Genomic DNA, 113,647 nt, shown 5'->3' on the forward strand with positions numbered 1-113,647 from the left:
CGCTCCCTCACTCTCCTGCTCCGACATTCTGGCAACAGACGCCGCAGTGTGCTGTGTAACAACCGTGGGCGTCAGCCTGCCATGAAGCCCGGGGGTTGCGGCCCCCGCCTCCACTCTAGTTGGCGGGGGATACTGCCGCCGCCAGTCCACCCTATTGGCGACCAGCGTCAGCACGGTCATTCACTCATAACGTGAGCGTTGCACTATTCGTTTCCGAATCGGGTTTTGCCCTCAGCGAACAACATTGTCCGAATCGGGCGCTCGCCGGGGGTGCTACCCGGTGAACGGCGGGATGAAACCGCACGGCACGTCCTGCGGATGGGCCGGGTCGAGGGCGTTGAGCACGTACGCCGCGGCGCGTGGGCTGCCCGCGATGCCCGCGTGCTCGGAGAAGTCTGCCCCGCAGCCGTCCTGGACCACGATATTCGTCACGTTCGGTCCGGGTACCAGCCCCGACGTGTAGGGCACGACGAGTTCGTCCAGGCGGGTGGCGATATTGGTGTAGGTGACCGCCGGGTGATAGACACCGTCGGCGTTCAGCGCCCGCACGAAGTCCGAACCGGCAAAGACCTGGCGACAGGCCTGGCACAGCGAGCCGACCAGCGCGTCGAAGGCCGGTCCGGCGCCGAGGCGCTGGCTGAAGGCCGCGATCTCGGCGACGCCCGCGACGTTCGAGCCGAGCCACGGCGGCGCGATGGCGACCAGCTTGTCCACCTTCGCCGCGCCGCCGAGCCGTTTGACGAAGTAGTTGCCGATGAAATTGCCCTGCGAGTGACCGACGATGTCGACTTTCCGCGCGCCGGTCGCGGCGAGCACCCGGTCCACGAAGGCGGCGAACTGGGGAGCGCTCTGTTCCATTGGCAACATGCCGCCGATGGCCGAGATGGGCCAGGGCAGGTCGTAGGCACCGTAGGTCATCGCATACACGCAGTAGCCCTGATTGGCCAGCAGCGGTGCATATACACCCCAATTCGTCTGCGCCCCACCGCCGGTGCCGTGCGCGAGCACCACCGGGTTCGGATGCGCGGCGCTGGGCCGGCAGCTCCAGTCGTTGGCGCCGGGCAGCGAGCCGCCCGGCTGCGTCAGTTCGTTCGGGATACCCGCGAAGAAGTTGTAGTCGACCGGATACCGCTCGGCCTGTGCGGGGCTCGCCGCGGCGATCCACAGCGCGGCCAGTACGAACAGGAGCAACGAAAAACCTGGGATACGCCGCACGGGGCCTCCAAATCTGGAACGTGTTCCAGAAAGTTACCGTGCAGCGTGTCCCAGGCGGGGTCTAGTCGCGAAACTGGTTGCGGCCGTTGACCTTTACCCCTACCGGTAGGTCGGGGCACCCGGCTGGCCGGGAAACTGTGCCGACTGGCCCGGGAAGTGACCCTGCGCCAGCTGCTGACCGGAGGCGGGCGCCGCCGCGGCGTTCGCCTTGCCCTGCTGCATACCGGACACGAAAAGCGCACCACAGAGCACCAGGAAGGCCAGCGTGTGCAGCACCGCCCGGACGATGTTCCACCGGACCCAGGTGGCTTCGAAGTCGGCGCGGACCGCCGCCAGGTCAGCGATCTGAGACGGATCACCCGCGGCCATCAGCCGGTCGTTCAACGGCACGTTCAGGCCGGAGGTGACCGCGAACGCAATGATGTTGATAGCCAAGCCGACCCCGATCCAGATCAACGTGGTGCGCTGATCCTTCCCCAAGTGCAGCGCCGCCGCCAGGATGGAGAAGCCGACGGTGCCGAGGAACCCGATCATGAAGACCGGATTGATGATGACCACGTTGATCTTCTGCATCACGTCGATCATCGTGCGGTCGTCGGTCTGGTTCAGCGCAGGCATCACCGAGTTCGCGTAGCCGTAGAAAAGGCCCGCGATCAACCCGGTGGCCAGGATGGCCGCGACCAAGGTGATCAGGCGTGCGGCGGTCATAGTTCCTCCTGTGGACAATCCCGACCGGAGCCCTCATCGCTCCGGTTCGCTGGGTATCAGTCAAGCCGGTATCGACACGGCTCTCCATGGCCGAGACACTCGGCCGCCTAAGCGATCGTCTACCGGAGCGTCACAGGTCCCGGTCGGAGATGAGTCCGCTCTGGATCGCCAGGAAGGCGAGCCGGACCCGCTTCGCGTTCTGCGGCAGGTCCTCGACGCCGAACTTGGCGAACAGCGCGCGCAGGTGCGTCTTGATCGCGTCGACACTGAGGAAAAGTTCCTCGGCTATCTGCTGATTGGAAGCGGGCGTCGCGAAGGCCGCGCCGTTCTTGTACGGACGGCACAGCGCGATCAGCACCGAACGCTGAGTCTCGGTGAGCTGACGGAAGTTGGGCGGCACCGTCCCACTGGAGACACGGGTGATGTCGTCGGCCACCCCGCCGAAATCGTGAAAGGACACCCGCGAGGTGCCGACCCGGATGACGTCGCCTGCCATCAGCCTGCGCCTGCCGACCAGACGGTCGCCGTTGACGAAAGTGCCGTTGCGCGAAAGCCCGTCGTCCACGATGGTCCACTGGGCGCCGAGATATTCGATCGCGGCGTGCAGCCTGGACACCTCGGCGTCCCACGGCAGCGCGAGGTCGGCCTGCGGGGAGCGCCCGATCGTCACCCGCTCCCGCTCGGCGGAGAGCATGAGTTCCTGCTGGCGACCCGTGTCATCTTGGAATCGCAAAAATGATCCGACGAATCCAGTCACTGCGCAGATACCTCGCCTCTCCATACCGTCAGTGACCGTCGCACGTTTCCATGGTGCCGCGTCCCGGAACCACGAGCAAGATCGATCCGCGCGCCACTTCTCCCAGCGTGTCATCGCGCGGCGCGGTTATATCAGCAGCCTATGAGCCACCGGAGAAAGAGAAAACCGCCGCCCCGGCGTCGCACGATTCGCTGGGACGGCGGCTGAAAAATATGAAACTAACCCTTCGCGGCCTTGTTGTACGCATCGGTGATGTCGGCGGAGATACGCCCCCGCGCGGACACCTTGTGTCCATTCCGACGAGCCCACTCGCGAATTGCTGCACTTTGTTCCCGGTCGATCGAGACCCGACTCTTCGGGGCACCCGTCGCGGTCGCAGCGGCCTTGGTCCGGCGGCGGCCACTCACGCGACGCGCGCTCGAAACCCACTCCTCCAGCCCGTCACGCAGCTTCGCGGCATTCGCCGACGACAGGTCGATCTCGTACGAAACACCGTCGATCGCAAACTCGATGGTCTCGTCCGCGATGGACTCACCATCGACATCGTCGATCAGGCTAACGGTGACCTTCTTTGCCATGAGATGAACGTCCTCTCGAAATCGTGCGACCCGCATACTAGGCCGATTACCCGAGGCAAGAATACCTCGAATTCCAAATTTTCCAAGACGAGGCCGAGATTTTGCAATCAGCCGGTCAGCGAGTGACCGGCCGCACAATTGGGAACAGTATTGTTTCCCGGATTCCGAGACCCGTCAACGCCATCAACAGACGATCGATTCCCATACCTGTGCCGGTGGTCGGCGGCATGCCGTGCTCCATCGCGGCAAGGAAGTCCTCGTCCAGCGCCATCGCTTCGTCGTCGCCTTGCGCGGCCAGTCGCGCCTGATCCACGAAGCGCTCGCGCTGGATCACCGGATCGACCAACTCCGAATAGCCAGTAGCCAACTCGAAGCCACGGACATAGAGGTCCCACTTCTCGGTGACCCCGGCCTTGGTGCGATGTTGCCTGGTGAGCGGTGAGGTCTCCACCGGGAAGTCACGCACGAAAGTCGGCGCGTACAGCTTGTCGCCGTACTGGTGTTCCCAGAGTTCCTCGACGAGTTTGCCGTGGCCATAGCCCTTGTCCTCGGGAATTTCCAGACCGACCCGATCGGCGAGCGCACGCAATTCGGCTATCGACGTTTCCGGTGTCACGGACACGCCGAGGGCGTCGGAGAGCGACGGGTACATCTCGACGGTCGCCCACTCGCCACGCAGGTCGTATTCGGTGCCGTCGGCCAGCGTCACCACCTGGGTGCCGAACACCTCCTGGGCCACTTCCTGGACCAATTCCCGGGTCATCCGGGCCGAGTCGTCGTAGGTGCCGTACGCCTCATAGGTTTCCAGCATCGCGAACTCGGGGGAATGCGTGGAGTCCGAACCCTCGTTGCGGAAGTTCCGGTTGATCTCGAAGACCTGCTCCAGCCCGCCGACCACGCAGCGCTTCAGGAACAGCTCGGGCGCGATACGCAGGTAGAGATCGATATCCAGGGCATTGGAATGAGTGACGAACGGCCGGGCCGCCGCGCCGCCGTGCAGCGTCTGCAGCATCGGCGTCTCCACCTCGAGGAAACCACGGCGCTCGAGCGCATTGCGCATCGCACGCACCACCGCGATCCGGGTGCGCGCCATTTCCCTGGCTTCCGGGCGCACGATCAGATCGACATAGCGCTGCCGAACCCGCGACTCCTCGTTCATCTCCTTGTGCGCCACCGGCAGCGGCCGCAGCGACTTGGCCGCCATGAACCAGGAATCGGCCATGACGCTCAATTCTCCGGTCCGCGACGAGATCACCTCGCCGTGCACGAAAACGAAGTCACCGAGGTCGACATCGGCCTTCCAGGCCGCGAGCGCGTCGGCGCCGACACCGTTCAAGCTGATCATCGCCTGCAGCTTGGTGCCGTCACCCTCCTGCAGCGTCGCGAAACACAGCTTGCCGGTATTACGCATGAATATGACGCGACCAGCGACACCCGCCTGCAGCCCGGTCTGGGTGTCCGGGGCAAGATCCGGATATGCGGCGCGAATTTCGGCGAGGGTATGCGTGCGGGGCACGACCACGGGATAGGCGTCGCCGCCGTCCGCGAGCAGCCGCTCCCGCTTCTCCTTGCGAATCCGTATCTGTTCGGGTGCGTCGTCGGCGTCGGACGCCACGGCAGGCCGCGAATCCGATGCGGGATCGCTGGACGAGGGAGTGTTGGTGGTGCTCACATCCAACAACCCTAGCGTGCACCGGAAATCGTTTTGCGGCCCGCCCGGCCTAGCTCACGGAGTAACGAATCGGTCTCGGCGCGAGACCGCTTTGCCCGCCGGATTTGCGCGGACCGTAATCACCCTGAATAGCGAGCATGCATCGATGGGCGCACGAAACCGACTGTGCGACCTGATGATTCGAGATGGAAGCGTTGCCGCCAATTACAGCGAGGCGAGCGCGTCCACCTCGCGCGCGAAGTGCGGCGCCCGGATTCCGATGTGCAGTAGACCCGCCGCCTTCAATGCGTGATAGCCGCCCACCAGATCGGTCGCCCGGTGCAGCCCGAGTTGCTGCAGCGCGGCCGCGGCGAGGCTGGAGGTATAGCCCTCGGAGCAGGCGATGATCCATTCCACATCATGATCGGTGGCCAGCGCCAAACGGGCCGAACTGGTCGGATCGAGCCGCCATTCCAGCACATTCCGCTCGATCACCAGCGCACCCGGCAACGCGCCTTCGCGCACCCGCTGGGCCTGCGGCCGGATGTCCACCAGAATCGCGCCCCTGGCGAGCGCCTTCGGCAATTCGAAGGCATAGATCCGGTTCAGCTGGGCGCGCGCGTTGTCCAGCATCTGGTCGATGGTCAAACGTTCGCTCATTACATATCACCTTCGGGCTGGTCGGTGAGAACAGTTCGGGTGCGCCGCAGGGTGCCGTGGCCGGTGACCTCGTAATAGGACATGGCGGTGAGCGGCGGAGAATAGGCGTGCACGCTGAGCGTGGGTTCGAGCAGTGCGGGATCCAATGGCGCGTCGATGGCGCTGTCGGCCACCGAATGCGCCGGGGCACGCATCACGTCGTGCACCCAGCCGATCGGGAACGACGCTTGATCGCCCGCGCCGAGGACCCGGCGGCGCAGTTCGGTTCCGTTCCAGCGGAATTCGGAAAGAGCGCCGCTGAGTACGGTCAGGGCGCCGAGCGAGCCTGCGTGGTCGTGCAGTTCGGTCGATTTCCCCGGTGTCCAGCTGATCAGCCAGACATCCACTTCGTCGTCGGTGAGCAGGCGGGCCGCCCAGCGTTCATCGGAGGGCCAAATGCCGTCGGCCGGGAGGAGGTGGTCGTAGCGTCCGGCCAGCACGTCCTCGGCGCCTTCATCGGTCAGTCGCAATAAATCGGCGGGACGCAGACGCGTCGGCAATGCGGAGGCCACGGCACGGTCCAGCGGCGGGCTTGCCGAAAAGGCATCCCGGGCTGAGGAAAGGGAGAGAACGGAAGAACGCATGAGCGAATCTCCAGGAGGTTGCGAACGGTCGAGGGCGATAGTCAGCCTCGATCGGTCGAGGCCAGGTCAGCCTCGACAACACTCCTGGGTGCGCACGCGGAAATACACAGCGGTGAGTGTAGCAGCATCTCGCGCAGTACCGGCAAGCACCGTCAGACACCACCCTTGCGGCGCTGGTTTCGCTCGTATACGAGACGCAGGCCGGTGAGAGTCAGATAGGGGTCGTGATCATCGATGGTCTCCGATTCCGGCACGATCAGCGCCGCGCTCGGGCCCGTCGCGACCACCGCGACGTCACTGCCGGCAAACGCCTCGAATTCGTCGCGAATGCGGTCGATCAGCCCGTCCACCATGCCGGCGAAACCGAAAACCGCACCGGACTGCATGGCTTCCATACTGTTCTTACCGAGCACCGAACGCGGCCTTGCCAGCTCGACGCGGCGCAGCGCACTGCGCTCCACCAGGGCTTCGGTCGATATCTCCACACCGGGGGCGATGATGCCGCCGAGGAACTCCCCTTTGGCCGAAACCAGGTCGACACAGATCGCGGTACCGAAATCGATAACGATCGCAGGCGACGAATAGTGCTGATAGGCGGCGAGACAGTTCACGATCCGGTCCGCGCCCACCTCTTTCGGGTTGTCCACCAGCAGCGGAATACCCGTGCGCACGCCCGGCTCCACCAGCACGTGCGGCACATTGCCCCAATACTGGGTCAGCATCGTGCGCAGTTCCCGCAGCACCGGCGGCACCGTGGCCAGCGCGGAAACTCCGATCACCTCGTCGAGTTGTGCGCCGATCAGGCCACGCACCTGCATGGCGAATTCGTCGGCGGTCAGCAGCGGATTGGTGTGGATCCGCCAGTGCCGCACCAGTTTCGAATGCGCGCCGCTGCCCGAGAACAGGCCGAGCACAATACTGGTATTGCGGACGTCGATGGTCAGCAGCATGTCCGGCGCGGCCCGATCAGGCCAGCGACAGGGAGCGCGGCGAAGTCAGCCCGGAGCCTTCGGGAGCGTGCGCCGGATCGGAGCCGAGTTCGATCGGGCGATTGCGCTCGTCCACGAAAACGACCTTCGGGTCGTATTCGGCGATTTCCTGCTCGTTCAGCTGGCCATAGGCGATCAGGATGACCAGATCGCCGGGGTGGACCAAATGGGCGGCGGCGCCGTTGATGCCGATCACGCCGGATCCGCGTTCGCCTGCGATGACATAGGTCTCCAGGCGGGCGCCGTTGTCGATGTCGACGATGCAGACCTGCTCACCTTCGAGCAGATCGGCGGCGTCGAGCAGATCCTGGTCCACCGTCACCGAGCCGACGTAGTGCAGGTCGGCGTGGGTCACCGTGGCACGGTGGATCTTCGACTTCATCATGGTGCGCAGCATTGCGTCGGCCTTTCGTTGGTGAGTCGCCTAGGCAGGCTGGGAGATCCGCTCGGCGGAGACGTTGGGGTGGCCGTCGATCGGCGCGCCGAGGGTGACGGCAACGTTGTCGATCAGCCGGGTCGGGCCGACCCTGGCGGCGACGAGCAGCCGGGCGTTGCCGGTCGCCGGGGCGGGTTCGAGAGTGGTGGAACGCAATTCGAGGTAGTCGACCTCGATGCCTGGCACCGCGTCGAGCACCTGGTGGGCCGCGGCGAGCACCGCGTCCGGGCCGAGGCCGCCCGCATGCCTGCCCGCGGCCAGCGCCGCCGACAGGCCGAGCGCCGATTCCCGCTGTGCCGCATCGAGAAACCGATTGCGCGAGGACAAGGCCAGGCCGTCGTGCTCGCGCACGGTGGCCACCGCCTTGACCTTCACGTCGAAGTTCAGATCACGGACCATCTGCCGGATCAGCGTGAGCTGCTGGTAGTCCTTCTCGCCGAAGTACACCTCGGTCGGCCGCGCGATCTGCAGCAGCTTCGCGACCACGGTCAGCATGCCCGCGAAATGCGTCGGCCTGCTGGCACCTTCGAGCTCGGCGCCGATCGGACCCGGCTGCACGGTGGTGCGCGGACCGTCCGGATACATCTCGGCCACGCTCGGCGCGAACACCAGCCCGACCCCCTCCGCGCGCAGCAATTCGACGTCGGCGTCGAGGGTGCGCGGATATTTGTCGAGGTCCTCGTTCGCGCCGAACTGCAAGGGATTCACGAAGATCGAGACGATGACGACCTGATTGTTCTTCTTGGCCAGCCGCACGATCTCCAGATGGCCCTCGTGCAGTGCACCCATCGTCGGCACCAGTGCGACGGTACGGCCGACGCCGCGCAGTGCGGTGGACACCTGGGTGAGCACGGCGGGATCGTGGTGCACGGTCAACTCGCCGGGCTGATAAGCGCCGCGCAATTTCGGGTCGAACATCAGCGCCCTTTCAACAGTTCGATGACGGCGGGATTGGTGCCCGCCCGTTCGGCGGTCCGCAGCGACAGCGCGCGATAGCCCTCGGCCAGGCGCGAATCGACGGACTCCAGTGCGGACAGGTGGGCGGCGACGGCGTCCGCGTCACCGCGGGCCACCGGGCCGGTCAGCGCCGACTGCCCGCGCCGCAGCGCGTTGTCCAGCGCGGCGGAGGCGAGCGGGGCGAGCAGCCGCTCGGCCAGCCCGTTCGGCTGATCGTCGACGATCTGCTGTCCGAGCAGCCCAGGCCCGTCCAGCGCGACCCGCAGTGCGGCAACGGCATCCACGATCAGCGTGACCAGGTGATTGCTGCCGTGCGCGAGCGCGGCGTGATAGAGCGCGCGGTTGTGCTCCTGCACCCGGACCGGCTCGCCGCCCATCTCGATCACCAGTGCCTGCGCGATGGCATAGCCGATCTCGTCGGCGGCGGTGATGCCGAAACAGGCGTTGCTCAAGCGGGTGATGTCTTCGTCGTGGCCGGTGAAGGTCATCGCCGGATGAATGGCCAACGGCATGGCGCCGATGTCGGCCAGCGGGGCGAGCACGCCGACGCCGTTCGCGCCGGAGGTGTGCGCGACGATCGTGCCCGGCCGGACCACCTTCGCGCCGGCCAGGCCCCGGGCCAAACCGGCCAGCTCGGTATCGGGCACGGCGAGCACCAGCAGTTCGCTGCGCGCGGCCACGTCCTCGACCGGCAGGATCTCCGAGTCGGGCAGGCGGTTGCGCGCGCGCCGCACCGAGGCATCGGAGATCGCGGCGACACCGAACACCACGTGTCCGGCGCGCTCGAGTGCCGCGCCCAGGGCGGAGCCGACGCGTCCCGCCGAGACGATGCCCACCGTCAGGCGGGCGGGCGCGGGGTCGCCGTTCGCCACCGATTGCGGGTCGCTCGACCCGGGAAAGCCCGAAGGCGCGTCGTCAGGATTCACGCTTCTCGAGGTCAACAGTGTCCTCTCGATTTCGTTCCAGTCCCGCCGTGCGGGTACCGGACGTACGTCATCGAGAATATCGGCCCGATGTTTGCCAGTGCCACGGCCCTGGGCAGTGATTTACAAGACACCCGTCAGCGACGGTCGCGGCTCTGCTCCTCCGATTGCAGGTTCGCCATGATCTCGGCGACCGACAACCTGCGCTCGGGCATGTCGGAGTTCGCCTCGGTCTCCGCCCGCCGCCGCCTGCGCGAGCTGGCGGTGCCGACGGTCGGGCCCTCGGTCGTCGGCCAGGCTGACGGGCGGGTCGTCTGATACGACGGGATCGGCTTGGAGGCAGGTTTCGGCGCGGGAGTCGGCTGGATGACCGGCCCCTCGGTGAAGGCATCCGACCATCCGGGCTGGCCGGCATTGTCGGTGCGCTGGTCGGGGCCGTGTGCCTCGGCGCTCTCGGCCTCGGCCTCGGCCTCGGCGTCGTTCGCCGCCGCGTCGTCGACGGAGACCGCGGAGGTCTCGGCGGTGACCGGATCATCGAATGGGCTGGCGAACTGCGGCGGCTCCGGATGATCGGGGACGAAGACCGGGGTGACACTGCTGCGCGGTTGCTGGTTCGCCGGCACGGACCAGGGTCCGGCATTCGCGGAGCTATTGTTCGCCGGGTCGCCGACCGTGCTGGTCAGCTCCTGGATCCGGGTCGCATCGGCCCGCAAGGCGGGGCGATCCATCGGCAGATCGCCGTCGAACAGCCGCTGCAGACTCGTCCGGAGCACAGTGAGTTCGGCGCGCAGCGCGGCCAGCTCGGTGGCGTCGGCGCCGACTTCCTCGCGCACCCTGGCCTCGATGCCGAGCTCGAATTCGCGCCTGGCGGTGACCTCACGCTCGAGCTGCAACTCGTAAACCGTCTGAAGATCGCGAACCTTGGCCTTGTCGATCGTCGCTTCCTTGCGATATCTCGTCGCAGCTAATGCGCCGATGACCGCCGCCCACAGGGCCGCGACAAGACCGATCCGGACGAACTGCAAGCTGTTGCTGAAGACCAGGAAAACGCTGGCAACCAGACCGAGCACAATCAATACGCCGATGAACAATTTTCCCGCGTCGTCCCGCCGTCGACGGGAAGTGCTGGTACGGGAGGGTGAAACCATGCAAGCCAGGGTAGCTTGATCGACTCGTCGCGCCCACAACTCGGTGCGGCAATTCCGAACCAATAATTTGCTAAGTGGTTGCCGGATCGTCGGTTGGGTCGTCGGGAGCCCGGCAGCAATACTCGAGCCACAGGGCCGCAGCAACCAAAGCGACCCCCGCCAGCATCCCGACGATCGCGCCGGGACTGTCCGCCGCGGCCGCACCCGAGGTGCTCCGCTGCGGGTACACCCAGCAGAGGAATCCGAGCCACACCCCCGCGGCGATCGAACCGACTTGCAGCGACGCCTTGGCCAGCGCGACCGCCCGCGCCGCGGTGATCGGATGCAGCTGATGCCTGCCGTTGCCGAGCTGGTTGTCGCTCACCCTGGCCCGGATCACGAACGCCAGCACCGCCTCGATGGCCGCGACCGGATACAGCGACGCGCCCGCGAAGGTCGAGATCGGCGGAAAACTGTCGTAGGCCAGCCGCGTCGCGACCCACGCGACGAGAGCGGCGATGATCACGTTCGCCGCCAAGTCCAGAATTCGGGTGGGTTTCAACTGCACGAGGCCGATCCTCCGGCGCCGGGCAACAGGGAAAGCTCGGTGCGCCGCACGCCGGTGCGCTCGTCGACCGGCAGCTCATCGAGCAGATCGGTGATCGCCTGAGCTCGGCCGTCGACCTCGAGCACCGCGTCCGGCGCCACGTCCAGCCACGGGACCAGGACGAACGCGCGACGATGTGCCTGCGGATGCGGCAACGTCAGCTCCGGGTCGGTGCTGCGGACCGCGACGAACTCGTCGCCCACCCGCTCCGCGCACCAGATCACGTCGACGTCGAGTGTCCGTGCGCCCCAGCGCACTTCGCGGACCCGATCGGCAGCTTGCTCGAGCCGCTGGCCGCGGCGCAGCCACTCGGTGCAGTCGAGCTCCGGATCGTCCACCACGACAATGGCATTGAGGTAGTCGTCCTGTTCGACGCCGCCCCACGGCGGAGTCGAGTACACCGGCGACACCGCGACGACCCGCTCGCCGAAACCCTCGACCACACTGCGCAGATGGGCGAGCCGGTCCCCCATGTTGGAACCGATGGAGAGGACAGCCCTGGTCACGCAATCTCCCCACGATGCCGCGAGGCGACCACGCGGACATCGGCGAAGGTGTGCGGGATCGGGGCGGACGGCTTGTGCACGACCACCTCGACCGAGCTGATGCGCGGGTCGGTCATCACGTCGTCGGCGATCTCGGAGACCACGGTCTCGATCAGATTGCGCGGCGGGCCCTCGATGATCCGCACCGCGTTCCCGGCGAGCAGGCCGTAATCCACGGTGGCGACCAGGTCGTCGGAGGCGGCGGCGACCGAAAAGTCCACCCAGACGGTCAGATCGACGATGAACTCCTGGCCGTCGCGGCGTTCGTGATCGAACACGCCGTGGTGGCCGAACGCCCGCAGACCACGCAACTCGATGCGGTCGGCGCCGCGCCGGATCTCCTGCGCCGCATCGGGCGCGACGTCGGCGGGAGTCGGATTCATCGGTGTGCTCCTTGCGAGCTGTGGTGGGTGGTGGCGGTGCGGGCGGCGGCCTGCCAGGCGTCGGTGACGGCGATGGCATCCAGCGAGGCGCGCACGTCGTGCACGCGCACACCCCAGGCACCGTGCAAGGCGGCCAGCGCCGAGACGGTCGCGGTGGCGGTCTCCCGGCCGTCGGGCGGGCGCGGGCCCGCGTCGTCGGCGAGCAGCGCGCCGAGGAAACGTTTACGGGAGGCGCCGATGAGGATCGGCAGGCCGTTGCCGACCAGCTCGGGCAGCGCGCCGAGCAACGCCCAGTTGTGCTCGGCGTTCTTGGCGAAGCCGAGACCGGGGTCGAGAATCAGTCGCGCCGGGTCGACGCCCGCGGCGACGGCCAGGTCCACCTGGGCGGTCAGCTCGGCGAGCACCTCGGCGACCACGTCGTCGTAGTGGTCGGCCGGGCCGGTGTGGCGGTAGTCGGCGCCCGCGCGCCAGTGCATCAGGATCCACGGGACCCCGGCGGCGGCAACGACTTTCACCATGTCGGGATCGGCGCGCCCGCCGGAGACGTCGTTCACCACCGAGACGCCCGCCGCGAGCGCGGCCTCGGCGACGGTGGCCCGCATGGTGTCGACGCTGGTCGGCACGCCTGCCGCGACCAAGCCGCGGATCACCGGAACGACTCTGGCCGCTTCGGTGTCGGAGTCGATCCGCACCGCGCCCGGCCTGGTCGATTCGCCGCCGACGTCGATGATGTCGGCGCCGGTGGCGTACAACTCGATGCCGTGCGCGACGGCGACCTCGGGATCGAGGTAGCGACCGCCGTCGGAGAACGAATCACTGGTGACGTTGACGACGCCCATCACCACACAGGAGCGACCGCCGCGCGCGAAGCTGCTCCCACCTGCGGTCATCGGATCCTCGTTCACTTCCGCAGAATGAGATCGAGGGCCTCGGAGCGCGAGGACGGGCTGGACTGGAGCAGGCCGCGCACGGCCGAGGTGGTGGTGCTCGCGCCCGGCTTGCGGATGCCGCGCATTGCCATGCACAGGTGCTCGGCCTCGATCACCACGATGGCGCCGCGCGGGTCCAGCTTGCGCATCACCGCGTCGGCGACCTGGCTGGTCAGTCGTTCCTGCACCTGGGGGCGCTTGGCGTACAGGTCGACCAGGCGGGCCAGCTTGGACAGCCCGGTGACCCGGCCGTGCTTGCCGGGGATGTAGCCGACGTGCGCGACCCCGTGGAACGACACCAGGTGATGTTCGCAGGTGGAGTACATAGGGATGTCGCGGACCAGCACCAGTTCCTGGTGGCCCTCGTCGAACGTGGTGTTCAGCACCGCGTCCGGTTCGACGTAGAGCCCGGCGAACATTTCGCGGTAGGCACGGGCGACGCGCGCGGGGGTGTCGATCAAACCGGGGCGGTCGGGATTCTCACCGACAGCGAGCAGCAATTCCCGGATCGCGGCTTCGGCTCTGTCCTGGTCGAACGGCCGACCGGTTTCCAGAGCGATGAGCTCCGGCCTGGTCACGCCGTTGCCGGAACCGTCTTCGTCAAAACCGTCCGAATCGGCGAGCACGTGGCCGCCGAGGTGATTGTTGGCCGACAATCGAGGACACCTCCAAAATCTCGGGTCCCGGCAATTACTCGGCACCCCGATGGTCGAGCCTAATCGTCACTGCGCACGGCGCGAGCAATAGGCCCGGAGGCGGCGGCTCGCGCGACCACTGAGGTCACGCGAGCGCCGCCCTACTTCAGTGCCGGCCGTTGTTGGGTCCATCCCATTCGTTCTTCTCACCCTCGCCGTTCGGGTTCGGGTGCCCCGGCTCTTCGTAACCGGGGTGCTCGCCGTAGTTGCCACGGTCGTAGCCGCCGTCCGGAGTGCCACCCTGCGGCCCCCAGGCCGGCTGGTAACCCTGGCGCTGCTGCGGCTCGGTCCAGCCGGTGGGCTGGCCGGGCTGCTGCTCGTCCCGCGGCGGCCAGCCGGGGGCCGACCAACCGGCGGGAGCGCCGTAGTCCGGGCGCGAACCGTGCGTGCCGCCGCGCTGCGGGTAGCCGCCCTGCGCGGGGTCGTGCGGTGCCGGGTAGCCGGTCGCGGGCGGTGCGGGGTAGCCGTACTGCGGCTGCGGGTGGTAGCCGCTGTCTCCCGGATAGCCGTTGGCGGGCTGGTTCTCCCTGGCCGCGCCTGCGGGCAACGGTGCGGGGATCTGCTCCGGCGGCGGCCACGGCTCGCCGCGCTCCAGCGCCAGCTCGCCCGGCGTCTTCACCGGCGGCTTGGTCGACGGAACGCGGTCACCGAAGTCGTTGAACGCGGTGATCCTCGGCCGCTTCTCCACCGAGGCAAGCAGACCTTCGAGTTCCTTGCGGTGCAACGTCTCCCGCTCGAGCAGCGCCGTCGCCAGCACGTCGAGCACGTCGCGGTACTCGTTGAGAATGGCCCACGCCTCGGTGTGCGCGGCCTCGATGAGGTTGCGCACCTCCTCGTCGATGGCGCCGGCGACCTCGTGCGAGTAGTCCGAAGCCTGGCCCATCGAGCGGCCGAGGAACGGGTCGCCCGCCTCCTGGCCGTAGCGCACCGCGCCGAGGCGCGAGCTCATGCCGTACTCGGTCACCATCGCGCGAGCGATCTTGGTGGCCTGGTCGATATCCGAGGACGCGCCGGTGGTCGGCTCGTGGAACACCAGTTCCTCGGCCGCGCGGCCGCCCATCGCCATCACCAGGCGGGCGATCATCTCCGAGCGGGTCATCAGACCCTTGTCGTCCTCGGGCACCGTCATGGCGTGACCGCCGGTGCGGCCGCGGGCCAGGATGGTCACCTTGTAGATCGGCTCGATGTCCGGCATCGCCCAGGCGGCCAGGGTGTGGCCGCCCTCGTGGTAGGCGGTGATCTTCTTCTCGTGCTCGCTGATGATGCGGCTCTTGCGGCGCGGTCCACCGACCACCCGGTCCACCGACTCCTCGAGCGCGTCGCCGGTGATGACGGCGCCGTTCTCTCGCGCGGTGAGCAGGGCGGCCTCGTTGATCACGTTGGCCAGGTCGGCGCCGGACATGCCGACGGTGCGCTTGGCCAGGCCATCGAGGTCGGCCTCGGGCGAGATCGGCTTGCCCTGCGAGTGCACCCGCAGGATGGCGCGGCGGCCGGCCAGGTCGGGGTTGCCGACCGGGATCTGCCGGTCGAACCGGCCGGGGCGCAGCAGCGCGGGGTCCAGGATGTCGGGGCGGTTGGTGGCCGCGATCAGGATGACGCCGGTGCGGTCACCGAAGCCGTCCATCTCGACCAGCAGCTGGTTCAGCGTCTGCTCACGCTCGTCGTGGCCACCGCCGAGGCCCGCGCCGCGCTGGCGGCCGACCGCGTCGATCTCGTCCACGAAGATGATGCACGGACTGTTCTGCTTGGCCTGTTCGAACAGGTCGCGCACGCGCGACGCGCCGACACCGACGAACATTTCGACGAAGTCCGAGCCGGAGATGGTGAAGAACGGCACGCCGGCCTCGCCTGCCACGGCACGCGCGAGCAGCGTCTTACCGGTGCCGGGGGGGCCGTACAACAGCACGCCCTTCGGGATCTTGGCGCCGAGAGCCTGGTAGCGGACCGGGTTCTGCAGGAAGTCCTTGATCTCGTAGAGCTCTTCGACGGCCTCGTCGGCGCCGGCCACATCGGAGAAGGTGGTCTTGGGCATGTCCTTGGACAGCTGCTTGGCCTTGGACTTGCCGAAGCCCATCATGCCGCCGCGACCACCGCCCTGCATGCGGGCCATGACGAAGACGAACAAGCCGAGCAGGATGATCATCGGCAACACGAACAGCAGGATCTGGGTGAGCCAGCTCTCCTGCTTGACCACGGTGTTGTACTTGGCGCCGGAATTCTTCACGGCGTCGAAGACCTGCCCGGCGCTCGCGCTGCCGCCGGGGTATTTGGCGATGATCTTCTTCTGGCCACTGGTCGCGTCGTTGCCGTTCTTCAGCTCGATGCGCAGTTGCTGTTCACGATCGTCGATCTGAACGTTCTCGACGTTGCTCTTGTCGTTCAGCTGGCTCAATGCGACAGACGTATCGACGCTCTTCCAGCCGCGCGTGTCATCTCCGAAGTAGCTGAACGCATAGATCACGAGCAAGATGCCCGAGACTATGGCCAGGGTGCGAAACACAGTCTTGCGGTTCATAGAGCGTCGGCCGGTCCGGCCAGTCCTTTCCGGTGTCTCCGGTTCGTGCTAGCAATGCATCGGGCGCGTCCGGCTCCGGGAGGGTTCGGATGCGGACATGCCACGTTACCGCGTACGGTCTAGTCGATACATCGCGCAGTTCGGCTGCTGGTGCAGTTAAAGAGATAAACGGTGGAGGGACCTCGGTGGTTCCCGAAGACCCCGGTCCGGGTTACTCCAACTGGTCACAATCATGGCATGTTCGGCCTATCGTGAGCGACGACACAACACCGCAGGGCGAGTAACAGGCACGAAGGCGGTCGCTAGCCTAACCACCGGAGTGCCCCGCGAGCACTGCGAATCCGAAAGCGCGGGGCGAGCGACCGGCCCGGAGGAGGCAGCGAAGCGTCACCCCGCACAGCACGGCGAGGACCCGCGAACGCAACCCCCGCGGAGTGCCCGACGAGCTGGAGGAGGCAGCAAGCGTAACCACGGAAGGCACCGTGAATACCGCAAATCCAACAGAGCGGTGCGAGCGTCAGGCCCGGAGGAGGCAGCGCAGCGTAACCACGCAGGGCACCGCGAACACCGCAAATCCAACAGAGCGCAGGGGGTATGGACATAGTTGAGCTACGGACACCCACAGCGATAGTGCGTCACGGGCGCGGGCGATTGATCGTCCTGCGGCCTGGCTCCGATGGCGAGCGGGTGCTCGACGTACCGGTCACCGACCTGTTGAAGGTCCGGTTGAATCGACGCGCCGACGACGCCGTTGTCATCGAGATCTACCTGCGATACCCCACACCCGTGCTGACTGGCGTGCCCGCCGACCGCACCCCACTGCCCGTGTTGATCGCCGAGCACGACGTGCCCGCGGCGACCGAGATCGTGGACCGGATCAACGGTCAGATCCTGGCGACCCAGCGCATCGACGTGGCCGCCCCCGACCTGAATCCGCCCGCCCCCACCTGGGGCAAATCCGGCCCGACCCGGGCCGATGTGGACCGGGCCGTGCGCAGAATGGCCCCGCACCGCGAGGCGAAACCCGCCATCGCCGCGCTGCACCGCTACGTCACGCCCGACGAGTACGTGCTGGAGACCGCGATCGCGACCGCACGTCCGCCAGCGGGCACCGGCCCCGGCCTGCTCGCCGCGACGACCGGGCGGCTGCTGTTCATCTCCATCGGCACCGGGGAGCGCTACGCGCACGAGTTACCCATTCCCGCCGTGCTGTGGGCCCGCAATACCGACGGCACGCCCGCGATCGCGGGCGAGATCGGTGCGGCGCGCAGTGAGACGGGGATGGATGTCCACGACGGCAACATCACCCTGCATTTCACCGGTACCGATCGAGCCGACACCGAACGCGTCACCCTCGCGGTGAACTTCGCCGTCCGGCGCGACTCCGCCGACGGTGGCGCGGGTCCCGCCGATCCCGGTGTGGCCCAGCTGTACTCGGAGTGGGAGCTGCTCGTCGAGCGGCACTCGCTCGGCATGGTCGACGACGCGCAGTTCCAACGCTACGGCCGCGGCATTCTCCGTTCCCTGCCCGACGGGCTCTGACCGCTCAGGCTTGCACTACCGGCGGCACGGTCAGACTGATCCGCCGCCACGGGCTGGTCGGACGGATCCACAGGCGCAGCAGCTCCATCCGGCGGTCTACCCCGCCGTTCTTCAGTTCGGCGAGGTCTTCGCACGCCTGCCAGTAGGTCCAGCCGGTCAGGTAGGCGTCGCCGAACTGGCGCCAGTTGCGGTACTTGGCCTGCGCGATGGGCAGCGCGCGGGCCAGGTAGTCCCAGGCCAGGTCGGCGTCGAGGTAGCCGGCGGTGAAGGCCATCCTTGCCACCGCCACCACGCGGGCCAGGTCCCACGCGTGGATGTCGCTGGGCAACGGGCGGGCCAGGTGATCGGTGAAGCCGATCTTGATGGCCTGAGACCAGATGTCGTAGTCGCGGACCAGCGCCTCGGGATTGTCCATGCCGCGGAACGAGCCGACCTGGCGCAGGAACGCCCGGTGCCGATCGGCGCGCTCGCCGAACCGATCCCGCTCGCTGGCGTTGATCGAGGCCATCACCAGCGGATGAACCAGCGCGTACAGCGGCGCGTGCATGCCGTCCAGCAACTGCTCCATCGAGGCCTGGGCCTCGGTGGCGTCGGTGATGCCCCAGGCGCCGGTGAGCGTGTCGATGGCGAGCTCGCGGCGGTCGCCGAGCGGATGCTCGCGCTCGGGGCCGAGCAGCAGCGCGTCGTGGAAGGCGTCCCAGCGCGCGGAGTAGAACGCGCCGAGCGCCAGCGCGCGCAATTCGTCATCGGCTACGGCGGCGCCGGACCAGTGGTCCTCTTCGCGCTGATCCAGCTCCTCGTACGGGAAGGTCGTCAACGTGGGTACACCGCGGGCAGGCATGATCCCGATTGTTCCCCATAGATCTTGGAAGAGCCTGTGTAATGGGACGAATTCTGCGTGTCTGTGCTGGCGCGCCGTAGTTTGCCCGTCCACGCCCGAGCGCCGGAGGCGGTACCGCGCACCTGGCGGGCCGCGCGAATTTCGGTCCGGGTGTTTTCTTGCTCTGCCGCACAGCGTGTGCGAGAGCTACTGTGCTCGCATGAGTAGTAACATCACCCTCCTTCGCGGCCTGGAACCTGCCCCGACCGAGCAGGAAATCTATGCTGCCGCACTGCAGTACGTGCGCACGGTCGGTGGTGTGTCCGGCCTGAGCTCGACCACCAAGGCGGCTGTCGACAAGGCCGTCACGGCCATCGCCGCGGCCACCACCCAACTGCTTGCCGACCTACCCGATCGCCCGGCCGTAGCGCCGGCCGATCCGCCGCTGCGCCGGGTGGCTGCGGGCGAGACGACGGCCGACTGATCGCTGATTCAGGGCAGCGCGGCCACCCCGTACGCGGCGACGCAGGCGAGGGCGAGCTCCAACGGCAGGCTGCGCTGCTCGATCGGATAGCCCAGCAGTTCCTCGATGCGCTGGATCCGGTAGCGAACCGTGTTCTTGTGTACTCCGAGCAGTTTCGCCGTGGCCTCCGGGCTGCGATGGCTCTTCAGGTAGGCGTGCAGCGTCTCGCGTAGCCGCGCTGCGTTCGGGTCGGTACCGGACAGCGCGCGCAATTCCCGCCCGATCAGACCGCGCATCGCCGCGTCGTCGGCGCCGGCCAGATAGGCCACCTCCACCTCGCGATAGCCGATCACCCGTGGCGTGCCCGCCGGCCCACGCTCGGCCACCTGCCTGGCGGCCACCGCCTCGCGATGGCTCTGCCGGAATCCGGCGACCTGCCCGGCGGGCACACCGAAGGCCACTCGGACCGGAGCTTCGACCAGCCCGGCGGCGATGCGCTCCAGCGCGCCGGGTTCACCGGGCCACTGTTCGTTGCGACTCGAATCCGCGCCTGGCAGGTCGTCGAGCCCGGCCCACGCCCACATCCCGCTGGCCCCGGAGGCCACGGTGAGCACCCGGCCGTTGCCGATCCCGGCGGCCACCCTGGCCGCGACCCGTTCCAGCACACCGATGACTTCGCCGTCCCCGCTGCCGGATTCGCTCTCGTCGGTCCACAACACGAAGGCGACATGCCGCTGGGTGAGCCGGTAACCGAGCCGGACCGAGGCCTGGTCCACGTCCAGTTCGTCACCGGCCAGCAGCGCGCGGATGGTCTCGGTGCGCCGGTTGAGCGCGGCCCGCAGGACGCGCTCGCGCTCCTCCATGTAGGTGTCGGTGAGCAACTCGACCGACAGGCTGACCCACTTGGTCGCGCGCTCGAACATTCGCAGCATCACCGCACGCTCGATCTCCGGCGGCGCCTGCCGCTGATCGACGGCCTCGCTCATGTAGTCGAGCACCGCCTCCATCCCGACGTGATAGGTGCGCAGCAGCATGCGCAGCTCGAAGCCGCGCCGGGCGATGGTGCGCGCGAAGGCGTGCGCCTCCTCGGGCAGCGCGTATTCGAAAGTGTCACTGGTGATTCCGCTCAGCACGGCCCTGGCGTGCGCGCGGGTGCTCGCGGCGAGGTCGCGGCGCACATCCCGGTCGGCGAGTTCCGGGACGCGCGCGATGATGGCGCTGTCGAGGCGAGTCACGATCTGCTCGAGCGTCTCGGTGCGCATCGTCTCGAAGACGTACTCCGCCAGCCAGTCGCGGACCACTTCGCTGTTCGGTCCGATCCGGTCGGGTGATGCGGCCGTCACGACACCTCCATTTTGTTCGTAGAGCACAAATTCACTCGGCCCCATTGACAAACTGAGCCAAGAATCTCTATCCGAATTGTGCCACTCTCATAGTTCAGTGGCCTGACTCACATCCGTCAGCCCACGCCGGTTCACAGCACAACGTCAGTGGGAGAACAGTGTGACGAACACCGAACCAGCGCCCGGCGCGGCCAAGAAAGCACCGGCGCGAAAGACAACTGCGCAGAAGGCGGCAGAGCAGGCGCCCGCCGTCATCGAGGTGCGCAATCCCGGCACCGGCGCGGTGGTCGGGACGGTGCCCGAGATGAGCGCCGACGAAGTGGCGGCCAAGGTCCGTGAGCTGCGGCTGTTCCAGCCGGAATGGGAAGCCATCGGCCCGAACGGCCGCAAGGAATGGCTGCTCAAATTGCAGGACTGGCTGATCGACAACACCGACACCATCGCCGACGTGGTGCAGTCCGAGACGGGCAAGCCGCGCGTCGACTCGCTGATCGATCCCGCGTTCGCCACCGATCTGCTCGGTTACTACGCGCGCCGCGCCGCCAAATTCCTCGCCGACGATCATCCGTCCCCGCACAGCCCGCTGGCGCGGGTCAAGAAGCTGACGACCGCGTACAAGCCGTATCCGGTGGTCGGCGTCATCACGCCGTGGAACTTCCCGCTCGCCATGCCCGCGCTCGACGTGTTCCCCGCGCTGGCCGCGGGTGCCGCCGTGATCCTGAAGCCGTCGGAGGTGACACCGCTTTCCGCGCTCGAAATGGCAAGGGGCTGGGCCGAAATCGGCGCTCCGCCGGTGTTCGCGGTGGTCACCGGCGCGGCCGCGACCGGCGCTGCCGTCATCGAGAACGCGGACTACATCCAGTTCACCGGCTCGACGGCGACGGGTCGCAAGATCGCCGTGGCCTGCGCCGAGCGGATGGTCCCGTACAGCCTGGAGCTCGGCGGCAAGGACCCCGCCATCGTGCTGTCCGACGCGGATGTGGATCGGGCCGCGCACGGCATCGCGTTCGGCGGCATGTTCAACTCCGGTCAGGTGTGCATCTCGGTGGAGCGGGTGTATGTCGAGGCGCCGGTCTACGACGAGTTCGTGGCCAAGCTGACCGCGAACGTCAAGGCGCTGCGCCAGGGCATCGACGGCCGCGAGTCCAAGCACGACGTCGGCGCGCTGGCCAACGAGAACCAGACCTCCGTCGTGCAGCGCCATGTCGACGAGGCCGTCGCGGCCGGGGCCAAGGTGCTCACCGGCGGCAAGCGGGCCGGGTTCGGCACCGCGTTCGAACCGACGGTGCTCGTCGATGTCGACCACACCATGTCCTGCATCACCGAGGAGACCTTCGGCCCGACCCTGCCGGTGATGAAGGTGGCCGACGAGGCGGAAGCCGTTCGGCTGGCCAATGATTCGATCTACGGGCTGTCCGCGTCGGTGTGGACCGGCGACAAGGAGCGCGGCGAGCGGATCGCCCGCCAGCTCAACGCGGGCGCAGTGAACATCAACGACGTGTTCGTCAACCTGTTCAGCTTCGCCCTGCCGATGGGCGGCTGGGGCCAGTCCGGCGTCGGCGCGCGCTGGGGCGGCGCCAACGGTGTCCGCAAGTACTGCCGTCAGCAGGCGATCACCACCCCGCTCCTGCCGACCCAGGAAAAGGAACTGTTCTGGTTCCCCTATCAGATGCCCAAACTGCTGTTCGCCGTCGCCGCGATGCGGGCCGCCGGGGCGCGCGGGCTGCGCCGGATCGACATTCCTGCCGTGCTGAAACTCAAGGGAGACAACAAGTGACCGACACTTCGACGATTCGCGGCAAGGTCGTCGTCATCACCGGCGGCGCCCGCGGCATCGGGCTGGCCACCGCGACCGCGCTGCAGGCGCTCGGCGCCAAGGTCGCGATCGGCGATATCGACGAGGCCACCGTCAAGGAGTCCGGCACCGCCCGCGGCTTCGAGCTGTACGGCAAGCTCGATGTCACCGACGCCACCTCGTTCGAGACCTTCCTGGACGAGGTCGAGCGCACCGTCGGCCCGATCGACGTGCTGGTCAACAACGCGGGCATCATGCCGACCGGCAAGCTGGTGGACGAGCCGGACCAGATCACCCGGCGAATCCTGGACATCAATGTCTACGGCGTAATCCTGGGCTCCAAGCTGGGCCTGGCCCGGATGCTGCCGCGTGGGAGCGGCCACGTCATCAATATCGCCTCGCTCGCCGGCGAGACGCACATCCCCGGCCTGGCCACCTACAACGCGAGCAAGCACGCGGTGCTCGGCTTCACCGACACGCTGCGCGAGGAGTACCGGGAATCCGGTGTGCGCTTCTCCTCGGTGCTGCCGACGCTGACCAACACCGAGCTCGGTGCGGGCGTCACCGCGCCGAAGTTGCTGCGCCCGGCCGAGCCGGAGGAGATCGCCGACGCGATCGTGGGGCTGATCGTCGCGCCGAAGTCGAAGGTCAGGGTGACCGCGGTGGCGGGCTTCATCTCACAGGTGGTCGGCCTGCTGCCGGATGCGGTCGGCGACGGCATCGCCAGGGCGCTCGGCGCTGGTCACGCGTTCCTCGACGACGTCGACGCGGAGAAGCGCAAGGCCTACGAGGATCGGGCGCGCAGCGTCTGATCCCGGTACGGCAGCGGTGCCGCGGTCCCGGATTCGTCCGGGCCGCGGCACTTTTTGCGTGCGTAGCGAGGGTCCGAATTGCGAGCCTTGCAGCAATACAAACCAAATTGTGATGAAAGTCACTATAGAGGGGGCAAATGACCGCTGGTCGGCCAGATGGGGGTGTCCAGCGGACGAACGGCAACCGTACAGACCGCCAGTTCCAGCTTGCTCGACGCACCCCGAGCGAACATCATTGCTGGTCAAGCGCCCAGATATGGTTCGCCGCCGAGACGAGCGGCTGCATGCCCAACATTCGCGGAGTCGATGGTGCATCACACCATCACAAGCAATATGCTGTCCCTAACAAACCTGTCGAATGTTTTGGTACCCGTATCCGAACTTTCTGGCCTGATAAGGCTGGAAATTCAGGACTGATTCTGATAGCAAGGGGCTATGGACCCGCATTTGCGCGACCTGCGGTATTTCGTCGCCGTCGCTGAGGAACTGCACTTCACCAACGCCGCTCAGCGGCTGCACATCGCTCAACCCACCCTGTCGCGTCAGATCCGGCAGCTGGAACGCCAGCTCGACGTGGTCCTGTTCGACCGCAACCAGCGCAGCGTCGCCCTGACCGTGGCGGGCAAGGAACTGCTCGAGGGCGCGCGCAAGATCCTGGAGCTGTGGGAGGTCACCAACGTCTCGCTGCAGGAGGCGGGCGAGGTGCTGCGCGTCGGCATCCAATCCGCGCTCGGGCGTGGACTGTTGAACGACCTGGAGAGCGCCAGCGGCCACCGGCTCGCACTGCACGCGGCCTCGTGGACCGACCCGTCCAGCGGCCTGGCCGGCCGGCAAGCCGATCTGTCGCTGGTGTGGCTGCCGCTGCCCGACCCGAACCGCTACCGCTGGCAGGTGCTGCGCACCGAGCCGCGCTGGGTGCTGCTCCCGGAGAACCACCCGCTGGCCGATCGGGAAACCATCGAGTTCACCGACCTGCTCGACGAGCCGTTCATCGCGCTGCCCACCGAAGCCGGTGCGGTGCGCGACTTCTGGCTCGGCAACGACGCGCGCAACGGACGCCAGCCCAAGATCGGCGCCGAGGCGGCGACCCCCGAGGACAAGCTGGAGGCCGTGAGCCTCGGCCTCGGCGTCTGCCTGCTGGCCGAGAACAACGTGCCGATGTACCGCTGGCCCGGCCTCACCGCGCGACCGGTGGCCGGCCTCGCGCCGTGCGAGCTGGCCGTGGCGTGGCGCGCCGACGACCAGCGGCCGACCATTCTGGAGTTCGCCGGACGCGCCGTCGACGGCGGGTTCTCGGTGCAGCAGCCGCAACCCGCCGTCAGCGCTTGATCAGTTGATGGTGCGCCGCCAGGGGTGCAGCGATTCCAGTTGCGCGGACAACCGCAGCAGGGTGGATTCGCTCCCCGGCGGACCGGCCAGCTGAGCGGCCACCGGCGTGCCGACGTCGGCGTGCATGCCCATCGGGATGGACGCGGCGGGCCAGCCGACCAGGTTCCAGAGCGGGGTGAAGGGCGAAAACCGCGAGCTGGCAAGCACATTGGCCAGCCAACCGCGGTGGTGCCAGGCCCGCGCCTTGGGCGGCGGACCGGCGAGCGTGGGTGTGATCACCACGTCGTAGCGTTCGAAGTATTCGAGTAGCCGGGCCTCGACCCGGTCGACCTGCGCCGGGCGCACCAGGCGTAGTCGCTGGACCAGGCGGCCGAGCGCCAGGTGCCTGCGCGTACGGGGTTGCAGCCGTTCGGGATTCGGTAGCACGGCGGCGTCGCGGGAGCCGAAGGCCAACCAGCGCAAGAAGATCGAGATCAGCGCGTCGCCGTAGGGCAGCGTGGTCGGCTCGACGAGATGGCCTGCCGCCGCGGCCACCGAGGCGGCGGTGCGGGCGGCGTTGGTCCACTGCCGGTCGACGCGGAAGAAGCGGTACGGCGGAGCCACGGCTAGGCCGATGCGTAGTCGGCCCGGTGGATCCACCTCGGCTAGGTCCGGCCGCGCGGCCAGCACCGATAGCGCGAGCGCCGCGTCGCCGACTGTCGTTGCGAGCACACCGTTTTCGATCATGCCGGACCAGGAGTCGACGCCGATCTCCGCGGGCACCGTGTAGCGCCCCGGCTTGATGCCGAACACGCCGCAGCATGCCGCGGGGATGCGCAGCGAGCCGAGCCCGTCGTTGCCGTGCGCGATCGGCACCAGCCCGGCGGCGACCGCGGCGGCCGCACCGCCGGACGAGCCGCCCGCACTGCGCGCGACATTCCATGGATTGCCGGTGATCCGGTCCGGGGTATCGGTGGTGCCCCACAACCCGAGCTCCGGCACGGTGGTGAGCCCGACGATCACCGCGCCCGCGGCGCGCAGCCTGCGCACCACCGCATGATCATCGGCGACCGGGCGGGCATCGGTGGCCGCCGAGCCCGATCGCATCGTCTCGCCCGCCACCGCGATGTTGTGCTTGATCGCGATCGGCACACCGGCCAGCGGCAGCACGTCCAGATCCGCGCGCTGCTCCAGCGCCGCCGCCTCGGAGCGAGCCTTCTCGGTCCGAATGACGCTGAACGCATTGGTGTTCCGGTGTTCGGCGACGATCCGGGCGACGGTGGCCTCGACCACCTCGGTCACGGTCAGCGAGCCGTCGCGGACACCGGCCGCGATGGCGGTCGCCGGACCGCGGGTGAGGTCCTGGCCGACCGCGATTTGGTCGCCGACGCCCAGCGGACTATCTTGAGCGGGCGCGCTCGCCTCGACGTCGGATCGGGTGACCGGTGACTGTGCGACGGCCACCTCGGTGAGCATCGATTGTTTCGGATTGATCTGCGCGACCGCCGGGTGATCGGCGGGTGTTTCCGGGCCGGAAGTTTCGGTGTCCGCCGAACCATCCGCCACCGCTGTGGCCTTGATCTGCATGTGCTGGTCGTCCCCCGTCGCATCGTTGTCGAATTCGGGTGATCGCTCTCAAGCCGCAAGTTATCATTCCGAATACTGCTCGGGGGATGATGGCGGCGGGTGTGGCGGAATTTCTCCGCGATATCTAACCGACCGACCAGTGCGGATTCTCCGGTATCCGCCGAGCCACTAGGTCCGAGAATGAGTGCCAACGCCGATAGAAGTTCCGATTCCACCGCGGGTTTCGCGGCGAGCGCTGGTTTCGGTAACCACCCGCTGCGCACCGAATTCAACGCCGTCGCCGCCTTCGCCGCGGCCTGGGAAGACACCGCCGCCGCCCACCCGCCCGAGATCGCCGAGTATCTGCCGGACGCGCAGACGCTGCGCACCGAGGCACTGCTCGAACTGATCCGCGTCGACCTGCGGCACCGCTGGCTGCGCAAGTCCGTGCAAGACACCGCTCCGTCGGCACAGCCACGTCCGCAGACCCGCAAACGTCTCGCCGAATACTGCGCCGAATTTCCCGAACTCGAACCGGGCAGTATCCCGGCCGGACTGGTGTACGAGGAGTTCGTCATCCGCCGCCACAGCGGCGAACGGGTGGATCCGCGCGAATGTCTGCGCGAATATCCGCACCAGGCGAGCGAACTGCGCGCCATGTTGAACGCCGACGACGACGATCAGAGCACCCGGCGGGCGGCCGTCGAGGATTCCACCCGGACCGCGCTCGCCCGGACCAGAGCCGCCTTTCTCGACAGCGAATTGAACCGAACCACCGAGTCCGACCGTAGTTCAGAAGTGACCCGAGCAACCAGCGATCTGACCGGAACGGCGACCGCCGTGCCGACCACGGTCGGCACCGGGCCGGGCCACCTCGAGGCGCTCGACCGGATCGAAATCGGCCAGCGGATCGATGATTTCGACCTGCTGACCGGGCTGGGCAGCGGCGCGTTCGCCCGCGTCTTCCTGGCCAGGCAGCGCTCCCTGCAGCGGCTGGTGGCGGTGAAGATCTCCGCCGACCACGGCACCGAGCCGCAGACGCTGGCCCAGCTCGACCACGACTACATCGTGCGGGTCTTCGACCAGCGGCTGCTCGACGACGCCGAGGCCGGTGCCGCGCGCAGGCTGCGGCTGCTCTACATGCAGTTCCTGCCGGGCGGCACACTGCTCGGGGTGCTGCGCTGGGTGCGCGCCACCCCGCCCGCCGAGCGCAGCGGTCAGCTGCTGCTCGACGCCGTGGACGCGGCCATGGAGGAGAAGGGCGAGATCCGGCCGACCGACTCCAGCGTGCGCGCCGAGATCGCCTCGCTCAGTTGGCCGGAGACGGTGGCGTGGCTGGGCCGCAGGCTGGCCGAGGCGCTCGACTACGCCTCGGCGCACGGCGTGCTGCACCGTGACGTGAAACCGGCCAATGTGCTGCTGACCGCCGAGGCGGTGCCGAAGCTGGCCGACTTCAACATCAGCTTCAGCCGCAATGTCGAGGGCACCAGTCCGGTCGCCTATTTCGGCGGTTCGCTGGCGTACATGTCGCCGGAGCAGTTGGAGGCCTGCCATCCGGGATTCGGCCGCAGCGCCGCGGATCTGGACACCCGGGCCGACATCTACTCCCTCGGTGTCGTGCTGTGGGAATTGCTCACCGGGGCAAAGCCGTTCGACGACAGCACCGCGGGCGCCGACGGCTACGGCGACGACACGACGCTGGAGGCCATGCTCGAGCGGCGCACCGCGGGCGTGGACGCGGCCGCGCTGGAACGGGTACCGGCCGACTGCCCGGCGGCGCTGCGCCGCGTGCTGCTGAGCTGTCTCTCGCCCGACCGGTCCATGCGCTGGGCCAACGGCTGCGTTCTCGCCAGGCAGCTGGAACTCTGCCTGGACGCGCGGGCCCGTGAGCTGGTGGACCCGGCGCCCAGCAGTTGGCGGCTGCGGTTGCGGCCGTGGATGGTGCTGGTCACGCTGCTGTCGGTCGGGCTGCCGAATGTGCTTGCCTCGCTGTACAACATCCAGCACAACCAGCACCTGATCATCAGCAGGCTCACCGAGGAGGCGCAGCACAGCTTCGTGATCATCACCGGTGTGGTGAACGCGGTGTTCTTTCCGGTGGGCATCGCGATCGTGGTGTACATGTCCAGGTCGCTGCTGACGGTGCCGCGCGGGCTACGCAAGGGCCGGCGCTACGACCCCGACACCCTCTGCCACGCCAGACGCGACGCACTGTTGCTCGGCGATCGCGCGGTGGCCGTGGCGTTTTCGCTGTGGGTGCTGTCCGGCTTCACCTTTCCGCTCACGCTGCAACTGGTGACCGGTGACCTGCCCGCGCGGGCGATCGTGCACTTCCTCGCGTCGCTGGTGGTGTGCGGCGCCATCGCGGTGGCCTATCCGTTCTTCCTGCTGACCTTCTACATGGTGCGCTGCATCTATCCGCTGTTCCTCCGGCACGGTGACATCAGCCCGGCGGACGCGGTCTGGCTGCGCGGGCTGGACCGGCGGTGCAACGGATATCTGGCGGTGGCGGCGTCGGTGCCGTTGCTCGCGGTGGCCGGGGTGACGTTCCTGCCGCCATCCGACATCCCGATGGTGATCTTCGCGGTGCGCGTGCTGTGCGCGGGCGGCATCATCGCCTTCGTGGTGTCCTACCTGCTGTTCCGGGCCTTGGAAGCCGACCTGCGCGCGCTGGAGCGGGTGGTTTCGCCTGCGTCGGCCGGCGGGCAGGCCGGTGCGGCCGAACGTGCGGCGGATGAGACTGCCGTGGAGACCCGCACGTGACGTCGTCGCGCGCCGACGCCGTCGCGCGGTTCGCCGCCGATTGGCAGCGCAGCCTGCGGGCTGAGCGCGTCACGCCGCCGCTCATCGCGGACTACGTGCCCGACGGCACTCAGGTGCGGCTCGCGGTGCTGACCGATCTGCTGCGCATCGATCTGCGTGAGCGCTGGGGCCGCGACGCCGACCTCGGCAAGCGGATCGCGGAGTACCGCAAGGAGTTTCCGGAGGTCGAGCACAGCCCCGAGCTGGCCGACCTGGTCTGCGAGGAGTTCCTGGCCCGGCGCCGCCACGCGCCGCTGGCCGTCGAGGAATTCCTCACCGAGTATCCGGAGCTGGCCGACGCGGTGCGCGAACGGCTGGCCGACTTCGACATCGATGACTTCGGCACCGCGGAAACCACCGAAACCGTCGCCGCGCTGGCCGAGCTGAGCCCCGGCCAGCGCATCGACGACTTCGATCTGATCACCGACCTCGGCAGCGGCCTGCTCGGACGGGTCTTCCTGGCCAGGCAGCGATCCATGCAACGCCTTGTCGCGGTTCGCCTTTCGGCAGGCCGCGCGGCCGCACCGCACACCATGGCGCAGCTCGACCATGCGCACATCGTCCGAGTCTTCGATCAGCGGGTACTGAGCACGGACACCACCCGACTCGGCGCCGCCGCACCCCGGCTCGTCTACATGCAGTACCTCCCCGGCGGCACCGCGGTCGGCGTGCTCGACCAGCGGCGCACCGGCCCCGAGTCCGCTGGCGGCGCGTTGCTGCTGCGCGCCATCGACACGGCGATGGCGGCGAAAGGTGAGATCCGGCCGTCGGATTCGAGTGTGCGGGCCGAGATCGCGGCGCTGAGCTGGCCGGAGACGGTGGCCTGGGTGGGCAGGCGGCTGGCCGACGCGCTGGATTACGCGGAGCACCACGGCGTGCAGCATCACGACATCAAACCGGCGAACGTCCTGTTCACCGCCGAGGGTATTCCGAAGTTGGCCGATTTCGCGTTGCGGGAGTCGGGTCCACGGCCGATGACGAATCCGGCAGCGCAAGCAGATGATTCGCTGCAATACCAGTCGCCGGAGCAGCTGGCCCGGCTGCTCGACCCGGCCGCACCCGCACCGGGCACCCGCAGCGACCTCTACGCGTTGGGCGTTTTGCTGTGGGAAATGCTCTCGGGTGCAAGCCCGTTCGATGATGCCCCACGGACCGGCGAATCATCCGCCGAGACCTACGCGCGCATGCTTGCCGTACGCCGCGCCGGGGTCACCGAGACGGCGCTGTCCCGGCTGCCCGCGAACACCCCGGCGGCGCTGCGCCGCGTGCTGCTGGACTGCCTGCACGCCGACCCGGAACAGCGCTGGCGCAACGGCTTCGAGCTGGCCGGTCAGCTCGACCTGTGCCTCGACGCCCGCGCGCGCAACCTGACCGATCCACCGCCGGCCAGCCTGGCCTATCGGGGCCGCGGCTGGCTGATCCCGTTCGCGGCCGTATGCATCGGCGTGCCGAACGCGCTCGCCAGCTGGTACAACATCCAGCTGAACCAGTCGCTGATCGTCGACCGGATGTCGGCGGCCGACCAGGACCGGTTCGCCACGGTCGGCTTGCTCAACAATCTGATCGCCTTCCCGGTCGCGGCACTGCTGTTGATCTTGCTGACCCGCAGGCCGCTGACCATCGGCCTCCGGTTGGCGCGCGGCCGTGCGTATTCCGCGCACACGCTGGCCAAGGCCCGCCGCGACACCTTGCTGATGGCCGACTGGGCGGTGCTGGTGCCGTTCGGCTTCTGGCTCGTCGCCGGCGTGATCTGGCCGCTCGGCCTGGCCATGTCCGGCGTGGAGCTGCCACCGAAGACATTCCTGCATTTCTTTGCGGCACAGGTGGTTTGCGCCGCCATCGCGCTGGCGTATCCGTTCTTCCCGATCGCGGTCTACGCGGTCCGCTCGGTGTATCCGCAGTTGCTGGTGCGTGGCGGGATCGGGCCCGGCGACGAGCGCCAGCTGCGAAAGCTGGCCCGGCGCGGCAACTTCTACCTCGGCGTCGCCGCGTCGGTGCCGCTGCTCGGGGTGGCGGGTGCGACCTTCGTCGACGCCGAAGATCTGGAGTTGGTGATCGTTCCGGTCCGCATGCTCAGCGTGGGTGGCATTCTGGCTTTCGTGGTTACCTACCGGTTGTTCCGCTGGCTAGAGGCCGATCTGCTCGCGCTGGCGCGGGCCATCCCGCAGCGGAAGCGATGACCTCGCCGCGGCCGCTCGGGCGGCTGGTGAGTTTGTCGCATGTGCACGATCCGGCCACCACGCCGCTGTATCCGGACGATCCGGAGTTCCGCACCGACATCGTGGCGACGGTCGCCAACGACGGCTACTACCTGCGCTACATCCAGCAGGGCGAGCACACCGGAACCCATTGGGGCGCACCGATTCACTTCCACTCCGACGGTCTCGGCGCCGACGAACTGGAGCTGGACGATCTGCTGCTGCCCGCGGTGAAGGTCGACGTCCGGGAGCGGTGCGCCCGCGACCGGGATTACGCGATCACCGTCGCGGATCTGAAGCAATGGGAGGGGCGGCACGGGCGCATTCCGAACGGTGCGGCGGTGATCGCCTGGACGGGCTGGGATGCCAAGTGGGGCACTGCGGAATTCCTCGGCACGGCCGAATCCGCGCACCATCAACCGGGTTTCGCGGTCGAGGCCATCGAATGGCTGCTGCGCACCGGCCGGCTCGGCCATCGCGGCGCGCTCGGCATCGACACTTTCGGTCCCGACCTGGGCACCGACGACAGCTACGCGGTCTCCAAGCTGCTCTACGGCGACCACCGCATCAGCCTGGAATGCCTGGCCAACCTGGCGGCCATCCCGGCGACGGGGGCCTGGATCCTGGTCGGCGGGCCGCTCTATCGTCGCGGCTCCGGCTCGCCCGCAACGATTTTCGGCATACTCCCCGACCGCTGACGGAGCTAGGAGTAGACCTTCGGGTCGAGGGTGCCGATATAGGGCAGGTCGCGGTAGCGCTCCGCGTAGTCGAGGCCGTAGCCGACGACGAATTCGTTCGGGATGTCGAAGCCGACGTGGGCGACGTCGACGTGGGTGCGTAACGCATCCGGCTTGCGTAACAGCGTGACCACCTCGAGCGAGGCCGGATTGCGGGTGGATAGGTTGCGCTTGAGCCAGGACAGCGTCAGGCCCGAGTCGATGATGTCCTCGACGATCAGCACATTGCGGCCCGCGATGTCCTTGTCCAGGTCCTTCATAATGCGCACCACGCCGGAGGAGGAGGTGGACGACCCGTACGACGAGACGGCCATGAACTCCATCTGGGTCGGGATCGGCAACGCCTTGGCGAGGTCGGTCATGAAGAAGATCGCGCCCTTGAGCACGCCGACCAGCAGCAGGTCACCCTCGGGGGCGTCCGCGGGATAGCGCTTGGCGATCAGCTCGGCCAGCTCTTTCGTCTTGCCTGCGATCTCTTCCTGGGTGATCAGAACAGACGCGATGTCGTCCCCGTACACGTCAGCTGTTCCCTTCTGGTTTTCGCTCCCGGACGGCCGACCCATTATGTGTCATCAGCCGCTGCGCAGACGCAGTAAACATTGGCGGCGTTCCCTGGCCCTGCGTGGTCACGCTTCGCTACCGCCTCCGGGCCTGACGCTCACGCCGCAGTGTCAGCCTGCCATGTTCGCGCGCCGCGACCAACCTGCTACCTGCCGAGCCGCCGCCGACGGCGACGCCGCCCTGCCCGCGCCAATCGGTGATCAGCTCGTCCACCGCGTGTAAATGCTTGCCGGTCAGCGCTTTCGCCCCGCCCGCGAGCAGCCAGGCCCGGATTGCCCGGCGGCGCAGGGCGGCGGGGGCAGTGGCGAGCGTCTCGATCGACAGCGTCGCGCCATCACCGGCGGTGTGCAGCAGCTCACCGGCAAGCGCGTCGAGCACGGCACCGTCGGCGCGCAACTGTTCGGCGGTGCGCGCGAGCGCGGCGGCGACGCCACCGCCGAGCACGTCCTCCAGTAAGGGCAGCACCTCGGTGCGTAAGCGCACCCTGGTGAACTCGGACGACGTGTTGTGCGGATCCTCGTGCGGGGTGAGCGCCGCGTCTGCGCACAGCTGCCGGGTCACCGCGCGTCGCACCCCGAGCAGCGGCCTGCCCCACGGCTCGGCCCAGGCGGCCATGCCTTGGATCGAGCGACCGCCGGACCCGCGTGCCAATCCGAGCAGCACGGTTTCCGCCTGATCGTCCAGGGTATGTCCGAGCAGCACAGGCAGCCCGTTGCGCGCTTCGTCCAACGCCGCGTACCGAACTCGCCGCGCCGCGGCTTCCATGCCGCCGTCGCCTACGACGTCGACCGCGAGCACCCGCGCTGATCGGCAGCCGAGCGCGAGCGCCGTCGCCGCGGCATCGGCTGCGACCACGTCGGAGCCCGGCTGCAATTGGTGGTCGACAACCAGAGCATCGACTGCGTCCGCCTCGACGACCGCGGCCGCGGTGAGCGCTAACGAGTCCGCGCCGCCGGAGAGCGCAACGGCGACAGTGTCCGACGCGTACTCCCCCAGCCAACCTCGGACGGCCCGCCGAACCTCCAGCACCGCCGCCGTCTCGGGCAGTCGCGCCCGTGAAACCGAGCGCTCGACCCCCGCGGGTTGTCCGGGCACACGACTCATAACCGGAGCGTACCGATGCACCGCACGTCGAGCGGGGTTCACCGTCCGCATCCGCACGGACCCTGAGTTCCGCCACGCCGCTGTCTACAGGCCGCACACCACGCAACAGGGGTGCCCCGCTACAGGACCGGCCGGTTGTCAGCCGAGGACGCGGCTGACCCAGCGTTCCGGGTGCTCGATTTCGTCTGTGCGCGGCAGGGTTTCGCCGTCGGTCCAGATGGTGTTGAAGCGTTCCATACCGACCCGGCCGACCACGTCGTCCACGAACGCTTTGCCGCGCACGTACTGCGCGACCTTCGCGTCTACGCCGAGCAGCGCGCGCATGATGCGCTGCAGCGGGTTGGTCGGGCGCTTGCGGCGCTGGTCGAAGGCGGAACGGATCTGTTCGACCGAGGGCACGACGGCGGGGCCGACGGCGTCCATCACGTGATCGGCGTGGCCTTCCAGCAGGGTGCCGAGCATGAGCAGACGGTCGAGGGCCTCGCGCTGCGGCGGCGCCTGGGTGGCGCGCAGCAGGCCGACGATGCCGCGGGCGGCGGGATCGTCGGGGGTGCCGCCGCGGCGGCGGTCGCGCACCTCCTCGACCAGTCGCGACAGCATCTGGTTGAGCGGTTCGTCGCCGACCTCGCCGAGCACCTCGACGTTGGCGCGCATGTAGTCGGCCAGCCAGGGCGCGGAGGAGAACTGCACCCGGTGGGTCACCTCGTGCAGGCAGACCCAGAGCCGGAAGTCGCTGGGCGAGACGCCCAGTGCGCGCTCGACCGCCATGATGTTCGGCGCGACCAGCAGCAGCGTGCCGTCCGGACCGGTGAACGGGTCGTACTGGCCGAGGATCGCGGTGGACAGGAAGGCGAGCATCGCGCCTGCCTGCACGCCCGCCGGTTTGCCTTGCAGCAGTCCGCGCTCGCCGGTGTCGGCACCGGCGCCGGTGAGCTGGGACATCGAGTCGGCAGCCGCGCTGATCCAGCCGGGCCGGTCGACGATGCGGGCGGCGGGCACCGGCTGGTCGTCGAGCAGCCCGCTCACTTCCCGGACCGGTCCCTCGGCGCGCACCGAGGCGGTGGCCAGTTCGGCGACGACCTGCTCGGCCGAGTAGCGCGAGGTGCGCGGGCCGGACGGCACCAGCGCGGCGCCGGTCTTCGCGGCCAGCTTCCAGTCGACGGCACCGGAGAACCCCGACCGGCCCGTGGCCCGGTCGACCGCGCCCTCGGCGGCAGGCAGCACGGAGCTGCCCGTGCCTGCGTCAGCTGGGTCGGTATTTTCTCCGTGCATTGTCAACCACCCGTCACGAACATCCACAGTTGCGTAGCGTGCCTGCGATCGCGTCCAAGGCGGGCCTGCTCACCTCCGGCGGTCGATCGTTCGACATCAACGCGAAGGTCAGCACCCGCCCGTCGGCGTCCAGCACATATCCGACCAACGCGCTGGACACCGACAGAGTTCCGGTCTTGGCTCGCACCCAGCCCGCGGCGTTGCGGTCGCGCACGACGTAGCGGCTGGTCAGCGAGCCGGTCGCGCCGGCGATCGGCAGGGCGTCCAGCAGCGGCGCCAAAGTCGTGGCGAGCTGGTCGTTTTCGGGCCTGGCCATGGTGTTCGACGGCTGGATCGCGGTGGCCGCGGTCGGCTTGGCCGCGGTGGCCACGATCCGGTCGAGCAGTCGCGCCGGAATCCGGTCGTCGACCGACAAGCCGCTGTTGTCGTGCATGACCACCCCGGACACGTCGAAGCCGGCCTTGCTCAGCGCCGCGTTCACCGCGTTGACCGCGCCGGTGAACGACGCCTCGCCGCCGGTGGCGACCGAGATCTCCCGCCCGACCGTCTCGGCGAGCACGTTGTCGGAGTAAACCATCAGGTCGCGCAGCCGGTCCCGCAGCGGCGCCGAACGCACGCTCGCCACCTCGGCCGCGCCCGGCGTCGCGGTGCCCAGCCGCACCTTGGCCGGGTCGAGACCCAGGTCGGTGGCCAGTCGGCGCCCGGCATCCAAACCCGGTGTCGGGGTGCGCGGCGAGTATTCGACCAGCGGGCGGAGCCTGCCGCCGTCGATCATCACCGGGTCGATCGGCGCGATCGAGCCGTCGCCGATGTCGATCGGGTCCCAGCCCTGAGCCATGGACGGGCCGGTGTAAGCGGAGGTGTCCACCAGGATCGTGTCGACAGCCCGGCCGGAGCTCTTGATCTGGCTCACCAGGTCGGACAGGCGCGGCCCGTTCGGGTAGTAACCCTTGCCCTCGGGCTCCGCGGTCAGCGTCGGATCACCGCCGCCGACGAGCACCAGCTCGTTGGGCGCGGTTCCGGCCACCACCTTCGTGGTCACCCGGTGGTCCGCGGGCAGCGTGAGCAGCGCGGCGACGGTGAGCAGGATCTTCGCCGTGGACGACGGGATCATCGACCGGTTCGGGTCGCCGCTCCACAGCACCGTCGCGCTGTCGGCGTCGGTGACCTGACCGGAGAAGGCGCCCAGATCCGGATTGCCGATGACCGGCGCGAGCGCGGCGGCCACCCCGGCCGGGCTCGGCGCGGGCGCGTTCGACGGCGCGGGGGCGACCTGCGGAAAGGGGCGGACCGGCGCGGGCGGTGCGGCCGTGGTCAGCCCGCCGTGCCGGAATTCGTCGGTCCACGGCTTGACGGTGAGCAGCACCCCGCCGCCCGCCGCGAGCAGCACGGCCAGCGTGAGACCGAACCCGATCCAGAGATTGCGGCGCCGCCGGGCAGCCAAGCCACCGATGTTCTTACCAACCACAGCCCGCAGCTCTCCTCGACTGATTTCCGCAGCAGCCGCCTGCCGCACCCATGTCCCCGCCGACCACACTATCCTCGTTGCGCAACCGTTCCCCCGAACAACCTGGCGAGTCGGCAGTCGTTACTGCTCATGCTCATAGATGCACCGAAGGAGATGGCGTGGAGTTCGACGTCACCATCGAGATCCCCAAGGGCTCTCGGAACAAGTACGAGGTCGATCACGAGACCGGACGGGTCCGGCTCGACCGGCACCTCTACACCTCCATGGTCTACCCCGCCGACTACGGCTACATCGAGAACACCCTGGGCGAGGACGGTGACCCGCTGGACGCGCTGGTCCTGCTGCCCGAGTCGGTGTTCCCCGGCTGCCTCATCGAGGTGCGCCCGGTGGCGATGTACAAGATGGTCGACGAGGCAGGCGGCGACGACAAGGTGCTGTGCGTGCCGGCCGGCGATCCGCGCTGGGACCACATCCAGGACCTGAAGGATGTGCCGGAGTTCGAGCTGGCCGCGATCAAGCACTTCTTCGAGCGCTACAAGGATCTCGAGCCGGGCAAGTACGTCAAGGGCTCGGAGTGGGTCGGCCGCGCCGAGGCCGAGACCGAGGTTGCCGCCTCGATCCAGCGGCTGAAGGACAACGGCGGACACTGACGCCGTCACGACAAAGCGGGAAGTCCGTTCGGGCTTCCCGCTTTTCGTGTCCAGGCGCTACCCGGCGGCGCGATTGCGCCGCTCCTTGCGTTCGGCGATCACCTCGTCCAAGTGTTCGCGGAGCAATTGCAGGATCGGCGCCTCCACCTCGCTGTCGAGCCGCTCGTGGGTGAAGTGCGCGTCCTCCATCGGCGCGAAAGCCTCTGCCGCCGAACGGTATGCGCAGTACGCCTGATGGGTCCGGCCGAGGGACTGCAGGATGAGCCCGTGCATCACCAACACCCTGGCCCTGGTCAGTGGCCCGATCGCGCGGTTGAGCATCCGGATCGCCGCGTCCGCGATGGGCTCGGCCTGGGTCAGCTGACCGGCCATCATGTGCACGTGCGCCAGCCGCGCCAGCGCCCAGCCTTCGCGTAGTTCCACCCCGCTGAGCCGGGCCAGCTGGACCGCCTCGCGGCACAGCTCGATCGCGTGGGTGTGATCGCCCTGGAAGCCGCGACTCACGCCGAGTTCGTGCGTCGCCATCGCCTCCAGCGCGGCATTGCCGATCTTGCCTGCGAGCGTCTTCGCCTCCGTCGCCCTGGCCTCGGCGGCGACGAATTGTCCACCGTCGGACAGAGTTTTGGCGATGTGCACCAGGCTGGCGCACTCGACCGCCGGATCCTCGACCCGGCGGGCCAGCCGGATCGCGCGTTCGGCGTGCGCGAGCGAGGCCGCCGTCTCGGTGCCCATCCTGGTCGACGAGGCGAGCAGCTGCCCGGCGAACGCGATCAACCGAACGTCGCTGGCCGAGGCCGGGTTCAGCGAGAGCGCGATGCGCTGGTGGTCCCGGCCCTGGCGCAGCGTGCCGAGCGAGTAGCTGTAGTTCGCACCGAGGGTCACCCTGATCCGGCATTCGACGCGGCGGTCACCCGCCCGCAACGCCGCGGCGAGCAGTTTGCCGAGCGCACGGGACAGCTCCTGGCAGTGCGGGCCGCCGTCGATCAATTCCGCGGTGGCCCAGGCGATGTCGGCCGCGGGCACGAGCGCGGGACCACCCACCCGCGCGGTCTGCTCGTACAGCGAGATCAGGTTGGGTCGCTCGACATCGAGCCAGTATTGCGCGGCGATGCTGTCGATGAACGAAAGCCCTTCGGCCACGGTGTCGCCCAAGTGTTCCGGCAGGCGCGAGCCCGGATTGCACACCGCCATCAGATTTTTCATGGTGGCCAGGTAGAAGTCCAGCAACCGGGCCAGCGCACCGGAGGTCGGTTCGTCGGCCTCGGGACCGTGGAGTTCACGCGCGAACAAGCGCGGCAGATCGTGGTAGGTATAGCGCCCGGACGAACTGGTCTCCATCAGGTTCAGGTCGACGAGCGATTCACACAGCTCCTCGACCAATATCCGTTCCGCACCGAGGATGGCGGCCGCGCCGTCGAGCGAGATCTCCGCCACCTCCGGCGCGGCCAGCATCCGAAAGGCCCTGGCCTGCGCGCAATCGAGCTGGTCGTAGCTGAGCCGGAACGCCGCCTCGACCGCGAGGTCGCCGCTGCGCAGCGTGCCGAGCCGCTGCTGCTCGTCGGCCAGCCGCTCGGCCAGGCTGCCGATGGTCCAGCTGGGCCTGGCCGCCAGCCGCGCGCCGACGATCCGGACGGCCAGCGGTAATCCGCCGCAGGCCTCGAGCACGCTGTGCACCGCGGCGGGCTCGGCGGCGACCCGCCGCAGGCCGGCGATCCCGGCGAGCAGGGTGCGCGCCTCGACCGGGGCGAGCACATCGAGCCGCACGCTGAGAACGCCCACTACACAGGGCAATTCGGGCATCGAGGAACGACTGGTGATCAACACTGCGGAGCCGGGCGTGCCCGGAATCAGCGGGGCCACCTGGTCCACGTCGCGCGCGTTGTCCAGCACGACGAGCACCCGCTTGCCGTCGAGGATGCTGCGGAACTGGGCCGAGCGCTCGGCGAGCGTCGGCGCGATCTCACCCTCCGCGACGCCGAGGGCACGCAGGAAATCGCCGAGGATGTCCGCCGCCGGGGTGCCTGCTCGGTCGCGACCGCGGGCCTGCGCGAAACCGTGCAGGTCGACGTGCAACTGCCCGTCCGGGAACCGGTCCCGGACGCGATGGCCGACATGCACCGCCAGCGCGCTCTTACCGATACCGCCCATGCCGTTGATCACACATACCGGCACCGCGAAACCGTCTGCGCGGGTGAGCCATTCGCTGATCCGCCGCACGGTCTCGGTGCGGCCGGTGAAGTCGACCACGTCGGCAGGCAGCTGTGCGACCCGCGCCACCGTGCGACGAGGCGGCCGCACGATCATCGCCGCATTGCCGGTATCGCGTTGTGGCGCACGCAGATCCCCGCGCAGGATGCGCTGATGCAGCTCGGCGAGCGGCTGGCCGGGTTCGATGCCGAGCCGCTCGATGAGCACCTTGCGGGTGTCGGCGTACACCGCGAGCGCCTCGGCCTGCCTGCCCGCGTGATACAGCGCGGTCATCAGCAGGCCGCGCAGTTGCTCGCGCATCGGATGCTCGGCCGACAGCGGCGTCAGCTCCGCGATCACCTCCGGATAGCGGCCCAGGCGCAGGTCCAGCTCGATGCGCTGCTCCAGCAGCGCGACCCGGCGTTCGATCAGCTGCGTGCGCTGCCGATCGGCATAGGGGCCGGGCAGCCCGGCCAGCGGCGTGCCCGACCAGAGCCGCAGCGCGGTGTCGAGCCGCTCGCGCACCAGCTCGACCGTGTACTGCGGGTCCGTGCCGATTCGCTCCGGTTGCGCCTCGACCAGCAGGTCGTCGACCAGCTCCACATCCACCGCACCCGGGGACAGCCGCAGCGCGTAGCCGCCGCCGAACCCGACGAGCACCGTGGCGGGCGCACCGGACGGGCGCTCCGGCTCCAAGGCCCGGCGCAGATGCAGGATGTGATTGCGGAGCGCGCCGATCGCGCTCGGCGTCGGATGCTCGCCCCAGACGCCGTCGATGAGTTCCGGCACCGTGGCCGAACGTCCGCTGCGCAGCAACAGGGCCGCCAGCAAGGCTCGGCGCTGTTTGGAGCCGAGATCGACCTCCAGCTCGTCGCGCCACGCACGAACCTCGCCGAGCACAGCGAACTTCAGCATTCGGTCCCCTCTCTCCATCGGACCTCCAGCTATGAACGTAGACAATCGTCCGACGTCTTCGTCGACCAAGCTCGGCGAAGTCACCGATGAGCCACTGTTGCACCGGCGTCATCGTTACCGGGGGTGGTGGTAGCACCACCACGGCACGCCAGCAGACAGTACCCAGCATTCGGGTGTTCGCGGCATGGGCGCGAGGGCTCCCGATTCCTAGGCTCGAATCGTCGGGGACGCACCCATGCCTTCCGGCTCGAACAGGAGGAAGACACTGCTCATGAACCCATTTCGGCGCAACTCCGGTAAAGCGGCCCTCTCGGTCGTAGTGGCGGGCGCGGTACTCGCCGCGGCCGCGTGCGGTGGTGAGACGTCGGTGGGCGCACCGGACGAGGCGGCGAAGACGACGCCGCCCGCCGTGGCCGCCGCGATGGACAAGGTGGTGCGCCAAGGATTCCCCGGTGTGCAGGTGGTGATCGACGGACCGGCCGGACATCGGACGTTCACCGCGGGGGTCGGCGACCTGAACACCCGCGCACCGTTCCCGGACGACGCGCGCGTCCGGATCGGCAGCAACACCAAGACCTACGTGGCGACGGTGATCATGCAGCTGGTTGCCGAGGGCAAGGTCGACCTGGACGCGTCGATCGAGCGCTACCTGCCCGGCATGGTGCAGGGCAACGGCAACGACGGCAACCGGATCACGGTGCGCCAGGTGTTGCAGCACACCAGCGGCGTACCGGACTACCTCGGCCGTGGTGCGGGCGACGGCATCACGACCCAGAACTCCGAACAGATCGACCCGGACGAGGAAACGCTGCGGTGGCAGCACTTCGAGATGACCGAGCTGGTCCGCCGGGCGATGACGGCCCCGCCCCAATTCGAACCGGGTGCTAAATCCGTCTACACCAACACCAACTACCTGCTGGCCGGTCTGCTGATCGAGCGGGTGACCGGCAATCCGGCCGCCGACGAGATCGGGCGCCGGATCCTCGAGCCGCTCGGCCTGCGCGACACCTATGTGCCCGCCGCCCGCGAAACCGGCATCCGCGGCCCGCACGCCCGCGGGTACCACCGGATCGACGGTAAGCCAGTCGATTTCACCGACTTCGACCCGTCCTGGGGCGCCACGGCGGGCGACATGATCGCCACCCCGACCGACATGAACCGGTTCTTCACCGCGCTGCTGGCCGGAAAGCTCTTGCCGCCTGCGCAATTGGCCGAGATGAAGCGCACCGTGCCGTTCGACCGCATGCCGGGCGCGGACTACGGCCTCGCCCTGATCCACCGGACCGCACCGTGCGGCAAAGAGGTCTGGGGGCACGGCGGCAGCATTCCCGGGTTCGAGACGCGCAACGGCGTGACGGCCGAGGGCACCGCGGTGACCGTCACGGTCAACCAGCTGCCGGCCACCGAGGAGGAGGCCGATGCGGTCAACGGCGTATTGGACGCCGCTCTGTGCGCCTCGTGATCGCCCCACCCACCAGCAACCACGGCCCCCATATCGGCTGCGGCCGAACAACTTCCGAGGAGCAACAGTGAAACGCGCGAAAGGGCTGACGGTCGCCTTGACCGGCCTGGTGGCCTGTGCCGGACTGATCGGCTGTGCCGGTCCGAAGGCCGAGGCGAAGCCGCAAACCCCGGTGCCGGAACGGTTCACCGGTCAGCAGCTGGACTGGAAAGCCTGCGGGGTTCCGAAACTGGATGACGCCGGGGCGCAGTGCGCCGACGTCACCGTGCCGGTGAATTACGCTGACCCACAAGGGCCCACGCTCACCGTGGCGATCTCCCGTATCGCGGGCACCGACCCCGCACCGCAACGCGGCGTCATGTTGTCCAACTCCGGCGGTCCCGGCGGCGAGGGTCTGGACTTCATGGTCGATGTCGGCAAGGCGATGACGCCCGAGGTGCGGGCCCGCTACGACCTGATCGGCATGGACCCGCGTGGCGTCGGACGCTCGTCCGCCGTCGACTGCAAGTGGCCGGTCGGCTTCGGACTGCAGTCCGCGGGCCTCGACGCGGCGGGGTTCGCGGAGTCCGTTGCGGCACAAGGTGACCTGGCCGCCCGGTGCGTCGGTACCGAAGGGGCTCGACTGCCCTACATCACCACCCGCAATACCGCGCGGGACATGGACGTCATCCGCGGCATTCTCGGCGCGGAGAAGATCAGTTACTACGGCACCTCGTACGGCACCTACCTCGGTGCGGTGTACATGCAGATGTTCCCCGAACGCAGCGACCGGATGGTGCTGGACAGCGCGGCCGACCCGGACGCCTACGGGCCGGTCGGCATGATGCAGGCCATGGGCCCGGCCAACGAGGCCGCGCTCGACCTGTGGGCGGATTGGGTCGCGGCGCGCGACGGCGAGTACCACTTCGGCACCAGCCGGGCCCAGGTCCGCGGCGCGATCCAGGACCTGATCAAACAGTCTGCGGACAAGCCGATCCGGTTGGGCGAGTACGAGATCGACGAGCATTGGCTGCCGGTGGTGCTGTTCGTCGGGTTGGACAGCCCGGATCAGTACGGGATGCTCGCCGGCCAGATGCGTACCATCGCCGATGCGGCCGCGGGCAAGCCCGCCCAGCCGGACGAAACGTTGAACGCCACACTGGGATTCGCTTTGAAGGCCCGTCCGAAAGACAATTCATCACAGATGGCCATCATGTGCGGTGACGTGGCGACGCCGCGGGATCCGGGATTCTATTGGCGCAACATCGAGGCCGCCCGCGCCACCCAACCGGTGTTCGCCGGGTTCACCAACAACATCACCCCGTGCGCGTTCTGGGCCCCGCCCGCCGAACCGGCCACGGTGGTGCGTAATGCGGTGCCCGCCATGATCGTGCAGTCCACCGGAGACACCAGGACCGCGTACGACGGAGCGCTCGCCATGCACAACGACCTGAGCGCGTCCCGCATGGTCACCCTCCAGGATGTGCCGATCCACTGGATCTTCGGGCGCTACCAGAACTCCTGCGTGTACTCGGCGGTGAACACCTACTTCCGCGACGGCACGCTGCCCGCCGAAGATATGACCTGTCGGATCGACTGACCGGAGCCGTGTAGCCCTGAGCCCCCACGGGTTCAGGGCTTCACGCGTTCAAGTAGGCCAGTACGGCGAGTACGCGCCGATGGCCGACATCCTCGGCGGAGAGGCCGAGCTTCGCGAAAATGCTCCGAATGTGTTTGTGCACAGCGCCTTCGCTGACCACCAGCCGCTCGGCGATGGTCGCGTTGTTGTGCCCCTCGGCCATCAGCGCCAGCACCTCGCGCTCACGGGCGGTCAGCGCGGCCATCGGATCGTCGGCCTTGCGCCGCACCAGCAGTTGCGAGATCACCTCGGGGTCCATCGCGGTGCCGCCCGCGGCGACCCGGCGCAGCGAATCGAGGAAGCGGTCCACCTTACCGACCCGCTCCTTGAGCAGGTAGCCGACACCGCCCATGCCGTCGCCGAGCAGTTCCGCGGCGTAGCTGTCCTCCACCCAGGACGACAGCACCAGCACCGGCAGGCCGGGGTACAGCTTGCGCGCGCTGACGGCCGCGCGTAAACCGTCGTCGGTGAACGTCGGCGGCAGGCGCACATCGACGACGACCGCGTCCGGCCGATCCGCGGCCACCGCCGCGAGGAAGTCGTCCGCGTTGTCCACGGCGGCCACCACCTCGATGCCCGCCGTACTCAGCAACAGCACGAGACCCTCCCGCAGCAGGGCATTGTCCTCGGCGATCATGACCCGCACGGCAACTCCACCCGCAATACAGTAGGGCCACCGGGTGGACTGGTCAGCGTCATCCGGCCGTCGAGCGCCTCGGCCCTGCGCCGGATACCGGCCAGCCCACCGCCGTAGGTCTCCACGGCGCCGCCTACCCCGTCGTCGCGGACCTCGATCGTGAGCAGTTCCGGCGCACCGCCGAGCACCAGGGAGATGCCCGCGGCGCCGGAGTGCTTGGTGGCGTTGGTGAGTGCCTCGGTGATCACGAAGTACGCCGCCGCCTCCACCGCGGCGGGACGCCTGCCCACCTCGCGCAGATCCAGCACACAGGGAATGGGATTGCGGGCGGCAACCGCCGAAATGGCACTCGCCAGGCCACGATCGGTGAGCACCGGCGGATACACGTTGCGCACCACGTCACGCAGTTCGGCCAGCGCGGCCGTCGCGGTGTCCTGCGCCTTGCGCACCAGACCCTGCGCCGTCTCCGGATCCTGGTCGCGCAGTTGGTCGGCCAGCCCGAGCTGCATGATCACCGCAGCGAGCCGGGCCTGCGCGCCGTCGTGCAGGTCACGCTCGATCCGGCGCAGCTCGGCGCCGTGCGCGTCCAGTGCGGCCGCCCGCGTCGCGGTGAGTGCCGCGACCCGGTCGGCCAGCAGGGCGCCCTCGGTCGGTTTCAGCAGGGCGTGGGTGGCCATCGCCTGCCAGCGCGCGGCCACCGGAAGTTGCAGGGTCACCAGGGCAACCGGGAATGCGAGGAAGAAGCTCAGTATCGCCTTGGGCCACGAGTCGACCACGAATCCGAAACTGGCGAACTCCTGCCCCGGCGGCAACAGCTGCCAGAATTCCGGTATCGCCAGCTGAGCGAGGGTGCTCAGCGGCAACGCGATGGCGAAGACCGCGAGATAGATGCCGGTCAGCGCGTGCGCGACCAGCCAGCCGAAGTCCCGCCGGTTCGCCGGATCGGTGAACACCGTCGCGACCCGCTGCCGTAGGCCGCCGGTGAACGGCTGATAGGCACCCGCCGCCTGTTCACCGAGATACCTTGCCGCCCGGCGCCGATCGAACGACACCAGCGGCCGGACCAACCGGATCACCTCGGGCAGCGCCGGTATCCCTACGCCGATCAGGCAGAACGCGCCGACGATCAGCAGGCCGACCACCGCGAACAACGCGAGTATCGAGGTGACACCGCCGACCGCCAGATACCAGACCGCACCCGGCAGCCGCCGTGCTTTGTCCAGCGCGGAGCGCAGTGCGTTGATCACGCTCGCCATGCTGTCAGAACAGGACGCGACCGCGCCCGGCCGGTGCCCGAGGCGCGCATCGCCCCGGGCACGGCTTCGCTCACGCCGATCCGGACCCGCCCGCGGGTCTGCCCGCGCCACGATCGTCCGGGTCGCTGCCGTCGCGCGGGTTCACCGCGCCGCCACCGCCGAGCACCAGCCCCGCCTGATCGACCACCCGCGACTCGGTCGCGAGTACCGACTCCTCGGCCTCCTCGGCCTCGGCCCGCGCCGCCTGCAACCCGCCGACCATCCGCAGCGGCACTTCCCGCCAGAACAGCACGAGGATCAGCGCGAGCAACGCGACACCGGTGGCCGACAGGAACACCATCGACATGGAGTCCGCGAAGCCGACCTTGAACGGCCGGGCCAGCTCCGGGCTCAGCTGCTGAATGATCGAGCTGTCCTTCAACACCTCGCCCGCGGCCGAAGTATCTTGCGCCAGCAAGCCTTTCGCCAACGCCGCATCGACCGGGTTGCTGCTGCGTGCACCCTCCACGACCGCCTGCTGGAACTGCGGATCCGCAGCGGCACTGCGCATCTCGTCGGAGATGTTCGGCGTCAGCTGCGCGAACAGGATGGACAGGAACACCGCGACCCCGAGCGTGCCGCCGATCTGCCGGAAGAACGTCGCGGCCGCCGTGGACACGCCCATGTCCTTGGGCGGCAACGCGTTCTGCAGCGCCAGGGTGAGCGGCTGCATCAGGTTGCCGAGGCCGAATCCCGTGCACGCCATGAAGATCATCGCCAGCCACAGCGGGCTGTCGGCGGTCAGGAAGTGCAGCAGGAACAGGCCGAGCGTCAGCATGGTCGCACCGATGATGGTGAAGGTGCGGTAGCGGCCGGTCCGCGAGATCAGTTGACCCGACACCACCGAACCGGTCATCAGGCCGAGCACCATCGGCAGCATCTGCAGGCCCGCCAGCGTCGGGCTCGCACCGCGCACCACCTGCAGGTACTGCGGCAGCAGCGAGATACCGCCGAACATGCCCGCGCCGACCACGAACGAGATCACCACGCCCAGTGCGAAAGTCCGGTTCTTGAAGATGCGCAGCGGGATCAGCGCGGCGTCGCGCAGCGCCTTCTCCACGAAGACGAACCCGATGATGCCGGCCACCCCGATCACGTAGCAGGCGACGGCACGCCCACTGCCCCAACCCCATTCACGGCCCTGCTCGGCGACGATGAGCAGCGGTACGAGACCGATCGCCAGCGCCAGCACGCCCCACCAGTCCACCCGATCGGTGGAGTGCGGCCGCTTCGGCAGCTTCAGCACCCGGTACACCACGGCGAGCGCGATCAGGCCGATCGGCACGTTCACCAGGAACACCCAGCGCCAGCCGCTCACCCCGAGGATCGTCTCCTGCCCGGCGAGCACACCGCCGAGCACCGGGCCGATCACGCTGGAGGTACCGAACACGGCCAGGAAGTACCCCTGATACTTGGCGCGTTCGCGCGGTCCGACGATATCGCCCAGGATCGTCAGCGCCAGCGACATCAGGCCGCCCGCGCCGACGCCCTGCACGGCACGGAAGGCAGCCAGCTGGTACATGGACTGCGACATCGTGCACAGCAGCGAGCCGACGATGAAGATCGCGATCGCCAGCATGAAGAACTGCTTGCGGCCGAACATGTCGGACAACTTGCCGTACAGCGGCGTCGCCAGCGTCGCGGTGATCAGATAGGCGGTGGTCGCCCACGCCTGCATCGAGTAGCCGTTGAGGTCGTCGGCGATGGTGCGGATCGCGGTGGACACGATCGTCTGGTCGAGCGCGGCCAGCAACATGCCGAGCATCAAGCCGCTCAGGATCACCAGGATCTGGCGATGGGTGAACTCGGGCGGCGATTCCACCTTCTCAACCGTTGTCACGACTGCGCCTCGCTGGCGCTCGGCTCCGTCGCGCCAACTAGCGCTGTAATTTCGGTTCGCTCGCTTCGCTCGCTCACGTGTCGTTCTCCGTCCCAGTAAAGGTCTCGTCCCAGTTGCGGCGCATCGCGGCGATCATCTCGGGCCTGGTGCGCTCGAAGTCGTCCACGAACTGTTCGAGCAGTCCGGCGAAGTCGGCCCTGGCCTGTGGCGTCCATTCGGCCATCACCCGGGTCAGGTTCTCGTTGCGACGCCTGCGGATCTCTTCGGCGACGGCCCGGCCACGCTCGGTGACGACGAGCACGGTCGCTCTGCCGTCCGCCGGGTCGGCCTGCCGCTCGACCAATTTCTTGCCGACGAGCTGGGCGACCTGACGGCTGACCGTCGAGGCGTCCGAGTGCAGCGCGCCGGCCAGCGCGCCCGATCGCATCGGTCCGTCACAGCACAACCGGATCAGCGCGCCGAAGGCGGCCGGGTCCAGTCCATCCTTGGTCCACGTGCTCAGCTGGGCCGCGGTGCGGTCGCGAATTCGCTGCAATCGGGTGAGTTGCATCGCGATCGTGTCGATCGTCCGGTCGTCCACACCTCATCCTTGCTTGCATCAATCAATTAGTTGCGCAATGCAAGTATGCGGACGACCCTCCTACTGGGGCAAGCGATATACGGCGCTTTACTCGCCCTTGAACTCCGGCGCCCGCTTCTCGAACACCGCCTTGATCGCCTCGGTGAGGTCCTGCGACGGCAGGAACGCGGAGTTCCACGCGGACACATAGCGCAGCCCGGCGGCCACCTCGTCCTTGCGCCGCTGATCCAGCACGTCCTTCACACCCTGCACCACCAGCGGCGGGTTCACCGCGATCTCGCGTGCCGTGGCGTGTGCGGCGTCCAGTGCCGCGTCCTGATCCGCGAACACCTCGTTGACCAGGCCGATCTTCTCCGCGCGCGCCGCGTCGATGTCCTTGCCGGTGTAGGCGAGCTCGCGCAGCTGGCCCTCGCCGATGATGCCCGGCAGCCGTTGCAGCGAACCGATGTCGGCCACGATGGCGACCTTCGCCTCGCGCAGGCTGAACTTCGCGTCCGCGCTCGCGTAGCGGATGTCCACCGCTGCGATCAGGTCGAGGCCACCGCCGATGCACCAGCCGGAGACGGCCGCGATCACCGGCTTGCGGCAGTCCGCCACCGCGGTCACCGCACCCTGCATCTTGCGCAGTTCCACCAGGAACTCGGTGCGCGGCGCGGCCAGCGCCCGATCGGCCATCAGCGGGCCGAACATGCCGCTCATCGCGGGCAGGTCGAGGCCGTAGGAGAAGTGCTTGCCCGAACCGGTGAGCACGATCGCGCGCACCTCGGGGTCGGCGTCGAGCGCCTGGAAGATCTCCGGCAGCTCCCGCCAGAAATCCGGGCCCATCGCATTGCCCTTGCCGGGACCCGTCAATGTCACCTGCGCGACGTGGTCCTTCGTTTCAACGGTGAAAGCCTGCCAGTCAGTCATTTGTACAGCGTATCGAGGAGAGTGCGACCTAGTACTTCGCATCTCGAAATGGGCGTCTACCAGTGCTGCGCCCCCCGAACCGACCCAGCCACCACAGCGCGAACTTTGCGAGCGCCGTTCGCGGCCCGTCTCGCGTCCGAGTGGCCGAAGTGCATGCGCCGCAGGCGCGAGTCTCGGCCGCTCGGACGCGAGACTCCGGGGGCCGCGAACACGCCGCGCCCGCGCGGCCAAATTTACTGTAAAAACTGCGCAAAATCGGTGCGGCGCACTGGTTCCCCTTTTGCGGGCGGGCGGATCATTAAAGCTCGTCAGCAAACCTCGATTCTGGATTCGGAGGCCATCATGCTGATGCATCAAGGAATCGGCCTCGAGCGGTTCAACCAAATCTCGCGTGCCCGTGCGATACACGCGCTGTTCGCCTGCTGCTGCAACGTCACCTGGGCCGCCACCCTCGCCGATGCCCGGCCCTATCCGAACAGGGACGCGCTGCTCGCCATGGCCGATGTGGAGTTACTCGCGCTGTCCCAGGACGATCTGGATCGGGCACTCGAAGCAGTTGTGCACGAACAGGTCTCGGGCGGCAGTATGGCCGAGCTCGCGCAGATCACGCAGGCGCGCATCACTCGGATGCTCGGGCCGAGCGAGGGCTATCCGGAATACTGACGCATTCGCCGAGTAGCCCGGCGCACCACCCGCAATCGCTCTACTCTGGTGGCATGCGCAGGTCGACATTGCCACCGATCGCCTGCCGAGTCGCGGACACCCTCATCGCCCGAGGCCATCACGGTGTCATCGTGACCCAGCCGGCCCCCACCCCCACCGTTGCGGATGCCGCGCGCTCGCTCGGCGTCGACGTGGGCGCCATCACCAGCTCGCTGGTCTTCCTGCTGGACGAGGATCCGGTGCTGCTCCTGGTTTCCGGCGCACACGAGGTAGATCTCGAGTCCACCGGAAAACGCCTGGAGGGCACCCTGACTCACGCCCCCGCCGAGATGATCCGCCAGGTCACCGGCCAGCCGATCGGCGGCGTAGCCCCGGTGGGCCACCCCACCAACCTCCCCACCTGGGTGGACACCGCCCTCTCGAACCACCGCGAGGTCTGGGCCGCGGGCGGCCACCCGAACACGGTGTTCCGCACCTCTTTCCACGAGCTGGTCCGGATAACCGCCGGTCTACCGATAGACGTCGACTGATTACACCCCTGGATCTGGCCTGAATACGCGGAGAGGCGGGCTGGCGTAGGTTCAAGGGGTGACCGAAGCTGAACGGCCCGCCACGGATTTCCAGATCCCTGATGATCTGAGCGGGATTACTGCCGAGCAATTCCGCGCATCCATGCGCCACTATCCGGCGGGCGTTACTGTCGTCACACTGGACTCGCCGAAGGGCCCGATCGGTTTCACCGCGACTTCCTTCGCCTCCCTGTCGCTGGCTCCGCCACTCGTTTCGTTCAATATCGCGCACACCTCGTCGAGCCTCGCCGCCCTGCTCGACGCCGACTCGGTCGTCATCCACTTCCTCGGCGAACACCAGCACCACCTGGCCCAGCGTTTTGCCCGCACCGCCGAGGACCGTTTCAGCGACCGTTCCCTCTGGACCACTCTCGACACGGGCGAACCGGTCCTGCACGGCACCCCCATCTGGCTGCGCGCGACCATCCACCAGCTCATCCCGCTGGGTGACCACACTCTGGTCGTAGGTCTAGTGACCCGGGTGCACGACAACACCGACGAAACCCCCGCCGCCGCTCCCCTTCTTTACTACAACGGCCGCTACCACCGGCCGACCAAACTTGGCGACTGAGCAACGTTTCGACCATGGCCGTCCGGCGTAGCGCCGGGCGGCCACTTTTACATGGCTACCCGGTGAGGCAAGGGGCGGCACCGGTCGGGGCCTGGGAGGTGAAGGGGCGGGTCTCCGGGGTGGGGTTCCAGAGGTTGTTGGTGGTGGCGTAGTTCCAGCTCGGACCTTGGTGGACGAGCGTGGCGACGGCCTCGATGAGCCGGTCGATGTGGGCCGCCGTGGTGCCGAGGCCGATGCTGGCGCGCAGGGCCCCGTCGAGGTCGAGGCGGGCGAGCAGCGGGTGCGCGCAGAAGCGGCCGTCGCGGACGCCGATGCCGTGTTCGGCGGACAGATAGGCGGCGACGTGGCCGGGGACGAAACCGTCCAGGGTGAAGGCGACGATGCCGACGGTATCGGGGGCGTCGGCCCAGATGCGCAGCAGGTTGACGCCGGGGATCGCGGCGAGGCCGTCGCGCAGCCGGTCGGCGAGGTGGTGTTCGTGGGCGGCGAGGGTTTCCGCATCGATCTCACAGAGCGCGTCACAAGCGGCGGCGAGCGCGGCGGCCCCGAGCACGTTGGGCGAACCACCCTCGTGGCGCTGCGGCGCCTGCGCCCATTCGGTGCCCGCAGTGGTGACCTCGCGGACCGCGCCACCACCGGCGAGGTACGGCTCGGCGTTGTCGAGCCAGTCGCGGCGGCCGACGAGCACGCCCGCGCCGAACGGGGCGTACAGCTTGTGGCCGGAGAAGGCTAGGTAGTCGATGCCGGTGTCACGCAAACTGATTCGCCGATGCGGCGCGAGCTGGGCGGCATCGACGAGGATGCGGGCGCCGCACTGGTGGGCGATGGTGGCCAGCCGCTCCAGCGGCAGCACCTCGCCGGTGACATTGGACGCGCCGGTCACCGCGAGCAGCGCGGCGGGCTTGCTGCACAGCTCGGCGACGAGCCTGCCGATGGTCTCCTCGACCGTCGCCCCGGCCTGCACGACGCGGCGGCCGTGCTTGGTCCAGGGCAGGAAGTTCGCGTGGTGCTCGATATCGAGCACCACGGTGTCACCGGGCACGCAGGACGCGAGCAGGTTCAGCGAGTCGGTGGTGTTGCGGGTGAACACCACCACCTGATCGTCGGCCGCGTCGAGGAACCGGGTGACCGAACCGCGGGCCGCCTCGTAGCACTCGGTGGAGATCCGCGACGCGTAGCCCGCGCCGCGGTGCACGCTCGCGTAGAACGGCAGCAGCTGCTGTACCCGGTCGGTGACCTGCGCCAATGCGGGCGCGCTGGCGGCGTAGTCGAAGTTGGCGTAGGTGGTCGTCCCGCCTTGGACGAGCGGCACCTGAAGGTCGTCGCCGGAAACCCGGGCAAGGGGGGCACAGTTCTGGGTCACCACAGCAGTCATCACGAAAATCCCATCGGCTCCGGGACCCGCAATCAGGTGATTCGTCGAGTCCGCGCTTGCCGCACCCGGTCGGGCGTCGGCCTGGTCGTCACCCGGAGCACCCCACCGCGGAGGAGGGTTGCCGACCAGCAAGCCGGGGCTGAACGCTGGTACTCATGACCTGACCCGAGATTGGCAGATGCCCACCCAAGCTGTCAAGACCAACAGCCGCGTGGGCGCGGCGGCGGAAATGCGTTGCTAATCCCGCGCCATTGGGGTCACATCATTGGGTGTCGCCCTCCCTGCTGCTGAGCTTTATCGGCCTGTGCGTTCTGCTGTCGCTCACTCCCGGCCCGGACTCGTTCCTGGTGCTGCGGTTTTCGCTGGTGGACGCGCGACCGGGGATCGCCGCGGCGATCGGGTCGGCGCTCGGCGGGATCTTGTGGGCAGTGGTGGTCGCGGCCGGCGTCGCGGCGCTGCTGGAGCAGTCGGCGACCGCGTACCGCGCGTTGAAGGTGATCGGCGGAATCTACTTGGTGTACTTGGGGATTCGCGCGTTGCTGGATCAGCGGCGACAGCGCAAGGCCGCGCGGGAGGCCGATGGCGTCGGAGGTCTGGCGGACAACGCGGCGGCCACCCGGACATCGGTTCGCTCGGCGTTCACCGCGGGTGTCGTCTCCTGCATGTTCAACCCGAAGGTCGGCCTGTTCTATCTCGCGGTGCTGCCCCAGTTCCTCACCGAGGTCACCTTCGTCAACACCCTCGCCCTCGGTGCCATCGAATCGGTGATCGCCGCGGTAGAGATGGTGCTCCTGGCCTTGGTCGCCTCCCGCGCGGTCGCGCTGCTGCGCCGCCCGAAGATCCGGGAGCGGCTCGAACAGGCCAGCGCCGCCATTCTGACCGCCCTCGGCATCGGCACCGCCGCCTCCGCGGCCTGACCGATCCCGCGCGAAACGCGCTGAGCTGCAAGATCACCAGCGGGATGAGGGGAATCACAGCGGCGCCAGCGGGGCGACCCAGCGACCGCCCGGCGAACCCACCGGCTGACCCGCCCACCAGGCATTGCTTCGGCGCGTCCAACAGAAATCGCCACGACCTGCAACAACCTCGCCCGCGACCGCCAGCGCGGCAACCGCGGCGGTGAACAACAAACGTCGACAACCCCGAGTACCGTGGACAACTGGTCACCATGGTGTTTGCCCATTGGTAACCCAGCTATGACACAACAACACCAGGGAAGTGCGAGGCAGGTCGAATGGGAGGTGGGCAGGGCGTCATGCTCCAGCCACAGGTTGACGCGACGGTACACCCGCTATTACGGACCGCGCACACGCCACCGGCCCGCACCCTCGTCGACATCCTGACCGCTACCGCGCTGACCCATCCCGACGCACCCGCCATCGATGACGGCGACACGGTGCTCACCTATCTCGAACTCGTGGTGGAGATCGAGAAGACGATGGCCCGCCTCGCCACGGCGGGTGTGCGCCCGGGCGACCGGGTCGGCGTGCGGATGCCGTCCGGCTCGCGCGAGCTCTACCTCACCATCCTCGCAGTCCTGTACGCGGGCGCCGCCTATGTACCGGTCGACGCCGACGACCCGGACGAGCGCGCCCAGCTGGTCTTCGGCGAGGCGCAGGTCACCGCGATCGTCACCGCGGCGGGTATCGAGACGACACCGGCGGCAATCCGTGCGGCAGCGGACAATCCGGCCGACGCCGCCACGAGCACCCTGCCCACCCCCGCCGACGACGCCTGGATCATCTTCACCTCCGGCTCCACCGGAACGCCGAAAGGTGTTGCGGTGACCCACCGCAACGCCGCCGCGTTCGTGGACGCCGAGGCCAGGCTCTTCCTGCCGGACGCCCCGATCGGCCCCGGCGACCGGGTGCTCGCCGGACTCTCGGTCGCCTTCGATGCCTCCTGCGAGGAGATGTGGCTGGCCTGGCGCAACGGCGCCTGCCTCGTCCCCGCCCCGCGCGACCTGGTCCGCACCGGCGCCGATCTCGGTCCGTGGCTGGTGCGCCGGGAGATCAGCATCGTCTCCACCGTGCCGACGCTGGCCGCGACCTGGCCCGCCGAGGCGCTGGACGCGGTCCGGCTGTTGATCTTCGGCGGCGAGGCCGTGCCGCCCGAACTCGCCGAACGTCTTGCCGGCAACGGTGATACGGAGCGCGAGGTCTGGAATACCTACGGCCCCACCGAGGCCACGGTGGTCGCCTGCGCCGCGCTGCTCGACGGCCAATGGCCCATCCGGATCGGGCTCCCGCTCGACGGCTGGGATCTCGTGGTAATCGACGCGGCCGGAAACCCGGTGGGCGAGGGCGAGTCCGGCGAACTGGTAATCGGCGGCGTCGGCCTGGCCCGCTACCTCGATCCCGCGAAGGACGCCGAGAAGTACGCGCCGCTGCCCTCGGTCGGCTGGGATCGCGCCTACCGCAGCGGCGACCTGGTCCGCAACGACAGCGCGGGCCTGGTCTTCCTCGGCCGCGCCGACGACCAGATCAAGCTCGGCGGCCGCCGCATCGAGCTCGGCGAGATCGACAACGCGCTGCAACACCTGCCCGGTGTCACCGGTGCCGCCGCCGCTATCCGAACAACCAAGGCAGGCAACAAGATTCTGGTCGGCTACCTCACCGGTCCCGGGCCTGATTTCGATCTCAAAGCGGCCAGAACTCAACTGGCCGAACAACTTCCGGCGCCCCTGGTGCCGCGGCTCGCGGTCGTCGACGAACTGCCGACCCGCACCTCCGGCAAGGTGGACCGCAACGCGCTGCCCTGGCCGCTGCCCAACAGCGCCGACGACGACGCCGACAACGACCTCACCGGTACCGCGCAGTGGGTTGCCGGACTGTGGGATTCGATCCTCGGTGGCGAGGTGCTCGACCTCGACGCCGACTTCTTCGACCTCGGCGGCGGCTCGCTGGCCGCGGCCCAGCTGGTGACCGCCCTGCGTGCCCGTTATCCCCAGATCACCGTCGCCGACCTGTACGACCATCCACGCCTCGGCGCGCTGGTGGAACTGCTGGAGCAGAGCACCCCGGCCGTCGCCGTCGAGGAGCGCGTGGTGCGCCCGACACCGCGGCGCGCCCAGTGGACCCAGGTGCTCGCCACCATCCCGCTCACCACGCTCACCGGCCTGCAGTGGCTCACCTGGCTGGCCATCGTCGGCAATATCGCGGCCTGGTCCGGCTCGCTGCCGTGGCTGCCGCAGCTGTCCTGGTGGTGGACGCTGGTGGCGTTCCTGCTCTTCATCTCCCCGCCCGGCCGGATGGGGATCTGCGTGGTCGGCGCCCGCCTGCTGCTGCGTGGGGTCGAACCCGGCCGGCATCCGCGCGGCGGCTCGGTGCATCTGCGGCTGTGGGCCGCGGTACGCCTGTCCGAGGCCAGCGGCGCCGAAAACCTCTCCGGCGCACCGTGGATGGTGCCGTTCGCGCGGGCGCTCGGCGCCAAGATCGGCAAGGGCGTCGACCTGCACACGCTGCCCCCGGTGACCGGCATGCTCGAACTCGGCGACGGGTGCAGCGTGGAGCCCGAGGTCGACCTGTCCGGCTATTGGATCGACGGCGACGTGGTCCACATCGGCCCGGTGACCGTCGGCGCGGGCGCGGTGGTCGGCTCACGATCGATCCTGTTGCCCGGCACCAGGATCGGCAAGAACGCCGAAGTGGCGCCCGGCTCCGCCGTCTCCGGCAAGGTCAAGGCAGAGCAGGAGTGGGCGGGCTCGCCGGCCGCGAAAATCGGTAAGGCACATCATCGCTGGCCCGCGCACACACCCGACCGCGCGGCGCACTGGGTGGCGATCTTCGGCGTCACCTCGATGGCGCTGGCCGCGGTGCCCATCCTCGGCCTCGGTGCGGGTGGCCTGTTCATCGCCTGGTTCATCCGCGACACCCGCACCCTCGCGGGCGGTTTGGGTCGCGCCTTCGCGATCCTGCCGGTCGCGACACTGCTCAGCCTCGCGGTGTACGCGGCGATCACCATCATCGCGGTGCGGCTGCTCAGCTTCCGGCTGCGCGAGGGCTATCACCCGGTGCGCAGCCGCACCGGCTGGCAGGTGTGGTCCACCGAGCGCCTGCTCGATTCGGCGCGCACCTTCCTGTTCCCGCTGTACGCGAGCCTGCTCACACCGATCTGGCTGCGGCTGCTCGGCGCGAACATCGGCAAGGGCGTCGAGGCGTCGACGGTGCTGCTGCTGCCCAAATTCACCACGGTCGCCGACGGCGCGTTCCTGGCCGACGACACCATGATCGCCAGCTACGAACTCGGCGGCGGCTGGCTGCGCATCGGCGAGGCGAAGGTCGGCAAACGCGCGTTTCTCGGCAACTCCGGCATGACCGCGCCGGGGCGGCGAGTACCGAAAAATGGTCTGGTCGCGGTCCTTTCGGCCGCGCCGTCCAAGTCGAAGGCGGGCTCGTCCTGGCTGGGCAGTCCGCCGGTGCGGCTGCGCCGCGCGCCGGAGAGCTCGGACACCGCACGCACCTTCGATCCGCCACCGAAGCTGCGCATCGCCCGCGCCATCGTTGAAACCTGCCGTCTGTTCCCGGTACTGGTGACCTTCGCGATCGGGCTCGGCGTGCTGTTCACCCTCGCCTGGCTCGCCCGCACCCTCGGTCATCTGCCCACCGCCCTGTTCAGCGGGCTGGTGCTGCTGGCCGCGGGCGCGGTGGCCGGGGCCAGCTCGGTGGCCGCGAAGTGGTTGCTCATCGGGCGGATTCGCGCCGAGGAACATCCGCTCTGGAGTTCGTTCGTGTGGCGCAACGAGGTATCCGACACCTTCGTGGAAACCGTTGCGGCGCCGTGGTTCGCGCGCGCCGCGACGGGTACACCGGTGCTGAACCTGTGGCTTCGTGGGCTCGGTGCCCGGATCGGCCGCGGGGTATGGTGCGAGTCCTATTGGCTACCGGAGGCGGACCTGGTGACACTCGGTGACGGCGCGACCGTGGAACGCGGCTGCGTCGTGCAGACCCATCTGTTCCACGACCGCATCATGTCCATGGACACGGTCACCCTCGGCGCGGGCGCCACCCTCGGCCCGCACTGCGTCGCACTGCCCGCCTCGACCATCGGCGAGGGCGCGACCATCGGCCCCGCCTCGCTGGTCATGCGCGGCGACACCGTTCCCCCGTCCACTCGCTGGTGGGGCAACCCGATCGCGCCTTGGTTCGGAGGCGACCCGGGGGCGGCCCGCTGATGCCGGGCAAGTTCTACGAGGCGCCGATCGACGAATACCTGCCGCAGAACGGGAATCGGGGCTACCGGGTATCGCGGTACGAGCTGGACCTCGTCTACAAGGTAGCCAGCAACCGGCTGGCGGGCCGCGCCGAGATCACCGCGGTGACCACCGTTGCGCAGCCGCGGTTCTCGCTGGATCTGTCCCAAGCGCTCGCCGTGTCCAAGGTGTTCGTCAACGGTACGAAGGCCGCCAAATACGCCCACCAGCGCGGCAAATTGGTGATCACGCCGCAGCAGCGCATTCCGGCGGGCGGTGTGCTCTCGCTGGTCGTCCAGTACGGCGGTGTCCCGCGGCCGGTGCGCGGACCGTGGGGTGCAGTCGGCTGGGAGGAGCTCACCGAGGGCGCGCTGGTGGCCAGCCAGCCGAACGGCGCCGCGTCCTGGTTCCCCTGCGACGATCATCCGAGTGCCAAAGCCAGCTACCGGATTTCGATCACCACCGACAGTCCGTACTACGCGCTGGCCAACGGCACGCTGCTGCGTAAGCAGGTCAAGGCCAGCCAGACCACCTGGGTGTACGAGCAGGCCGAACCCATGGCCACCTACCTGGCGACCATTCAGATCGGGCCGTACCAGAAACACCGCATCGTTTCCCCGCCCAGCTCGGTGCCCATGCACGCGGTGGCTCCGCCCCGGCTGCGCGGCAACTTCGAGCACGACTTCGCGCGGCAGCCGCAGATGATGGAGCTCTTCGCCGAGCGGTTCGGGCCGTACCCCTTCGAGGCGTACACGGTGGTCGTCACCGACGACGACCTGGAGATACCGATCGAGGCCCAGGGCATCTCCATCTTCGGCGCCAACCACTGCGACGGCAGGCGCGGCGCCGAACGGCTGGTCGCGCACGAGCTGGCGCACCAGTGGTTCGGCAACAGCCTGACCATCCGACAGTGGCGCGACATCTGGCTACACGAGGGCTTCGCCTGCTACGCCGAGTGGATCTGGTCCGAGGCGGCAGGCGGCCCGACGGCGGACCAGCTCGCCCGCGCGGCCAGGCACAATCTGTCCAGGCAGCCGCAGGACATCGCGGTCGGCGATCCGGGACCGCAGCACATGTTCGACGATCGTGTCTACAAGCGCGGCGCGCTCACCTTGCACGCGTTGCGGCTGGAACTGGGCGACCAGGCCTTCTTCGATCTGGTGCGGGAGTGGACGATTCGCTATCGCCACGGGTCGGTGAGTACCGAGGAGTTCACCGATCTGGCCGGGCATTACAGTCGAGTTCCGCTGCGGCCGCTGTGGGACAGCTGGTTGGCCGGGAAGCCGCTGCCGCAACTGCCGCCCTCGGCGGCGTAGGTCAGAACACCAGGTATCGGGAGGCGAGTTCCTCCACCAAGGGGTCGTCGTCGGGGACGCTGTTCAGGGCCTCGAGGTCGGATTCGACCGAGACCTGGCGGGGGTCGTCATGTTCGGCGTCGGGGCCGCCGTCTTCCGCGAGTTGACGCAATAGCTTGGCCCTGATGCGGTCTTTCAACGAATCACTCATGGTTTCAGCTTGCCCGGTTCGCGGCGCGGGAATCGCCCGGGCGCGCCGGATGGGTCTAGACCGGGGCGAGCCAGGTTCCCCACGGCGTATTGCGCAGGACGGTGTACACCGCGAGGAATGCGAAGAAGGTCCACATCGTCACGGAGCCGATCGAGGGCAGGCGCATGCGTCGGCCGCGCCAGGCGCGCAGGCTCCAGTCGGCTATCCACAGCACGAAGGCGAGCACCAGTGGAATCGCAAGCAGGTTGCTGTGCAACGAATCCAGCACCTGGCCGTCGGTGAGGTTGTGGATAGCTCGCATGCCGCCGCAGCCCGGACACCACCAGCCGGTCAGCGCGTAGACCGGGCACACGCCGTAGGAACCCTCGACGTGCGGGTCGCGCACGTGCAACAGCACGCCGATCCCGATGCCCACGCCCCCCACCAGTAGTGGAACCCCCACACTGCGCCAACCGGACCTGGCCGGGTGCGCCGGATCCTGCTGCGCCGCCGATTCCGGTGCCAAGTGCGTGCTGTCCACAGCACCAACGGTAACTGTGGCGCGCCCGTCGCCGCCAGCGGATGGCCGGGGTGCTATTCGGGCTGGGCGAAGCGCAGGGTATTGCCGAACGGGTCGGCCAGCTCGAAACCGGGGCCGCCCGGGCCGTCCTCAGGGCAGCCGGGCTTGGCGTAGCGGTACTCCTTGCCTGCCAGCTCGGCATGCCACGCCTGGATGTCGTCCACCGCGATCCACACGACGGTGCCCGGTGTTCCGTCACCGTGGTGCTCGCTGAGGTGCAGTTGGGCCGAGCCGCGCGACACCTGCGCGTACAACGGGAAGTCGTCGCCGAATCGATGTTCCCAGTCGACGGTGAAACCCAGGTAGTCGCAGTAGAACTCGTACGCTTTGGCGACGTCGAACATGCGGAGAACCGGGATGGGTGCTGCGAAGCCGATCTCATCGGAAGCCACGCCGACGATCATCGCACCGGGGTACGACATTTCGCGGTTCGTCCAATGCATGACGCCTACCCGGACGACCAGGTGCCCGCCTCACTCCTGATCTGTGTGTCCGTAGTGCCGGACCGGTGCATCGCGGTCCGACGTGATCACGCAAAACCGTTACCGGATCGCCACTTTCGCGCACTAACGCAACCAGCCTGGACAGACGATGAAGTCAGCAGAGCTAGCTTCGCCATGAATTATTTGTGAACAGAGACAGTGTCACTGCGCCGAATTACGGGTATTCCTACCTTCGAGCCAGAAGATCCGTTGCGGTGCGCTTGCACTAGCAAGCACCCAGCTTGCACTGTACTGTGGCGGCAGACACAAAGGAGTGCCCGATGCTGGTGAAGTCGATGAAGACTTTGGCGGACGCGCGTAATGGCGCCCTGACCGCCGCTTATCGCGCCGGACTGCGATCACGTACCTTCCGGACCGCGTCGTTGAACGCTCCTACCGCTCCCCTCGAGGTCATCCCGGTCACCACCGTGGACGGCGCCCGCCTGCGCGTGCACGCCTACGGCCCCGCCGACGGCGAGGTCATCGTGCTGATCCACGGCTGGAGCTGCAGCATCGAGTACTGGAACCCGCAGATCAACGCCTTCGCCGACCGGTATCGGGTGGTCTGCTACGACCAGCGCGGCCACGGCGAGAGCCAGCTCGGCCGCCTGCTGCCCAGCCGGGACACCCTCGCCGACGACCTGTCCGCCGTGCTCGACGCCACCCTGCGCCCCGGTCAGCGCGCCGTGCTCGCCGGCCACAGCATGGGCGGCATCACCCTGCAGGCATGGGCGGCGCGCTATCCCGAGCAGGTCCGTCGCCGGGCCGCCGCGGCCATCCTGCTGAACACCACCTCGGGCAATATCCGCTACGACACCGACCTGCTCCCGCTGCTGAACAAGCAACTCACGGTGCAGAACAAGCCGATCACCCTGCTCGGCGCCCCCGTCCGCCTGCCGAACTTCGTCTCCGAAACAGTGCTGACCACCCCGGTCCCGCTGCCCGGCGGCTGGCTGGTCAGCGCGGTATTGAAGGACCGGGTGATGAACAGGCGAGCGACCGTCGACGAGGTGAACTTCGCCCTCGGCATCGTCCGCTCCTGCCGCCCACTGACCCGTGGCCGCCACGCCGCCGCCCTGGCCGACCTCGACGTCACCGACGGCGCGGCACACCTGACGGTGCCCACCACGGTCATCGCAGGCCGCCACGACCGGCTGCTGCCGGAACGGATGGCCCGCCGGATCGCCGATACGCTGTCGCGCACCGGCCACCTCGCCGCGTACCACTGCTGGCCGACCGGCCACCTCGGCAATATCGAGGCCGCCGAGCGCTTCAACGCCGAACTCGCACACGTCGCCGAGCAGGCGACGCTGCGGACAGCCGCCGCGGGCTGACCCCTCAACTGTTCTCCCGGGCCGGTCAACGGCGCCCGACCCGGGAGCAACATCCGACCGCACCGATGAGTCCACCGGCCGCGCCTCGTCCTCACTGCTGAGCACGCAATCATCCTTCGGCAGAAGAGGTTCCGCCTGTGTTGATCATCGCCGGTTACGCGGAAGTCGACCCCGACCAGCGCGACGCCGACGTCCGCGCCTTCCACGACTTGCTGCGCCGCTGTCGAACAGCTCCCGGCTGCCTCGACTGCGCCATCACCGCCGACCCCGTCGACCCGGAGCGCGTGAACGTCTTCGAACTCTGGGATACCGCGGCGGACATGGAAGCCTGGCGAGCCGTCGCCAACGCGCCGGACACCGGCATCGCCATCAACAACAACTCCGTGCTGAAGTACACCGTCACAGATGCGCGCCCGCCCTTCGACTGATGTGTTGTGGCCCAACACTTTTCGTGCACATGAGGCATATCGATAGCGCACTGCGGTGCCCGAATCCGCCGTGCCACCGGGATGCTGTCCACTGAACAGCGGATATTCGGCAACCTCTGCCGGTGGCATCGTGTTCAACGGACGTTCCCCAACTATTTGCGAAGGAAATACGTTGAGTACTAACGGAATTCGGCATTTTAATGTGCGCGGTGCGACAGCAGCAGTACTGGCAGGCGCGGCGACCCTCGCCCTTGCCGCCGGCGTTTCCGCAGCACCTCCCTCAGGAAGCAGCGGAAGCGGTAGTGGCAGCAGCGGAACTGGGAGCGGTAGCGGCAGCGGGCCGGCTGCACCGCCCACCCAGCAGTGCAATCAGTCGACCAAGTCCGGTGGCTCAGGCGTCACCGAGACCGCACATCACCTCGGCCGCCCCGGCCCCGCCGCATTCGTCCTGTCCTACGAAACCTTCGCCATCCCCGACCAGATCGAGGTCTTCTACCAGGGCGCCCGAGTCCACAACACCGGCTACATCGGCGACAACATCAACGAAGGCACCGGCTCCGCAGTAATCAACATCCCCGCAGGCACCGCCACCACCGTAGCGGTCCGCGTCACCGGCCCAGGCGGCACAGACTGGAACTACACAGTCCACTGCCCCCGCTGAACCGTCACCGATTTAGATCGACACCAATCTGCATGCGGCTCGGCGGCGACCTAACACCAAGCGTCGCCAGCGTGCTACGACTGTCCCCCGCCACCGACGTGGTCATCAGCGCGGACGCAAGTTGCCGTCGAGTCGAACCGGAGAGAACCGACCATGACGTCCACCGAATACACGACGCTGTACTTCTCCCAAGCCAATCCTGCTGGCCCCGGTCAAGCAGATGTGTCGACTCTGCTGCGTTCCGTAGCGGCAACGATCGAGGAGCTCGGTCCGGTGACGGTCGCGGATCTGATCCTGCACAACGAGGTCACGGCAGACGGAAACTGGCCGTCGATCACTGTCTATTACAGCAACGTCGACAGCGAGTAAGGCGCCGATGTCGTATCGAGGCCGATCCGATCAACCGGGTCGGCCCGCTATAGTCGCGGCGACGGTCGGCGGGGGGATGCCTTATACCTCGCGGTGAGCAATCTCGGCTGATCAGCGGCGCGCAGAGCGACTTAGTTGGGACTTAGTCGGGAGTACAGCCAGATGGGCAGCACTCCACTGAGGCCGAAAATCGGCCTCAACTGGGTGTATGGAGCCGCCTGCGAGAATCGAACTCGCGACCTTTTCATTACGAGTGAAGCGCTCTACCGACTGAGCTAAGGCGGCGTGCCTTTCGGCGTGGCGAGTCTATCGTCTCGGGGGGTGGATCGCGAAAACGAGTGGTCACCAGCCCCAACAGGCGACCCTACTGCGACCGAGCACCGTCTCAACGGACTACTCAGGCACCACACAGAGCCGACTGTTTCCGACCAAAATCCAGCCTGCCGGATCGTTTCGGCAAAAAGTCGGCAAAACAGGGATGGGCCACTGCTTCATGCCAGGGATAGCGAGACGTTCGCTAAGTCCGCCACGCTCCGGCGCACGCTTCGGATCGACATCGCTCTGACCTGGCGTTTTACGGACAGTGACCGAGGCTGATCACGTTGACCTCTGCACATTCGCGTGTTCAGATCGAGTCGATAGCAACCCGGTTCGACGGATCTTGTCCATCCGCAGAACCACAACGAAATCAAAATGCCCCTCAGCGGATCTTGTCCATCCGCCAAGGGGCTGCCAGGAAGATAGGAGCTTCCCGACGTGACGAGTATCGCAGAGCTGGTGCCGCGCAAGCGAACCAAGCACGCTCCCTACGACCCGTTCGGCCCTGATCTCAACCTCGACAAGCTGTTGTTAGACGCGCAGAGCCGTGTGGCGACGCAGCACTCCGAGGCGCTAACCGAAGCACGCTCCAACGACGAGATCCGCCGACGCCGTGAGGTCGCCGATGAGATCCGTGGATTGGACATCGAAGACGAGCTGGCAGGGGCTCGGGCTCGCTATGCCACAGCCCAGTCCAGCCGTCGCGCCGCCGAACGACGGCACCGCCGGATGGTCACCGAAGCCGAGTGGCATGCCGACGCTGTCGCCGCTCGGCAACGCGCCACCAGCGAGTCCGCGCAGATTGCCGACACCCATCGCACGTCGACATGGATCTCCCGCGCGCTGATCGGCGTCATCGCCGCAGGCGTCGTGTGGGGCGCGGTCAACGTGCAGCACAACATGACGACCGGCGTTCCGATGTCGGACCCGCGCTTCTGGCTAGCGTTCCTCTACGAGCCTCTCGTCACCATCCCCCTGATTGTGGTGATGGTCACAGCGGCGACCGCTGCTCGTCGTGGCCGCCCGGTCAACAAACGCCAGATCATCAGTCTCGAAGTCGGCCTGCTGCTGCTGACCCTCGTCCTCAACGTCGGCCCGCACGTCATGTCCGCGAACTGGCACACCGCGATCGAATATGGCGTCGCACCGATCATGATCGCGGCAGTTGTATGGCTGCACTCGTGGACTTCGGGCACCTTCGCCGACCTCATCGCCATCGGGCCTTCGACTGATACCGACGTAGCCGAGGTACGTCCCACAGATCTGGTCGCAGTCGACACCGCAGCTTGACTGCGCCCGGCCGGTCACTCCAGCCCGACAACTGAACAGGGGTTTGCGGAGCGTTCTGGCCGTGGTGGGCGACTGATAATGTCGGATGTTGCCGGGGCATTCTCCCCTTCGCCTCGGTCCGTCGAAGACTCGCACGGTCCTCGACGGACCTTCTGGGGAACTTATGATGATGCGCCTGCCCGATTACCCGGTTTGGGACATCGACGCCGGGGGCTTCGGCCCCCGGCGAACCCCCTTACCGCCCGCCCGCCCGGCCGATCACCACCACCGTGAACTACAGGCCCATAACTGGCTCGTCGCCCGAAGATCGGCCAGCGCGTTCGAAGACTTCGGCCAGACCAGGTTCGATGTCGAGAACGTGGCGGAGCCTCTCCTCCAACGATCGATGCTGGTCTTCAAGCCACTTCATGACCGCCTGATCCTTCGGCACGCTTCCCGGCTCGTCCATGGTGTGTCTCCTTCCGCCTCCGTGATGGAGGTCCGTTCGGTCTCTACATATAGGTAGAGGCAGAAATCCGCCCGACCGTGCACCTTCTAGCGGTAAAAAGACACGATTGATAGGAGTTGAGGAAGCGTGACGCCGGGCGATTCGAACCCACAGTCAGCAGACGGCTTGCCCATGTTGGTCGGTGCCGCCGCCGACATCGACGTAGCTCGGCAGATTCGCGCAAACAAGTTGGCTCTGCTGGATATGGTCGCAGATCGGATAGCGAAGGCCGACGCATCCGGCGGCCCGAGCAGTCCGAGTGCCGCTCAACTTGTGCCGTGGTTTCGCCGAGTGTTCTTGGACCAAAAGGACCCCCGCGAGTGGATTGCGGTGGGCGAGCTGCCGCCGAACGCGATATTCCATCGCTGGATCACGGCCACTGAGATCGACGATCTGATCGCCGAGTACGGGGTGTATTCGATCCCTTACTGGTTCGAGCGTTAGCAGACAACGGCATGGTTGATCTGACAAGATCCTTCACGGAGAGGGAGGATTATCATGCGTTACAGCGCTGTTGGGGCTTGTCTAGCTGTCGGTGTCGCCCTGCTGGGTGGTGGCTGTTCGTCGAGTGAAGCGGCGGCATCGACGACGTTCACGGTGACCGGGAACTATGAGAACCGGGAGGTCAGCATCAACGATCTGGACTTCCCGGCTGCGGCTGCTGCGCAAGGTATCGGCTGCTCAGGATTTCGGTCGTCACCGATCCGCGAGGGCGCGCCGATCGAGGCAGTGAACGACAAGGGCGAGGTGGTCGCGACCGGCAAGTTCGGTTCAGGTCGTTGGCAGACCGGTAGGCCAGGATGTGTGTTTCCGTTCGAGATCACCAAGGTTCCTGCCGGACTGAAGGAGTACCGCGTGGTGGTGGGTAAGCAGGCCAACAACGGCCCATACAGTCAGCTGCAAGTACAGAGTCAGCTGAGCTTGATCTGGAAGGCGCGCTGACATGACGACGATGGTCACATCTTTCTGCCACCTGCGGGACGAGCCAGATCGGTCGGGATGTTGATGGACGAGCAGACGCGAAAGATGTTGCGCGAGACCGTGTACTCGGTTCCGATGACGATTCGTGGGGTGTCGCACATGACCGGCTTTGTGTGTCCCGAGTGTCAGCGGTTCATCGAGTTCTATCCGGACACCCAAGAGCAGCGACGGGTCAACCCGCACTACGAAGACGGCTCCCGAGTGCTGTGCCCGTCGTCGGATGTAGTGGTGATTGACGCGTGAAAGCCCGCTAGAGCCGCAACGTCTACTACTCGCCGCCGGTCTGACGCTTCGAATGTTTCGTGCGGCGTTGGTATCGCTTTGCGTTGGGTATCGGTGTCGCGGCGGCGCTGCGCCGAAGCTCGTGACGGCGTCTCCATGCGGCAAGGTCTGCGCGCTCGTCGTTGTGCCGACTTTGCACGCGCTGGCGTGGCTGTGCGGTCACGATATTCCTCTGTCTGACTAGGCGATTGACAGGTAGGTGTTCGTTCCGGCGGCGACTTCGGGTTGGAACAGATCGCCGGAGTTCGACGAGATCTCCACTGTCACAACGCTTCCGTTGCTCACGTTGCGGTTGATCGTCGCAGTGAGAGGCGATGTCTCTATTGGTGTCGTCGTAACAACCACTGCGCCATCAACTTTGATGCGTATCTGCATTGTTGCGCGGAACCCGACCTGGCCCGACCACGGGATGTTCGCGGTCAACACGGCGTTGGCTTTGCCGCCGTTCACGACCAAGCCGTGGTTGTTCACGGTCGAGCCAGCTTGGGGGGTCCAGTTCGGAATCTGGGTCCAGGCGGCGGTACTCGATTTGAACGTACCGTTTTTGTTCATTCGTGACGGGGTGAACAGGGTGCTGGTCGCTGACAGTGTTCCACTCATGGCGAGGCCCGCGAGCGCGCGTGGTCGGGCTTTGGTCGTGAGTGCGCCGGAGCCATCGTTTCGGGCACCGCTCAACCCTGCGATGAGTGCGGTAAAGGTGCCCGTGCTGGTTTGAGCCGCGCTGACGTAGACGCGGGCGAGAACATCCAGTGCAGGGCTCGGTGCGAATCCTGAGACCGTGCGTGCGCGACCAGCAGCAGAGAACTCACCTGTCGCCGCCAGCGCTGCGTGAGAGGCAGCAGTGGCGGCCACCATCCATCCGCTGCCCGCAGCCTGAGCGACTGCACGCGCGCTCGCCTGTCCGGCGATTACACCAGCCCCCGCCAGTTGGGCAGCAGCCTCTGCGGCCGACGCCGCTGTCAGCCGGGCGTAGCCCTGGAAGATCGCTGCAGTTTCCGGCGGATAGAACGGAATGTCGTCATCGTCCATGGCCGTGACGGTGCCGATCGGCGGGTCGGCCAACTGCCAGGTGCCTTGCGGAGGCTCAGCGACCATGTCGAGGGGCGAGGGGGATTCGGCGGTGAGTCCGTGGGCTGGTGTCATCTGTTCACCTACACATCTGCTGCCGACCAGTCGTCAACACACCACGACGCCAGGTCATAGTTGCCGTTGCTGATCTTGCGAGCCCGCACAAAGAGCGCAGTCTTGCGGTAGTCGGGTCCGGTCGGGACGGCTCGGGGTACGGCGGTATCGGCCCACTGGCATCGTTGGATGCCGTTGACGTAGGCGGTGTAGGTGTTTCCGACTGCTGTGAGGCGTAGGCGCGATCCGGCTGCAATGGTGAGCCCTGTGGTCTTCTTGCGTTCGGTCCGTGTGCCATCGGCATTCCACGAGTAGATCGAAACCTGGTCATCCCACATGTGGGCAGTGACGCCACTCCCACCCGGCCACAGCTTGAATCGCACGCCGACGCCCATCTCCAGCTCATTGGCATCCAGGACGACTTCAAGGCCGTTAACCGGGACGACCGCCTTTGCTGACACGTCGTGGTCGTCGGTGCCGAGTCGTTGATTCGGGAAACCCCAGTAGGTGTTGACGACGTTCGTGCTCTGTTCGTCAGGCTGGCCAGCGACGTTGTTGAAGATGACGAGGAACAGCCCGGTGCCTTGTTCGTAGCTGCCGCCGAGTGGGCCGTTGGCGCGATTGAAGTTGTCGGAGATCGAGACCTTCGTGCTACCGGCCAGCGTTGAGCTGCTCGCGAGGAGTGCAGACGCTTGCGGGCGATCGGCAGCCGTCAGCGAGCTAGCGCCGGTGAAGCGGGCGATACTGCTCGGGCGCGCCAGCGGGATGAAACGGGCATCTACGGAGTGCGGGTCGTGGCTGTAAACGGCTGTGCTGGCGTTAATTTGGGCGTCGGTGTGCGCTCGGGCGACGGGGTCGGCATTCGATGTCGCGTGCAGGCTGCCTGATGCCGCCGGGTTCAGGAACGATGCGGCGGTGGCCGCGATCATCCACCCTTCGGCCTGGGGTCGAATCGACGACGCGACCGACGCCAGACCATCCATCGACGCCGCGACCGCGAACGGGGCTGCAGCGCGCACTGCCGATGCGGGCTTGAGGCGCGGGTAGCCCGCGAACACAGCGGTGCACTCTGGCGCATAGGGCGGAATCAGGCTGGCGTCCATGAGTGTGGTGGTGCCGACCGGCGGATCACCGATCGACTCGGCTCCGGTGGGCGGCTCCTGGGCTGCCCAGTCCATCAGGAGACCGTGAAAACCGGTGTGACAGTGACCGGTCCAGCGCCACCGAGATTCTGTGTCGGGTTCAGCGGGCACTTGTCGATGAACACACCGCCGGTCTTGGCCGTCCACAGTGATGCGTGGGTGACGGGGCCGCCGGGGGTATTCACCGTTGTGGGCGGGCCGGAGATGGTGCCGCCCGTGCCGCTGGTCCAGGTGAATTCGACCCGCTCGTATACGGGAGATCCGCCGGACAGTTCGGCGAGCGCCCCGGCGTCGCCGGGGTCTGCACTGTGCAGACCGAGCCACGCTTTGCCCGACGCACCGATGGCCTTGTAGGCATCCGCCAGGATCTGACGGGTTGCTGCTGACGCAATAGGCATGAGCTGTCTTCCTTATTCAGTTGTGTGTATTCAGTTGTGTCGCATCACTGTTGGCGAGATACATCGCCGACGAACCAGCAGTGATCCAAAGGCGGGACTTCGGGATAGGCGACGTAGATTCGATAGTGGGCGCGGTCTGGAATGGCGTCGATCTGAGTCGATTCGACTTTCCATTCAGCTCGATCGGGATAGACCGTCGCCGAGAATTGCCCGATGGACTGGGTGGTATTGGTCTTCCCTGGTGGATAGAACCGCAATACGATCGTCGTCCCGGAGGGGAACGTACGGTTCGTCGGCAAGCGGATCGTGTGCACGAAATCCGCTTCGAGAGTGAGGATCAGCTTCTCCCGAATGGGTGCGCGGCCAATCGCCATCGTCACCGCTCCTGTATTCAGTTGTGGTTTTCGGTTATCCGAGGTTGCCGCCGTTCGGCACAGTCGGGGTGTAATAGTTGTTCTGCACATCCCGCGACCAGCGCGAGGCAATGAGCCCGCTGGATTTGGTGCCGCCGCTCAATTTGCACGTCGCGCTGGCGAAGGTGCCGGTGGCGATCGGCTCATACCGCATGGTCAGCCGGACGTAAGCCCAATGGTCAGGCGCTGCGGGATCATCAACGGGGGGCATGTTTTCCAGCACGAAGGTGTGGTTGAACGCCGTGGTTGCAGGATTGTTGACGACCGAGAGGACACCAGCGCCGTAGACCGCGACGTTGGGCAGAGTGTCGCAGGCTCGCACGGTGAGATGCTGGCCTTGCGCATTCATCACTTCCAGCCAGAATTTCGGCGCGATCGGATCGTAGGACGTGAGCACCGTGAAATACGGCGGGCTGATGATCGGGATGATCGTCTGATTGAGCGTGTAACCCGATAGCGTTGCCTGCGCGTCGATTCGCCACAAGCCGCCCGCTTTCAGCACTAGCCTGCCGTCCTCGGTGACATCAGCCTTCTTGTTAGGGCCGAGCTTGCCATTGAACGGGATCATCACAGTCGTCGAGGGCGACACAGTCCAGTTCTGCCCCATGAACGCCGAGGCGAATCCATCGATATCTTTGATCAGCTCAAGTCGTTGACTCTGTGCGTTCTGCCCGTTGATGACGTACGCGAGTCGGTCAGAGTTGTTCTGCCACTGATCTTTCCACTCGACCTGCGCTTCCTTGAACGAGGCGAGGTCGCGATTGTTGATCGCTGTCTTGACCGACTGCTGTGTTTGGTCGGAGCCGTACTTGTCACCGACGACGTAGGCGCTGTCCGGCCGTGGCTGATGCGGGGTTGTCATCCGAGATTCCCGCCGTCAGGCACGGTCGGCAAGTTGTGGTTGTTGTTGGTGCCGGTATCCCACTTGTTCACTGACAGAGCCGATCTCACGGTTCCGCCGTAGAGCATGTGCCAGTCGCGGGAGTGGCCTGCCTCTAGTCGGACGATGAACTTGTCGTCGTCCGGGATCACGAAAGTGTGTGAGAACGAGGCAGTTTCGGAGCCGTACGGGGTGATGACCATGTCGAATCTGCGCTCGGTGTAAATGGTGAGCGTATCGGCGTAGACAACGACGACTCGTGCGGCGGCGGCAGTGTTGGATTGGCCCCAACCGCTCGGCGCGGGGTACCACGTGATGTGGGCGTCGCAGCGCCACAACCCTTTTCCCGCAAGCTTGATGCCACTCGCCTCCAGTGAGGTGCCCTTGCGCGGCCCGAGCTGGGTATCGAACGGCAGCAACCGCCACTCACCGTTTCCACGGAGGTTCCAGTTCTTCGACAGAAACAACGAGCAGTAGCCGTTGACCGATTCGAGCAGGTCCAGCCGGTCTTTCAGCGCAAGTTGGGAGTCTTCGAAGTTCTTCAGGTCGTCTTTGAACGCGTTGTCGACGGCTTTCAGTTCTCGCTGCGCGCCCTTGTACGGGGCGAGCATTCCGCCGGAGATGATGGCTTTGGCCGAGTCCTTGGTGATGTCGGAGCCGTATCGGCCGCCGACAACCCACGCGCCGTCCGGCGCGGACCCTCCCGGAGTCGTCATCGGCTACCTCGTATTCAGTTGTGTGCCTGTCGATCACAGGTCTTCGTAAATGTCCTGTGGCACAGGCGGAACCGGTGGCGTGCACCGTTCCAGCAAGACGGCAACGTACTTCAGAGCGATGCGGTACTTGCGTTCGGTCGTAGCGAGCTTGCCTTCGAGGCTGGCGACCCGGTCCCGTAGGTCACGGATCTCGTCCCGCAGCGGTTGCAGGACGGAGTTGAAGTCAGAGCGCTGGGATTCCAAGCTGGGGAGCCGCCCGCCGTAATAGGTGATCAGGGCGACTGCCAGCGCGCTCAGCAGAGTGGCGACAGTCGCCAAGATCGCGGGCAGCACTGGTTACCGCTTGAACTCGTCGCGGTGGCCCCAGCTGACGTTCAGCTTGGCCATGAGCGAAGTGACGGCCACGAACAGAGTGCCCAGGGCGTTGAGGACGGTTTCGATGTCGCCGTCGATGCCCGCAGGCAGGACGTTCATCGCGACCAGCAGGCCAGCGACGGTGGTCGCGACGAGGTACAGCTTGTCGCGGACAGCGGGGGTGAAAGTGAGCATGTGATCAGTCCTTCTTCAGTTGTGCGTCGATCGTGGTTTGCAGGTGCGCGACGGCCTGTGCCAGCGCGTCGAGCTTGTCGTTGGCATCCAGCGCGCTGCCGTGTGCTGCGGCGGCATGCCCCAAGACGGTCTCGGCGGTGTTGCGCTTAGCGCCGTCGCGATAGGGCAGGATGCGCAGGGTGGCTTCGAACACCAACTGGCCCAACGCCTCTGGCACCGAGAGCCGGTCGACAATCCGCCCGAGCGCGACGGAGAATCCGTCGAAGGGCTTGAGGAACTTCCAGCCGGTGTTCCCGGCCAGCGAGTCGGTTGCGTCGCCGCGAATCTGGTACAGCGCGTCTTCGGCTGTGCTCATCGAATCTCCTTCAATACCAAGCATTTCGAGTAGTTCCGGCAGGTCCATGCCGGTGTAGTTCATGTCGCACCGACCGAACGGCGGGCACAGGATCGCGTCGCCGTACTGGTGGGCGAAGCGGCCGGGGAAGTCGTAGGAGTCGCCAGGGGTGCCGTTGTAGTGCGGGACCACCAGCAGCAAGTCCTGCGGTCGTGATTGCCACAGCGTCGGGTCGGCGCGCGGGTTGTAGTAACCGATCACACGTCGCGGGTCGCCATACCAACCGCGCAGCCGGGTGATCTCATCGTTCGCCTCGGCGGACACATCCCCGGAAATCCGCCCGCCTGCGGACTCGACATCGACCATGCTGACCACGCGCGGATGCCGCCAGAGCCCGGATTCTTCGAGCAACTGCCGATGGAGGTCACAGTTGGCTTGATCCGGCCACAGAAAGTAGTAGACGATCGCGACACGCAACCGGCCGTCGTCGAGCATTGTCCTTACCCGCCGGGCGTTCTCGGCGAATACCACGTCGGCACGGTCCCCGGAGTTCGAGCGGAAGGCGAAGACCGGGTGCGGATAGGTGTCGTCGATCGGGATCGGCCGCTTGCTCGCGTCGACCTGGAACTGGCTCACATCGGCCCAGTACACCCCGCTCATGCCGTGCCTCGGAGCTGGTCGACGACTGCGTCCCACAGTGGGTCGTTGTCGGCCTCGGCCGGAGGGGGGCCGTAGATGCCCAGGTGGCCGTTGTTCAGCCGCTCGGCGAACTCACCGATCCTCGAATCCCCCTCGGGCAGCGCCAACTGTGAATGCATCTGGTCCACCCGGTCCCAGTGCCCGCCCCAAAAGATCGTGCCTTCGAACAACCGCAGGCCGTGCTCGATGACAGCGATCTCGTCGTCGCTCATCGTCCAGCGCTGCCAAGGCAGCTCGCTCGCGTTCAAATCCACTGCGGTGCCGGACAAATGGTTGGAATTCCACACATCGTTGGTGGCGCTCCACCCCCAGTAGTCGCGCGGCCAGTAGGTGTCAATCGCCCGGACATTGACGTGCCACCACGCACACCAAGCGATCAGGATCGTGGCAGCGTCCCCTGCACGTACCTCTGGGCGTGCGCCATCGGTGCCGGGCACGACCGGGTTCACGCAGGCGGCGCGCCCGACCTGCGGCCAGCCGTTCTCCGTCATCAAAGTCATGGTTTTCTCCCCCGCATCCGGGCCGCGAGAGTGCGGGACGCCTGGTGGAATCGTTGAGTCAATTCTCTCTGGCCCTCCAGGGCGTTTCCAGATGAATCAGCCGTCGATGACGAAGGCGAGGTTCGGTTCCGGTTTCGGGTCCTCGATGTCTCCCAGTTCACGCAGTTGGGCGAGGATTCCTTCGCGTTCTTGGCGCGTGTATTCCGAGATCTTCGGGATGGCGATCGGTTCGGGATCTTCCTCATCAAGTGGCACGTACCGTCCGGCGGGGTTGTAGGCCGATCGGGGGCCTCGGAACGGTGGCTGGTACTTCTTCGTCGCCAGCGCCGGGTCTACTCGGACACCCAACTCGTATTGGTGGATAGCGAACACTTCTGCCAGTGGTGGCGGAATCGTGCCGGGCGAGGAGCCCATGCCTGGCACGTTCACGAGTGTCGCTTTGATGGCGTCGATTTGAGCGCGTTGTTCTTGTTCGGCTTCTGTGTTGTTCACAGCACTCCCAGTTCTTGCAGGATCGACAGGATTTCCTGGAGTCGTTCCCACGCCTCGATGACCGGGTCTTTGATGTCTCGCTGCCCGATCGTTATTTTCCAGATAGGCGCGTTGTCCCTATCCCATGACATTGCGACTTCGGTTACTTGGTCGACGAAGACCTTGCCCGGCTTCATTCCTTGGACGGTGGTGCCGACCCTGTCGCCGACATAGAAGTGGCCGAGTCCGCGTTGCCCGATTCGATAAGGTGCACCGTCCGCCACAATTACCTCGTGGCCGGTTTGCTGCCGCGTCACCCACATGCCGGTTCGCATGGCTAACAACCATGCGAGGGTATATGCGCGGTCACCACCTTCGGCCCAATGTTCGCCATATGTGGACCATCCCAGCTTGCTTTTTCTGCCGGGAATACCTTGGGCACCGAATGCGAGCAGAACATCGGTATATAACGGGGCCAGCAAACTATCTGCAACACCCCCTAAGTCGGGCACGCCCGGAATGGCTCCGAGAATCGCGCCGACCAGGCGGATACTGGCAGAAATAGCTTCATTCACATTCGATCGTCCACCCCCTCTCGCTTTTCAGGAGAGGGGGTGGACGACCCCCGGCATCGAATTCCCGCCTGCGACCACGCGCACATCTGTTGCCGGTTTATAGGTGAATTCCGACTTTTGTATTCCGGTGTGGATTCCGTCGCGATAGATCACCCATGGGGCCTGGGGCAGCGTGCCCAGGAAGTCAGGGTCCGAGTACTCCGGCGGGGTGTTCGGGTCGCCGATGATCTCGGGGCTTTCCGTGACGCCGTCCGGCTCAATATGCACAAACGCGCTGACCAGGCCCGTGAAGAGGTCTCCGAAGAAGCTAGTGCCCTGCGGTGAGGTGTATCCCGATTTGTCCACCAGATCGATGACCAGGCACCCAAAACGCAGCTTGGCTCCCGGCCACGGCGGTGGGTCGCCGGGCAAATACCGGCGGAAAGTCCAGGTCAGCTGAGCGTCTTCGACGACTTTTCGGGTAGTTTCGTGAATGGATTTGAACCGAGCGTGCACGATAGCGAACTGGGAATTGTCTTGAGCGATCGCGCCGGGGGCGACGACCATGCTCCAGTTCTCAGGCTTGAAGTTCGCCCATCCATTCGGGTCCATCGGGTCGGGCGGGAGCTGCCACCACCCGTTCATCAACCGAGTTATTGCCAGTTGTGCGGTCAATTTGCAAGCCCAGCGGGCAGGCCCGAAAAGGACCCATACCTTTGGAAATTGCACCTCGGGAGGCAAAAACGGATTTGCATAAACTAGAACGTGTTTCAGCTCTTCATAATCGTGCTTGAACAGCATTCTGAGCAGCCCGGTGCCGTCTTCGTTCTTGACAACGGTAAAGCTCTCCATGCGCCCGGACCAGCGGACTCCGTCTTTGTCGACCGTGCAATGGATATTGTCCGTAGTCCGGGTATCGACGTCGATTACCCATTCGGACATCCAATAGTCGAGTGGCAGTTCGAACGTCGCCGTGCCGGTTTCGTTGTTGACCTCACGGACATCAGCGGAGATGATGCGATGAACCGCGCCGCGCAGGTTCCAGTCGCCGTCCCAGAACCGCACCAACGGCGGTGTCAGGCGCGCTTCGCGTTCCAGCCACAGCGCGTTTTCCATCTCGGCGTAGACGGCATCGAAATCGATGGTTGTTACGGTCATTGCAGCCCCCACGGGCGCGACCAGTTCCGTGGGCAACGGACCTGAAGCCCGACTCCGGCGGCGGCTTCGGTCACCGATACCGGAATATCGGTGTCCGGCGTCCACGGCGGGATGGGATAGAGGAACGTGACGCCATTCATCAGCGACCACACCTGGCTGCCGTTCAGGTCACGCAGCTGATCAGCGAAAGGATCGGTGTTGATCCAGAAGACCTGATTCGGATTGGCCCTCGGTGTGGAGATTTTGCGGTACTTGTCTTCCTCGGCGCGACGAAAACGGTTGTCACCCCAGGAGTAGTCCGGAATCACCCACCGGCCCGGCCCTTGCAGAACCCACTCCAACCAGATCTCTTGGTCGGTAGGATTCGACACGGTGACCATGCCCGAGGACGAAACCCCCGTCGCCACAAAGGAATCGGTGACCGGCTCCTCATACCACCAAGGGTCGGCGGCCACACATGTCATCACGACCTTTTCGACCTTGGTCATATTCGGGTCGTGTTCAGGAGTGAACTGCGGCTGCTCGGAGATCCGCAGCTTCAGAAACCGGCGCGAATCCTCGGTGGTAATCCAAAGTTTCGTGTCCTCGGAGTACGACCATGCCTTGCGCCACTCGCTGTCGTTCTCCTGCCACGAGCGAGACTCGGTGTTGCCGATGGCGACTCCGAATACGATGTCGCGCTGTAGATTTCGTTTCGCGTAGTACGTAGAGCCGATCTGGCTGGCATGGCTGGCGTAGATTGTGCGCACCGGGGCGTCGTAGATGCCCTCGACATCTGTGCCGAGCCAGACGCCTTGTTCGCCCAGGCCGACGCCGCTGATGGTGAACCAGGAGCCATTGCAGCCCTCGACTTCGACAAGTGTCCTTGCCATGAGTCCCCGCTATTCAGTTGTCGCTATTCAGTTTTGGTGTTGCTTGCTCAGCGCCGGATGTATCCGGCCGCCTGTTGGCGTTGCCGCAGTTGCTCTTTGCGGATCGCCTCGTCCAAGTTGCTCACGTGGTAGTGGACGTGCTGCTCGATGACCTTCTGAATCTGTTGGCCGCCTTCGCGAATCGCGTTGTGGTTCTTCGCGATCTGGGAGAAGAACCCGGCGTCCCGCAGTCCGAGGTCACCCCGGAATCCGTCCCATTGCGCCTGGAAGAAATCGCCGACAATGCCCATCGCCTTCGGACCGAATGTGGCTCCGAACTGCTCGGGTGACATCGGCTGCTCCAGCGGCGGATCACCTGGGCCGTACCGGTCGCCAGGCGGCACAGGAGTGTCCGTGAAGTCGTCCGGGTTCACCGAGGTGTCCGGGCTCTCGGGCTCGGTGGCAACAGCTGGGTCGGTGCTGGTTTCAGGGGTGTTGTTCGTCCCGGCGTTGGCGCTGCCGGGCTCCGGCGTTTCCTCGGTCCGGCCGCCCTGCTCGGCCTGTTTCATCCTGGCCATCAGCTTGCGGATCAGGTTCTCGACCTGCGGCAGGATCTTGGTCACGGTGTCGAATACCGATTGCGGGTTGGTGGGGTCGAGGTCGGGTACCGCGAGCTGGGCTGTGTTCGCCAGGGCTTTGACCAGCTTGCTCAGCCGTTGTGTCTGCTCGTTGGTCAGGACCAGTTCTGGTTTTCCGGAGGTGTTGAAGCCGATCCCGCCATGCGGCAGCCAGCCGCCCTGGTCGTAGCCTTTGCCTTGGAACGCAGCTGCCAGTGATCCGTATTTGGGGTCACGCAGGGCGTAGTTGATCGCGGCGCGAATGTTGGACTCGGGGTCCCAGATGTCTTCGTAGCCGGGATCTTTGTAGGTCTGGAACGTGGGATCGATGACCTGCATCAAGCCCTTGGACGGGATGCCCGCCTTGGCGTTGGAGTCCCACAGGTTGATCGCGCGAGGATTGCCGCCGGACTCCGACTTCATCTGCATCAAGACGCGGTTGGTCTCGGCGAGATTCTGGCCCTTTTCCTTGAGGATCTTTTCGACCAGGGGACGCCACTGTTCGACCCCGCCGGACAGGTCCCAAGCGCCTTGGAATGCCGCCATGACCGGCGAGGACTGCACGGACTGAATGACGGAGTCGATCACCTGCTGCCCGAGGTTCTTGGGCAGGATTCCGCCGAACAACGAAGTTCCGGTGTCGGGGATGTTGCCGCGCAGATCCAACATCGGGTTGACCAACAGTTCCTGGACCTGTTGTTGCAGCCCCGACAGGTAGTTCCCGGACCCTGCCGCCAGCGAGATCATCCGGCCATCGGAGAGGATCTGCCCCAGATTCGCCCAGTGGAGATGGTCGCGATGTTGGGAGTTGGTCGGCTCGCCATAGTTCGTCGGCTGGCCGTTCTTCAAGTTCTGCCAACCCGCGAGCGGCCAGTGGATGAGTTCGGTGCTCTGCGGGTAGCGCGAGTAGATCCAGCGCGCGATCTCTTGCATCGGGCCGCCGAGATCGATGGCTTTGCCCTGCATGTGGTAGTCGTAGCCCGCGCCGACCTCTTGGAATCGCTTGGCAGAGTTGAGGATTGCTCTCGGGAAGGCTGCGCGTACCGCGTCCCACAGTGAGCGCTGCACGGGGTCGATCGGATCGCTGGTGGCGACGATGCCGCCTGGTGTGATGCCTCCAGTTGCGTAGTGCTGCAACCCATCCTGGTATCGGCGCACGCCACCGACGCCGCCTTCGCGTGCGGCGGCATTTGCACCGTGGATGTAGCTCGGCCCGACTGCGCGTACCCATTCCGGGCGCATGATCGCCTCACCGGGGCCGACCATGATTGTTTGGTTGTCGTGGCCGGGCCGGTAGCCAGGGATCAGGCCACCGCTGCTGTACCCCGTGATCAAGGGGACCTCGATTTTCCATTCGGGCAGGTCAGGCATTACTTGACGCAGTGCCGCCCAGGCATCCTTGAGGCCCTTGTTGATGACGTTGGTGATGATCCAGTTGATGGGATCAGCCACCGCACGGCGCATTCCGGACCACTGGAATCCGGCCGCGCCGACACCGGCCTGAAAGTTCGCCGCCAGGTCGGTGATGGCCTTGGTCAGCTTCGGCAGCATGTCCACGGTGATGTCGGCAATGTCCAAACCCATTGCAGGACGTAGTTTTTGGAACGCCGGGACGGCTCCCTTTTCGATCTGCTCGGCGAAGGTCACGTTCAATCCGGCTGCGCTCAAGCCGAGTTCGGTGATCGCCGGTCCGGACAGCGCGTTGGCGTCGACAATCGCTTTGGCCATGGCTGCGGCCTTGTCGGCGATGCCGGTGAGCGCTGGCAGGATCTGCTTGTCGTACGCCTTCTCGATGGCGTCGGCGAAACCGTTGAAAGATGTAGTCGCGTTGCTGAAATCCGGCAGATCCAGTTTTGGTTGGGCAGGTGGCTTGTTCTTGGACTGGCTTGCCGGAACCTCGCCCTGCGGCGGAGTTGCCGCCGGGGGTTGTTGGCCGTTCGCTGGCGGACTGGTCTGTCCCTCGGGAGGTGCGGCGGGACCAGGAGGCGGGGTGGCAGGGGGCTGCGTGGTCTGCGTGCCCGGCAGCGTGGGCGACGCGGGGAGGTTTTGCTCCTTGTAGATCCCGCCCAGGTAGTTCGGGTCCACGCCTAGTGCGCGGTTGAAGGCGGCGAGGTCGCCCACCACCTGGAATCGGTTGTGCCCGTTCGGGTTTTTCGCTAGCCATTGGATGGCTTGAGTCCGTGCGTCGATCAGATCGTCGCGGTTCATCGTCTTGATCGAGGGGAGTTTCGAGTTCAAGAACGGGCGGCGATCGGTGACTTGCTCGGTCGTGCCGGAGTTGACGGTGCCGATTTGGTCTCGGTCGGCCTGAGTGAGCTTTGCGCCCATCGGATCGGCGGCCGGGCCGAACCAGGTCGGGTTGGAGACGGCGAGATCCTGGGCTTGCTGTGCCAGCGCGGTGAGCTTGTCTTGGGCGGGCTGGGTGTTGAGATCGACCTTCGGTGGGTCGCTGAGCGCTTCGGGGATCAGCTTGAATGATTCCAGCAGCTTGTCGATCTTCTGCTGCGGCACGTCGGCGTCGGCGAGCATCGTGCGCAGCCGGTCCTGCAGATCCTGCATCGCCTTGATCCGGGCCGCGTGCGCGTCTTCCTCGGACTTTCCCGCCTGCCGTGCTGCCTCGAACGCTGCGGCACCCACCTGGACGAAGCTTGGTGCCAACTGATCGCGCAGCAACGTGCGCAAGTCGCGGCCGGAGTTCTCAAGGGTGTTGATCTCGCCGTCAGCCTTGATCAGGCTGGCCAGCCACAGTGGGGCTCCGGTGTCGCTGAGTATCGGGCCTTTGACCAGTTGCTCGATGCTGTCGAGCGCCGAATTGGCGGACTGCTCGGCGTCTTCCAGGATCTTGGCGTCGCGGCGCTGCTGCTGGAACGCTTGGGTCAGTTTGTCGACAGCGTCGGCCGCTCCCACGCTGTTCTTGCGGATGGATTCATAGGCGCTCGACATGCGGCTGGCGCTGGCGACGGAGGTGTTGTATTCCGAGCGGAGGTACTGAAGTACCACCAGCAGGTCGTCACCCTCCTGGCCGGTGGCTTTCACTCGGGCGATCAGTGCGTCGTACTGGGCGTTGGTGCCGACGATGGCATCGGCAACGTCGCCGTAGCCGATCTTCAGCTTCTCCCACGAGTTGACCGCGTTGGCGGCGAAGTCTCTGCGCGCGCCCGCATTCGCCACTTCCCTTTCCGACACCCCGATGTCGGTGCCAGGGATGCCGGACAGAGCCCAGCCCTTGAACTTCTCGTCGTCGATGTTCTTGAAGCCCTCGATGCGCTCCTGGAAGCGGTTCCCGATCTTGGCGCGCACGTTCTGGTCGGCCACACCATCGGAGTCGTTCAGCGAGGCGGTCAGCTCACGACGGAATTCCGGTTCGGAGGTCTGATAGTCCTTGAAGACATCAGCGCTCTTTTTGATCTTCTGCTCGACCTCTTCGGCTTTGGACGCGAAGTAGCTGAACGCGAGCGCCGCGATGGCGATGTAGCTGGCCCAGTTCCCGATGGCCGCACCGATACCGGCTGCGGCAGTAGACATTCGCGTCAGCCCGCCGTTGCGGTTCTGCAGCCCGCTCACTCGGGTGTTGAAGTTGTCGACGTGGCGGCTCGCGTTGCTGAATCCTTGCGCGATCCCGCCCACCAGGCCGACCAGGAAGTTGAACGCCTTGATGGTGAGGATGAGCTTGATCAGGGTCTCAAACAGCGGAATCCACCGCTCGATCCCAGCGATCACCTCGGCGATGAGCCCGATCATGGTGAGGATCGGTGCGCCCACCGCCTGGAACGCAGGCAGCACCGACTCGGTGAAGATCCTGGCGATATTGGCCAGCACGGGGTAGAGCCGATCCCACGCCAGGCGTGCGCCTTCGAAGAACTTCCTGATCGAATCCTGGCCGGACTCCGAGGCGAGCTTCTTGCGCAGGTTCGCCAGCTTGCGTTCCAGGCTGTCGAGCATGTTGTTGCCGTCGGTACTGGTCGCGCGGAACACTTCGCGCAGGACGCCGAACGAGTCGCGGATCACGCGGCCGAGTTGCTTGGTCTTCTCGATACCGTTGTCGATCATCCGTGCCAGCGAGCCGTCCGCGCGCATTGTGGCGATCTTCGTGTCGAACTTCTCCACTGCTTCGGTCAATCCGCCGAAAAGCTGTGGCGCAAAGGCTGATCCGGTGTTCGACAGGTTCAGCACTGCCCGTGTCAGTGGTTCGATGGCCTCGCCTGCCTGTACCGAGGCTCGGCCAGCGTTGACGAAGAATCCTTCGAGGTTCGTCTTGGCTATATCGGTGGACAGGTAGCGGATCGCGGCACGTAGTCCCCCGTTGATGCCGGTGGCTATGCCGGTAAGCCCGTTCTTGACGACGGGCAGTTGCTTGTCGCCGAGAGCGCGGATGTCATCGGACAAGCCTTCGAACAACCCGTCCTGGACCTGCATTCGCAAGTCGCGCCACGACCCGCCCATCGCGCGCACGTCTTCGACAAACCGGCGTGCATTGGGGCTTAAATTCGCCAGTGCCTCTTGGTATTTGCGTTCCCAGGTCGATACGTCCTCGGTCGACGCGCGCAGAGCCTCGCTCTGGTCGTCGAGTGCGTCGGCGACGCGACGCTGTGCGTCAGCGTTAGCTTCGGCGGCGTCGCGGACGGTGCGTTGCAGATCGCGTTGCGCCTCGGCTTGGCTTTCGATGGCGTCGGTGACGCTCTGCTTGGCGCGCACGACACCTTCATCACCCTCGATGCCTTTGCGGTTGGTGTCGGCGGCTTCCTCGCGCAGTTGGGCGTTGCGGCGCTTGACCTCGTCGTAGTTCTCGTCGGCGGCGGTGATGGCAACTTGTAGCTCTTGAATATCGAGTCCGGACGCGTCGCCGTCCTTGAACGCGTCAGCCAGGTTTTGGCGAGCACGCAGGGTCGCCAGGTACGCCTGTTTCTCGCTGGTGGCGGTTCCCCGGAGTGCGTCGTTCACGTCGCGGATGCGGGTGGCGGCATCCTTGCGGGCCTGGTTGAGCGATTTCTGGGCGTCGATCGCATTGCGTTGCGCGCGTTCGAGATTGCGTTCACCGTTGGCGATGGATTCTTGCCCCTGGGTGGCGCTGCGTGCGGCCGATCGGTAGGCGTCTTCGACGCCGCGCTGTGCCTGCGCGACGCGCTTGGCCGCTGATTCGCGAGCCTTCGCGTCGGCCTCGCCGTCTTTGCCCGCGTTCTTGGTCAATTCGGTTGCGGCCTTGAAAGCCGCGACGACGCCGGTACTGCCGACGATGATCGCCGCGATACCGGCCGCCGCAGTGGCGGCCAGGGCGGGCAGCACAGCAAGCGCGCTTCCGGCCTGCAACAGTGAGCCGATCAGCGGGACCAGATTCACCGCACCCAGGGCCGCGAGAGCGGCACCAGCGCCGACCGCGACCTGCGTGGTAGCGGTCAACAACCGGCCTGACAGCAGCAGCTTTTCGGTGAACGCGGCCAGTGCGCGGGTTGAGCGTTCGTCGATGTTCTGGAACAGGCGGCGGTGCATGGGCATTGCGACGCGGGTGTCGAGAGCGTCTTCATCGCGGCGGCTGCGCGCCAGGGCGTGAGAACGATTGGATCGCGCGTGATTGAGGTCGGCGGCGGCCGAGGACCGACGTTGACGCAGCAGGAACAGCGCCCGCTCGGAGCGCTCGACTTCCTTGGCGTCGGTGGCGGAATTTCGTAGCAGCTCGCCATGGCGCTGCTCGGCCATGTTCACCGCAGTGGTGGCCGATTCGAAAGCCATCCGGGTCTTGGTGAAAGTCCGCTCGGCCGTGTCCAATTGGGTCGCCGAGCGGTGCGCGTTGGTAATGGCTCGCTGGTCGGCCTGGAGCAGTTTGCCCATGTCGCGGCCCACGAGGAGCCGTTCGGCCTTGCCTCGAATTCGCGTCGTAGCGTTGTTCCGTGACAAGAGCTGGTTGACTCTCGACTCCACGACAGACTTTTCGTCGCGTGCGTCTGGCTTCGACTGCCTGAACACTTTGCGCGAGCCACGCAGCAGAGCCTCGGAGCGTTCGGCGCGGCGACGCATCGTTGCTTCGTTGTCCTGCGCGCGTTGATATGCGGTTTCGGCCCGGCGCAGCACAGCGGGCAGCCGTTCGCGGAATCGCTGGCTTGTTCGGCCGACCATCGATCCGATGGGGCCGCCGCGCTCGGTGTTGGTGAGGGCTTGCTGCAGCTCTTTGAGTTTGCGGGTCCGGGCACGCGCGGAGAGTTTGCGGCTGTAGCTGTCGGCGCGGTTCTTGACGGCGTTGAACTCGTCGTTCAGCGCCGCCCGGTAGGCCGAGCGGAGTTGCTTCTCAAGTTCGGTGCCCCGCGACGCCTTTACTGCGCCTTGGAGCACCTTCTGCAAGGCAGGCGTGTCGCCGGAGACGCGGTTGGCGCGGTTCATCAACTGGCGCACGTTGTCGACGCGTGCGCGTGCCTGCCGGGTGAACGAGCCCTGTTGGCCGAGGGCTGCTTTGTCCTCGTCGACCTGACGAGCCGCTGCGCGCAGCCGTTCGGCGAGGCGCTTCTGATTGGTGTCCAGGCGGCTGTAGCGAGCTAGGTCCTTAACGACCAAGCCTTCTCGTTTGCCCAGTCGTTGTGTGGCGCGGTCGTCGCCTTCCGCGCGGCCTCGGGCGAACTGTTCTCCCGCGATGCGGCCCGCACGGCGGGCGGCGTCACGGTCGGTAGTGGGGGCGACTCGACTAGCGCGATCAAGGTTGTCACGAACGTCTTTAGCTGCGCGGCGTAGATCGTTCCTGTCGGTTTCGACCTCGACTGTGACGCGCTCGCCGTTGAGACCTTTGATCTCGGTGCGTGCTGCGGCGGTGTCGGCTTCGACGGTGAGGTTGATTTCAGCGTGGATACCGGCGATCGCGGCCTGGACCGCGATCTCCATCTTCTTTTTGAGGTCGGAGGCGTCGGGTACCACCTGCACCTTCGCGGTACCCGCGCTATACCTTGTAGGCATACCCGATCCTCAATTCAATTGTCAGAAGCCAAGTTCCGCCAGGGTGTCTTCGACCACTTCCTTCTCCCGTTTCGCTCGTTCCCTGTCGACGGCGGATACCGGTCGCGGAACAGGTCGGAACTTAGGAGGTTTCTTGCCTTTCGGCAGATTCACGGCGATCAAGGTGGCGTTCAATTGCTGCATGTAGTCACACAGCATCATCAGTAGATAAACTTCGTGGCTGAAACCGGCCGAGGACGAAACCTTCGGCAGGGCATCCGTTTCCGGTGATTCATCGAGTCCGGTGGCCTGCCTGATCATTTCGATGTCGACGATTCGTTTCGCCAGTTCCTCGTCCATTTCCTGGTCGGCGCGGTAGCGCGCTCCAGTCGGCAAGTTGGCAAGGAATCGGTAGAGCTTCGGCCATGGATATGCACCGCGAAGGAAATCGAGGAGGTCGATTCCCCAGTACTGGTGCAGATCCCACTCGATGGACTCGTAGTGGCTCTCCAGCAGTACTACGAGTCCTGCTCTCCCCCCGGCAGTTCCGCCGCGCTCTCGTCGGGTGCGTCGTCGTCGAAGTGCTGGTTGATGTCCTCGACCAGTGCCATGGTGACCTCAACGGGTTCGTCCCTGATCGCGTCCCACACGACGGGGAACGCCTCACGGCCGACGAGTGCGGCGATCATGCTTTCCAGGTCGCGGACTGCGACGGTACCGGCAGAATCGAGCAGCGACGCCAGCGCCAGGGAACGTTCCAGGCTATCCGGTGCGGTGATCAGGACCGGCGGATCGACCGCATCGAATTCGTAGGGTTCGGCGGGCGTGTAGTTCTTCTTCGCCTCGGCCTTGAGTTGCGCCCAACGGCTCAGCTTGGGTGCGGTGGTCTTCTTCGAAGCCATTTGCGGTTCCCCGTTATTCAGTTGTGTATTCAGTTGTCAGCAAGTGCTACTTGGAATCTCGCGCAGCCTGGCGCGAATCAGGACCAGTCTTGACCGGCTTCACAGCACCATCGGAGGCATTCTCGGCGACCGGAACTCGCTGTGTGTTCTGCGTTTCAGTCTTCCGCACGTAACCGGACATCACAAGATCATTCAGCTCTACTGCGTTGTAGCAGAGGTAGTCACGGCCGTCAGGCGAGACGAGGGTGACAGGGAAATCAGGCATGGCTTCTCCTCGACAGGTTCTTCTCCCCAAGAAAGCAGCAAAGGCCACCCTGTTGCAGGCCGGGGAGGAACCTGCAACAGGGTGGAGTTCAAGGGATTACGGCGTAGCGGCTTCGAAACCGGCGTCCGCCGCGATGGCCTTCCACCCTGGGCCGCCGAAAATTGTCTTCACCGCATAACCGGCAACGTCATCGACGAATGCGCGACCGGTGATCGCGTATTCCACCGCGTTCTCTTGGTTGAGCTGCTGCTCACCGACTTCGGTGACAGTGAACTTAGGCACCTCACGAATCATGTAGATGCGATTCGCGCCCGCACCGTCGACGCTGAGGAAGACCGCGCGCCGGTAAGTGATCGACGGCTCCACCGGGTCGGCGAATTTGGTTTCCCCCGTGGTTGCATCGAACTTCACCGTCGACAGGTCGGCGTTGTGCCACAGTTCGAGGTTGAGCTTGTGGGTCTCCAAGCCGGTCCACGCAATGGTGGTCTTGCGCGAAATCATGTCGATTCGTGCCGCCTCCAGCAGACCCCACGCTTCGACCTCGCTGCTTTCAACTTCGGGCGTGAATGTCGGAGCATTCTCTTTCGAGATGTGGCCGATACTCTTGAAACCCGCAGTCTTCAAGTCAGTGAGGTCGGAAGTGGCCCCGGTGAAATATGTCGCAGGGAGCACGGTCGCGTAGGGCGCGAGCAGGACAGCACCGGCCAGCGGCTTGCGAATGAGCTTTTGCTTCAGGTCGCGAATGGTGGCAAAATCCGCCATGGCAAACTCCAATATTCAGTTGTGTATTCAGTTGTTAGGCCGCGAGCTGCGACCCGATGTACTCCGCCGCCCGGACCATCACCGCCGGGTCCTCACGCAATAGACCAAGTGCGGCATTGCAATTCGCGCAGAGAAGGGCACGTACCCGCACCGGGTCAGAGAGGTGGCAGTGATCGACCACAAGCGGTCGGCCTTCGGGTGGATGACCGCAGATCCGGCAGATGCCGCCCTGCTGGTCATACAGCTGCTCGTACTGGTCGCGGGTGATCCCGTAGCGGTGCATGAGCTTTCGCTCTGCGGCGCAGTCGCTGCATTGACGTTCGAGCCCACCGCGTTTGGAGGCGTTGCGGTGAAATCCACTGGGGGGCTTGGGTTTATGACATCGTGTACAGCGCCTCAAGACTGCTCCCGGAAGCTGAGGAAGAACGAGGCGTCAACGAATCGGTTGTCCTCGGTGATATCTGGGACTTGGGTATTGCCGATCGCTTCCTCGACGGAATCGATGAGGATTCCGCCGACTTCTGTTCCGCCTGCGGCCAGCATCCGTTGCCGGACACGTCCGGCAGCCGACCACGCCTTGGGCCGGGTGTCCTCGACCACCACGATGGCGACCAGTGCTCGATCGGTGATTCCGTCCGCATCGACACCTCCGCCGATGCGGTTGATCGCGATGAGCGGGAACTTCAGTGACCACTCATCGCCATCAGGCAACGCGGTGCAGGTGTAGCCGAGGTCTGCCAGCAGCGACAAGCACACCAGTTCGACGTCAGGAAAGGCCATCAGTGGCTCTCGATCCACGCGACCACCGACTGCTGGCGACGGTTATCACCGCCGAAGGTGTGCCGACCTTGCCAGCGATGCGGAAACTGGCCTGGTTTGGGGCGCTCTTGCACCGCCGGGCGCGGGTAGTTTGGGATACCCCGTGCCGCGTTCATCCGGTTGCCCGCGTTATTGACCTTGCCGAACTCCACGGCCGCCGAGTACGGCATGACCGCTTCCACGACCGCGACCCACCGGTCAGGTTCGGCACCGAAGTTGCCGCTGCCCAGCTGGGTGGTGACTCGCACGGTCTGAGCCATCGCGCCGGTACGGCGTGGTGCCCGCGCACCGTAGAGCGCTTGGGCGACGTAGCCGATCTTGCGGACCGTGTTACGCATCTTCTGCCCGACCATGATTTCGGCGATGCCAGGGTTGAACCATCCGTCATCGCCAACCGGGTGCCCGGCGTATTCGAACTCGGCCATCAACCACTCACCCGCTTCGCTCTCACTTCGACCCCAGGAGCCCAACCGGTCATCGGTGAGCGCCACGGGGCCGGTTTGCCGACCACGGCATAGACCTGGCCGTCTGGCAGCTCGATCTGATCGCTGGCGAGGATGTCGGTGCCGCGAGGGCAGTACAGGGTGACGTCGCTACTCACGCTCGATCGGAAGTCGAGTTCGCCGGATGAGTTGTCGGCATCGGTTGCCCGCCAGTCGATTCCGACACCCGACACGGTGTGGTGGGCGTCGTAGGACTGGTCGCCGAACTTGTCGCGCGCTGGCCTGCGCAAGACGGTGATCGTTTCTCCGAAGGGCATCACGGGGTCCACCTCGGAGCCTTTACGCCGACCATCCCGAACCGGCGATGCTTCGGGACGAACACCGACAGCTCTTCCTCGGTGAACGAGATGGCCGCCGTGTGGTTTTCGGTATCGAACGTGACCCGGAACGGGCCGACCGTCTGATCTCGTACACCCATCGGGTTGCGAGCCAATCTGAGCACCGCGTCCACGACAAGCCGACGCGCATTGGCCGCCGTGATGGCAGGCAGTCCGGCCGGACCGTTGGCGAGCAGTGGAACCTTCAGCCGCAGAAGCGATTCCGCGTCAATGATTCGTGCTTCCACCCATGCGGTCTGTCCGGGTGGAAGCTCGCCCTCGAATCGGTCCTTGACATCTTGAACGGTCGCGAAAACCCCCACTAGCCACCGGACTTCGTGGCAGGTTTGCGGGTCGTGCGCTTGGGCGTCGCCTCAGCGATCTCAGGCTTATCGTCGGCAGCAAACCCGAAAGCAGGCTCCTCGGCGACCGGCGGGACTTCCCACACGTCCGGATTGGTGATCAGGGCGATAGCCCACGCAGGCACCTCAGTATTGGGGCCGAACTCGTGGGCGGTGCCGTCCTCGTCTTGGACGTGCACGAATGTATTCAGTTGTGGCATTAGGCTTTCCCCATTAATCGGAACGCATCAGAAGTCGCATTCCCGACCGAGCGCGTGGCGCGCTGAAACAACATTCACACGCGCCACAACGCTGCGCCAGATGAATCAGAAAACGTCGGCCACCATCAGCGCCTCGGGGCGCTCCAGGACCGGCAGCAACAGCGAATCCACGAGCGTGGATTCCTTGTACGGGGGACCGCTCTTGATCACCACGCCGGTCAGACCGGGCGCGTCGGCGAAGGCCATATCAGTTTGCGCCGCCGACACCAGCTCCAGTGCAGTTGCGGTAATCCCCCACGCGACATAGCCGAATGGCGAAGACGCGGGCGGCAGGAAGATCACCTTGTCCTCGGGAATGACACGGGTGTCGATGCCCTGCACATTGATCACGGTGTCGTAGACGGCCGCGATCGGCGGCAAGTTGAAGTCGTCGAGAACATTGTTGACGATCGACTTCGACACTATCTGCGGAGTGCCCGCAACCGAATTGGCGTAAGCGCGGAACTCTGCGTTCCGCTGGAGCAGGCCAGCAGTCTTGCGGGAGATGATCATCCCCGATGGCGGCGCACCGACATCGCGGGTGTACTTCTCAGTCCAGGTGGTCAGGTCGGTCACCACGGGCGCGGTTGCCACGGTCGTCCACGGGGTTGCGGCCGACACGAAATGATCTGCGGGAACCTGAAAGTCGGCGGTCAGGTAGACGCCGTTCTCAGCGAGGGTGATCTTGCCGGTAGTCAGCAGTTCGCCACGGGCGACCTCGACGCGGTTGCGGATACTCCGCACAGCGATTTCCAGATCGTTGTAGATGGCGTTGGTGATAGCAGCGGCATTGCCGCCGTCTTGGCGGACCTTTTCCAGCTGCAGCCGCTCCAATTCACCCTTGGTGCCCTGGATCGACATGGGCAGCAGATCCACTTCACGAGTCGACACGAAGTCGCGCTCGAGGCTCGGGATATTGCCGTCGAACGCTCGGAAGGTTGCGGTCCGGTTCACGCGGGTAGCGTTCGCGAGACGAATCGTCTGCTCCTGCACCAGCTTGTCCGGAATGAATTGTGCCAGAACATGGTCCGAAGGAGTCGGAACCTGTCGCACGAAATAGGTGGCATCGTCCGGGGTGACCGGACCATCGAAAATCAAAGCCATGGGAACTCCGTATTAAGTTGTAAAATCGACGACTTCGGCTCAGAAGAACTTGAACCAGGCCGCCAAGTCGACCTTCGCGGGTCCGTCCAACCCGTGACCGGGCGGCAGCTTGTTTTCCTGGATCAAACCGACACCGACCCACAAGGGCGCGGCTTCCTTGCCCGTCAGATCAGTGGGAGTGAATGCGTCCCACAAGAAACCGGCGGCGACCTCGCGACCATCAGTCGCGGTGTTGTCGTAGGGGCCATAGAGCCCGCTCGCGGTGATCTTGCCCAGCACGATCCCCGATGGCAGGTAGCCCTTCGGGTAATGGGTCGCCGCAACGAACTTCGTCATATCGAGAGTGACCGATGCACGGCCCCGCTGCTCGGACTGATCGGCATACACCCAAATCCGGGAATCGCCGTAACGAGTGCCGGTTTGGCGCACAGCAATATTGCTCATAACAAACCCCTCCAGGGGAAATCAGGAAAAGGAACTCACGGCTTCGAACCGAATCGGCGTTCAGCCTCGACGCGACCGCCGTCACCGCGTTTGGTCTTGGACTGACCGGATTGGCCCTGGCCGTAGTTGGAGTGGCGCGCGACCGGCGAGCCGGGCACCGGAGGCTTGTCGCCGTACATCTCGGTGAGGTGGGCGACGACCTTTTCGCCGTCGACGTGACCGTCCTCGTCAAGGAACGCATCCGCCTTCACTGTGTCGAGCCAGTTGTCCAGCTTCTTGCCTGTCAGCACGATCGACCCGAAGCCCCGCAACTCCGCGCTGCGCAGTTGTGGCAGCAGCTCGTCACGTGCTGCCTGCACTGCTTCGGCTTTCGCCGCTTCGATCGCGTCGGCGTGCGCTCGCTGCTCATCGCTGAGCGTCGAACTCTCCAGTTCGGTGATGCGGTCTCGCAGCAGCTGGGCCTCTTGCGCCGACAGGCCGTCTTTCAACGACTTGGCGACGCTCTCATGTTTGCGAGACTGGTGTTTCCAGTAGGCAAGCGCCTGTTCAACGTCCATCTCAGCCAGCGGAGTGTCCTCGGGATAGCCGAACTTGTTCAGCTTCGGCTGGTTACCTCCGTCTGCCGGATCGTCCACCCTGTCAGCAGGATCGGGGGGATTGTCGCCGCCCGGATCTGGATCGGGTGGTGTGTCGACGGAACCTCCGAGGATCGGCCACACCGGCTTGCCGCCGACGATGCCAATGGCCTGTAGTCCGGTAATCGGGTGAAGCGGCAGATCATTCATATTCAGTTTTCCCTGTCGGGTTTGAGATTGGCCGGACGCGCCGTGGCGGGCATCCACACGAATCAGCGAGACAGAATCGCCTTGTAACGGTCGATCTGAGTGCGCTGGTACTGGACTGGGGAGGAATCCTCACCCAACCCTTTCGCGAGAGTCTGGCGAAGGTGGCGTTCCATCAACGGCAGTTGCCGTGACGCCACTTCGTACTCTCGCGCAAACTCATCGAGGTCCACCGGCTGTGGCACGGTCGGGTCGCGATAGTGCGGGACCTTCTGGCCGCGACGTGCCGGAACAAGGACTGCCTGCAGCTCGCCGTGCTCGTCGAACTTGTACCGGGTGCGTTTCAGCTGGAACTTACTGTTGCCGCCCGCTTCGTCGTAGAGACGATCCAGATCGTCGCGGTTCAGTTCGTCGCCGGGATCGTCGTCAGCGGTCACCGGCAATGTTTCACACCGGCAGTGATCGTGGATCGCCTTCATCGCGTCGGTCTTGTAGAGCCGATCCGATGCTGCGACACACAATCCGCACGAGCCGGACTTCGATGCCTCTGGATGGATGACGCGCCGCCAACCGATCACACCAATTCGTTGCCGCGCGGCTTCTTTATAGATCAGGTGCTCGGCTTCGCGCTCCGCTAGAGACAGATTGGTCCCAGAAACAAGTTTCACACGATTCACGGAATCTTCAAGAGCAATAGCCGGGTCCGTCCCGGAGGAGACCGCCGCACGATATTGGCGTGCAGGCCGGTTGAATACTTCCTCCACCGGAAGCCGCAGTGATTCGACACCGCCGGACACCACATTCTTCGGCTTGGTGAACTCGGATTCGAACGCCCCGAACAGCCTGACCTCCGGCGGCACCTCGGGAAAGAAGTCGGCCAACTCCACCTCAAGCTCACTGAAGTACGCCAGCTGCGCGGCGGTGGCCAGCGACACGATCGCTGCCTGCGCCGCCATGGACAGCTCAGCGGCCGACTCCGCGAACTCGCCCACCTGGTAGCCGTCGAAAGGGTCGGTCAGCCGCCACTGGGATTCGATCCGATCCGCAGTGCGCGACATGATCAACTCACGCCGCGCCGCCCGCGACAGCAGCACCCGAATCAACGTGGCAGAGACCGCCATTACGCCGCCGCTCGCTCAGGCACCTGCGCGCCGGTCGTCGCTGGCTGCGCCGAGTTGCGTGCACTCGCCGACGCGGTCGCCGGGGCCGGACTGAACGAGTTGTCCAGCGCCATCGATTCCTGGATCAATTCGGCCTCGTTGAGTTTGGCTTCCTCCGGCGTCAACTCCAAGATCGAGATCAACTGGCGCTTGCGCGAAAGCACACCCTTGGTCTTGGCGATCGCGTCAGCACGAGCCTGCAAACTAGAGCGATCGACCTTGGCCCACAACAGCTTTACACCCTTTTGCCGGGCTTCCTGCTGCGCGAGACTAAAGGCGATCTGCCAGACCAGCACCCACGGCGAACTCTGCCGGGCCTGACGGTCAGTGATCTTGTCTACGAGAGCCTCACGCATCAGCGACGCTCCCTCGGCGGTTTGGTTGGCCGCGTCCGGAGTGATGATGTGCATGGGAGTTCGTGTCGCAGCGGCGAACTCTTTCACATCGTCTCTGATCGCATTGATCAGCGGCGTAAGGTCGGCCTGCTCTGACTCCCAGAAATCCACGCCTTCGGGGACCAGCCACAGCGCACCAGGGTCAGCTTGAAACAGATCCACCAACTCGTCGTCAGCCACAGTCCGGATGAAGTTCGTTGAATCGTTGTCAACAGTGAAATCCTCAGCACCATCGAGGTTTCCGCGCACTGCGCGTTGCCGGAAACTCTGGTACCAGCCAATGACAATGCGCTGGAAGACCCCATCCATGATGCGGTCGAGCAGATCAATATGTGGCTCGAACTCCCCCATCGCCAATTTGTTCTCAAACCGTACGGCGGGCACACCCCCCATCAGCTCCAACCCTTGCACAGCCTCGGTATCGGTCAGCTCCCACTCGTCGAGCTTGAATGATTTCGAGGTCTGGCCAGGCTCGCGCCGCCAGGTGTATTTGGCGTTATCGACGAACAGCAGCGCTACCTGTTGGTCGGCGATCTCGTCGAGGTAATACTTGACGAACGCCCGCAGATAGCGCGGGTTCGCCGGATCACGCTGGCCTACAGCGAATCTCGGGTCTTCAGCCATGATCATCGGCATCGCGTCGGGCACACCTTCGAGCGGGGACGCCACCAGTGCGTACGCCTCACCGCACACGAACAGATAGGTTTGCAGGTCGCGCTGTAATGCGGCCCAGCCGGATTCGTCGGCGATCTGGCGGCTGATATCGTCGCCGTCCAAGTCCTTATCGGCCTCGGTCGATACACCCTGCAGAATGCTGCGATCGGTCATCACATCCACGGACATCGTGGCGTAGTTGCTGCGAGCCTTCCTCATGACTTCTTTGAAGGTCGGCTTGTATTTCTCGCTCACAGTCGGCAGCGGCGGATCGCCAATGTAGTAGGACCACAACAGATCCAACCGTTCGCGCCGCGTCTTCGGGGTATTCACCGACACTGCCCGGCGCTCGCCGGGAATCTTCTCATCGAATTTCTTCATCAGGAATTCGAACCATTCGTCCGGTGTCCAGTCGGCACCGGAGACAGCTTCTTCAGCCATATCAATCCATCACTAACGCAGCCGTGCCGCGACTCGTCGTTTACGCGGCAATCCGATCCCCTTGGCGACAGCGTCCAGACGGCATTGCCATGCCAGCACGGCCGCAACAGCGGCGTCGATTTTGTTGGGGCTGTCAGGGTTTTCTTTTGCAATCTGAACGCCCTTGGTGGTGATTCGCCGACGTGCGTTCAAGACATGGGCGGTCAGTGTCGGGTCGCCGTCGTGGCGCAATTGCTGATCGAGTACGGCGTTCTCGAATTCTTCGAGTGCCTTAACCGATTTCGTCGCGCGCTCCCCGGTCATCCACCACTCAATCGGATGTGGCCCAGTGGATTTCACGAGCAGGTGTGGGCCGTACCGGGCTTCCCAGTTGGCTACGACCGACTCCCAGCGGGCGGGATCGGCGTAGAATCCGACGACACGAAAGTCTGTGAACGCCTTGCGGACTGCCGCCTCGACATCATGTTCAGGCACTTCCCAGCCGTCCGTGTGGACGCCGGGCGGCTGCTCCCACACCTTGACCGGAAAGACCAGCCCATCCGCGACGCGGCAGCCAATCAATGCTGATGCGTCAGTGACGCCGCGTCGCCGTTTGCGGCTGCCGTCGAAGCCGAGAACGATCACGTCGTTCGGCTGAATAGGCTTGGTGTCCAACACTTCTGGACCGCACGAGTCCCACTCGTACTTCGCGAGCCAGGCATTCTCCGCCGAGGTCGCGGTGTTGAACCAGTAGCGGAAGCTGCTGATCACGTCGTTACGTGGGTCCGCGATGGCCTCCACGAGACCGTCGAGGTCGTTCCAGGCCGCCGTGTCGCCGTAGGACTCGGTCAGCGCCTGGCGGACTTTGTCTTCGTCCTCCAGCTCCTCGGGCGTGATCGATCCGTAGCGGTGGTCGAACAGCTGGCGCGGGTGTTTCTTCAACTTGCCCGCTACTGCGTCGGCGACCAGCTTGTAGGTTTGCTCGGCAATGGAGTCTTCGCCGGGCGCGTACATCGTGCTGGTTTCCAGTGCGAATGTTTGCGCGGACTTGCGGCGTTTGCGCAGGTTGCGGGTCAGCGTTTTGTAGACCTGGCGCAGTTCAGGCTTGTTGTAGAGGTGGGTCTCATCGAAGAGAACCAGCGTCTCCTTACCGCCATCTTTGGATGCCGAGGACGCCGAAATCGGGAGGATCTTGCCGCCGCCCGGAATGAGGATGCGCGTCAGTCCGGCGTCGTCGCGATGACGCATCGCAGCGACGAGCGGACCTTCGGTCACGTTCAGAAGGATGGTGTCGTATACGAGTCCGGCTTGTCCTTCTTCAGTTGCGACGCAACGGATTTCAGGGGTTTTGAGTACTTTTCCCATCGGTTCGCCGGGCTGGTAGGTGTATTCGAATCCCTGACCCCACGGATCACGGAACACTTCGCCGCCGGATGCCCAGCCATCGAACCGGCACGGGCCGAGCCCCTCGAAAAGACCTATGTAGGAGGCGATTTCGCTTTTGGCTGCCCCTTTGGGCCTGCTTAGGAACGCGTGGTCGTAGAGCCTTCTGCCCTCGGTGTCCTGGGCGTACAGATCGACCAGGAATGCGCAGTACTCGTCGATGATCGGTGCGCAGCTTTCGCCGCCGACATCACCGGGGCCGTGGACGGCGAAGAACTCCAGCCAGGAGACGGCTAACCATCCAAGGCTGCGATCACGGTCGTGTTCTGGGTGGGTGACGACATCATGCGGCACGGTTGCGGCCCGTCAGGCGCGCCCGGCGTTCCTCAGCGAAGGACACGACCTCGGCATCCGGCCCGTCGTCCACCTCGTCGTCGCCGGTCTCGGCAACGACCTTGATCCGAGCCTTGGTCAGGTCGTCTTCGGTCAGCCGCAGCCCGACCCCCCACGCAGAGATCAACGCCTTCAGCCCCTCGCTGGAACCTCCACCGAGATAGCGCGACGCAGCCGGAAGAGACAGGTGAAGTTCCAGCCACGTACCTGGTCCCCACAAACGGGCCTGGGGCAGTCGAGCCAATTCGGCGTAGAGCATTCGTGCTTCATCGCTGCAAATGACCCACTCAGGAACCGGCGGGATTTCACCGTCGAATGGTTCGTTGGGTACTTCAGTCCAGCCGTCACCACCGATGTACGGGTCCGCGTTTGTACGCACCCGCTCATCCGGGTTCTTCGGCGCTGGTCCAGGTCGTCGTCCAGCCATATTAAGTTGTCTCCCTGCCGGGTTCGCTTCTCCGCGTTCGGCTCCCTGCCGGGTGTGCCATTAACGTGGGGTGATCGACGAGACTTGAACTCGCTTTCCCCGTTCCGGGGCCAGGATCACAACCTGGTGCCTCGACTCTTCGTGCCTCGATCACAGTCCCTTCGGCACGATTCGAACGTGCACAGGCGTCTCAACGAAGACGCCGCACCGCCACTGGTGCGTAAAGGGTTCAGGCACATGCTCGCTAGTTTCCTATTCGACGCATTTAGCCTTATTTGCTAGGTTAGGCGGCTTAATTAAGAGTGCAAGATGATCGATAGCATTTCCCGAATCCTCTTGATACGATGCCGATCATGAGCCATATCACTCTTCAACCACACAGCCTTACCAATCCGTCCGACAAATATCGAGTCGTGAGATTCGACGACTGGCGGGCATTCGCGGATGGCGAATTGCACCATCTTCCCTGCGTTGCCGAATTCACTGAATCCGCAGTCGCCGACGCGCACCGCGACGAATTGAACGATGCCGACAGCTGATCGTCGGCACGTTCCGCAGCCAGGACGGGGAGAATCGAACTCCCGCAAGCGGTTTTGGAGACCGCCGCTCTACCACTGAGCTACGTCCCATCAGCCGGACCAGCACGCACGTACCGGCCCAGCGGTGATCACGCAGCCGCAGGCAGATCCGGGATCTCAGCGTCCGTGGCGGTGGTGTGGTCCTTGAGGTTCTGGAGAAGGTCGTCCAGGCGCGAGAAGTCGAGGCCCTCCGCCGGAGGATTTGCCTTGATGTGCTGGATCTCCGCATGAATCTTCACGACCAGGTCGCGGACACCGGCGATGGTGCTGGTAATACTGTTGATCTTGTCCTGATTGCTCATGAGCAACTCCCTAATCTCTGCCAACTGTTCGGCCATGGTGGGCGTGGCCTCGGTGATGATCCACACAGCACGACCCCTTCCATGCGTTCACTCCCCGGCTCCCCCACCAGGATTCGAACCTGAGCTACCAGAACCAAACTCTGGCGTCCTGCCACTAGACCATGAGGGAAATGAGCTGACCCGCCAGGACTCGAACCTGGAACGAGCCGCTTAACAGGCGGCTGCTCTGCCAATTGAGCTACAGGCCAATAGGTCTGGGTGGCGGGATTCGAACCCACGTTCCTCGCTCCCAAAGCGAGAGTCCTGGACCTAGCTGGACGACACCCGGCTGGCAGTTTTTCGTCTTGCCATCGACGCCTACCCGCCCGTTAGCCGGACTGGCTTACCAGGAACTCCGCAACGTACGGGAGGATGAGAATGCCGAACTTCAGCAGTGCGATAGCGGCGGCCACAAATGGATCGATCATAGTAATCCCGGATGCTTTCTTCGATGGTCCCGATGAATAACCGCGCGACGGTTCCTCTTCCACGCCGCACGTGACTCCCCATGGGTTTTCAGTTTGTGACAGTCAGCGCATACTGCCTGCAGGTTGTCCAGGGCATCACTGCCGTAGGACTTGCGGTTCACGATGTGATCGACCTCGGTCGCCACCTTCGTACAAACTCCGAATCGGAGTTGGCAGCGCCCACGATCACGAACCAGCACAAGCGGACGATTCCGCACAAACTCGACAGAATCGACCTGCCCCTCATCCGACCACGCCACACCACACCCCCGCGCACAAACCTATTGCCCTACATCATGATCCCAGCCCCGAACAGCCTCGGCCAGATGATTGGCCGGTCGCCGTTTTGGTTCCTACTGCTAAACTCCAGGCATGGCAACACGCACGAACATGTCAGCCCTTGACCTAAAGGTGCGCCTGCAGTTCGCCACAGCAATCTGGGACCGGATCAGCGAACTCGAACTCAGCGGCGTCGAGGCTGCGGCACGTCTCGGCTGCGGTTCCACGGAGATCACCCGCATCAAGCAGCAGAAGGTCGAAGGCTTCAGCGTGAGCAAGCTTTGCGAATGGGCCGAGAAGCTCCGCCTCGACGTGGACGTGGTGTTCACAGGCCCGTCGACAGATGCGCATGCCGAACGTCGCCACGCCTAGAGAACCGAACGGAGACAGGACCGAATGGCCAAACGTAAGCCTGGTCGCGAGTGGTCCGCAGCTGGCATGCCCCAGCTGCGTGACCGCATGGTGGGCCTGATCAACTACGCCGTCGACACGATCGAAAGCCGAGGCGCTGACACGACTCGACATACGGTGCAGTCCGTCGATGAGACCATCCACCAAGCGAAACGCGACCTGTCGACGTTGCCAAATGCGCCGCTCTACTGGGTCACACCCAATCTAGTCGACCTCGTGGTCCATGCCGCCGGTACTGAAATGCCTGACTGGACACCGACATTGGCAATGCCGTCACCCACCGGACTCATGTTGTGGGCCAAGCCGATAGCGAAACAGCCATGGACCGATGACTATGATCAACAGCGCGAAGTCACCATCGACGGAGTCAGTTGGGCGATGCATCCGGACGGCCTGAAGCTCGCGGTCTGGTCACGGCTCGGTGAGCACCGCGAAGGCCAGCGGCCACACATCCGACGACGCTCTTCGCTAGCCGAGATCTATGCCTTCCACAGCCCGGACCCAGACACCTCCGCCAAACTGAGCCTTGACCTCGATCGCCAGGACCAAGGGCTTTCGATCATGTCTCTGGTTGGCGCGACTTGGCTGATGCAGGGGCAAGAGCAGATCACTACTTCGCGAGTGTTGAGGGGTGATTCAGGCCGAACGGCCAAGGCTGGCGAGGCGAACGACGCCCCGACCGTACAGATTGTTGACCTCCGCCTGTATCCGGCCGTGGAGAATCCCAAGGATGACCAGCCCGCCGACCGCGCCGACGCCGAATCCCGATGGACTCATCGCTGGTGGGTCGGAAAACCGCACGGATTCTGGAGACAGCAGGCTTGCGGGCCAGGCCACAGCCAGCGCAAACCCAAGTGGATTGCGCCATTCATAAAAGGCCCCGATGACAAGCCGGTCGTGGCAGAACGCGTACACCTGCTGCGCTGATCAGACGTCACCGTGACACTGGCCGTGACTCAGGAAGAGCTTCCGCCGCCTCTATCGACGCCGAAGTAAAGTATCCCCGAACGCCCCAGTGCCGCCTCTGCCCCTGCATGCGCCTGGGGCTTCGTCATATCCGTAGGACCCTGAGATCCCGTATTCACCGCGAACCACAGAGCGGTGCGGGACGGGCTATGACCTGGGGGGAGGGGGTCCTCCCCCACCCATGAAATAGCTGGCGACCTGGGGAAACACAATGCCGGCGGTTGCTGGTAACAAACCGCTGAGTTCTTTTCCCGCAAAGCCGCATAGCGCTGCTAGGTGTGCTATCACGCTTGCCCAGCGGGCCGACAGCGCCAGCGGGCCGACAGCGCCAGCGGGCCGACAGCGCCAGCGGGCCGACAGCGCCAGTCCGAGCCCCATTCGTGAAACGAATTTCAAGGCATTCATCAGGCGTTTAGTCGCTAGTGCCAAATTGGGGCTTGCGCATCTTTGGTCGGTAGTGCCTAATTGAGTCACAGCAGCCCACCGGGGGCAGCGGAAACGGGAAGGAGGTACCAATAGCAAAAGCGCAGCGCACGATATGTGCGCAAAGGTGCACTACTTGTGCACATCTCGGGCCTAGCACGTAGGAATGTGGACGTTGCGAAGAGTGCTCTGTACGGGATATCACCTGTACGACCTGCGTACGTTTGATCGCAGGATTCCAGGAAAGCGGCGTTAGCCGAACTACCTGGTTTGCGGGGCGGTGTGAGAGGCAGCCGTATCGGATCGGGAGCGATCCGTTAGCCCTACAAAACAATAGATTCTGTAGTGGATACTTCCGCGCAGCGTGTTCATGCCTGAACTCTGGGCAGCGGCGGATTGAAAACAAGGACTAGTGAGCAGTCACCTAGGGACAGGTGTGCTGGTAGACGCCCCGAACGGGGGTTACGGTCCATACGGAGACGGCTACAGAGAGCGTTTACTCACGCTCGATACTTGAACAACCGGGCTACGGCAGGTTTGCCAGGGAATGGAACGAATAGGTTCCATTCTCGCTAGGTTCAATTCCTAGGTAGCCCACCAACTTTCATTCAGATTGCATTCATCGAATGCGTACCACAGGAGGAGTCTGTGAAGAATACGGACATCTATGTGCATCCTCGAACGGGTGCGCAGGTCGCCGTCGTCACATTCACGTACAAGCGCGACGACGGGCAAAAGGTGCACGTGAGCAACGTGCGCGTAGACGCTCCACTTAACGGCGGTGTTCGCAAAGGTATCCGCAAGCTCGGATACAGGAATGTCCTGGAGGTGTCGAGCTACCGCTATCTCACCAAGCGTGAGGTTGATCAGACCACAGTCTTAAGGACTGAGGACTCGGTGGCTACGTATGCCCGTGAATCGCTCACAAAGCGGAGCCCTGGGACTGTGGCGGCCGATGCGTTCGCGTCGGGCGCAGTGAGTGCTCGTCGATACGACCGAGCTAAGGCAAGGCGTAAGAATCTCGCTCCCTCTCAGATCACCAAGGGGCAGGTTGACGCAATGGCTCGGGCGTCTGTCCGTGCCGGAATCGCGTAGGAGTTGTACGACATGAACGAAATCCAGTCGTCTCCGGATGACGAGTTGGTTGCGGCTCGGGCTGCCGTATTTGCCTACGATTGCAGTCCAGCGGTGTGCGCGTTCGAGGCGATAGCGTTCGGCAAATGGTGGGTTCAGTTTGGTCGGCGCGAGAGGTCTGGGATGGACCCCGGCGGCGCGTACTACGACAAGCGGTTCCTTGCAATGCGCCGCGAGGAGGGGAAGAAGACGAGCGGGGCTGCCTATGTGGAAATCCTTGCTGCGCGCCAGATGCTGGCTGACGCGACTGTGGCCGGTTAGCGCATTTTGACGAGTCGGTAGGTGAGCCCGCGTCCATCTCACGGACGCGGGCTCACTCGTCGATTCGACCGAGTCGGCGGTTATGGCCTGATCTAGGGGGACTTCGACCATGAAAGCCATAGCTAAGAAGGTCCATTCGTCCGTTACCGCACACGCTCACATTGTGACAAACCATAAGTCTCATTTGCCGATCGCTATGGCGGGTGGCATCTATGGGTCGATGGCAATTGGGTTCTACAGCCACGTTCTGTACGCGGCGCTTGCTGGCGCGTATTGGTTGGAGTACTGGATTGAGGGGCGCAAGCACCGGGATTAACTGAGTATTCGGTTCGGGAGCCGTCATCTTTCGGGGTGACGGTTGCCATGTCGACTACTTGGGTTGACGGTCTATCAATTTCACACAGGGGATAAGTATGTGCAAGGTCGATATGTACAAGTGGAGCGGACAGCAGACCGCTGCCGTCCGGTCCATGTGCCAGCTGTACGGACAACCGTTCAATCCGGTCGACCACAAGGTCACTGATGATGGCGCAGTCGTCGCGATTGTTCCTGATGCCAAGGGCGACGTGGTGACGGTCATCGTGAACCGTGACGGGCGCGGGATGGTGGCAGCCGCATGACCAGAACGGATGACGTGGTTGCGCCGACCGTTGAGGAGTTCGGGGTCAAGTTGACGTACGACGACTTCCGATGCTTGGAGGCATTCGTCGGTCAAATTGCTGGGCACTGGGCTCGAAATGGTGACGCGACTGAACGCGCGCAAGCCGCTTACGAACGGATTTGGCGGGCGTTGCGCGACGCACGTATTGAGACATTCGGAGAACTTGAGCGCTTCTAGCTGTTCTCTATCGGTCTTTTAGTTCGGGCATCGACCTTTACGGGTCGGTGCCTGTTCTCGTTTCAGGGACTGTTCTTCAACAGAAGGTTCAACTAATGGCTATTGGTGCACGGACTAAACGGATTCGCCGGATCGCGAAGGTGTATCCGATTGTGGAGAAGTTTCAGGCATTCGGCAAGGAATGTGATGGCGTGTGGTGGTCGCGGCGCTGTGGCCGTGGCGAACCGTTCGAGTTGTCTTTACCTTTGTCGGTCAACGCTCGTGGTGATGAGCCGTACGTCGAATCGAATTACGAGATCGCGCAGGAGCGGTTGGATAAGGTTTCGGCGTTCGGTGCCGACTATCGCGTCGATCTGTGGCCGGGTGGGTCGATCTATACCTTGACTGTGCGCGCGGATGACGCTCTCGCGGTGCGGGAAGCCCAGGAGATCGTGGATGCGTTGCAGAACTATCCGTTCCTGAGTGACGACGATGTGTCGCGGCGGGAATGGGACAGAGATCATCCTGATGACTTCACTTGCGATTCCGAGTATGCCGATGACGAAACCGGCGACTGTGGGTGCGGTAATGCAAAACGAAAATGGGCACATGATCACCCGGATGAGTCATCTTGCGATTCGGATGATTGGGAATGCCCGTGCGGACGGAACGCCGAATGACGTTACCGAAGCTATGTGTCGTATCTACAAGGGGGAGATGCGTCCACGCGCCTCGCGCTGGGCACTACGACATGCGTTGGTGAGTCTGATCTAGCGGAGATGGCGGGGCACGGGATTCGTTCCGTACCTCGGCCACCGCGCTACATCTGTGCGGGTCGAAGCCTTCGCGGGTTTCGACGTGAAAGCGAGAAAGCGAATCGAGCATTGTCTACTTTTACTGCTGACCTGAAGGTGCTGAAGGGTGACCTTTTGTTCATCAAGCGGGCTGCCGGATTCCGGCGGGGGTTCCATCCTGCGCTCAACCTGCTGGCAGTCGCCGTCGAGGATGGTTATGCAACGACCAGGTTCTACAATTACGAGGTTGCTGTGACGGTGAGTATGCCTGCCGTGGGCGATAGTACGTCTTTCGCGGTGGACATGACGGCATTGGTTGATGCCGTGAAAGCTGTGGGCGCGAAAGATATCGGAACGTTCACGGTGAATGGCGACACGCTGACGGTTTCGGCGGATGGCGTGGCTGTTACGGTGCCGCTCGCTGGCGCTGGGTTGCGTGAAGACATGCCAGCGCGGCCCGTGGTGGACGGGGGGCCGATGATAGCCATGGCGGGTGCTGAGTTTGCGCGTATCGGCTCGGTTACTGCTACGTCGGTCGGGCAGGACGACACGCTGCCGGTACTGACTGGTGTTCGTGTCGAATGCAGTGGCAACGAAGTGGTCGCAGTCACCACGGACCGCTTCAAGCTCGCTGTAGTCGAGGCGACAAATCAGATTGCGGCGGCGGATGCATTCGTGTTGCTGATTCCTGGTCGCCCGTTCCACCATTTCGCCAAGCGAGCGGACAAGTCGAGTGAGGCGTCGGTCACTGTCGGCGCGAACGGCATGGTTTCGCTGGTGTCTGACACTTGTACTGTCGTTGTGGAACAGCTCGATTACGATTTCCCGAAGTGGCGCGGCTTGCTGCCTTCCGAATTCAAAGCATCTTTTGTATTCGATAGCTCGGCGTTGTTGCGGGCGGTTAAGGCACTGCCGAAGGGTGCGTCGACTATCAACCTGCATATCGAGTGGGGCGCGGTCGAAGTGGTTGGTTACAACGGACGTGACGAGTCTCCGTTTTCGTCGATGTCGCTCGATGTCACCGAGGCGGAATGCGATTACGGGATGGTCATCAAATTCAGCGCCGAGCGCGTGGCTGCGATACTTAACTCCATACCCAAGGGTGTGAAGGTGCGCTACAGCGGCACTACGCCCACTCGTCCCGCTGTGTTCGCGTGGGATGGCGCGCGCGTTCTGCTGATGCCGATACGGATTCCCCAGTGAACGTGGACGACAGCCTGAAATTGATGCGGGAAAGGTTGGATGAGTTCGCTGCACAGATCCCGTCGTACACCCGATGGGATCGCCATTACAGCGAGCCTGAGTGCCCACGGTGGTGGTACCTGAATCAGATTGTCACTCTGGCTGAGACCGGGGAGGTACCGGCGCTGGAGGCGTGGCGGAGGATGGTTGCGCTGCTGACGGCTGAAGATCTCAACGATGTGATCTGGGTGAAGTGCGCTCGGCGGAACATGTGGGTGGCAGCTGTGCGCGGCGAGACATGGGAGTACGGCGATCCTCGGCCGCAGCTGCCCGCGCTCACGCTGACGGCGGTATTCCATCCGCTGCGCTGGTGCGGCGAAGCAGATGTGGTTGAGGGGCCGGACAGTTGGGTTGTCTCGGATCGGAAGTGGGGCGTGCTGGGTAAGTCCTTGCGGCGCATCGCTCAGCATCCGGATACCTACGATCTGAGCTTCCTGGCCAATGATCCTGACGCGCCGGACTGGGTGCGCGCGCGTGCGTGGCGTGGCGAGTTTTCGATCACCGCTGACCTCGAAGTGGAGAGCAACGACGCGGATTAGAGCGATATTGTTCCAATTCTATTGTGCGACGCCGGATCTCATGTCCGGCGTCGCTTTTTGTTTGAAGGGATGTGCCTGGATATGGGCAAGAAGTCTCCGAAGCAGACCGTTGCTTCGGCGCAAGCGATTCTGGAGCAGTTGGAAAGCTTCGGCGGCGAGTTCGATCGGATGCATTGGGCGGATGTGGAGATCCGGAAGGCGGTCGATCGCTATCCGGACAAGCGAAACATCTTGTACCACTGCTTCTCTCCGGATTTGATGAGAGCCACCCATGAGTTGATGGGTGAGGAGCTGGTGTTCCGGGCGCACTGCCGGGAACTGCTCGAACGCGTCGCAACCGGAAGGTCGACAAAGCCGGGTACGGCTGTCGAGGTCGCGTTGGCGTGCATGGAGAACAGCTTGAAGGCTCCGCTGTCGACAGCGGCGGCGGGGCTGTACATGCGGATGTGGAAACAGGCCGAATTCGGCTTCTCGCAGCAGTTTGAGGGTGTGGCTGACGACCTCCAGTACTACGAGGCTATTGCGGGGAGCGAGATCGACGAGCTGGAGCGGGTATCGCGCGTCAAGCTGGCGGTCGCTGACCGGGTGCTGCACGACATTGAGTGCGACGGGATTCACTGGGGCGAAAGGGTGGACTGCGAGTTCGCGGACAAGCCGGTGAAAGCGGCGGCGTGACGGGCGAACAGGTTGGCGGCGGCGCGGTGGGACAGCGGGAGCCGTTGTGAAGACGGCGAATTCGTGATGGCGGTGTTGCCGCTGGTGTTGATGGCTGCGGCTGGTCTAGCGGCGTTGATTGTGTTGGTGGTCTTGATGTTTCGGTGAATGGGCTCTACTCGACCGCATCCGATATCGGGTGCGGTCTGCGGGGTGCCTATCCCCCTTGTTGGAAGTCCGAATTTGAGAGTGAGGTGTCGGATGAGCGCGAAGGATGAGCGCGGCAAGATCGTTGAGGTTCTGCGCGACAGAGTCGATGAAGAATCCGCCGAGGTTGTCGAGGACTACGCGTGGGGCAGCCACAAGAATCAGCACGTGAAGATGCGGCACTGGGTCGAGACAGCAACGTCCGGCCAGTACAAGGGGCAGATGCGCCTTGTGCACCAATCGACGAACCCTCGACGAGACAACACGGTGTGGTTCAAACCGCAGCGGGGTCAGTACGGCAACTGGTTCATGTTCCTTGTTCGCTACGAGAACGGCCACGTCGATGGTGTCGGCCTCAGTACTTATCTGTCGGGCGAGCGCTGGGTTGAGTTCTACAACTCGGGGATCTGGGAGTTCCTCACCGAGAAGGAACGCGGGACGATCGCGTACCTGTTGCGTCGGTACAACCACGGCTCACCAAACGTGTGGGCGGACTGGCATGCGAAGGTCGACGAGGTGCGTACCTTGAGCATTCCCACCCTCGACGAATGGAAAGGGCTGAACGAGGGGCGGTACGTCAACGAATCAGACTACGAGCATCTTCGTACCTACCTCGAGATGGGCGGGCCGGACATTCGCACCGCGCAATGGTGGGGCTCGACAGGCAGGGTTGTAGACCTGGACGCAGGGGCAGAGGTCACCGCGTGAGCGCATCGCGAAACTTCGAGTGCTGCCCTACCGGCGACGAGCGCCGACGCCGTGCTCATATCAAGAAGATGGGTGCGTATGCGGCAAAGTTCGCTGCCGAAACTGTTTCGTACACAGACGATCCGCGATGGGAGGAACCGACTGACGAGGCGTTCGCGGAGCACTTCAAGGGCTGCGTCGTCCCAGCCCCGCTCGTGACGTACACGCATATCCGGGACATCTTCATGACCGAGTACGCCGAGGAGATCGCACTGTGCCGCAGGGAGTTCCACACCGATTGGAGTGACCGCCGGGCTGATGAATCAGCGGTCGATGAGGAGTAGATAGCTACCACTGAATACCGAAATTAGTTGGGACGCCGTATGTTCGGCGTCCTTTTGCATGAGAGGTGGTTATTGTGGATAACGTTGAGGTGCTGGAAGCGGCGAAGCGGTTGTTCGAGGAGTTGCGAGCGGCCGGGGTTGATGCGTCGTTCGATGCAAATCCGGTCGAGCGCTATTGGGAACCGATCGTCGACGTCAAGACGCCGGGGCACGTTTATCAGATCTGGGCGTTGAGTATCGAGGATTCCTACGATGTCTACGAACTCGTGAATGAGCGCCAGGGCTGGGCGGACTCCCCCACGGTCGCTGGCAATGTCGATTCGCGGCACGTGCTGGCACTGTTTCTCGGCTTGCGGGCTATGCACGAGGCGCAGGCCCGGTCGGAAAGTGAGAACGAGACGCGCTGTGGTGGTGCCGTTATCGAGGCTGGAGTCAAGTACGCCCAGTGGATTACAGCGATCCGTACGGGGCGCGAGCGGCCGGGGTGTGCCGAGATGTTTGCCTACTTCGCTGCGAAGGACCTTGCGGTGGCCGAGACATGCCGAGTCAACAATGAGTCGTTGGCGGAGTCGACGCCGGAGAAGCTTGCCGAGATCGGGATGTCGGCGCAACCGTGGAATCCGCAGGGGCTGACTGTCGATCAACGCCTGTTCATCGATGAGCGGGTCACGTCCGAAGCGGTGGAGTACCTGATCCGGATTGCGATGACTGGTCAACCGGGTCCGCAAGCTCCAACCGTAGTGAGCGATCGTTAGCGAGGATTGGGTATGTACGACGTTGGTCCTGAAGAGATGTGGGCTCGGATCGGTGCGCGGTGTGCCAATCGGTTCGATCGCGCGTGGTCGGCGCGCCTGGGTGCTGAGGGGTGGGCTGATCAGTGTCCGGGTGCCGATTGGTTCGAGGTGGCGGTGCGTCGGTTCGTTGATCTGTGCCATGAGCGAGATGTTGATCCGGCGCTGTACACCAACGAGGACAACACAGCATGGTTCGAGGTCGCACGCCAGCCGCAGTCCCTGCCGGGCTCCAAGTGGGTGAATGTGTACAGCTTGACTCGCCACTACGGCGGGCCGGAGGAGGGCGGCTGGTGGTATGACGAGGGCGAGTTGATGCTGTCGATCCAGGTGACCGACGAGGACGAGGTAGCCAGCACGGTGGAGGAGCTTGAACAGATCTATCCGAGCACCAAGGCGAGGTACAACTACCACGGCGGCGATGATCACTCGATCTACATTGAGGACAAGCCGGGTGCGGATTGGTCGAATCATCGACCGTGGGAGTAGGGAGTTGTGTTGAACGATTGTTGCGGGCCGCTGTGCAGGAAGATCGCGGCCGGTGCCGATGCTCCCGAACGTGGTGAGGCGTTGCCGACCGAGCAGTGCGGCGACGCCCCGATGGTCGGTGACCTGCTGATATTGGAGTCCGACTTCCGGTGCGTGGATCGGGAAGGGCCGAAGCGCTTCCACCATTTCGAGGTCGCGACCGCTGCGGCGGTGTCGTCGGTTGGGCAGGTTGAGTCGTTGAGGTTCTTGTGCGCGAAAGCGCCGCATTCCCGCTACTCACTGCATGCGAGATTCGGTGTCCTGCACGTGATCTCGCAGGCTCGCATCGATTCCGGCGCGGTGATGAATCTGGCTGACCGGCGACTGTTTCGGGGTCTGACGAGGCAGTCACTGGTTCGGCGGCCGTTCGGCTCGTGGGCGGAGTTCTGGAAGGAGGCAGCCCCGTTCCGTCTAGGTTGAGTTCTTCCCTTAACTGAATACCGTTGTATTGGACTGACTCCGACGCCTTGGCGTTGGAGTCTTTTTGTATTGCAAGGAGTTTCGATGGAGCAAAGGCGAATGAGCACGTTGGTGGCGAAAGGCAAGGACGGCAATGTCGTCGCGCCTGGTAGCCCGGTTACCGATTTCCGTGGCGAGACAGCCGAATTCAAGTATGCGTCGCGGGCCAACACTGAGGGAAAGGACGGAAAGGTCGTCGTCAGGATGGTCGATGGTTGGGAGCCCGAGCACTACGCGAGGGTATGGGGGCTCACTGTCGAGCAGGAGGCCCGTCGTGGTTGAGGTTGTCGGCGGTCGGATCGTCGCGGTGCGCCGGGATGCTCGCGACTGGGAGTCGGCGGTGACTACATCTGGAAACGTCGACCAGACGCCAGCAGGCGCGTGGACATCGCGGGTGTGGATCGAGACGGCGGAATCTGGCGGGTTCGCTGGCCAGTGCCGCTTCGTCTGCCGGTCGACCGTCGTTCCGCGTGGTGACACGGTGGAATGGGGGCCGATATCGCGTGGGGATTGGCAGCCGCCTCGGCTATTCCTGGTGGAGACCGATCAGGGCGTGGTTACGACCCGCAACTATGAGGACGGTTTTACCCTGTGCCGATGGCTGGAGGTTCACGCGTCCGGGCTGTGGGCGTTGCTGAACGCGCCCGAGCGGTCTGCATTGGCTGAGGTGGTGGACTACGGCGCATTGCGGGACCTGAACCTTCGTCTGGCTTTTATGCGGGTGATCGATGCTGTGGAGGCCGCCGAGGTCGGTTCGACCGAGCAGTACCGCCAGCAGAATCCGTGGTCAGTCGTCGGCGATCCCGGTCACGAATCTCTGTACTTGCCGGACACCGACAAAAGGATGATGCCGATCGACGGTTACGTCTTCGACCTGGCCTGCTCCTACATCGAGAACGGTGGGCCAGACCTTCGTAGGGAGGGGTGGTGGCTATCCAGCTGATCTAGCCCGAGCGAGGTCAGGAGAGGAGTCTCGGCAGGTTAGCCGCTACCGGTTGTCGGTAGCGAGTGGTTCGATTCCACTGCGAGACGCGACGTGGCCGCCATCGGGGCAGTCACAATGCGGAGAAGGAATCACGATGGACGAGGTCATCTCGGAGCAGTCCCAGGGCGATGGACTGTCGATCCGTCTGGAGAAAGGCATGTGGCCGCTCCTGTACGCCAACAGCGACGGGCAAGACCTGCTCCACGTCGCGGTCTGGTTCAGCAGGGAAGACGACGCGCTGGTCGTGCAGATCGATACGACTGAAGAAGACCCGCGACGGCTGCGGGTGTACGTCAACGACGGCGCAGTGTTCGACCGGACGGTATTCGACGCCCGCGCCGACCATGGCGACCATCGCGACACGGTCGGCGACTACTACCGCGAGCTGAAGGCACGGCTCGAGCCGGTAACGGCAGACGCTGCCTGATCGGCACTTCGGCGTGACAGGCTGGTGGAAACACAGAGCGAAGGGGTGACGACACAGTGGACGACGAGGATGTAGTGGGGTTCCGACCGTGGCGACACATTGGCGACTTGGGAGAAGCAGACCTGATGCATTACGACTGGGCTCAGATACTGGCGTCCGCCGAAGACCTCGGTGAGGGGTGGAAGAAGGCGGTCGTGGTCCTCAAGGAGGGGGATTCGGCGCATTCACCGCTCTCATCGAAATGGGACTTTCAGGGTGCGGGCGAAATCACGTACAAGATCCATCCCTCGGGAGTCGACGTTTCGGTCGGCAATGGAATAAGGAAGTCTTACAAATGACAACACGGAGCGAACTGCGGCAAACGTTCTATGAGAACATGCTGTCCGATTCCCCCTCGTCCGTGCGCTATTGGGCGCTGACCGAGTGGGATGAAAAGCCGGGCGAACCAGAGTTTAGCCGTCTGGTCGTGAAGGAGTTCGGTGACGAAGATGTGAACGGTCCTGCGCTATCGCGTCACGAGGTGACTGTGGACGACATGGCGCGGGGTTGGCAGCTTCTTGTCAAACATGAGGCAGATGGCAAGTTCCATCATTGCGGTTCGTCGGATTCCGTGCGCACAGCGGAGAAATCGATCAACGCGGACGCCGCTGACTATGATGCGTGCGTGATTGACGCTGTCATTCAATTGGCCATTCTCGGCGAAGTAAGATACGGGTAGGACAATGGGTATGGTGGGTGAGTATCTGACGTGGGAGCAGGCGGCGGGCGAAGTCCCGATCTCGACTGAGTTTGTTGCTGGAGTGGATTTCGATCCGGCCGACTTCGACGAGTGTGAGATTGTCCGAGAAGCGTCTGCCCGGCATGGGCAGGAGCGGGACTCAGTATTGCTGCGCCAAAACGACGACTTGCGGTCGGAAGTCGCTCAGTTGCGTCAGCAGCTGGCGGATTTGACTGGTACAGAATAGCTCGATCTAATCGACTTACAGACGAAGAGGTGGAATAGCATGGCACTGCACGACAGGGAAACCCTCGATATCACGCCGGATCGCGATGGAATGCTGAACTACGCGCGGGCGATACTGAAGCAGGCGGAGCCGGGCAGCCCGGATGTAGATGTCGCCCACAAGATCCTGTCGGAGTACGGCATCGATCCGACAGACTTCGCCCAGAACCTCAACAAGAAGTAGTTCACCCACCGGTGACGATCTGGCACTTGAAGTAAGGGATGCAGTGGAAGACATCGAGTACTACGAGATGATAGATCGCGTGTGCGAGGATTTGGCACGGAACGCGAAATACGGATACGACATCAACATCGATTTCTTGAATCGCGGTGGCCTCGAAACTCAACGACGACTGAAGGCCGCCCGAGATGAGGTAGACACAGAAGCGACAGAGGTGATCGGCTAATCGTGAGTGATCAACAGAAACCTCCCCCAGGGCGCGTGATGATTCCCGGACTGAACAGGTCAGTGCCGGATCGCACCGAAACTCCAGCTCAACGCCCGCAGCGGCCTACCATGTCCGAGAAGTACGGCATCCCGTTCGGAACCTATGATGTCAATGGGCGACGCTTCCGATTCAAGTACGATCCACAGTTGTTTGGCACCAAGGTGCACGAATACGTCAACGGCAAATGGGACTGGCATGTTATGCCCGGCGACGTCTCGGACGCCGTTGCGACGATCAAGGCGGAAACCATCCCGTCAGAAACGTGTACGGAATGCGGGCGTCCACTCTCCGACCATGAATCCGTCGCGCAGGGCATGGGCGAGACTTGTATCGCAAAGAAGGCAGCGGAGCGGGAATGGGCTATGCAAGACGAGCCGAGAGATCGTGGCTGACTACGATTCTTCGCTGGCTCGTGATTCTGTGGTGAAACGATTGAACGATAGATTAGGAGGCGACGATGGGAAGTCGATTCGCTCTACATACTGACGAATCCTTTGTGCACGATGACGGTGTGTATGTGATCGCGGTCGAGGATGGCGTCAAGGGGTATCAGCGACATGATGGCCCGTGGCCCACTCTTGAGGAAGCGCAGGCTTACGTCGACGCGCAGAATGCGGACTTGGGCCTGTCACCAGAGCAGGCGCGGGCGATGGTTCAGTCCAGCCACTTCGGCGTTCCTTCAGCTGTCATTCTCGCGGAGCAGAACCCGGCGGGACGCGACGGCGAGGTCCGGTGTCGGCACGGCAACGCGATCGGTTCTCAGATCGGGTGCCAGCAATGCCAGGAGCAAGAGCGCGCGAAGCACTTGGCCGAGGTCGTGGGCATTGAGGTCCCCTGGCTCAGTGACCGAATCCAGGTGCGATGTGTCCTATGTGGTTGTGCGGCTGACGATTCCGGCCACGTGGGCACTCCTATCTCTGCGATGGCGGGATGAACGACCTTGTCGGCCGGTTACTGGTCGTTGATTGGGACTACTTCTTCCCGAACCCCGCGATGATGACCGGTCCGGCGGGCGTGGATGCGTTCAACTACGACTGGGGCCACGTCGAGTCGCCGTTCATGATCAACGACGTTTGGCAGACACGACTGACTCCGTTCGTGGAGCAGAATTTGCCGTTACCCCGTTGCGAACGATTCGAGGGCTTCTGGTCCCGGTTCGGCCTGTCGCAGTGGGAGGTCGGTTCGATATTCGTGTGTGAGTCGAACATGGAAGCGGGAGAGATCTTTCCAGCATCGTCGGTCCTCGATGCGTCAGACGACGCGGACGGATGGGCGGAGGTGTGGCTGTTCGACGCTCACCATGACTGCGGTTACCCCTCGGCCCTGCACCTCCGAGAACGGAGCCAATACGACTGCGGTAGCTGGATGGCCGAACACGCCGAGCGCGGTTCGGAACTCCACGTGCGCTACCCATGGTGGCGCGCCACCGAAGACGGCTCGACATTCGCCGAAGTCGAGCCAGAGCCGTGGGTGCCGGTTGATCGGCGGTTGGATCAATGGCCCGATGCCGCAGAGGACTTGCCGGACAGTTGGGATGCGGTGGTGGTGTGCCGCAGCGGCGCATGGGTGCCATCCTGGAACGACGACCAATTCGATGTCTTCGTCGAATCCGCCGGGATACGCACTGTGTGGATCGACTCCAACTTCGAAGCAGGGCCACGGAAGCAACCCGACCTTGCGCTGGCTCGGGCCGAATTGGACATCCGAGCAGAGCAGTATGCAGAGATCGCTGAAGCTAACCGGCGTCTGACCGTCCCGGCTAGTGATCAGGATGCTCGGTGAGTGCCGGTTTTCCGACCGAGGCAGACGTAGCCGATGGCTGGGAGATCAAAGAGTTGCCCGAAGTTGGTCGGGTGCTGGCGAAATGGGCCTATCGCCGATGGATGATCGTCTGGTGGGCCGAGAAGGAAGGGCGTTTCCAATGGCAGGTGCAGACCGACAAGAAGGCGCTGGACGGCGGGCCGAGTAAGACGGCAGCGGCGGCGAAGTCGGCGGCAGTCGCGCGCGCAAAACCGAAGCCGAAGCCGAAGCCGCGAGGAAACTTGTCGAGTCTGAAAGAGCGGCTGACGCTAGACGACTACTGAGTGTTTAGGCGTGGCCGCCAAGGGATCGGCTGCGTGTTGTTCGAAGGAGGGGAAGATGCCCGAATCGGTACGGATCGGCGGCAAACGACTACATCAGATGTCGCCCGTGGAACGGGGCAATTGGCTGAGGCGCATTGGGGCGCGACTTGACCAGCTGGATAGACGAGGGCGAACGGCAGAGGCTGCGATCGTCGCGGCGAAGAGCCGGATTGTTGTCGCGCGGGCAGAATTGGAAGCTGCGGAAGCGGCGTACGAGGATGCTTTGCAGCACCGATCTGGCATCGATGACGATATCAATGCTGTGCGCTCCTCATTGCAGGATTTCGATGTTAATGAGCTGGCGGCAATAGGGATCGTTCTGCCAGCCTTCGATACGGATCGATAGCCACACGAAGCGATAAACGACAGGGTCTGTGCTCAACTGAGCACAGACCCTGTTTCTGTTGCGGCAGAGATTGGAATGCCGGTTAGGAGGAGATTGATGTCGTTCTTCGGAGCGTTGGCTCAAATGCGCGACGAACAGGATCGCAGGACGGAGGAAGCTGCGAAGTATCGGTTCTCCGTCGAGGACAGCCGAAAGACTTGGCACAGTTTGGTTGCCGAGGCCCAGAGTGCGCTTGCGGCCGGAGACCACGACCGAGCTGATGCTTTAGCAGAGCAGGCCGAGATAGCCGAGGAGGTGTATACGGCGTCTGTGTGCGGCACTTTGTAAGCCGCGTGCGTCCCATCTTCGGCATCGAATGCATGTCGGAAGTTTCCCAGTGCAGCTCTGCGAACGATTCAATTGTCGAGATCCACGGATGATTGGTTCGCAGAGTTTCCACACTCGGGAATCAACGAAACAGACCACAGGCACAGGGATCGACTGTAGACTTGCTTAGTCCCCCGAATCACCTGTGTATGACACGGTCGCGTGAAAGTCATTGACCGCGTGCGTGAACAGTTCGAGAGTGCGGTTCACAATCCGTGATCTTCGAGAGATTTTTCCATGAGGCACACACCTTTTCTGGTGTGTGCCTCATTTGTCTTTACAGGAAGGGATATAGACCTGATGAGCAATGACGAGCTCAATTACTACACCACTCCACGTTCAACACCCTCGGGCAGCGAGACGATCTTCGGAATTTGGGAGCGTGGAGACTCTTTCAACGATTCGGTGACGCCGTCAACCTTCGTCCCCGAATACCGATACCACATGATGATGAAACTTCTGTCGCTAACCAGCGAGGGCGACGCCGTATTCTCAATCGGCTGTGGAAATGCCGCCGTCGAGGGCGCTCTTGTCGAGCGTGGACGGCTGGTCCACGCCGTAGATCTGTTCCCTGAAGCCGTTTCGCTCGCGCGGGCGAAGGGCGTCGATGCGCATGTCGCGGACTTCTTCCAGACCTCGGCTGCCGACGTTGCGGGCTGCTCGGCGCTGTACGCCGATGGCATTCTTGGCCACCTGTTCGACCGCCACGACGGCGTAGGCCCAGCGATTGACAAGCTCACCGATCTCGACCTGAACACCGGTATGCAGCTTGTGTTTTCGAACGATGCACCACCCGACCGGAACGCGCCATACGCGGAGCATGAGCGGGTGCCAGGTTTCTGGTACGTCTCCAAGGACTACCTCGCCGAAGAGTTGACGGATGCCGGACTCTCCGTCAGCGAGAGCTACTACTTCCCGTATGAGCGACCACTGAGCGGTCTCCGTAACCGCTCCATCTGTGTCGCTCACATTCGATAGAACACATTCTCAATTTCGCTCGAATTACCTGAAAGGGATTCGTCCATGCCATCTTATTCAGACGATGGGATCGCTGAAAGAAGTGAGCACCGAGACCGTCTGTTGCAGATCGTCTCTAGCGTCGCCGATTCATTGTGGGAGGGTGCCGACGCCAGCGAAGACAGTCGCGTTCTGGTCCCGGAGTCGATACGAATTCTCCGAGAGTCCGGGCTGATCAAGGCGTTGGCACCGGTAGATGTCGGCGGGTTCCAGGTTGACCCTGTGACCGAGATGGAACTGATCGCCGCTGTCACGGCGATCGACGGCGCAACAGGCTGGATGTTCTGGGCGCTGGCTGGCAGCACTGCGCGAGCAGCGTCCATGCTGCCCGAGGACGCGGTCACTGAGGTGTTCGGCAACGGGCAGTTCCCGCTCATCGCCTACGACGAACGCCCGTACGACAACGTGATTCGCATCCGCGATGGCCTCGCGGAGATCAACGGCACTTGGCGGTTCGGCACCGGAGTCAGTTGCGCCGACTGGGTGGTTGCGATCGCCCACGCCGAAACATCGTCGACAGGAACCCCATTGATCGCGGCGATTGTGCCAACCAGGCATGTCGAGATCATCGACAGCTGGAATGCATCCGGACTGTCGGGCACCGGCACAGTGGGCTATCGGATCGACGGCCTGGTGGTGCCGGAGCTACACACCTGGCCGTATCCGCCTTCGATGCCGGTACGCGGGGGCGCTCATTTCATCAGTCGCCGTGCGGCGATCAAACACCTCGGCTTCGCGTTGGGTCTGGCGCGCAGTTCCCTCGAGTGGTTCACCGACCACGTCATCGGTCGGCAACGCACAGCGGTGGTGTCGGCTTCGCTGTTTGCTGACCTGGCACGAGCGCGGCTGGACTTGGACGCCGCGTATGCGCTTGGCCTGAGCGAGGTCAGCACGATCTGGATCGAAGCGGTGCGAACAAGCCACGTCACCGACCAGTCGTATCTGCGGTTGCGGGCAGTCGCCCGCCGAGTAACCGAAATCGCTATGGATGTGTGCGCACTGGCGGCGCGGTACGGGGATGCGTCGATGCTCGCCCGTCAGAACCCCCTGCAGCGGAACCTGCGGGATATCACGGCCGCCGCCGCGCACGCCGAGGTGAGTGCTGTGGTCC

Annotated in this window: 124 protein-coding genes, 5 tRNA genes, 1 pseudogene and 1 riboswitch (1 of these 131 cut by a window edge); of the genes and pseudogenes, 56 read left to right on the forward strand and 74 right to left on the reverse strand. The window is 65.1% G+C overall.

Going from position 1 to position 113,647, the window contains the following annotated elements:
* Positions 1–273: 273 nt before the first annotated feature.
* The 18 genes from NN4_RS08965 to ftsH form a co-directional block, all read right to left on the reverse strand.
* On the reverse strand, positions 274–1,215 hold the full coding sequence (locus NN4_RS08965) for an esterase/lipase family protein (protein ID WP_147129476.1): 942 nt from the start codon (positions 1,213–1,215) through the stop codon (positions 274–276).
* Positions 1,216–1,314: 99 nt separating this feature from the next.
* Positions 1,315–1,923, reverse strand: a complete 609-nt coding sequence (locus tag NN4_RS08970; RefSeq protein ID WP_147129477.1) for an anthrone oxygenase family protein — start codon at positions 1,921–1,923, stop codon at positions 1,315–1,317.
* A 130-nt stretch (positions 1,924–2,053) separates the two neighbouring features.
* Positions 2,054–2,617: an FHA domain-containing protein gene (locus tag NN4_RS08975; RefSeq protein ID WP_228542497.1), complete on the reverse strand. Its 564-nt coding sequence runs from the start codon at positions 2,615–2,617 to the stop codon at positions 2,054–2,056.
* Positions 2,618–2,898: 281 nt separating this feature from the next.
* The gene (locus NN4_RS08980) at positions 2,899–3,258 is read right to left on the reverse strand and encodes a histone-like nucleoid-structuring protein Lsr2 (protein ID WP_107653839.1); all 360 of its coding nucleotides are present in this window, start codon (positions 3,256–3,258) and stop codon (positions 2,899–2,901) included.
* Positions 3,259–3,373: 115 nt separating this feature from the next.
* Positions 3,374–4,873 (reverse strand): lysine--tRNA ligase, encoded by a 1,500-nt coding sequence (lysS, locus tag NN4_RS08985; protein WP_107653838.1) that lies wholly within the window; start codon positions 4,871–4,873, stop codon positions 3,374–3,376.
* Positions 4,874–5,134: 261 nt separating this feature from the next.
* Positions 5,135–5,557 (reverse strand): rhodanese-like domain-containing protein, encoded by a 423-nt coding sequence (locus NN4_RS08990; protein ID WP_107659964.1) that lies wholly within the window; start codon positions 5,555–5,557, stop codon positions 5,135–5,137.
* An 11-nt stretch (positions 5,558–5,568) separates the two neighbouring features.
* The gene (locus NN4_RS08995) at positions 5,569–6,192 is read right to left on the reverse strand and encodes a cysteine dioxygenase (RefSeq protein WP_147129479.1); all 624 of its coding nucleotides are present in this window, start codon (positions 6,190–6,192) and stop codon (positions 5,569–5,571) included.
* A 152-nt stretch (positions 6,193–6,344) separates the two neighbouring features.
* Positions 6,345–7,142: a type III pantothenate kinase gene (locus NN4_RS09000; RefSeq protein WP_107653836.1), complete on the reverse strand. Its 798-nt coding sequence runs from the start codon at positions 7,140–7,142 to the stop codon at positions 6,345–6,347.
* 16 nt (positions 7,143–7,158) lie between these two features.
* Positions 7,159–7,578 (reverse strand): aspartate 1-decarboxylase, encoded by a 420-nt coding sequence (gene panD / locus NN4_RS09005; RefSeq protein WP_135234490.1) that lies wholly within the window; start codon positions 7,576–7,578, stop codon positions 7,159–7,161.
* Positions 7,579–7,605: 27 nt separating this feature from the next.
* Complete coding sequence (gene panC, locus NN4_RS09010) at positions 7,606–8,535, reverse strand: pantoate--beta-alanine ligase (RefSeq protein WP_147129480.1); 930 nt, start codon at positions 8,533–8,535, stop codon at positions 7,606–7,608.
* On the reverse strand, positions 8,535–9,446 hold the full coding sequence (locus tag NN4_RS09015; RefSeq protein WP_147129645.1) for a Rossmann-like and DUF2520 domain-containing protein: 912 nt from the start codon (positions 9,444–9,446) through the stop codon (positions 8,535–8,537). Before NN4_RS09015 ends, panC begins: the two co-directional genes overlap by 1 nt.
* A gap of 188 nt (positions 9,447–9,634) precedes the next feature.
* Complete coding sequence (locus NN4_RS09020; RefSeq protein ID WP_147129481.1) at positions 9,635–10,645, reverse strand: DUF6779 domain-containing protein; 1,011 nt, start codon at positions 10,643–10,645, stop codon at positions 9,635–9,637.
* A 70-nt stretch (positions 10,646–10,715) separates the two neighbouring features.
* Complete coding sequence (locus NN4_RS09025; protein WP_147129646.1) at positions 10,716–11,186, reverse strand: DUF3180 domain-containing protein; 471 nt, start codon at positions 11,184–11,186, stop codon at positions 10,716–10,718.
* Positions 11,183–11,737, reverse strand: coding sequence for a 2-amino-4-hydroxy-6-hydroxymethyldihydropteridine diphosphokinase (gene folK / locus NN4_RS09030; RefSeq protein WP_147129482.1), 555 nt, complete (start codon positions 11,735–11,737; stop codon positions 11,183–11,185). The genes NN4_RS09025 and folK overlap by 4 nt, the downstream gene beginning before the upstream one ends.
* Positions 11,734–12,159, reverse strand: coding sequence for a dihydroneopterin aldolase (folB, locus tag NN4_RS09035; RefSeq protein WP_135234486.1), 426 nt, complete (start codon positions 12,157–12,159; stop codon positions 11,734–11,736). The genes folK and folB overlap by 4 nt, the downstream gene beginning before the upstream one ends.
* A complete protein-coding gene (folP, locus tag NN4_RS09040) occupies positions 12,156–13,049 on the reverse strand; it encodes a dihydropteroate synthase (protein WP_186818343.1) in 894 nt (297 codons plus the stop codon). The genes folB and folP overlap by 4 nt, the downstream gene beginning before the upstream one ends.
* Positions 13,050–13,060: 11 nt before the next feature.
* Positions 13,061–13,666 carry a GTP cyclohydrolase I FolE gene (folE, locus tag NN4_RS09045; protein WP_186818344.1) on the reverse strand — a complete coding sequence of 202 codons (606 nt, stop codon included), beginning with the start codon at positions 13,664–13,666 and terminating at the stop codon, positions 13,061–13,063.
* A 223-nt stretch (positions 13,667–13,889) separates the two neighbouring features.
* Positions 13,890–16,298, reverse strand: a complete 2,409-nt coding sequence (gene ftsH / locus NN4_RS09050) for an ATP-dependent zinc metalloprotease FtsH (RefSeq protein ID WP_147129484.1) — start codon at positions 16,296–16,298, stop codon at positions 13,890–13,892.
* Positions 16,299–16,985: 687 nt separating this feature from the next.
* On the opposite strand from ftsH, the gene NN4_RS09055 reads away from it, so the two are divergent.
* Positions 16,986–17,840, forward strand: coding sequence for a hypothetical protein (locus NN4_RS09055; protein ID WP_246180787.1), 855 nt, complete (start codon positions 16,986–16,988; stop codon positions 17,838–17,840).
* 4 nt (positions 17,841–17,844) lie between these two features.
* Here the strand turns inward: NN4_RS09055 and NN4_RS09060 are convergent, their stop codons facing one another.
* Entirely contained in the window at positions 17,845–18,681 is an 837-nt protein-coding gene (locus tag NN4_RS09060) for a DUF1266 domain-containing protein (protein WP_147129486.1), read from the reverse strand.
* A 199-nt stretch (positions 18,682–18,880) separates the two neighbouring features.
* Between NN4_RS09060 and NN4_RS09065 the strand changes: the two genes are divergently transcribed.
* Positions 18,881–19,144, forward strand: a complete 264-nt coding sequence (locus tag NN4_RS09065) for a DUF2277 domain-containing protein (RefSeq protein ID WP_147129487.1) — start codon at positions 18,881–18,883, stop codon at positions 19,142–19,144.
* 8 nt (positions 19,145–19,152) lie between these two features.
* Here the strand turns inward: NN4_RS09065 and NN4_RS09070 are convergent, their stop codons facing one another.
* Positions 19,153–20,466 (reverse strand): PucR family transcriptional regulator, encoded by a 1,314-nt coding sequence (locus NN4_RS09070; RefSeq protein WP_246180788.1) that lies wholly within the window; start codon positions 20,464–20,466, stop codon positions 19,153–19,155.
* A gap of 160 nt (positions 20,467–20,626) precedes the next feature.
* Between NN4_RS09070 and NN4_RS09075 the strand changes: the two genes are divergently transcribed.
* The 3 genes from NN4_RS09075 (at position 20,627) to NN4_RS09085 (ending at position 24,402) form a co-directional block, all read left to right on the forward strand.
* A complete protein-coding gene (locus NN4_RS09075) occupies positions 20,627–22,243 on the forward strand; it encodes an aldehyde dehydrogenase family protein (protein ID WP_147129489.1) in 1,617 nt (538 codons plus the stop codon).
* Entirely contained in the window at positions 22,240–23,073 is an 834-nt protein-coding gene (locus NN4_RS09080; protein WP_147129490.1) for an SDR family oxidoreductase, read from the forward strand. Before NN4_RS09075 ends, NN4_RS09080 begins: the two co-directional genes overlap by 4 nt.
* A gap of 435 nt (positions 23,074–23,508) precedes the next feature.
* Complete coding sequence (locus NN4_RS09085; RefSeq protein WP_107653822.1) at positions 23,509–24,402, forward strand: LysR family transcriptional regulator; 894 nt, start codon at positions 23,509–23,511, stop codon at positions 24,400–24,402.
* On the opposite strand, the gene NN4_RS09090 is transcribed toward NN4_RS09085, so the two are convergent.
* Complete coding sequence (locus NN4_RS09090; RefSeq protein ID WP_147129491.1) at positions 24,403–25,968, reverse strand: amidase; 1,566 nt, start codon at positions 25,966–25,968, stop codon at positions 24,403–24,405.
* A 180-nt stretch (positions 25,969–26,148) separates the two neighbouring features.
* On the opposite strand from NN4_RS09090, the gene NN4_RS09095 reads away from it, so the two are divergent.
* From NN4_RS09095 to NN4_RS09105, 3 genes are read left to right on the forward strand one after another with little or no spacing between them, the layout of a single operon-like run.
* Positions 26,149–28,710, forward strand: a complete 2,562-nt coding sequence (locus NN4_RS09095; protein WP_147129492.1) for a serine/threonine-protein kinase — start codon at positions 26,149–26,151, stop codon at positions 28,708–28,710.
* Entirely contained in the window at positions 28,707–30,929 is a 2,223-nt protein-coding gene (locus tag NN4_RS09100; protein WP_147129493.1) for a serine/threonine-protein kinase, read from the forward strand. Before NN4_RS09095 ends, NN4_RS09100 begins: the two co-directional genes overlap by 4 nt.
* Positions 30,926–31,645 carry a cyclase family protein gene (locus tag NN4_RS09105; protein ID WP_147129494.1) on the forward strand — a complete coding sequence of 240 codons (720 nt, stop codon included), beginning with the start codon at positions 30,926–30,928 and terminating at the stop codon, positions 31,643–31,645. The genes NN4_RS09100 and NN4_RS09105 overlap by 4 nt, the downstream gene beginning before the upstream one ends.
* A 5-nt stretch (positions 31,646–31,650) precedes the next feature.
* On the opposite strand, the gene hpt is transcribed toward NN4_RS09105, so the two are convergent.
* The 4 genes from hpt to dacB all read right to left on the reverse strand — a co-directional run bounded on the left by hpt (position 31,651) and on the right by dacB (position 36,089).
* Positions 31,651–32,202 carry a hypoxanthine phosphoribosyltransferase gene (gene hpt, locus NN4_RS09110; RefSeq protein WP_107653817.1) on the reverse strand — a complete coding sequence of 184 codons (552 nt, stop codon included), beginning with the start codon at positions 32,200–32,202 and terminating at the stop codon, positions 31,651–31,653.
* Between the two features lie 118 nt (positions 32,203–32,320).
* Entirely contained in the window at positions 32,321–33,349 is a 1,029-nt protein-coding gene (tilS, locus tag NN4_RS09115) for a tRNA lysidine(34) synthetase TilS (RefSeq protein ID WP_147129495.1), read from the reverse strand.
* Positions 33,350–33,487: 138 nt separating this feature from the next.
* Positions 33,488–34,621, reverse strand: coding sequence for an Rv3626c family coenzyme F420 biosynthesis-associated protein (locus NN4_RS09120; protein ID WP_147129496.1), 1,134 nt, complete (start codon positions 34,619–34,621; stop codon positions 33,488–33,490).
* 13 nt (positions 34,622–34,634) lie between these two features.
* Positions 34,635–36,089: a D-alanyl-D-alanine carboxypeptidase/D-alanyl-D-alanine endopeptidase gene (gene dacB / locus NN4_RS09125; protein WP_371865636.1), complete on the reverse strand. Its 1,455-nt coding sequence runs from the start codon at positions 36,087–36,089 to the stop codon at positions 34,635–34,637.
* Positions 36,090–36,247: 158 nt separating this feature from the next.
* Between dacB and NN4_RS09130 the strand changes: the two genes are divergently transcribed.
* On the forward strand, positions 36,248–36,739 hold the full coding sequence (locus tag NN4_RS09130; RefSeq protein WP_107653814.1) for an inorganic diphosphatase: 492 nt from the start codon (positions 36,248–36,250) through the stop codon (positions 36,737–36,739).
* Between the two features lie 57 nt (positions 36,740–36,796).
* Here the strand turns inward: NN4_RS09130 and NN4_RS09135 are convergent, their stop codons facing one another.
* Complete coding sequence (locus NN4_RS09135) at positions 36,797–39,841, reverse strand: AfsR/SARP family transcriptional regulator (RefSeq protein ID WP_147129497.1); 3,045 nt, start codon at positions 39,839–39,841, stop codon at positions 36,797–36,799.
* A gap of 271 nt (positions 39,842–40,112) precedes the next feature.
* On the opposite strand from NN4_RS09135, the gene NN4_RS09140 reads away from it, so the two are divergent.
* Together NN4_RS09140 and NN4_RS09145 are read left to right on the forward strand one after the other, a co-directional pair.
* Positions 40,113–41,303, forward strand: coding sequence for a serine hydrolase domain-containing protein (locus tag NN4_RS09140; protein WP_246180789.1), 1,191 nt, complete (start codon positions 40,113–40,115; stop codon positions 41,301–41,303).
* A gap of 67 nt (positions 41,304–41,370) precedes the next feature.
* Entirely contained in the window at positions 41,371–42,882 is a 1,512-nt protein-coding gene (locus tag NN4_RS09145) for an alpha/beta fold hydrolase (protein ID WP_246180790.1), read from the forward strand.
* A 40-nt stretch (positions 42,883–42,922) separates the two neighbouring features.
* Here NN4_RS09145 and NN4_RS09150 read toward each other — a convergent pair whose 3' ends face one another.
* From NN4_RS09150 to NN4_RS09170, 5 genes are all read right to left on the reverse strand, one after another.
* Complete coding sequence (locus NN4_RS09150) at positions 42,923–43,567, reverse strand: response regulator (RefSeq protein WP_147129499.1); 645 nt, start codon at positions 43,565–43,567, stop codon at positions 42,923–42,925.
* Positions 43,555–44,805, reverse strand: coding sequence for a sensor histidine kinase (locus NN4_RS09155; RefSeq protein WP_222595011.1), 1,251 nt, complete (start codon positions 44,803–44,805; stop codon positions 43,555–43,557). The genes NN4_RS09150 and NN4_RS09155 overlap by 13 nt, the downstream gene beginning before the upstream one ends.
* Before the next feature lie 79 nt (positions 44,806–44,884).
* Positions 44,885–46,693 (reverse strand): MDR family MFS transporter, encoded by a 1,809-nt coding sequence (locus tag NN4_RS09160; RefSeq protein WP_147129501.1) that lies wholly within the window; start codon positions 46,691–46,693, stop codon positions 44,885–44,887.
* Between the two features lie 73 nt (positions 46,694–46,766).
* Positions 46,767–47,273 (reverse strand): MarR family winged helix-turn-helix transcriptional regulator, encoded by a 507-nt coding sequence (locus NN4_RS09165; RefSeq protein WP_246180791.1) that lies wholly within the window; start codon positions 47,271–47,273, stop codon positions 46,767–46,769.
* An 87-nt stretch (positions 47,274–47,360) separates the two neighbouring features.
* Positions 47,361–48,182, reverse strand: a complete 822-nt coding sequence (locus NN4_RS09170) for a crotonase/enoyl-CoA hydratase family protein (protein WP_147129502.1) — start codon at positions 48,180–48,182, stop codon at positions 47,361–47,363.
* Positions 48,183–48,524: 342 nt separating this feature from the next.
* On the opposite strand from NN4_RS09170, the gene NN4_RS09175 reads away from it, so the two are divergent.
* The 3 genes from NN4_RS09175 to NN4_RS09185 are packed head-to-tail and all read left to right on the forward strand — an operon-like array spanning position 48,525 to position 49,985.
* Entirely contained in the window at positions 48,525–48,845 is a 321-nt protein-coding gene (locus tag NN4_RS09175) for a 2-oxo-4-hydroxy-4-carboxy-5-ureidoimidazoline decarboxylase (protein WP_147129503.1), read from the forward strand.
* Between the two features lie 53 nt (positions 48,846–48,898).
* A complete protein-coding gene (locus NN4_RS09180) occupies positions 48,899–49,375 on the forward strand; it encodes a YbaK/EbsC family protein (protein WP_147129504.1) in 477 nt (158 codons plus the stop codon).
* A 58-nt stretch (positions 49,376–49,433) separates the two neighbouring features.
* Complete coding sequence (locus tag NN4_RS09185) at positions 49,434–49,985, forward strand: flavin reductase family protein (RefSeq protein ID WP_147129505.1); 552 nt, start codon at positions 49,434–49,436, stop codon at positions 49,983–49,985.
* A 55-nt stretch (positions 49,986–50,040) separates the two neighbouring features.
* Here the strand turns inward: NN4_RS09185 and NN4_RS09190 are convergent, their stop codons facing one another.
* On the reverse strand, positions 50,041–51,360 hold the full coding sequence (locus NN4_RS09190) for an aminotransferase class V-fold PLP-dependent enzyme (RefSeq protein WP_147129506.1): 1,320 nt from the start codon (positions 51,358–51,360) through the stop codon (positions 50,041–50,043).
* 47 nt (positions 51,361–51,407) lie between these two features.
* Positions 51,408–51,521, reverse strand: a riboswitch (SAM riboswitch).
* 108 nt (positions 51,522–51,629) lie between these two features.
* On the opposite strand from NN4_RS09190, the gene NN4_RS09195 reads away from it, so the two are divergent.
* The 3 genes from NN4_RS09195 to NN4_RS09205 all read left to right on the forward strand — a co-directional run bounded on the left by NN4_RS09195 (position 51,630) and on the right by NN4_RS09205 (position 57,867).
* Complete coding sequence (locus NN4_RS09195; protein WP_147129507.1) at positions 51,630–52,277, forward strand: LysE family translocator; 648 nt, start codon at positions 51,630–51,632, stop codon at positions 52,275–52,277.
* Between the two features lie 338 nt (positions 52,278–52,615).
* Complete coding sequence (locus NN4_RS09200) at positions 52,616–56,533, forward strand: Pls/PosA family non-ribosomal peptide synthetase (protein ID WP_147129508.1); 3,918 nt, start codon at positions 52,616–52,618, stop codon at positions 56,531–56,533.
* Positions 56,533–57,867 (forward strand): M1 family metallopeptidase, encoded by a 1,335-nt coding sequence (locus tag NN4_RS09205; protein ID WP_147129509.1) that lies wholly within the window; start codon positions 56,533–56,535, stop codon positions 57,865–57,867. Before NN4_RS09200 ends, NN4_RS09205 begins: the two co-directional genes overlap by 1 nt.
* Position 57,868: 1 nt before the next feature.
* Here the strand turns inward: NN4_RS09205 and NN4_RS09210 are convergent, their stop codons facing one another.
* From NN4_RS09210 to NN4_RS09220, 3 genes are read right to left on the reverse strand one after another with little or no spacing between them, the layout of a single operon-like run.
* Positions 57,869–58,057 carry a hypothetical protein gene (locus tag NN4_RS09210; protein ID WP_147129510.1) on the reverse strand — a complete coding sequence of 63 codons (189 nt, stop codon included), beginning with the start codon at positions 58,055–58,057 and terminating at the stop codon, positions 57,869–57,871.
* 55 nt (positions 58,058–58,112) lie between these two features.
* Positions 58,113–58,577: a DUF2752 domain-containing protein gene (locus NN4_RS09215; protein ID WP_147129511.1), complete on the reverse strand. Its 465-nt coding sequence runs from the start codon at positions 58,575–58,577 to the stop codon at positions 58,113–58,115.
* 53 nt (positions 58,578–58,630) lie between these two features.
* A complete protein-coding gene (locus NN4_RS09220) occupies positions 58,631–59,038 on the reverse strand; it encodes a glyoxalase superfamily protein (RefSeq protein ID WP_246180792.1) in 408 nt (135 codons plus the stop codon).
* Positions 59,039–59,379: 341 nt separating this feature from the next.
* On the opposite strand from NN4_RS09220, the gene NN4_RS09225 reads away from it, so the two are divergent.
* The 4 genes from NN4_RS09225 to NN4_RS09240 all read left to right on the forward strand — a co-directional run bounded on the left by NN4_RS09225 (position 59,380) and on the right by NN4_RS09240 (position 61,890).
* Positions 59,380–60,432, forward strand: a complete 1,053-nt coding sequence (locus tag NN4_RS09225; protein WP_147129512.1) for an alpha/beta fold hydrolase — start codon at positions 59,380–59,382, stop codon at positions 60,430–60,432.
* A gap of 137 nt (positions 60,433–60,569) precedes the next feature.
* Positions 60,570–60,860, forward strand: coding sequence for a putative quinol monooxygenase (locus NN4_RS09230; protein ID WP_147129513.1), 291 nt, complete (start codon positions 60,570–60,572; stop codon positions 60,858–60,860).
* Between the two features lie 172 nt (positions 60,861–61,032).
* Positions 61,033–61,521 (forward strand): hypothetical protein, encoded by a 489-nt coding sequence (locus tag NN4_RS09235; RefSeq protein WP_246180793.1) that lies wholly within the window; start codon positions 61,033–61,035, stop codon positions 61,519–61,521.
* Positions 61,522–61,674: 153 nt separating this feature from the next.
* Complete coding sequence (locus NN4_RS09240) at positions 61,675–61,890, forward strand: hypothetical protein (protein WP_147129514.1); 216 nt, start codon at positions 61,675–61,677, stop codon at positions 61,888–61,890.
* Between the two features lie 209 nt (positions 61,891–62,099).
* Here NN4_RS09240 and NN4_RS09245 read toward each other — a convergent pair.
* Positions 62,100–62,175 (reverse strand) — tRNA-Thr (locus NN4_RS09245).
* 471 nt (positions 62,176–62,646) lie between these two features.
* On the opposite strand from NN4_RS09245, the gene NN4_RS09250 reads away from it, so the two are divergent.
* Entirely contained in the window at positions 62,647–63,498 is an 852-nt protein-coding gene (locus NN4_RS09250) for a hypothetical protein (protein WP_147129515.1), read from the forward strand.
* 274 nt (positions 63,499–63,772) lie between these two features.
* Here the strand turns inward: NN4_RS09250 and NN4_RS44860 are convergent, their stop codons facing one another.
* On the reverse strand, positions 63,773–63,946 hold the full coding sequence (locus NN4_RS44860; protein ID WP_186818331.1) for a hypothetical protein: 174 nt from the start codon (positions 63,944–63,946) through the stop codon (positions 63,773–63,775).
* 126 nt (positions 63,947–64,072) lie between these two features.
* Here NN4_RS44860 and NN4_RS09255 point away from each other — a divergent pair, with 126 nt between their 5' ends.
* The 3 genes from NN4_RS09255 to NN4_RS09265 all read left to right on the forward strand — a co-directional run bounded on the left by NN4_RS09255 (position 64,073) and on the right by NN4_RS09265 (position 65,209).
* Positions 64,073–64,429: a hypothetical protein gene (locus tag NN4_RS09255; protein WP_147129516.1), complete on the forward strand. Its 357-nt coding sequence runs from the start codon at positions 64,073–64,075 to the stop codon at positions 64,427–64,429.
* 54 nt (positions 64,430–64,483) lie between these two features.
* Positions 64,484–64,927 carry a hypothetical protein gene (locus tag NN4_RS09260; RefSeq protein WP_147129517.1) on the forward strand — a complete coding sequence of 148 codons (444 nt, stop codon included), beginning with the start codon at positions 64,484–64,486 and terminating at the stop codon, positions 64,925–64,927.
* Between the two features lie 63 nt (positions 64,928–64,990).
* A complete protein-coding gene (locus NN4_RS09265) occupies positions 64,991–65,209 on the forward strand; it encodes a hypothetical protein (protein ID WP_147129518.1) in 219 nt (72 codons plus the stop codon).
* 219 nt (positions 65,210–65,428) lie between these two features.
* On the opposite strand, the gene NN4_RS09270 is transcribed toward NN4_RS09265, so the two are convergent.
* From NN4_RS09270 to NN4_RS47115, 31 genes and pseudogenes are all read right to left on the reverse strand, one after another.
* On the reverse strand, positions 65,429–66,391 hold the full coding sequence (locus tag NN4_RS09270; RefSeq protein WP_147129519.1) for a hypothetical protein: 963 nt from the start codon (positions 66,389–66,391) through the stop codon (positions 65,429–65,431).
* Between the two features lie 8 nt (positions 66,392–66,399).
* A complete protein-coding gene (locus tag NN4_RS09275; RefSeq protein WP_147129520.1) occupies positions 66,400–67,548 on the reverse strand; it encodes a hypothetical protein in 1,149 nt (382 codons plus the stop codon).
* Positions 67,548–67,910, reverse strand: a complete 363-nt coding sequence (locus NN4_RS09280; protein WP_147129521.1) for a phage tail fiber protein — start codon at positions 67,908–67,910, stop codon at positions 67,548–67,550. Before NN4_RS09280 ends, NN4_RS09275 begins: the two co-directional genes overlap by 1 nt.
* A 44-nt stretch (positions 67,911–67,954) precedes the next feature.
* Positions 67,955–68,284 (reverse strand): LtfC-like domain-containing protein, encoded by a 330-nt coding sequence (locus NN4_RS09285; RefSeq protein WP_147129522.1) that lies wholly within the window; start codon positions 68,282–68,284, stop codon positions 67,955–67,957.
* A 34-nt stretch (positions 68,285–68,318) separates the two neighbouring features.
* A complete protein-coding gene (locus tag NN4_RS09290; protein ID WP_147129523.1) occupies positions 68,319–69,185 on the reverse strand; it encodes a hypothetical protein in 867 nt (288 codons plus the stop codon).
* Positions 69,182–69,919 (reverse strand): hypothetical protein, encoded by a 738-nt coding sequence (locus NN4_RS09295; protein ID WP_147129524.1) that lies wholly within the window; start codon positions 69,917–69,919, stop codon positions 69,182–69,184. Before NN4_RS09295 ends, NN4_RS09290 begins: the two co-directional genes overlap by 4 nt.
* Before the next feature lie 33 nt (positions 69,920–69,952).
* Positions 69,953–70,252 carry a hypothetical protein gene (locus tag NN4_RS09300; protein WP_147129525.1) on the reverse strand — a complete coding sequence of 100 codons (300 nt, stop codon included), beginning with the start codon at positions 70,250–70,252 and terminating at the stop codon, positions 69,953–69,955.
* A 3-nt stretch (positions 70,253–70,255) separates the two neighbouring features.
* Entirely contained in the window at positions 70,256–70,468 is a 213-nt protein-coding gene (locus NN4_RS09305; RefSeq protein ID WP_147129526.1) for a hypothetical protein, read from the reverse strand.
* A gap of 4 nt (positions 70,469–70,472) precedes the next feature.
* Complete coding sequence (locus tag NN4_RS09310; protein ID WP_147129527.1) at positions 70,473–71,462, reverse strand: hypothetical protein; 990 nt, start codon at positions 71,460–71,462, stop codon at positions 70,473–70,475.
* Positions 71,459–72,001: a M15 family metallopeptidase gene (locus NN4_RS09315; protein ID WP_147129528.1), complete on the reverse strand. Its 543-nt coding sequence runs from the start codon at positions 71,999–72,001 to the stop codon at positions 71,459–71,461. Before NN4_RS09315 ends, NN4_RS09310 begins: the two co-directional genes overlap by 4 nt.
* 96 nt (positions 72,002–72,097) lie before the next feature.
* Positions 72,098–72,493 (reverse strand): phage gene 29 protein family protein, encoded by a 396-nt coding sequence (locus tag NN4_RS09320; RefSeq protein WP_147129529.1) that lies wholly within the window; start codon positions 72,491–72,493, stop codon positions 72,098–72,100.
* Positions 72,490–74,184 (reverse strand): annotated as a pseudogene (locus NN4_RS09325) (Gp37-like protein). Before NN4_RS09325 ends, NN4_RS09320 begins: the two are co-directional and overlap by 4 nt.
* Positions 74,181–75,056, reverse strand: a complete 876-nt coding sequence (locus NN4_RS09330; RefSeq protein ID WP_147129530.1) for a phage tail protein — start codon at positions 75,054–75,056, stop codon at positions 74,181–74,183. Before NN4_RS09330 ends, NN4_RS09325 begins: the two are co-directional and overlap by 4 nt.
* A 47-nt stretch (positions 75,057–75,103) precedes the next feature.
* The gene (locus NN4_RS09335; protein WP_222595015.1) at positions 75,104–82,588 is read right to left on the reverse strand and encodes a transglycosylase SLT domain-containing protein; all 7,485 of its coding nucleotides are present in this window, start codon (positions 82,586–82,588) and stop codon (positions 75,104–75,106) included.
* Positions 82,589–82,609: 21 nt separating this feature from the next.
* Positions 82,610–82,927 carry a hypothetical protein gene (locus tag NN4_RS09345; protein ID WP_147129532.1) on the reverse strand — a complete coding sequence of 106 codons (318 nt, stop codon included), beginning with the start codon at positions 82,925–82,927 and terminating at the stop codon, positions 82,610–82,612.
* A gap of 158 nt (positions 82,928–83,085) precedes the next feature.
* A complete protein-coding gene (locus NN4_RS09350; RefSeq protein WP_147129533.1) occupies positions 83,086–83,469 on the reverse strand; it encodes a hypothetical protein in 384 nt (127 codons plus the stop codon).
* A 46-nt stretch (positions 83,470–83,515) separates the two neighbouring features.
* On the reverse strand, positions 83,516–83,734 hold the full coding sequence (locus tag NN4_RS09355; protein WP_147129534.1) for a hypothetical protein: 219 nt from the start codon (positions 83,732–83,734) through the stop codon (positions 83,516–83,518).
* A gap of 96 nt (positions 83,735–83,830) precedes the next feature.
* Positions 83,831–84,496: a phage tail tube protein gene (locus NN4_RS09360; protein ID WP_147129535.1), complete on the reverse strand. Its 666-nt coding sequence runs from the start codon at positions 84,494–84,496 to the stop codon at positions 83,831–83,833.
* A gap of 34 nt (positions 84,497–84,530) precedes the next feature.
* Positions 84,531–84,779: an endonuclease VII domain-containing protein gene (locus tag NN4_RS09365; protein ID WP_147129536.1), complete on the reverse strand. Its 249-nt coding sequence runs from the start codon at positions 84,777–84,779 to the stop codon at positions 84,531–84,533.
* Positions 84,780–84,892: 113 nt separating this feature from the next.
* On the reverse strand, positions 84,893–85,276 hold the full coding sequence (locus tag NN4_RS09370; protein WP_147129537.1) for a phage tail termination protein: 384 nt from the start codon (positions 85,274–85,276) through the stop codon (positions 84,893–84,895).
* Positions 85,276–85,740, reverse strand: coding sequence for a hypothetical protein (locus NN4_RS09375; RefSeq protein ID WP_147129538.1), 465 nt, complete (start codon positions 85,738–85,740; stop codon positions 85,276–85,278). Before NN4_RS09375 ends, NN4_RS09370 begins: the two co-directional genes overlap by 1 nt.
* A complete protein-coding gene (locus NN4_RS09380) occupies positions 85,740–86,075 on the reverse strand; it encodes a hypothetical protein (RefSeq protein WP_147129539.1) in 336 nt (111 codons plus the stop codon). The genes NN4_RS09375 and NN4_RS09380 overlap by 1 nt, the downstream gene beginning before the upstream one ends.
* Positions 86,075–86,383 carry a hypothetical protein gene (locus NN4_RS09385; protein WP_147129540.1) on the reverse strand — a complete coding sequence of 103 codons (309 nt, stop codon included), beginning with the start codon at positions 86,381–86,383 and terminating at the stop codon, positions 86,075–86,077. The genes NN4_RS09380 and NN4_RS09385 overlap by 1 nt, the downstream gene beginning before the upstream one ends.
* A 74-nt stretch (positions 86,384–86,457) precedes the next feature.
* The gene (locus NN4_RS09390; RefSeq protein WP_147129541.1) at positions 86,458–86,697 is read right to left on the reverse strand and encodes a hypothetical protein; all 240 of its coding nucleotides are present in this window, start codon (positions 86,695–86,697) and stop codon (positions 86,458–86,460) included.
* Positions 86,698–86,802: 105 nt separating this feature from the next.
* Positions 86,803–87,840 carry a major capsid protein gene (locus NN4_RS09395; RefSeq protein ID WP_147129542.1) on the reverse strand — a complete coding sequence of 346 codons (1,038 nt, stop codon included), beginning with the start codon at positions 87,838–87,840 and terminating at the stop codon, positions 86,803–86,805.
* Positions 87,841–87,879: 39 nt separating this feature from the next.
* Positions 87,880–88,284 (reverse strand): head decoration protein, encoded by a 405-nt coding sequence (locus NN4_RS09400; protein WP_147129543.1) that lies wholly within the window; start codon positions 88,282–88,284, stop codon positions 87,880–87,882.
* 35 nt (positions 88,285–88,319) lie between these two features.
* Positions 88,320–89,069 carry a hypothetical protein gene (locus tag NN4_RS09405; RefSeq protein WP_147129544.1) on the reverse strand — a complete coding sequence of 250 codons (750 nt, stop codon included), beginning with the start codon at positions 89,067–89,069 and terminating at the stop codon, positions 88,320–88,322.
* A 62-nt stretch (positions 89,070–89,131) separates the two neighbouring features.
* The gene (locus tag NN4_RS09410; protein ID WP_147129545.1) at positions 89,132–90,187 is read right to left on the reverse strand and encodes a hypothetical protein; all 1,056 of its coding nucleotides are present in this window, start codon (positions 90,185–90,187) and stop codon (positions 89,132–89,134) included.
* Positions 90,187–91,716 (reverse strand): phage portal protein, encoded by a 1,530-nt coding sequence (locus tag NN4_RS09415; protein ID WP_147129546.1) that lies wholly within the window; start codon positions 91,714–91,716, stop codon positions 90,187–90,189. Before NN4_RS09415 ends, NN4_RS09410 begins: the two co-directional genes overlap by 1 nt.
* 12 nt (positions 91,717–91,728) lie before the next feature.
* Positions 91,729–93,432, reverse strand: a complete 1,704-nt coding sequence (locus tag NN4_RS09420) for a terminase large subunit domain-containing protein (RefSeq protein WP_147129547.1) — start codon at positions 93,430–93,432, stop codon at positions 91,729–91,731.
* On the reverse strand, positions 93,422–93,898 hold the full coding sequence (locus NN4_RS47115; RefSeq protein ID WP_443093874.1) for a phage terminase small subunit: 477 nt from the start codon (positions 93,896–93,898) through the stop codon (positions 93,422–93,424). The genes NN4_RS09420 and NN4_RS47115 overlap by 11 nt, the downstream gene beginning before the upstream one ends.
* A 353-nt stretch (positions 93,899–94,251) precedes the next feature.
* Here NN4_RS47115 and NN4_RS09430 point away from each other — a divergent pair, with 353 nt between their 5' ends.
* The gene (locus NN4_RS09430; protein ID WP_147129549.1) at positions 94,252–94,437 is read left to right on the forward strand and encodes a hypothetical protein; all 186 of its coding nucleotides are present in this window, start codon (positions 94,252–94,254) and stop codon (positions 94,435–94,437) included.
* Between the two features lie 19 nt (positions 94,438–94,456).
* Here the strand turns inward: NN4_RS09430 and NN4_RS09435 are convergent.
* From NN4_RS09435 to NN4_RS46750, 6 genes are all read right to left on the reverse strand, one after another.
* Positions 94,457–94,527 (reverse strand) — tRNA-Trp (locus NN4_RS09435).
* Positions 94,528–94,565: 38 nt separating this feature from the next.
* Positions 94,566–94,844 carry a hypothetical protein gene (locus tag NN4_RS09440; RefSeq protein WP_147129550.1) on the reverse strand — a complete coding sequence of 93 codons (279 nt, stop codon included), beginning with the start codon at positions 94,842–94,844 and terminating at the stop codon, positions 94,566–94,568.
* Between the two features lie 32 nt (positions 94,845–94,876).
* Positions 94,877–94,947 (reverse strand) — tRNA-Gln (locus NN4_RS09445).
* 6 nt (positions 94,948–94,953) lie between these two features.
* A tRNA-Asn gene (locus NN4_RS09450) sits at positions 94,954–95,026 on the reverse strand.
* Positions 95,027–95,031: 5 nt separating this feature from the next.
* Positions 95,032–95,106: transfer RNA gene (locus NN4_RS09455), tRNA-Pro, on the reverse strand.
* A gap of 135 nt (positions 95,107–95,241) precedes the next feature.
* On the reverse strand, positions 95,242–95,544 hold the full coding sequence (locus tag NN4_RS46750; RefSeq protein WP_147129551.1) for an HNH endonuclease: 303 nt from the start codon (positions 95,542–95,544) through the stop codon (positions 95,242–95,244).
* Positions 95,545–95,656: 112 nt separating this feature from the next.
* Between NN4_RS46750 and NN4_RS09465 the strand changes: the two genes are divergently transcribed.
* The 30 genes from NN4_RS09465 to NN4_RS09610 form a co-directional block, all read left to right on the forward strand.
* Positions 95,657–95,935, forward strand: a complete 279-nt coding sequence (locus tag NN4_RS09465) for an XRE family transcriptional regulator (protein ID WP_147129552.1) — start codon at positions 95,657–95,659, stop codon at positions 95,933–95,935.
* A 24-nt stretch (positions 95,936–95,959) separates the two neighbouring features.
* Positions 95,960–96,901, forward strand: coding sequence for a hypothetical protein (locus NN4_RS09470; protein ID WP_147129553.1), 942 nt, complete (start codon positions 95,960–95,962; stop codon positions 96,899–96,901).
* A 1,110-nt stretch (positions 96,902–98,011) separates the two neighbouring features.
* Complete coding sequence (locus NN4_RS09475; RefSeq protein WP_147129554.1) at positions 98,012–98,458, forward strand: hypothetical protein; 447 nt, start codon at positions 98,012–98,014, stop codon at positions 98,456–98,458.
* Positions 98,459–98,470: 12 nt separating this feature from the next.
* A complete protein-coding gene (locus tag NN4_RS09480) occupies positions 98,471–98,758 on the forward strand; it encodes a hypothetical protein (RefSeq protein WP_147129555.1) in 288 nt (95 codons plus the stop codon).
* Positions 98,759–99,171: 413 nt separating this feature from the next.
* Positions 99,172–99,378 carry a hypothetical protein gene (locus NN4_RS09485; protein ID WP_147129556.1) on the forward strand — a complete coding sequence of 69 codons (207 nt, stop codon included), beginning with the start codon at positions 99,172–99,174 and terminating at the stop codon, positions 99,376–99,378.
* Positions 99,375–99,596: a hypothetical protein gene (locus NN4_RS09490; RefSeq protein WP_147129557.1), complete on the forward strand. Its 222-nt coding sequence runs from the start codon at positions 99,375–99,377 to the stop codon at positions 99,594–99,596. The genes NN4_RS09485 and NN4_RS09490 overlap by 4 nt, the downstream gene beginning before the upstream one ends.
* Before the next feature lie 95 nt (positions 99,597–99,691).
* The gene (locus NN4_RS09495; RefSeq protein WP_147129558.1) at positions 99,692–100,255 is read left to right on the forward strand and encodes a hypothetical protein; all 564 of its coding nucleotides are present in this window, start codon (positions 99,692–99,694) and stop codon (positions 100,253–100,255) included.
* Positions 100,256–100,459: 204 nt separating this feature from the next.
* Entirely contained in the window at positions 100,460–101,572 is a 1,113-nt protein-coding gene (locus NN4_RS09500; RefSeq protein WP_186818333.1) for a DNA polymerase III subunit beta, read from the forward strand.
* Entirely contained in the window at positions 101,569–102,150 is a 582-nt protein-coding gene (locus NN4_RS09505) for a hypothetical protein (RefSeq protein ID WP_147129560.1), read from the forward strand. Before NN4_RS09500 ends, NN4_RS09505 begins: the two co-directional genes overlap by 4 nt.
* Positions 102,151–102,231: 81 nt before the next feature.
* On the forward strand, positions 102,232–102,825 hold the full coding sequence (locus tag NN4_RS09510; RefSeq protein ID WP_147129561.1) for a hypothetical protein: 594 nt from the start codon (positions 102,232–102,234) through the stop codon (positions 102,823–102,825).
* 240 nt (positions 102,826–103,065) lie between these two features.
* Positions 103,066–103,719, forward strand: coding sequence for a hypothetical protein (locus tag NN4_RS09515; protein ID WP_147129562.1), 654 nt, complete (start codon positions 103,066–103,068; stop codon positions 103,717–103,719).
* A 68-nt stretch (positions 103,720–103,787) separates the two neighbouring features.
* The gene (locus NN4_RS09520; RefSeq protein ID WP_147129563.1) at positions 103,788–104,042 is read left to right on the forward strand and encodes a hypothetical protein; all 255 of its coding nucleotides are present in this window, start codon (positions 103,788–103,790) and stop codon (positions 104,040–104,042) included.
* 74 nt (positions 104,043–104,116) lie between these two features.
* Entirely contained in the window at positions 104,117–104,797 is a 681-nt protein-coding gene (locus NN4_RS09525; RefSeq protein ID WP_147129564.1) for a hypothetical protein, read from the forward strand.
* Between the two features lie 153 nt (positions 104,798–104,950).
* Entirely contained in the window at positions 104,951–105,322 is a 372-nt protein-coding gene (locus NN4_RS09530; protein WP_147129565.1) for a hypothetical protein, read from the forward strand.
* A 543-nt stretch (positions 105,323–105,865) separates the two neighbouring features.
* Positions 105,866–106,102 (forward strand): hypothetical protein, encoded by a 237-nt coding sequence (locus tag NN4_RS09535; RefSeq protein WP_147129566.1) that lies wholly within the window; start codon positions 105,866–105,868, stop codon positions 106,100–106,102.
* Positions 106,103–106,355: 253 nt separating this feature from the next.
* Positions 106,356–106,763 carry a hypothetical protein gene (locus tag NN4_RS09540; protein ID WP_147129567.1) on the forward strand — a complete coding sequence of 136 codons (408 nt, stop codon included), beginning with the start codon at positions 106,356–106,358 and terminating at the stop codon, positions 106,761–106,763.
* Positions 106,764–106,899: 136 nt separating this feature from the next.
* Positions 106,900–107,232: a hypothetical protein gene (locus NN4_RS09545; RefSeq protein WP_147129568.1), complete on the forward strand. Its 333-nt coding sequence runs from the start codon at positions 106,900–106,902 to the stop codon at positions 107,230–107,232.
* A gap of 56 nt (positions 107,233–107,288) precedes the next feature.
* A complete protein-coding gene (locus NN4_RS09550) occupies positions 107,289–107,570 on the forward strand; it encodes a hypothetical protein (RefSeq protein ID WP_147129569.1) in 282 nt (93 codons plus the stop codon).
* Complete coding sequence (locus tag NN4_RS09555) at positions 107,567–107,950, forward strand: hypothetical protein (RefSeq protein ID WP_147129570.1); 384 nt, start codon at positions 107,567–107,569, stop codon at positions 107,948–107,950. The genes NN4_RS09550 and NN4_RS09555 overlap by 4 nt, the downstream gene beginning before the upstream one ends.
* 13 nt (positions 107,951–107,963) lie before the next feature.
* On the forward strand, positions 107,964–108,197 hold the full coding sequence (locus tag NN4_RS09560) for a hypothetical protein (protein ID WP_147129571.1): 234 nt from the start codon (positions 107,964–107,966) through the stop codon (positions 108,195–108,197).
* Positions 108,198–108,236: 39 nt separating this feature from the next.
* A complete protein-coding gene (locus NN4_RS09565; protein WP_147129572.1) occupies positions 108,237–108,419 on the forward strand; it encodes a hypothetical protein in 183 nt (60 codons plus the stop codon).
* A gap of 43 nt (positions 108,420–108,462) precedes the next feature.
* Complete coding sequence (locus NN4_RS09570; protein ID WP_147129573.1) at positions 108,463–108,642, forward strand: hypothetical protein; 180 nt, start codon at positions 108,463–108,465, stop codon at positions 108,640–108,642.
* A 2-nt stretch (positions 108,643–108,644) separates the two neighbouring features.
* Positions 108,645–109,076 carry a DUF6011 domain-containing protein gene (locus tag NN4_RS09575; RefSeq protein WP_147129574.1) on the forward strand — a complete coding sequence of 144 codons (432 nt, stop codon included), beginning with the start codon at positions 108,645–108,647 and terminating at the stop codon, positions 109,074–109,076.
* A gap of 65 nt (positions 109,077–109,141) precedes the next feature.
* Positions 109,142–109,618: a hypothetical protein gene (locus NN4_RS09580; RefSeq protein WP_147129575.1), complete on the forward strand. Its 477-nt coding sequence runs from the start codon at positions 109,142–109,144 to the stop codon at positions 109,616–109,618.
* Positions 109,615–110,466: a hypothetical protein gene (locus NN4_RS09585; RefSeq protein WP_186818334.1), complete on the forward strand. Its 852-nt coding sequence runs from the start codon at positions 109,615–109,617 to the stop codon at positions 110,464–110,466. The genes NN4_RS09580 and NN4_RS09585 overlap by 4 nt, the downstream gene beginning before the upstream one ends.
* Entirely contained in the window at positions 110,463–110,768 is a 306-nt protein-coding gene (locus NN4_RS09590; protein WP_147129577.1) for a hypothetical protein, read from the forward strand. Before NN4_RS09585 ends, NN4_RS09590 begins: the two co-directional genes overlap by 4 nt.
* A gap of 55 nt (positions 110,769–110,823) precedes the next feature.
* Positions 110,824–111,153, forward strand: coding sequence for a hypothetical protein (locus tag NN4_RS09595; protein ID WP_147129578.1), 330 nt, complete (start codon positions 110,824–110,826; stop codon positions 111,151–111,153).
* A gap of 96 nt (positions 111,154–111,249) precedes the next feature.
* Positions 111,250–111,480 carry a hypothetical protein gene (locus NN4_RS09600; protein WP_147129579.1) on the forward strand — a complete coding sequence of 77 codons (231 nt, stop codon included), beginning with the start codon at positions 111,250–111,252 and terminating at the stop codon, positions 111,478–111,480.
* A gap of 339 nt (positions 111,481–111,819) precedes the next feature.
* Positions 111,820–112,497: a class I SAM-dependent methyltransferase gene (locus tag NN4_RS09605; protein ID WP_147129580.1), complete on the forward strand. Its 678-nt coding sequence runs from the start codon at positions 111,820–111,822 to the stop codon at positions 112,495–112,497.
* A gap of 270 nt (positions 112,498–112,767) precedes the next feature.
* Positions 112,768–113,647, forward strand: partial view of an acyl-CoA dehydrogenase family protein gene (locus NN4_RS09610; protein ID WP_246180802.1) — the 5' portion only. Its footprint extends 50 nt past the window's final position; only the first 880 of its 930 coding nucleotides appear in the window; it begins with the start codon at positions 112,768–112,770; its stop codon lies beyond the right edge, outside the window.

The organism is Nocardia ninae NBRC 108245, assembly GCF_007990755.1.
GTDB classification, from domain to species: domain Bacteria; phylum Actinomycetota; class Actinomycetes; order Mycobacteriales; family Mycobacteriaceae; genus Nocardia; species Nocardia ninae.

Coding starts and splice junctions, on each gene's coding strand:
- tilS (WP_147129495.1), bottom strand. CDS start 33,349: ATGAGTCGTGTGCCCGGACAACCCGCGGGGGTCGAGCGCTCGGTTTCA.
- NN4_RS09095 (WP_147129492.1), top strand. CDS start 26,149: ATGAGTGCCAACGCCGATAGAAGTTCCGATTCCACCGCGGGTTTCGCG.
- NN4_RS09365 (WP_147129536.1), bottom strand. CDS start 84,779: ATGCACCGCTACGGGATCACCCGCGACCAGTACGAGCAGCTGTATGAC.
- NN4_RS09470 (WP_147129553.1), top strand. CDS start 95,960: ATGGCCAAACGTAAGCCTGGTCGCGAGTGGTCCGCAGCTGGCATGCCC.
- NN4_RS09310 (WP_147129527.1), bottom strand. CDS start 71,462: ATGAGCGGGGTGTACTGGGCCGATGTGAGCCAGTTCCAGGTCGACGCG.
- NN4_RS09220 (WP_246180792.1), bottom strand. CDS start 59,038: ATGTCGTACCCCGGTGCGATGATCGTCGGCGTGGCTTCCGATGAGATC.
- NN4_RS09200 (WP_147129508.1), top strand. CDS start 52,616: ATGCTCCAGCCACAGGTTGACGCGACGGTACACCCGCTATTACGGACC.
- NN4_RS09555 (WP_147129570.1), top strand. CDS start 107,567: ATGACAACACGGAGCGAACTGCGGCAAACGTTCTATGAGAACATGCTG.
- NN4_RS09275 (WP_147129520.1), bottom strand. CDS start 67,548: ATGGACTGGGCAGCCCAGGAGCCGCCCACCGGAGCCGAGTCGATCGGT.
- NN4_RS44860 (WP_186818331.1), bottom strand. CDS start 63,946: ATGGACGAGCCGGGAAGCGTGCCGAAGGATCAGGCGGTCATGAAGTGG.
- NN4_RS09175 (WP_147129503.1), top strand. CDS start 48,525: ATGCTGATGCATCAAGGAATCGGCCTCGAGCGGTTCAACCAAATCTCG.
- NN4_RS09605 (WP_147129580.1), top strand. CDS start 111,820: ATGAGCAATGACGAGCTCAATTACTACACCACTCCACGTTCAACACCC.
- NN4_RS09380 (WP_147129539.1), bottom strand. CDS start 86,075: ATGCCCTTCGGAGAAACGATCACCGTCTTGCGCAGGCCAGCGCGCGAC.
- NN4_RS09085 (WP_107653822.1), top strand. CDS start 23,509: ATGGACCCGCATTTGCGCGACCTGCGGTATTTCGTCGCCGTCGCTGAG.
- NN4_RS09400 (WP_147129543.1), bottom strand. CDS start 88,284: ATGAGCAATATTGCTGTGCGCCAAACCGGCACTCGTTACGGCGATTCC.
- NN4_RS09170 (WP_147129502.1), bottom strand. CDS start 48,182: ATGACTGACTGGCAGGCTTTCACCGTTGAAACGAAGGACCACGTCGCG.
- NN4_RS09120 (WP_147129496.1), bottom strand. CDS start 34,621: ATGCACGGAGAAAATACCGACCCAGCTGACGCAGGCACGGGCAGCTCC.
- NN4_RS09485 (WP_147129556.1), top strand. CDS start 99,172: ATGTGCAAGGTCGATATGTACAAGTGGAGCGGACAGCAGACCGCTGCC.
- NN4_RS09430 (WP_147129549.1), top strand. CDS start 94,252: ATGAGCCATATCACTCTTCAACCACACAGCCTTACCAATCCGTCCGAC.
- NN4_RS09290 (WP_147129523.1), bottom strand. CDS start 69,185: ATGACAACCCCGCATCAGCCACGGCCGGACAGCGCCTACGTCGTCGGT.
- ftsH (WP_147129484.1), bottom strand. CDS start 16,298: ATGAACCGCAAGACTGTGTTTCGCACCCTGGCCATAGTCTCGGGCATC.
- NN4_RS09345 (WP_147129532.1), bottom strand. CDS start 82,927: ATGGACGAGGAACTGGCGAAACGAATCGTCGACATCGAAATGATCAGG.
- NN4_RS09060 (WP_147129486.1), bottom strand. CDS start 18,681: ATGCCTGCCCGCGGTGTACCCACGTTGACGACCTTCCCGTACGAGGAG.
- NN4_RS09370 (WP_147129537.1), bottom strand. CDS start 85,276: ATGGCCTTTCCTGACGTCGAACTGGTGTGCTTGTCGCTGCTGGCAGAC.
- NN4_RS09315 (WP_147129528.1), bottom strand. CDS start 72,001: ATGACTTTGATGACGGAGAACGGCTGGCCGCAGGTCGGGCGCGCCGCC.
- NN4_RS08970 (WP_147129477.1), bottom strand. CDS start 1,923: ATGACCGCCGCACGCCTGATCACCTTGGTCGCGGCCATCCTGGCCACC.
- NN4_RS09180 (WP_147129504.1), top strand. CDS start 48,899: ATGCGCAGGTCGACATTGCCACCGATCGCCTGCCGAGTCGCGGACACC.
- NN4_RS09140 (WP_246180789.1), top strand. CDS start 40,113: ATGAACCCATTTCGGCGCAACTCCGGTAAAGCGGCCCTCTCGGTCGTA.
- NN4_RS09490 (WP_147129557.1), top strand. CDS start 99,375: ATGACCAGAACGGATGACGTGGTTGCGCCGACCGTTGAGGAGTTCGGG.
- NN4_RS09270 (WP_147129519.1), bottom strand. CDS start 66,391: ATGACACCAGCCCACGGACTCACCGCCGAATCCCCCTCGCCCCTCGAC.
- NN4_RS09285 (WP_147129522.1), bottom strand. CDS start 68,284: ATGGCGATTGGCCGCGCACCCATTCGGGAGAAGCTGATCCTCACTCTC.
- panD (WP_135234490.1), bottom strand. CDS start 7,578: ATGCTGCGCACCATGATGAAGTCGAAGATCCACCGTGCCACGGTGACC.
- NN4_RS09480 (WP_147129555.1), top strand. CDS start 98,471: ATGAACGAAATCCAGTCGTCTCCGGATGACGAGTTGGTTGCGGCTCGG.
- NN4_RS09330 (WP_147129530.1), bottom strand. CDS start 75,056: ATGGCAAGGACACTTGTCGAAGTCGAGGGCTGCAATGGCTCCTGGTTC.
- NN4_RS09415 (WP_147129546.1), bottom strand. CDS start 91,716: ATGGCTGAAGAAGCTGTCTCCGGTGCCGACTGGACACCGGACGAATGG.
- NN4_RS09510 (WP_147129561.1), top strand. CDS start 102,232: ATGGGCAAGAAGTCTCCGAAGCAGACCGTTGCTTCGGCGCAAGCGATT.
- NN4_RS09565 (WP_147129572.1), top strand. CDS start 108,237: ATGGCACTGCACGACAGGGAAACCCTCGATATCACGCCGGATCGCGAT.
- folP (WP_186818343.1), bottom strand. CDS start 13,049: ATGACCGCAGGTGGGAGCAGCTTCGCGCGCGGCGGTCGCTCCTGTGTG.
- NN4_RS09065 (WP_147129487.1), top strand. CDS start 18,881: ATGAGTAGTAACATCACCCTCCTTCGCGGCCTGGAACCTGCCCCGACC.
- NN4_RS08975 (WP_228542497.1), bottom strand. CDS start 2,617: ATGCTCTCCGCCGAGCGGGAGCGGGTGACGATCGGGCGCTCCCCGCAG.
- NN4_RS08980 (WP_107653839.1), bottom strand. CDS start 3,258: ATGGCAAAGAAGGTCACCGTTAGCCTGATCGACGATGTCGATGGTGAG.
- NN4_RS09205 (WP_147129509.1), top strand. CDS start 56,533: ATGCCGGGCAAGTTCTACGAGGCGCCGATCGACGAATACCTGCCGCAG.
- panC (WP_147129480.1), bottom strand. CDS start 8,535: ATGTTCGACCCGAAATTGCGCGGCGCTTATCAGCCCGGCGAGTTGACC.
- NN4_RS09535 (WP_147129566.1), top strand. CDS start 105,866: ATGGAGCAAAGGCGAATGAGCACGTTGGTGGCGAAAGGCAAGGACGGC.
- NN4_RS09520 (WP_147129563.1), top strand. CDS start 103,788: ATGGGTGCGTATGCGGCAAAGTTCGCTGCCGAAACTGTTTCGTACACA.
- NN4_RS09280 (WP_147129521.1), bottom strand. CDS start 67,910: ATGCCTATTGCGTCAGCAGCAACCCGTCAGATCCTGGCGGATGCCTAC.
- NN4_RS09335 (WP_222595015.1), bottom strand. CDS start 82,588: ATGCCTACAAGGTATAGCGCGGGTACCGCGAAGGTGCAGGTGGTACCC.
- NN4_RS09265 (WP_147129518.1), top strand. CDS start 64,991: ATGGACGAGCAGACGCGAAAGATGTTGCGCGAGACCGTGTACTCGGTT.
- NN4_RS09350 (WP_147129533.1), bottom strand. CDS start 83,469: ATGGCTTCGAAGAAGACCACCGCACCCAAGCTGAGCCGTTGGGCGCAA.
- NN4_RS09390 (WP_147129541.1), bottom strand. CDS start 86,697: ATGCCACAACTGAATACATTCGTGCACGTCCAAGACGAGGACGGCACC.
- NN4_RS09585 (WP_186818334.1), top strand. CDS start 109,615: ATGAACGACCTTGTCGGCCGGTTACTGGTCGTTGATTGGGACTACTTC.
- NN4_RS09090 (WP_147129491.1), bottom strand. CDS start 25,968: ATGCAGATCAAGGCCACAGCGGTGGCGGATGGTTCGGCGGACACCGAA.
- NN4_RS09405 (WP_147129544.1), bottom strand. CDS start 89,069: ATGAATGATCTGCCGCTTCACCCGATTACCGGACTACAGGCCATTGGC.
- NN4_RS09600 (WP_147129579.1), top strand. CDS start 111,250: ATGTCGTTCTTCGGAGCGTTGGCTCAAATGCGCGACGAACAGGATCGC.
- folB (WP_135234486.1), bottom strand. CDS start 12,159: ATGAATCCGACTCCCGCCGACGTCGCGCCCGATGCGGCGCAGGAGATC.
- NN4_RS09000 (WP_107653836.1), bottom strand. CDS start 7,142: ATGCTGCTGACCATCGACGTCCGCAATACCAGTATTGTGCTCGGCCTG.
- NN4_RS09395 (WP_147129542.1), bottom strand. CDS start 87,840: ATGGCTTTGATTTTCGATGGTCCGGTCACCCCGGACGATGCCACCTAT.
- NN4_RS09375 (WP_147129538.1), bottom strand. CDS start 85,740: ATGGCCGAGTTCGAATACGCCGGGCACCCGGTTGGCGATGACGGATGG.
- NN4_RS09580 (WP_147129575.1), top strand. CDS start 109,142: ATGGGAAGTCGATTCGCTCTACATACTGACGAATCCTTTGTGCACGAT.
- NN4_RS09295 (WP_147129524.1), bottom strand. CDS start 69,919: ATGACGACTCCGGGAGGGTCCGCGCCGGACGGCGCGTGGGTTGTCGGC.
- NN4_RS09190 (WP_147129506.1), bottom strand. CDS start 51,360: ATGACTGCTGTGGTGACCCAGAACTGTGCCCCCCTTGCCCGGGTTTCC.
- NN4_RS09545 (WP_147129568.1), top strand. CDS start 106,900: ATGGACGAGGTCATCTCGGAGCAGTCCCAGGGCGATGGACTGTCGATC.
- NN4_RS09020 (WP_147129481.1), bottom strand. CDS start 10,645: ATGGTTTCACCCTCCCGTACCAGCACTTCCCGTCGACGGCGGGACGAC.
- NN4_RS09410 (WP_147129545.1), bottom strand. CDS start 90,187: ATGGCGGTCTCTGCCACGTTGATTCGGGTGCTGCTGTCGCGGGCGGCG.
- NN4_RS47115 (WP_443093874.1), bottom strand. CDS start 93,898: ATGGCTGGACGACGACCTGGACCAGCGCCGAAGAACCCGGATGAGCGG.
- NN4_RS09360 (WP_147129535.1), bottom strand. CDS start 84,496: ATGGCGGATTTTGCCACCATTCGCGACCTGAAGCAAAAGCTCATTCGC.
- NN4_RS09240 (WP_147129514.1), top strand. CDS start 61,675: ATGACGTCCACCGAATACACGACGCTGTACTTCTCCCAAGCCAATCCT.
- NN4_RS09495 (WP_147129558.1), top strand. CDS start 99,692: ATGGCTATTGGTGCACGGACTAAACGGATTCGCCGGATCGCGAAGGTG.
- NN4_RS09210 (WP_147129510.1), bottom strand. CDS start 58,057: ATGAGTGATTCGTTGAAAGACCGCATCAGGGCCAAGCTATTGCGTCAA.
- NN4_RS09515 (WP_147129562.1), top strand. CDS start 103,066: ATGAGCGCGAAGGATGAGCGCGGCAAGATCGTTGAGGTTCTGCGCGAC.
- NN4_RS09305 (WP_147129526.1), bottom strand. CDS start 70,468: ATGCTCACTTTCACCCCCGCTGTCCGCGACAAGCTGTACCTCGTCGCG.
- NN4_RS09105 (WP_147129494.1), top strand. CDS start 30,926: ATGACCTCGCCGCGGCCGCTCGGGCGGCTGGTGAGTTTGTCGCATGTG.
- NN4_RS09135 (WP_147129497.1), bottom strand. CDS start 39,841: ATGCTGAAGTTCGCTGTGCTCGGCGAGGTTCGTGCGTGGCGCGACGAG.
- NN4_RS09355 (WP_147129534.1), bottom strand. CDS start 83,734: ATGCCTGATTTCCCTGTCACCCTCGTCTCGCCTGACGGCCGTGACTAC.
- NN4_RS09260 (WP_147129517.1), top strand. CDS start 64,484: ATGCGTTACAGCGCTGTTGGGGCTTGTCTAGCTGTCGGTGTCGCCCTG.
- NN4_RS09595 (WP_147129578.1), top strand. CDS start 110,824: ATGCCCGAATCGGTACGGATCGGCGGCAAACGACTACATCAGATGTCG.
- NN4_RS08995 (WP_147129479.1), bottom strand. CDS start 6,192: ATGCGTTCTTCCGTTCTCTCCCTTTCCTCAGCCCGGGATGCCTTTTCG.
- NN4_RS09225 (WP_147129512.1), top strand. CDS start 59,380: ATGCTGGTGAAGTCGATGAAGACTTTGGCGGACGCGCGTAATGGCGCC.
- NN4_RS09465 (WP_147129552.1), top strand. CDS start 95,657: ATGGCAACACGCACGAACATGTCAGCCCTTGACCTAAAGGTGCGCCTG.